Here is a 111,415-nt window from a genome sequence, read left to right on the forward strand (position 1 = left end):
TTGCAAACATTGAAATGATGTCCATTAATGATGAATTAAGCAGCCAAGAATTAAATGATTATATCAAACAGGTGTTGAATTATCAAAAAATGTTAAAGATAAAAGAAAAAGAACTTGAAGAAAGAGAAGCTGATCGAAATAAGGATTACAAGAAGGCAGCTGCAATTGCGATGGAAATTATTCAATTACGAAAATCACTTTAGTACTTATTATAGTGTCTTTGATTTCTGGAAGGAGGGGGACATATGGCTGAAAAATCTGCCCGTTCAAAAGAGGTTGAAAATGAATTAACCCTTGAACAAGTAAAAGACCAGATTACCGAGCTGGGAAAAAAAATTGGTGTCCTTGCCTACGATGATATTGCTGAAAAAATGGCTAATTTTGATCTAGAATCTGATCAAATGGATGAATTTTATGAATTCCTGGGTGATCAAGGAATAGAATTAGTCGGAGAAAGTGACGAGGAAGACCCAAATGCTAATCAATTAGCAAAAGAAGATGATGATGAATTTGATTTAAATGATCTTAGCGTGCCTCCTGGAGTTAAGATTAATGACCCTGTCCGTATGTACTTGAAGGAAATTGGCCGAGTTGATTTACTTTCAGCTGAAGAGGAAATTTCATTGGCAAACCGGATTGAACAAGGTGATGAAGAAGCGAAACGACGTCTTGCAGAAGCCAACCTGCGACTTGTTGTTAGTATTGCCAAACGTTATGTAGGCCGTGGAATGCTATTCCTTGATTTAATTCAAGAAGGAAATATGGGTCTTATTAAAGCGGTAGAAAAATTTGACTATCGCAAAGGCTTTAAGTTTAGTACGTATGCCACTTGGTGGATTCGGCAGGCTATTACACGCGCGATCGCAGACCAAGCACGTACAATCCGTATCCCGGTTCACATGGTTGAAACCATTAATAAACTAATTCGAGTCCAGCGACAATTACTACAGGATCTTGGCCGCGAACCAACTCCTGAAGAAATTGGTGAGGATATGGATTTAACTCCTGATAAGGTAAGAGAAATCCTTAAAATTGCGCAGGAACCCGTTTCCCTCGAAACCCCAATTGGTGAGGAAGACGATTCGCATCTTGGCGATTTTATCGAGGATCAGGATGCAACTTCGCCTTCTGAGCATGCAGCATATGAATTGCTTAAAGAGCAGCTAGAGGACGTTTTAGATACATTAACCGACCGCGAAGAAAATGTTCTTCGTTTGCGTTTCGGCTTAGATGATGGACGTACCCGTACTCTGGAAGAGGTAGGTAAGGTTTTCGGTGTAACTAGAGAACGAATCCGCCAAATTGAAGCAAAAGCATTGCGTAAATTGCGACATCCTAGCCGCAGTAAGCGTCTTAAAGACTTTTTAGAATAGAATCCCTCTAAATAGTTTACTTCTTTATTGAAGTAAACTATTTTTATTGACTTAAAAGACTTTTGTTTTTTATTTTACTGAATTGTCTTTCATTTTGCAAATAGACTCCAAAACCTTTTTCCCCTTAAATTAGTTAAATGTTTTTCCAAAAAAGGAATTTTTTGGTTTTTTTGAAAGAAGAGTAGGTTTACGCTTCTATTTCACGTATACCTAGATAATAATATTTGTATAAATTTTTTAATATTGAGAAAAAACCCTTTGCATAATAAAATTAGAAAGCGCCAACAAAAAATTACAAGAGGTGGATTAAAATTACCAGAAAAATTGGTTGTTAATAAGAAAATAGGGAAAAATAGAAAGAGGCTGAGTGGGGATAAAATTTCGGTCTCTTTTATCTTTTTTATAAAGAATATTGGACAAAGTAAGATTAGGACTTTTCCTTCTGTCGATTTTCAAGTAAAATAGTAGTTGTTTGTAAACGTTCTATTATTTAACAGCAGTACTTACATAAGGGAGGTTATAGTATGAAGCGAAATCCGGTTATTCCTTACATTTTGATCTTTGTTTTTGGAATCGGATTAACATTTTTATTATCCTTTAAAGGCCTCGGCGATATGAAAGAGGTTGCGAAGGATAAAAATGGAGGTAAAGGCGCCGAAAAGACAGAAACGGTCGCTTCTAAACCTGAAGACATTTATAAACAAACATGTATTGGCTGCCATGGTGATCAATACCAAGGTGTAGTAGGTCCTTCATTAAAAGGTATCGGCAGTAAGATATCTAAGGATGAGATTATTCACATCATCACAAAAGGTAAAGGCAACATGCCGCCAAACTTAGTTCCACAAGAGCAAGCCGAAGCAATGGCAGAGTGGGTATCCAAGATTAAATAAAAAATGTTTTAAAGAAAGTCCTTTGCATCTGTAAAGGACTTTTTTTATACTATAAAGATGGAATTCTAAAAGGTGTGGTGAAGATTTTTGAACACAGATAAATTATCGAACCGTTTGGCGACGGTTGCAAAATATGTTCCAAATGGAGCAAGACTTGCCGATATCGGCTCTGATCATGCCTATTTACCTTGCTTCCTTGCAAAAAACGAAGCAATTTTATTCGCTATAGCTGGTGAAGTGGTGGAGGGACCATTTAAATCCGCCGTTGGAAATGTACAATCAGAAGGTCTGTCGGATATTGTTTCGGTTCGTTTAGGTAATGGCTTAGAAGTCATCGAGGTTGGTGAAGTGGATTGCATAACCATTGCAGGAATGGGCGGAGCCCTGATTGCAAATATATTAGAAAATGGGATAGAGAAACTACAAACCGTTAGACGGTTAATCTTACAACCGAATTTAAGTGCTTCTTCGATACGAAAATGGCTTATCGAGCACCAATGGGAGCTAATTGCGGAAGAAATTCTAGAGGAAGACGGAAAAATATACGAGGTTTTGGTAGCTGAAAATGGCGACACGTTTAAACCATATAAAAATACTCAATTAGAACTTGGGCTTTTAGTCGGTCCCTTTTTATTACATAAAAAAGATGAAGCATTTAAAAAGAAATGGCTTATGGAAAAGGAAAACTGGAAAAGAATTTATTCCCAGCTTGAAGGGGCTGCAGCTACCGAAGAAACTGAGCAGAAAAAACAGGAACTTTTAGAGAAAATTAAAATGGTAGAGGAGGCGCTAGGGGATGAAGATAGCGAATGGACATGAAATTATACAATTATTTGAACGATTTTCTCCAAAAGGTTTAGCGATGGAGGGCGATAAAATTGGTCTACAGATTGGGAGGCTCAACAAAAAAATAGACCGAATTATGATTGCACTTGATGTTCTGGAAGAAGTCATTGACGAAGCAATTGAAAAAAATGTTCAGCTCATTATTGCTCATCATCCTCCTATTTTTCGGCCGCTAAAAAATCTGCTTACAGATACAACTCAAGGAAGAATGATTGAAAAACTGTTAAAACATGATATTGCTGTTTATGCAGCCCATACCAATCTTGATGTAGCTAAGGGTGGGGTTAATGATTTACTTGCAGCAGCACTTGGCTTGGAAAATTCAAAAGTCCTTGTCCCTACTTATGAAACCCCATTAAAGAAATTGGTTGTTTTTGTACCGAAAAGCCATGAGGAGCAAGTGAGAAAGGCACTTGGAAATGCAGGTGCAGGCTTTATCGGAAATTATAGCCATTGTTCCTTTTCAACAGATGGTACAGGAAGGTTTTTACCTGGAGAAGATACAAAACCATATTTGGGAGTACCTGGACAATTAGAAGAAGCAGTTGAGGTACGGATTGAAACCATAATTCCGGAGCCGTTGCTTAAAAAAGCTATTTCGGGAATGATTAAAGCCCATCCATATGAAGAGGTTGCCTATGATGTCTATCCAGTTGAAAATACTGGTGAAGTACTTGGATTGGGCAGAATTGGAACCATTCAAGAGATGTCATTAAAGGAATTTACCGAGAAAGTTAAAAACGCTCTTGAGGTAGATCAGGTAAGAGTGGTTGGTGATTTATCCGCTAAGATTAAAAAGGTTGCTGTGTTGGGTGGCGACGGGAATAAATATTTTACACAGGCAAAGTTTAGTGGAGCAGATGTCTATGTTACCGGGGATATTTATTATCACACTGCACATGATGCAATGATGTTGGGATTAAATATGATTGACCCAGGTCATAATGTTGAAAAGGTGATGAAAAAAGGAGTTACCGCCGTGCTTCAAAAAATGTGTGAAGAATCTGGCTACCAAGTAGAGATTTTTCCTTCTGAAATCAATACTGATCCATTTACTTTTGTTTAAGAGTGAGGTTTAAGGAAACCGATACTTTTTATAAAGAGAAAACCGGTCCATGACCGGTTTTTGTTAACTTTTTTTCACTTTAGGAAGAATCTTGTTCAATGGGACGTTTTTTCTTCGTTCCCATGTGGCTTCATTATTTGGGTCAAATTGTTCAAGAAAACTAATCACCTCTTTGGTGATTGGTGTTGGTGTGGAAGCACCGGCTGTTACGGCCACTGTTTTAGCGTCCTTAACCCATTCAATTTCCAACTCTTCGATATTCGCAATACGATATGCTTTTGTTCCGGCAATTTCCTCTGAAACCTGTGCAAGACGATTTGAATTATTACTTTTTGGATCGCCAACAACAATTGTCACGTCCGCTTCAGTTGCTTGACCAGCCACCGCCTCTTGACGGATTTGTGTAGCATGACAAATTTCATTATGGACCTCTACATGCGGAAACTTTTCCTGAACCTTCTTCATTGTATCTGCGACATCCCATTGGCTCATCGTAGTTTGATTTGTAACGATCAGTTTGTCACTATCGATGTTTAATGCTTCTACATCCTCAGGAGTTTGTACTAAGTGGACAAATCCCGGAGCAACGCCAACAGCACCTTCTGGTTCTGGATGTCCTTTTTTTCCAATATAAATTGTTTGGTAACCCTGACTAGCTTTTTCATGTATTAAATCATGGGTCCTTGTTACGTCCGGGCATGTAGCATCAATCGTAACAAGCCCTTTTTCTTTAGCTATTTGACGAACCTCTGGAGAAATACCGTGAGCTGTAAAAATTACGGTACCTGATTCCACTTTATCAAGGATGTCCCTGCGATTTTCTCCGTCAAGGGTAATAATCCCTTCCTCGGCAAAAGCATCGGTGACATGCTTATTATGAACGAGCATTCCGAGAATATAAATCGGACGTGGTAATGTTTTATCTAATGCGGCATTTCTAGCGATGACCATGGCATCGACAACACCATAACAATAACCGCGTGGTGATATTTTTATTATTTCCATATAAGTTAGTCCTCCCAAAAAAGAACATGAAATTCACAATCTATGTATTTATTATATAAAACTAATAGAAATAAAACAAAGATACATTTTTCCTTTATTTTTATTAACGCCAATAAAGACGTGGCTTCACTGTCCTTTTTCGACAATAAAAATAAAAAGAATGCTGTTCCCAGCATTCCTGGTTTAAATATAGAGTTTAGGAACTGAACTACCTTTCTGACGCATTGTTTTTTTATGGTCTGGACGTTTTCTTGATGTCTGATTTTGTTCAGATTTATGACTGCTGGATTGTTTCCTCGTTGTGTGCTGTTTTTTTTGCTGAGTCCGTTTTTTACCTCCTTTAGTAGTGTTAGAGGTAGTTTTTGAACTTGATTCATCCTTTAATGATTCGTTCTTGTCTTTACTTTCGTCAACTTTTGCTGATTCTTCCGTGTGGTCAGGTGCATTTTTTAAACCCCTGTATAATTTCCACATGGCCGGCAAATTTTTGACGAGCGGGCCATACTGCTGGATCATCGGGCCAATGGTTTGCGCCGTTTTTAACACTTGTTGTGTGTTATTTAATAAGCCGCTAATACCACCTGGATTACTTAAGGACTGCAGTAGACCTCCACCACCGGAAGCTGCTCTACCGGCGCCCTGAATAGCACCAAGTCCATTCATTCCGCCTGCTGGATTGCCTCTTCCTAAAATCTTTGATAGCAGTCCTCCGCCTCCGCCTCTTCCCATTTGTCCGGCCCCGCCCATCATAGGGTTTCCGCCGCCGAACATATTAGCGCCTGATCCAGCCATTGGATTTCTGCCGCCAAACATACTACCACCTGGTCCACCCATTGGGCTTCTGCCGGCAAACGGGTTCATCATTGGTCCGCCTCCGCCAAATGGACTTGATCCTGGTCCCATCATTCGGGGGCCCATTCCCCCTTGCATTCCGTTCATAGGTCCTGGTTGCATCTCTATACCTCCCCCCCAAAAACGTCTTCATGCTTTAAAATATGCTTATAACCAATTTTGGTTTAGGTCTAATGCACAGGACAACAGGAATTTTTCTGATTTAAAATGTGATTAAAGGTAAATGATGTAAATAGAAAAAAGATTACTGGAGTTTTGTATGATTTTTTACTATAATTGCATGATGGACGAAAAGCGGAAACTCTTGTAAAAGCAAGAAAACCATTCCTAAAACAGATTAATTTAATAAGGAGCAATTAAATGAAGGAAAATCAATTTGGTCGTTTTAAATTTCAACCTTTTATCATAGAAGCACTAAATCAACAAGGTTTTTATCAGCCAACTGAAATTCAAGAAAAGATGATTCCACTGGTTTTAAAATCAGAAAGCGCCATTGGGCAATCACAAACCGGAACAGGTAAAACACATGCTTTTGTTTTGCCTATTCTCGAAAAAATTAAACCGGAGGTTCAGCAGGTTCAAGCGGTCATTACCGCGCCAACAAGGGAACTAGCCTCGCAAATTTATCATCAAATTTTAAAAATGACAGAACATTGCAGCGCAGACCAATCGATCATGACTAGATGCTATATTGGTGGAACGGACAAGCAGCGAACAATTGATAAATTAAAGGTACAGCCTCATATTGTGGTAGGGACACCTGGTAGAATTAAGGATCTTATGACCGAGCAAGCTTTATTTGTGCATACTGCGGATACTCTCGTTGTCGATGAAGCAGATATGATGCTCGATATGGGATTTATTGAAGATTTGGATCAAGTTGCTGCGAAAATGCCGGAAAAATTACAAATGTTAGTTTTCTCTGCAACCATTCCCGAAAAGCTGAAACCGTTTCTTAAAAAATATATGGAAAACCCAAAAATTATCCAAATCGATTCAAAACAAAGGGCAGCAGTTAATTTAGAGCATATTCTTTTACCATCAAGACATCGAAATAAAAAACAATTGGTTCATGATACATTACTCGCTTACAACCCTTATTTGGCTATTGTTTTTACAAATACCAAAAAAATGGCTGAAGAAGTCGCTGGTTTTTTAATTGAAAAAGGGTTAAAGGTTGGCAGGGTCCATGGGGATTTAAATCCGCGTGAACGTAAGAAAATGATGAAGCAAATTCAAGACCTTGAATTCCAATATATTGTTGCCACCGATTTGGCTGCAAGAGGAATTGATATTGAAGGGGTCAGCCACGTCATTAACTATGAATTGCCGACGGATTTAGATTTTTATGTTCATCGGGTAGGGAGAACGGCAAGAGCCGGAAATTCAGGGATTGCTCTTACCATCTACGATCTTTCCGATGAAGATGCCCTTAACCGTTTAGAAAAAATGGGGATCCAATTTAAATATGTAGATCTTAAAAATGAAGAATTTGTTGAGATTGAGGACCGAAATAGACGTAAAACTAGGGTTAAACAAGAAGACGCCGCAGATAAAATGGCTAAGTCAATGATTAAAAAACCGCAAAAGGTTAAACCGGGCTATAAAAAGAAAATGCAATGGGAAATGGATAAAATTAAAAAACGACAACGAAAATTAAATCAGAGAAAAAAATAACGAGTGAATGGAGAGGGAAAAATGCTGAAAATTGGATCTCACGTTTCCATGAGCGGCAAGAATATGCTTCTGGCTGCAAGTGAAGAGGCTGTATCTTATGGTGCAAATACGTTCATGATTTATACCGGCGCTCCACAAAACACACGAAGAAAAAAGATTGAGGATTTGAACATCGAAGCAGGAAGAAGACATATGGAAGAGAACGGGATTTCTGAAATTGTTGTTCATGCCCCCTATATTATTAATATTGGGAATACAACAAATCCGGATACTTTTGAATTAGGTGTAAGATTCCTTCGGTCAGAAATTGAGCGGACAGAAGCACTCGGAGCAAAGCAAATTGTTCTCCATCCCGGTGCACATGTCGGTGAGGGAACAGAAGCAGGTATTAAAAAAATTATTGAAGGATTAAATGAAGTCTTAACTGGCAAAGAAAATTTGCAAATAGCATTGGAAACAATGGCGGGGAAAGGATCTGAATGCGGGAAAACCTTTGAGGAACTTGCGATGATAATGGATGGAGTTACCTATAGTGATAAGCTTTCGGTATGTTTTGATACTTGTCATACCCATGATGCCGGGTATAATATTGTCGAAGATTTTGATGGTGTATTAAATGAATTTGATAAAATAATTGGAATTGACCGCTTAAAGGTTCTCCATATTAATGATAGTAAAAACGCTGTCGGGATGAGAAAGGACCGTCATGAAAATATTGGATTTGGGCATATTGGTTTTACTGCCCTGAACTATATTATTCATCATCCGCAGCTTACAGATATTCCTAAAATTTTAGAAACTCCATTTGTCGGCGAGGATAAAAATAATAAAAAGGCTCCTTATAAATTTGAAATTGCTATGCTTCGTGAACAGAAGTTCAATGACAACCTTCTGGATGAAATCATGCAATCATAAGCAAAAAAGCTGTGCGGATTGCACAGCTTTTTTAAATTCTAATTAGCTTTTGTTAATTGCATAAAAAGTTTATTTACTTCACGTGCTGTTTCCGGTCCGGCAGCTTTGGCTATTTCTTTTACTAATGCAGCGCGTTCACGGTCATCAAAAATATTAATATTTTTTCCTCGTAAGTATTCAGCGATTTTTTTCGCTTGGGTTCGGTTTACCGAAATATTAAATTGCTTGGCATACTTTAATAATTCTTCGGCAGAAATGGTATTAATTTTATGATTAATGATGTTTTCAAATATCCTCACCGTCATCACTCCTCTGTGCTAATGTATGAAAAAGGAGGAAGAATGTGACTCATCTTAAAAGATTTTATGGGCTTATTTTGAATTACTTTACAACTGGGAAGACCTATTGTATACTACATGATGTTAAATCGGAATGATTCTTAAAATTAAAGGTGAGAGTTCAGCATATGCAATCAATTATTGAAATTAAGCATCTTTTTTATCGTTATGAAAAAGACATGGTCCTTGAGGACATTAACTTTTTAGTTCCAGACGGCTCTTTTTTAGCGATTGTCGGACCAAACGGTTCAGGAAAATCAACGCTATTAAAGCTAATTCTAGGTCTATTGAAACCGCAAAAAGGCAATATTTATTTATTCAACCAAGAGCTAAGTAAATTTAAAGATTGGCAAAAGATCGGTTATGTTTCCCAAAAGGCCAATTCTTTTAATACAGGATTCCCGGCAACCGTATTCGAAGTCGTCTCAAGCGGGCTAACTAAAAAAATTGGGATGTTCCGGTTCTTTAAGAAGGAACATTCACAAAGGGTAATGGAGGCGCTCGAGGCAGTCGGAATGGATAAATTCAGCAGGCGGAATATTGGTGAGCTTTCAGGTGGTCAACAGCAGAGGGTATTCATAGCTCGTGCACTTGTCAGTGAACCGAAGCTCTTAATCCTAGATGAACCGACGGTCGGAGTAGACGCACAAAATGTAAATTCGTTTTATCAAATGCTGGGAGATTTAAATCACAAGCGGGGTATTACCCTTTTACTGGTGACCCATGATATTGGAACGATATCAGAAAAGGTAACACAAGTCGCCTGCCTAAATAAACATATGCATTTTCACGGGAATACAGAGGAATTTGAGAGGTATAGAACAGAAGGTATCTCGGATTTCTATGGGCATGGTGTTCACATGCTATCCCATCAACATGATCACGGAGGCGAGTCAGATTGATTCAAGGAATTTTTCATTATGAATTTTTACAAAATGCCTTTTTAACCGGGATCATGATTGGCTTCCTCGCTCCTTTATTAGGTGTATTTATTGTTGTAAGAAGACTTTCCTTAATTGCAGATGCCTTAAGCCATGTTACACTGGCAGGAATTGCAGCAAGTCTTTTAATCGAAAAATACTTCACGGTGATGGCGGGGTTAAATCCACTTTATTTGGGGATGGCCTTTTCAGTGGGCGGCTCCTTATTTATTGAAAAACTAAGAGGAGTTTATAAACATTACCAAGAATTAGCGATTCCGATTATCCTTTCAAGCGGGATTGGACTTGGAGTTATCTTTATTTCCCTTGCCAATGGATTCAACACTGATTTATTTAGTTATTTGTTTGGCAGTGTATCGGCGGTTAGCCGTACTGATTTATGGGTTATTTTTATTATTTGTCTTTTAGTCGTTCTTGCAATTATTTTATTGTATAAAGAATTGTTTTTATTATCATTTGATGAAGAGCATGCCAAAGCATCTGGAATTGCAGCCAAAAGTATTCATTTTATTTTTATCGTAATGGTCGCGCTTGTCATAGCGGCTTCGATGCGGATTGTCGGGATTCTATTGGTTTCCTCGTTAATGACTTTACCTGTTGCTGCAAGTATCCGAATTGCCAAGGGGTTTAAACAGACGATTTTCTTTTCAGTTCTCTTTGGGGAAATCGCTGTAATGGGAGGACTCTTTACTGCTTATTATTTAGATTTGGCACCAGGTGGAACGATTGTCATGATTGCAGTTCTGATTTTAATTTTTTCCATTCTTTCTAAAAAAATGACCGTTCATAAACAGGTGCAATAGAGGTGAAACACGTGAACGTTAATGAGGCAATACAATATTTAAAAGAAAAAGGTTTTAAGCACACAGGGAAAAGGGAAGAAATGCTGCAACTATTTGCGGATAGTGATAAATATTTAACAGCTAAGGATGTGTTAGACCGATTAAAAGAAGGGTATCCTGGATTGAGTTTTGATACCATCTACCGCAATCTTTCTTTATTTGTAAAAATGGGAATCCTGGAAATGACGGAATTGTCGGGGGAAAAACATTTTCGTTTTACCTGCTCCCATCATAGCCACCACCATCATTTTATTTGCCTTGACTGCGGAAAGACAAAAGAGATTGAAACTTGTCCAATGAATGAGTTAAGTGAGGATTTAATCGGGTATGATATATCGGGCCATAAATTTGAAATTTACGGAAGATGCCCGGAATGTATTCAATAACTATAAAAAACAGCTTGTCGTCATAACAAGCTGTTTTTTTCGTACATTAAACGGTTGTAAGTATCGCTTTCTTTTCTTCATGATTTGTTTTTAACCAACGTTCAACCCATTTAAATGCTTCAATCCAATTGTTGACACGGACCACCCCAGATGGAATTGGATCTTGGTTATAGGGGGTATTAAATAAAATAACCGGGATTTGACATTCTTCATGAATCATTACAGCATTATCGTGCTTATCCTCAAAAAATATGTCAACCCGATGTTTTTTTACCGTTTCAACTTTATCATGTGATCCAATTAAATCAATGTTATGATAGGTTAACCCTTTTTTTCTGAACCAATTTTTTGTGTTTTCAAGTAAATGTGGTCCGCGGGCGCTGATGAAATATAGTTGATGTTGATCCTTCCACATATTTAGAATATCGTCTGCACCGTCTGCAAGCGGTGACTCCTCATAGATCTTTGGTTCGTTTTCACTAAACCATTTTGAAAATTCCTCTTCAGGAACATTTACAAAGGGAGTCAAATCGTATTGGTTTATATCGGAAAGGTGAAGATTTAACCCAAAGTCTTTATTTATAAAGGGTAAAAGCGCTGAAGGACTTGTTACCGTTCCATCAATGTCAATGCCAAATTTTTTTTTCATTGCCGTCACCTACATTGCTAATTAGTATCTTATTTTATTGTACCAAAGAGAGTTATTACACTAAAGCTAAATATTTTTGAAGTTTTTGAAGAAAAACCCTATTGCAGACAAACATTAACAAACTAAAAAAAAAAAAGAAAACAAATACTAATAAGGCTCCTATAACTGAAAGTGAGGGATCAAGATGGCAGACCAAGAGAGAGACACTGGGGTGCGTGAAAATACCGAAAGTGCATACATTGGACAAGACATCCCAAATAACCCTTCAGACTATAGAGAAGAAACAGCAGCAGAAATTGCTGCACCTATACCTGTTGCTAGGCGGCGGGAACATGATGATATTAGAGGCCGGGCAGAGGCTGGAACGGGTACTGGTTATGTTGCATTAGCACTATCGATTTTATCTCTGTTTGTATTGCCGATTCTTTTTGGTGCTGCAGGGATTGTGTTAGGATTCATTGCGAGAGGCAGAGGAGCAACTGGTCTCGGTGCATGGGCAATCGGGATTGGTGTCGTATCGATTATCATCGGTATTTTTATCCTCCCGTTCTTTTAACCAACAACCTGCAATAGGGGCAATTGATAAGAAAAAAACCCGGTAGTTAACTACCGGGGTTTTTTTCTTATTTCGTCACTTTTTCTTCTTCAGCCTTTTTCCTGAAATATTCTTCTGCGACTTGGTCTATTTCTTTTTTCAATTCTTCGACCATTTGGTCCTCTGGAACTTTACGGACGATTTCGCCTTTTCTAAATAACAGTCCTTCACCGCGCGCACCGGCAATCCCGATATCAGCTTCACGTGCCTCACCAGGACCATTGACAGCACATCCAAGCACAGAAACCTTGATAGGCGCCTTAATGTTCTGAATATATTCTTCCACTTCATTAGCAATACTAATTAAGTCGATTTCAATCCTTCCACATGTAGGACAAGAAATCAGTGTTGCGGCATTGGAGGAAAGTCCAAATACCTTTAAAAGTTCTCTTGCTACTTTGACCTCTTCAACAGGGTCCGCACTTAAAGATACTCGAAGGGTGTTTCCAATCCCTTTGTTGATGATTGCTCCTAATCCAGCTGCACTTTTCACTGTTCCGGAAAAGAGTGTCCCCGATTCTGTAATCCCTAAATGAAGTGGATAATCAAAAGCACGAGCCGCTTTTTCATATGCTTCAATTGCAAGATTGACATCAGATGCTTTCATGGAAACAATGATGTCGTGGAAATCGAGATCTTCAAGAATTTTGATATGATGGAGGGCGCTTTCGACCATTCCATCAGCAGTTGGATAGCCGTATTTTTCAATGATTCGCTTTTCAAGAGAACCAGCGTTCACACCGATCCGGATTGGAATCCCCCGTTCTTTTGCCGCTTTTACAACAGCTTCAACTTTTTCTCGCTTTCCAATATTACCTGGATTGATACGGATTTTATCTGCTCCGCCTTCAATCGCCTTTAATGCCAATTTATAATCAAAATGGATGTCAACTACAAGCGGAATATTAATTCTTTTTTTAATTTCAGATATAGCATTGGCAGCACGCTCATCCGGACAAGCTACCCTGACAATTTGACATCCGGCTTCCTCTAGTCGCTTGATTTCGGCTACAGTAGCCTCAACATCATGCGTTTTAGTGGTTGTCATACTTTGTATAATGATTTCATTGTTTCCGCCAATCGTTAAATTACCGACTTTAATTGGGCGGGTTTTCGTACGATGTATAATTTCACTCACGTGGAATTCGCTCCTTTAAATTGGAATTCGAATAATAAGTCAATTAATTTTATCAGTCTCCTACTAATTTTGACAAGATAAATGGTTTTATCCTGATTACTTAGATTAATCAGAACCTGATTAATTTGAGTAATCAGGAAATTGATAGGTAGCACCAACTTGAATTTTTTCAGGTGAAAATCCGGGATTGAGAAGCTTAAAATCTTTTACCAATTCGGTAATTGAAACGGGAAGAGGCTTCTGTAATTGATGTTCAACAATAGAAATGACGGTTTCACCCGGTTCAACACTTGCTTGAAAGGATGGGATATCTGATTTTGGTGAACTAGTTTCTGTTTTTGCCTCAACAGTTTGAATTGCTTCGCTAGGCAAGGTACCGACCGTTAAGTCAATGTATATAACATATATAATCAGCGCAGTAAGCACAAGACCTAATAACTTTTTCATTTGTACATGCCTCCAAAAAGGAAAGTTTGTACATCCTATGCTTGTCCACTTTTAATTAGACCAAAAAACACACCAAACATGGTGTGTTAATTGATTTTTTTCGGTTTTGGGGTTTCATTAATGGCTAAATATAACACAATGATGATGACAAACCAGTTAATTAAAAAGCTGTTTGGTACAGAGGTCTTTAATGTAGCCATAATGGTGAAGAATATGGTCGGTAATGTTTCACTATAAGCAGCCATTCTCCATAAATGCCGGTAATTTAATTTTCTCCCTAGAAGGTTTTTTAATGCTAATCCAATAAAGGCTAGAACGGAAACCTCAATAAAACTTGCCGCACTTGAAAATAAATAAATTAAAAGAGCAGCAATCGGAATAATAATCGTTTTCATATCGTCTAAAGCTTGAATGAAGTCCATTAAATCATTTTGAGTTACGTGTAATCCTTGAAGCATTGAATAAGGATAGGTTTGGACCTCTCCTCCGGAGGCTAATACAAACTCGTCCTTTAATAAGGCAAAGGCATTTTCTTCATCGGCAACATCCTTTTCAGAGACAGCTCCTGTCGGATCAAGCATGATGGAGAATTGATTTTTATTGATGGTAATGGGAACTTTCGTATCTGCATTAAGTTTGCCGTTCTTAATTTCAAATGAAGGAATTTCATCTTTAATAACAGTCCTTGCCGTGTCAATTCCGTTTGCAAGGGAAGTACTTAAATAATAGACAGACGGGAGAATAGAAATGAAAGTAAGGAAAAATACATATAAGATTGTTTTTCCAATACCCTGAAACCGAAATAGGGCTATATCCTTAGGGGAATATAAACTTTTATAAAATTGTTTAAAAATATTCATAATGACCACCTTTATATTGATTCACCATTCTATTGTAGCCGCTTAAAGCGTTATATACAAGAATGATCAAAGTTAACAAAGGTAAATTGAATATTCCCGCTTAATTAATTCCGCAAATTTCATGTTTACAATTCTGGCAGTCAACCTCTTGTTTCAGGTAACTTAATTTTTTGATAATGAATTTTTGCTGATCATAGGAAATGATTTCTTTTTCTCGCAAATCTTTTAATAGTCGTTGAATGACTTCCCGTGTTCCAAACGTTAAATTGGCGAGCTCCTGATGGGTTATGGGGATGTCGATGAGAATTCCATCAGGAGTTGCAACCCCGTAGGAATTGCAAAGACGAATTAAAATTGAATATAAACCGCCCCTTTTTCCATTCATAATTAAATCCATGCATTTTATTTGGGCCTTGATATAACTGATGCTCAACCAAGCGAGAAGAGCATTCATGGCATCTGGATCTAAGGAAACAAATTCTTCAAATTGCTCCTTTTTAATCATAATTAGTTCACAGTCTGTGAGTGTTTTTGCGTTAAATTGGTAATAGGGATTTTTAGAAAAAAGCTGATACTCAACCAGAATTTCATGATGACTTAAAATTTTTAGAGTAAAGTCCTTGCCGCTTTCATGAACTCTCCCAATAGCGATACTTCCGTTAGCTATTAAGTAAATATAGTTTACAAGCTCCTTTTCTTGAAATAGAACCGTGCCAGCTTTTACTTTTTGAATGGGCTCATTTATTGAAAAAAAATTATGTAATAACTGATAAATCATCCTATTTGATTTTTGCATATTCTCCACTCCTCAATTTGATTTAAATGCGGAAAGGGTCTACTGTCAATAAGTGGTTTTCCATTAACTGGAGGCAGGTTTTTCTCATTTAGCTCAAAAGGTTGATAGAACAACCTTTTGAAATCATGACAACTTTTTGAAAAATTCTAGGGATACCATTATGTTTTCTTATTTACCCTTTTGGTGAATAAAAACTGATATTCAGGGGATTGTATCTTTGTGGTATTAGCGCAGGCATTTCATTTGAAACCGGCTGATATATTTGGTAATCTTAAGGAGAAAAGCTTTAGAAATATTCTAACATCATTATGATTTTAGTTTACTAAGGCCCAAAATAAAAACGTATACATAGGAGGATGTACCATGGCATTCGAATTACCACAATTACCTTATGCAGAAAATGCACTTGAGCCACACATCGACAAAGAAACAATGAACATTCACCACACTAGACACCACAATACTTATGTAACAAATTTAAACAACGCTTTAGCAGGAAATGAAGAGTTATTATCTAAGTCTGTTGAAGAAGTAATCTCTAACTTAGATGCAGTTCCTGAAGCTGCACGTACTGCTGTACGCAACAACGGCGGCGGACATGCTAACCACTCTTTATTCTGGACAATCCTTTCTCCAAACGGCGGCGGTGCACCATCTGGTGAACTAGCTGATGCCATAAACAGTAAATTTGGCAGCCTTGAAGCTTTCAAAGAAGAGTTTGCAAAAGCAGCAACTACTCGTTTCGGTTCTGGCTGGGCTTGGTTGGCTGTAAATAACGGAGAATTAGAAGTTACTAGCACTCCAAACCAAGACTCTCCATTAATGGAAGGTAAAACTCCAATCCTTGGTCTTGATGTTTGGGAGCATGCTTACTACTTAAAATATCAAAACAAACGCCCTGACTACATCGGTGCATTCTGGAATGTAGTAAACTGGGATGAAGTAGCAAAGCGTTACAGCGCAGCGAAATAATTATGTATTGAAAAAAGACGGCTAACTTTTAGCTGTCTTTTTTTATGGAATTGTTTACAGAAAGGTGAATAAGAAAATCTTGCTTGTTAAAGACTACCCTTATGAAAAAGGGGAGTTTTTATGGCAAAAAAATTTAAGTTTTTGGGTGAAGTAGAACTAACAAAGGATCTCACATTATTGCTATTAATTGGTGGATTATATTCCCTAAGCGTTGCTCTTTCCAACACATTTGTGAACATTTACTTATGGAAGCAAACAGGACAATATTCTGACTTGGCATTGTACAACCTATCAATTGTTGTTCTTCAGCCATTGACCTTTATTTTAGCCGGAAAATGGGCGAAGAAAATTGACCGAGTCATTGTTCTTAGAATTGGTGTAATCTTTCTGACATTTTTTTACGTAACTGTATTAGTAGCCGGAAAACATGCATCAACCTATCTTCTTCTTTTAGGGAGCCTTTTGGGGATTGGCTACGGATTTTATTGGCTCGCATATAATGTTTTAACATTTGAAATAACAGAGCCGGAAACTCGAGATTTCTTTAACGGTTTTCTAGGGATTTTATCATCCGCCGGAGGAATGATTGGTCCTATAGCAGCAGGGATTATCATCACTCGATTTGAGAAATTTGCTGGTTATTCCATTGTCTTTGGCTTATCACTTAGTTTATTTGCTCTCGCTGTTTTCTTAAGCTTTTCTTTAAAACGCAGGCCTGCGCATGGAAAGTATTGTTTTACGAGAATTTTAGCGGAAAGAAAACAAAATGAAAATTGGCGTCTCGTAACGAATGCTCATTTTTTTCAGGGCTTAAGAGAGGGGACGTTTTTGTTTGTCATTTCTGTATTCGTGTACATTTCAACAGGCAGTGAAATGGCCTTAGGAACCTACGGCCTCCTAAATTCCGGTATTTCCTTTATTGCCTATTACTTTGCCTCAAGGTTAATTAAAAAAAGAGCCAGAAAAAAAGCGATTCTCATTGGCGGCATCCTTCTATATTTAGCGATCTTGTTAATTGTTTGGGATGTGAATTTCGTTAAACTGTTAATTTATGCAGCCACTATTGCGATTGCTTACCCACTTTTGCTGGTACCATACATTTCAACTACATATGATGTTATTGGTACAGGGTGGAAAGCAGCTGAAATGAGGATTGAATATATTGTTGTTCGGGAAATTTTCTTGAATGTTGGCAGGGTTGTTTCGATTTTGTTATTCTTAGCCGCCATTACTTGGTTTAATGAGGAAAACAGTATCCCAATCCTCTTATTAATATTAGGGGCGGGACATACATGTATTTATTGGTTTATCAAACGAGTTCAAATACCTACTGCTTAAAGCGATGAGAAGAAATTTACTCATCGCTTTTTCCATTTTTTATAAAGAACATGTGACTTTAGTCGATTGTTGTAAATTGGTAAGGGTTGATAATAGTAAAAAACAGCTTTTTCTTATAGAATAGAAAATGTTATGTTCAGTTAAAAGGAAGTGAGAATTAATTTTGAATCAAAAAAAGAAAAAAAAGAAAACGCATGTGCCCCTTCGTTTAAACATGCTCTTCTTTGTGGTTTTTCTACTTTTTTCTATATTAATTTTGCGTCTTGGGGTTGTTCAAATCGTCTATGGTGATGATTTTAAACGTGAAATCCAGCGTACCGAAGATATTACTGTAAATAACCCTGTTCCTCGGGGGAAAATGTTTGACAGAAATGGTAAAGTGATTGTCGATAATAAACCACTAAATGCGATCACCTATACGAAATATCAAAATACAACACAAGAAGAAATGTTGGAAACGGCTGGAAAGTTAGCGAAATTGATTCATATGGATATATCCAAACTTCGCGATCCTGATATAAAAGATTATTGGATATTAAAAAATCCTGAAAAAGCAAAAGAGAAAATAACTAAAAAAGAATGGGCATTATACAATCAAAAAAAATTAGATGATAAAGACATATACAAATTGGAGCTAAGTAGAGTAACAAAGAAAGAAATGGACAGCTTTTCAAAAACTGATCTTGAAACCTTGGCCATTTTTATTAAATTTAACAGCGGCTACGCTTTAACTCCGCAAATTGTTAAAAATAAAAATGTGACCCCTGAAGAATATGCCGTTGTAAGTGAAAATCTTGAGAATCTTCCAGGTGTAGATACTACAACAGATTGGGATCGAAAATACCCCTTTAATAACACATTAAAAACGGTACTCGGGAATGTAACTTCAACTGAAGAAGGAATACCAAAAGAACAGATTCAAGAATATCTTGCCCGGGACTATAGCCGAAACGACCGAATCGGTAAAAGTTATATTGAAGCTGAATATGAAGACGTACTTCACGGGCAAAAAGCAAAGGTGAAAAATCAAACAGATAAATCTGGGAATGTGTTATCGACTGAGGTTGTTTCGGAAGGAAAACGTGGTAAGGATCTTGTCTTAACAATTGACATGGACCTTCAGAAGAAAGTCGAAAAAATCATTGAAGATGAACTTTGGAAAGCAAAAGCTTATCCGAGAACCGGATTACTGGATCGTGCCTTTGTTGTTTTGATGGACCCGCATACTGGTGAGGTTTTAACCATGGCCGGTAAACAAATTGCCCATGATGAGAAAACCGGTAGATTGGTTATGAGGGATTTTGCTCTAGGAAATATAACAACATCCTATAACGTTGGTTCTGCTGTAAAGGGTGCAACGGTTTTAACAGGATACAAAACTGGTGCTATTCATCCAGGATCTATGCAATTGGATGAACCATTAAGAATTGCCAGCACGCCAATTAAAGCCTCATGGAAAACCTTTGGGTGGATTAATGATTTACAAGCACTACAAGTGTCTTCCAACGTCTATATGTGGAAAACGGTAATAGCTATGGCGGGGGGACATTATGCAGCTGGTCAGCCTCTAAATTTAGTTAATAAAGATAAAACGGTAAGTACCCTTCGACAGTCATTTAATCAGTTCGGCTTGGGAACTTTAACGGGAATTGATTTGCCAAATGAGAGTGCAGGGTTTAAGGGAATTGTAAGCCAGCCAGGTAATCTTCTTGATATGGGAATTGGTCAGTTTGATACGTATACCACTATGCAGCTTGCACAGTATATTTCTACTATTGCTAATGGAGGGTACCGCGTAGAGCCGCATCTTGTAAAGGAAATACGTGAACCAATTATGGAAAAAAATCAATTGGGGCCGATTGTTCAAGAAATTCAACCGAAGATATTAAATCGGATTGATGAAAAGGATTCTTGGATTAATCGTGTAAAAGAGGGATTTAGAATGGTCATGCAGACAACAGGAGGTACTGCCTATAGTTATTTTAAAGGCGCTGATTACAGTCCTGCAGGGAAAACTGGAACGGCTCAAGCGTTCTATGATGGACCTGACCGTAAGAAATTTGGAAAAATCCCTCCTGAGGTGATGAACTTAAGTCTGGTGAGTTTTGCTCCCTCTAATAACCCTGAGGTCGCTATGGCTGTATTAGTTCCATGGGTTTATCAAGGCAACAGCGGACCTAGTGTAAACAACTATATTGGCCGTCGCGTATTAGATGCTTATTTTGATTTAAAGAAAGAACGGGCTAAGAAAAGTCAAAAAGCTTTATCGGCTGATAAAAATAATGGTTAATAAACACCTTGTCTCATTTAATTTGAGGCAAGGTTTTTTGCTTTTTACATAAAAAATCGACATGGATTTACAAAAGGTTTACATTCCCTTAAAACACAGTTAACAGTCAGGTATTATCATGAAACATGTAAGCAAAACAAAAAACCACCAAATTTCTTAGGGGGAATTACAGAAAATGAAAAGCTTTAAAAAAATTAGTCTTGCAACAATTTTAGCAGCTTTAATGGTAGTAATGGCTGCCTGTGGAAGCACTACATCTAAGGAAACAAAAGAATCTGCAAAGAATGATCAGTCGAATACAAAAGAACTTTCTGGCTCATTAGTTATCTCCGGTTCAACTGCATTACAGCCATTAGCGTCAGCGGCGGCTGAAGAATTTATGAACAAAAACTCAAAAGTGAGCATCCAAGTAAACGGCGGTGGATCCGGTACTGGTCTATCACAAGTTGCTCAAGGTGCGGTTCAAATTGGTAACTCTGACCTTTTCGCTGAAGAAAAAGGTGTTGATGCAAGCCAGTTAGTTGACCATCAAGTTGCAGTAGTTGGTATTACTGCTGCAGTAAATCCTAAAGTTGGGATTAAAGATATTAAAAAAGCTGACCTTATCAAAGTATTCACTGGTAAAATTACGAACTGGAAAGAGCTTGGCGGAGCAGACCAAAAAATTACGCTTGTAAACCGTCCTGATTCTTCAGGTACCCGTGCAGTATTCAATAAATTAGCATTAGATGGAGCTACTCCTGCCGAAGGCGTTACAGAAGATGCATCAAATACAGTTAAAAAGATTATTAACGAAACTCCAGGTGCAATTGGATACCTTGCATTCTCATATTTAACTGACAACACAGTAACAGCTCTTTCAATCGATGGTGTAGAACCAACTACAGAAAATGTAACAACTGGTAAGTTCCCAGTTTGGGCTTATGAGCATGCTTATACAAAAGGTGAACCAAACGAAGTAGCAAAAGCATTCCTTGACTACATGATGAGCGATGAAGTTCAAACAAATATTGTAACCAAACAAGGCTATATTCCTGTAACATCAATGAAAGTAGAACGTGATGCAAAAGGAAATGTTACAAATAAGTAATCTAATCAATGTAAAAATGGGCACCCTGCAATAGGGTGCCCATTTTTCTGCTCTATTTTCTCTGAATTGCAAACTCTTATTAATGAACTTTACAAAAGCTTAATATTCATTTACGAATGATTTACATCAAATTCAAATTGGGTTAACACTTTACCGTTAATATGTAATATGTAAGGCAGACAAGTATTAAAAATCCTTAGGGGGAATGAATAAATGAAGAGCACGAAAAAATTTAGCCTTGTAACAATTTTAGCGGCTTTAATGGTAGTAATGGCTGCTTGTGGAGGCGGAACAAATAAAGATCAATCAAATCAAACTGCAAATAATTCCTCAAAAGAACTTTCCGGTTCTTTAGTAATTTCTGGCTCAACAGCATTACAGCCATTAGCATCTGCAGCGGCTGAGGAATTTATGAATAAAAATTCAAACGTAAGCATCCAAGTAAACGGCGGTGGATCTGGTACAGGTTTATCTCAAGTTGCACAAGGTGCGGTCCAAATTGGTAACTCTGACCTTTTTGCTGAAGAAAAAGGGATGGATGCAAGTAAATTAGTTGACCACAAAGTGGCCGTCGTAGGTATTACTGCAGCGGTTAACCCAAAAGTAGGTATCAAGGATATTAAAAAAGCTGATTTAATCAAAGTTTTCACTGGTAAAATCACTAACTGGAAAGAACTTGGCGGTGCAGACCAAAAAATTACGCTTGTAAATCGTCCGGATTCTTCAGGTACTCGTGCAGTATTCAATAAATTGGCTTTAGATGGGGCAACTCCTGCTGAAGGAATTACAGAAGATGCTTCAAATACAGTTAAAAAGATTATTAATGAAACTCCAGGCGCAATTGGATATCTTGCTTTCTCATATTTAACTGATGACACAGTAACAGCACTTTCAATCGATGGTGTAGCATCAACTACAGAAAATGTAACGACAGGTAAATTCCCAGTTTGGGCATATGAGCATGCCTATACAAAAGGTGAACCAACTGGAGCAGCAAAAGCATTCCTTGACTACATGATGAGCGATGAAGTTCAAACGAATATCGTATCTAAACAAGGCTACATTCCTGTTACACAAATGAAAGTAGAGCGCGATGCGAAAGGGAATGTTACGAATAAATAAATGAAATAAAAAATGAAAAGGGTGTGTCCTTGAAAAGTAAAACTTTTCGGGCACACCCTTTTGGTTTATATACCAAGTGCGAATGCTAATGTATAAAAATTAATCATCTTTACAAAAACTTAATATTACTTTACCTATCCTTTACATTGAATTCAAATTCGGTTAACACTTTGACGTTAATATGTAACATGTAAGGCGAAAAGATTTTGAATCAGGTGCTTATATCCTGTTATCACGTAAGATAGGGGTGTTTAACTTTTTTATGGAAAAAGTGATTCCAGCAAAAGATAGATTATTAAAATCACAAAAGAATTGGATGAACGGGGAAGTAAGAGGGAAAATCATAGTTTTTATATGTGCGATTATAATGATATCAGCAACGATTGCGATTACGATTTTTCTAGGGCAAAAAGGATTGCAGTCTTTTATCAAAGATGGTGTAAATCTATTTGAGTTCGTAACCGGTAAGATTTGGAATCCTACCGATCAAGCAAAGCCGCTATACGGGGCACTACCATTCATTTTGGGATCTTTCGCAGTAACGTTTCTCTCAGCAATTATTGCAGCACCATTAGGAATTGGTGGAGCCATTTTTATGACAGAAATTGCTCCTTCCTGGGGAAGAAAAATACTACAACCCGTAATAGAGCTTTTAGTAGGTATTCCATCAGTTGTTTATGGATTCATCGGTCTTACCGTATTGGTACCATTTATTAGAGGACATGTTGGAGGGCTTGGTTTTAGTTTATTGTCGGGAATGATTGTCCTATCGATTATGATCTTACCGACTGTGACAACAATTGCAACTGATGCCATGAGTTCACTTCCAAATAATCTTCGTGAAGGATCTTATGCATTAGGGGCAACCCGCTGGCAAACTATTAGAAAAGTGTTGATTCCTGCAGCATTACCAAATTTATTGACTGCCATTGTACTGGGTATGTCCCGGGCCTTTGGGGAGGCATTAGCTGTTCAAATGGTCATAGGAAATGTAAAATCAATGCCTCACAGTCTTTTGGATGCATCAGCCACACTAACAACGATTATTACTTTAAATATGGGCAACACGACGTTTGGAAGCCCTGAAAATAATGTCTTATGGTCTTTGGGATTAATATTATTAATTATGTCATTCGCTTTTATTCTTTTGATTCGCTACCTTTCATCTAGGAGGAAGATTTAATGAATTCGAGAGTAGCCGATCGGATCGCAACAAGTGTTTTTGTTCTTATTGCCGTAATTATCATTGCAGTTTTAGTGGGTTTATTTGGTTTTATTTTATTTCACGGTTTGCAGCATGTTTCATTCAAGTTTCTAACCACCCCATCAAGTAATATGATGGCTGGCGGAGGAATTCGCGATCAATTATTTAATTCATTTTATGTCCTGTTTATTACGATGTTAATTACTATTCCTCTAGGCGTTGGCGGCGGGATTTATATGGCTGAATACGCTAAACCGGGGAAAGTGACAAATTTTATTCGCTCTTGTATCGAGGTTTTGGCTTCCATGCCTTCGATTGTAATTGGGATGTTCGGTCTATTAATGTTTGTTACCTTAACAGGTTGGGGCTACACCATTTTAGGGGGAGCACTTGCACTTACTGTTTTTAACTTACCTGTAATGGTGAGGGTTAGTGAAGATGCGATTCGTACAGTTCCACGGGAGTTAAAGGAAGCGAGCCTTGCACTTGGGATCACTCATTGGCATACGATTAAGACGGTTTTATTGCCAAGTGCCTTTCCGGTTATTTTGACGGGTGCAATCCTTGCTTCAGGTCGTGTCTTTGGTGAGGCAGCAGCTTTATTGTTCACAGCTGGATTATCAACACCAAGATTAGATTATACGGATTGGAATCCTTTTTCTGATGTGTCACCACTGAATATCTTCCGTCCTGCTGAAACTTTGGCAGTTCATATTTGGTCGGTTAATACCCAAGGGTTAATTCCGGATGTTAAAGACGTTTCAAACGGTTCAGCAGCTGTTTTAGTACTTTCTGTTTTAATTTTCAACCTGCTTGCCAGATGGATTGGCAGTCTAATTCATAAAAAGATTACTGCTACTAAATAAAGAAAAAGGTGAGATTGGATGGTTATAGCTATGAAAGAAAGAGAAACAGTAGAAACTGCAGCAAACCTAGAAGATTATATTACTCCAATATTAAAAGAAAACATATTAAAGGTAGATAATCTTGAAATCTTTTACGGTGAAAAACGTGCAGTGAACGGTATTTCAATGGATATTGAAAAAAACTCGGTTACAGCACTTATAGGTCCTTCAGGGTGCGGAAAATCTACATTTTTACGCAGTATTAATAGAATGAATGACCTTATCCCAGGAGCGCGGGCAGAAGGGGAAATTAAGTATGAAGGTCTAAATATTTTATCGGATCAAATCAATGTAGTTGCATTAAGAAAAGAAATTGGAATGGTTTTTCAAAAGCCAAATCCATTTCCAAAATCAATCTACGAAAATATTACCCATGCATTAAAGTTTAGTGGAATCAGAAAGAAAAGTCAGCTTGATGGAATCGTAGAGGAGAGCCTACAAAAAGCAGCTCTATGGGATGAAGTGAAAGACAGACTTCACAAATCAGCTCTCTCTCTTTCAGGTGGACAGCAGCAGCGTCTTTGCATTGCACGGACGATTGCCATGAAACCAACGGTTATGCTTTTGGACGAACCTTCTTCTGCGCTTGACCCAATTTCGAATGCAAAGGTAGAGGACTTGATTGTTGAATTGAAAAAAGATTACTCCATAGTTATTGTCACCCATAATATGCAGCAGGCATCACGGATTTCCGATAAAACAGCCTTCTTTTTAAGTGGTGACTTAATCGAGTACGATGCAACAGAAAAGATTTTTACTAATCCTTCAGTACAAAAGACAGAGGAATATATTTCAGGTAGATTTGGCTAAGGAGGATATTATGACTTCAATAACAGTTCACAGACAAGCTTTTCAAATAAATGATTTAAACTTGTGGTACGGAGATCACCACGCACTCAAGAGTATAAACTTTCCAATTAATAAAAAAGAAGTAACGGCGATTATTGGTCCTTCAGGATGCGGGAAATCAACGTTTATTAAAACCTTAAACTTAATGATTAACTATGTACCAAATGTAAAAATGACTGGGGAAATTAATTATAATGACCAAAATATCTTAAATGAAAAAACGGACCTTGTAGACCTGAGAAAAAATGTTGGTATGGTTTTTCAAAAAGGTAATGTTTTTCCTCAATCGATTTTTGATAACGTAGCATATGGACCTAGAATCCATGGAGTTAAACGAAAAGTCCATTTAGAGGAAATTGTCACAAAGGCATTATTAGATGTAGCGTTATGGGATGAAGTAAAGGACCGTCTACATGCACCGGCACTTGGTCTTTCCGGTGGACAGCAGCAAAGATTGTGCATAGCAAGGGCACTGGCAACTAAACCGGATGTTCTACTTATGGATGAGCCTACTTCCGCTCTTGATCCAATTTCCACCTTGAAAATTGAGGAATTAATCCTAGAATTGAAAGAAAAATATACCATTGTTATTGTAACACACAATATGCAGCAGGCATCCAGAGTATCAGATAAGACTGCCTTCTTTTTAATGGGAGAGTTAATTGAGTTAGACGAGACAGCTAAAATATTCTCGCAGCCTTCAGACCAACGTACTGAGGATTATATTACAGGAAGATTCGGATGATAGAGGTGATAAAATGAGTACAAGATCGAATTTCGACAATCAATTAAACGAGTTAAAAAAATTAGTATTGGATATGGCAAAAAAGTCGGAAATTGCCATTAAGGATGCAATGGATGCCCTCATCCAACAAGATCTTGAAAAGGCTAAAGAGATTATAAATGCAGATAATATAATTGATGATTTAGAGCAAGACATTAATAATAAAGCAATCATTCTTATAGCGAAAGAATCACCAGTAGCAACAGACCTCAGAAGAATTATTGCCGCCTTAAAAATTTCTTCAGAGGTGGAGCGTATAGGTGATTTAGCCGTAAATATTGCAAAATCCTCGCTTCATATTGGGAAGGAAAAGCATATTAAAGAAATCATCGATATTCCGAACATGATGAATCGGGCACTAGAAATGTTGTCTGAATCCTTATCAGCCTTTTATACTGAAGATATAACACTTGCACAAAGCTGTGCAGAGAAAGATGATAAAGTAGATGAAATGTACGGAAGTTTGGTCCACGAATTAATGGGCTATATTCCCAAAAATCCGAATGCAACCAATCAGATTACTCAATTAGCATATGTCTGCCGCTACATTGAAAGAATTGCAGATCATTCCACTAATATTTCAGAAAATGTTATCTTTTTAGTAACAGGAAACCGTTATAATTTGAATGCTTAAAAATTAATGTTACATCCAAGGATGAGGCCATAAAACACCTCATCTTTTTTATTTTCACTTAAAAAAATGTCGAAACCATTCATTCGGATCTGAGGGAGGATGTCGATTCCTTGTTAATAGAAGGTGTATGTTTATAAAAATAAATTTTTTCCAAGTCTTAAATAACTATGTCATAAGGAATAGCAAGATACGACAAAATGCGTTTATTGTGCCTTTTACGTTCAAATGATACGATAAAATTATTAAAAATATGAATAATTTGGAATTTTAAGCATAAAATGATTGTTTACCGTTAGGAGGACATTATGATTGATGAAATAATAAAACTACGAGAGGAAGGATTATCGTTTAGAAAAATCGCCTCAGAACTAGACACAACGGTAGGAAGAGTCCAATATCGCTGGAATAAATGGATCAATAGTAATGAGAGAAATACGAACGATGAACCGGATATGCAAAAAAATAAGGAAAACCAATCCTCTGCAAGTGGGTCTCCTTCGGCCTTTGTTCCCATAAAGGGTGAGCTGACAGCAAGGCTTGTTACACCACAGAAAATGATCCTATTCTGGGAAGTTTCCGAATTACCTCGAAATGTTATTCAACTATTCTTTGATCAGCCATTTGACGATTGCGTATCCGTTGTTCGGATTTACGATGTAACTGACATGATCTTTAATGGCAGAAATGCTCATCATTTCTATGAGATAGCCGTACCGTACCAAAATGGCCATTGGTATATAAAGGGGTTACTTTCTAATCGTCATTATATTGCTGAACTTGGTGTCAAACTCGGAGCGGGCTTTTTTCCAATTATTCGATCCAATACCATTCAAACTCCATCAATGGAGACGGAAAGTGGATATCAAATAAGTGATAGTCTAAACCAGTTTCAAAGAATAGAGACACAAACTCCAAAATGGATTGATCATGTAAGCACCTATACTTATTATGAACAAACAGAAAACATGGAGGAGAACAATGGATAATACAAAATACTCGCTCACTGATATGGAGCGGATATCTCAGATTCATCGCCCATTAAACATTTTGATGTTAAGTTGGGAGTACCCTCCGCATGTAGTGGGGGGGCTTTCAAGGCATGTATATGGATTATCTGTTCATCTTGCTGAATTGGGTCATGAGGTTCATGTTGTTTCATTGCTAAGAAATGACTTGCCTTCTTATGAAAAAATAAATGATGTTCATGTACATCGTGTTAAGCCATTGAACGAACAGGATGAGGATTTTCTATCCTGGATCGGCGGACTTAACCTGGCGATGGCGTTTAAAGTGGCAAAATTGGCTAATGAAAACAGCTTCAGTATTATTCATGCTCATGATTGGCTTGTGGGTACCGCAGCCATTGCCTTAAAGGATTCGTTATCCATACCATTACTAGCTACCATTCATGCTACAGAATATGGAAGGAATAATGGGATTTATACTGAAATGCAGAAGTTTATTCATAGCAAAGAGCAGCAGCTTGTATCCGAGGCTGACCAAGTTATTGTGTGCAGCGAATATATGGTTGAGGAAGTGACCTCTATTTTTGATGCAGCTGCTGAAAAATTAGCCATTATTCCAAATGGGGTTGATATGTTAACCAAAAGCGAAGAATCTGTTGATTTTCCCCATAATCTCCAAGATAAAAAATATATCTTTTCAATGGGAAGAATGGTGAAGGAAAAAGGATTCGAAACGATAATTGAGGCGGCAGCCATTGCAAAGGAGCTAAAGCTTGAATATTCCTTTGTTATTGCCGGAAAAGGTCCGATGCTGGATACCTATCGTAAACTAATTCAAGAAAAACATTTGGAAGACAAGATCACGTTCATTGGCTTTGTATCTGAGCAGGAGCGGAATACTTTCATACAAAATTGTGAAATGGTTGTTGTTCCTAGCTTGTATGAACCTTTTGGAATTGTTGCACTTGAAGCAATGGCTCTTGGAAAGCCGACAATTGTTTCAAAAACAGGCGGATTAAAGGGGATTGTGAAGCATTTGCAAACGGGGATGTTAATGGCTCCTGGAGATGCCCAAAGCTTATTGGAACAAATTTTATTTATTTACAAAAATCCTAAAAAGGCAGCGGAGATGGCTAAAGAGGGTCAGCTAGTGATGAAAAGCTTGTATAGCTGGAAACGCGTTGCAATAGAGACTAGCAGATTAATCGAAGATCTATTATTAATCCAATTAGTGGATGCAACAGAATGCTAAGTAAATACCCTAATTAGGGCAAAAAGGTGGTGTTAATCCGATGAGTCTAATGGAGCCGATAAAGATTGTTCCAACCTCCCTTAATCATTTCGTTATTGAGCAGCTGCAGCTAATTCCGGGAATATGGGTAAATGGTAAAGTTTATTGGATGCAAAATTGTACAGAAAAAGTAATTTACGATGAAGAGTTGGTAATTAAGCTAAAAATTGAGCATATCCATTCAAAAATTTCCTTCGCAAAAATCTACATAAGTAATCACAGCATTGCAACAAAAGAAATCAAAGTTTTAGTTATGCATCATAATCCGAATTTAACGGGGGAAAATTTTACGTTTATCTCTCCGGTGGAGAATCGTATTTTTCATCTTACCAATGAAAAGCTAATCCTCGTAAATGGTAAATACAAAGGTTCTGACATGAAAGAATGTACTGTTCATCCGTCATGGAATATCTTTACTGATAAACTATGGAGTAATTTAAATAAGGGCAGCTTAGTGTACCAGCCTATGGCAAAGGGTCCGGCTGCAAGTGTCTTTACGATGAAAATGTCAATAGGGCCTCGTGAAACCAATAAAATCAGTACTTGGGCAATCAATGGAAGCAGTAAAAATGAGCTCCTAAACATGGAATGTGCACTTTTAAAAAACACACTAGCATTTCCTTTCGAAAAATGATATTATAGAAAAGTCGTATGAACGAACTAGCTTAATGGTTTGGAGGGAAATCAACATGCGTGTAAATATTACGCTAGCTTGCACTGAGTGTGGAGACCGTAACTATATTTCAACAAAAAATAAACGTAATAACCCAGATCGTCTTGAGCTTAAGAAATATTGCCCAAGAGAAAAACGTACAACCGCACACCGTGAAACAAAATAAGCAGTAGGAGCTTCCTGCTGCTTTTTTTTGTTGTCCAAAAATAAGGAGGAATCCGATAATGATTGATAAAAGATCCTTTCGAAAACAAATGATGGATAGATTATCACAAGTTTCGAGGCCTATTTATGAAGACCTCTCTTATAAAATTGCCAATCGGCTGTTTGATGAACAAGATTGGAAAAATGCACGCGTTATTGGAATTACCATTTCTAAAGTTCCTGAGGTAGATACATATCAAATTATCAGAAAAGCTTGGGAATTGGGAAAACAAGTGGTTGTCCCTAAGTGCCTGCCAAAAGAAAAATTGCTATCTTTCCGAATCTTGACTGAATTCTCTCAGCTTGAATCCGTATATTATGGTTTATTTGAACCAAAAGAGGAACTGACCAAAGAGGTTGAACCTAGCTTAATTGATTTATTAATTGTACCGGGTTTAGCTTATACAAAAGAAGGATATCGAATTGGTTTTGGTGGAGGGTATTATGATCGATTCTTATCAAGTTATAGCGGTAAGACAATATCGCTTGCTTTTGATATGCAAGTAGTTCCCGAGCTTAGCATTGAGGAACATGATTTACCAGTTTCAAAAATTATAACGAACCATGAGGTTATGATCATAAAATGATGGAAAAGTGGATTATTTTAGCTATCATAACCTTTGCCGGAATTCTCGCCTACCTAGTTAAAGCACTTACGAAATCGGGGGCTCTAGCAGCTATAATGGTAGGAGCTGCAGTCATGCTCGGTTTTGGTTTAAAGGGTCTTTTTCTCCTTGGGACTTTTTTTGTTTCTTCAAGTTTATGGTCTGAGTATAAAAGCTCTGTAAAGAAAACCATTGAAGAAAAATTAGCAAAAGGAGCAACAAGGGACTGGAGGCAGGTTGCTGCTAATGGTGGTGCTGCAGCTCTTTTCAGTCTAATTAACTTCCTTCACCCTAACGTCATTTGGCTGCTTGCTTTTGCTGTTTCACTTGCAAGTGCTAATTCGGATACATGGGCATCGGAAATCGGATCATTAAGTAAAAAAAATCCGCTTTTTATCCGAACATTCAAGCCAGTGGAAAGAGGGACCTCGGGTGCAATCAGTTTTTTGGGTACTAGTGCTGCATTGATAGGGGCGTTGTTAATTGCTCTTTTAACATTATGGCTATTTCATTTACATATTTTTCTTGCCTTCCTTGTTTTTCTATTCGGTTTTTTGGGTAATTTGATTGATACATTATTTGGCGCTTTTTATCAACAATTATACAAGTGCAGTCATTGCGGGATTGAGACGGAAAGACGAATTCATTGTCAAAATGAAACCTTACGGATAAAAGGTATTAACTATATTGATAATGACATGGTTAACTTTTTATCGGGTTTTATTGCTGCATTATTGGCATTGAGTATAGTGCTTTTAGTAGTATGAAAACTATTTTGAAAAGGTGGGTTTGAAATGGTTAATCGAGTGAATCGGGTTGCGCTTATTGGAACAGGTTTTGTTGGTTCAAGTTATGCTTTTGCTCTATTAAATCAAGGGATAACAGAAGAGCTTGTCCTGATTGATTTAAATAAGGAAAAAGCTGAGGGTGATGCTATGGATTTAAATCACGGTCTGCCTTTCGCCCCTTCCCATACAAAAATTTGGTATGGAAGCTATAAAGATTGTGGTCTGGCTGATCTTGTAGTCATTACCGCTGGGGCTAATCAAAAACCCGGTGAAACAAGACTGGATCTTGTTGATAAAAACACAAGGATTTTTAAAGGTATTGTCCAAGAGATTATGTCTAGCGGTTTTGATGGGATTATTCTTGTAGCAACAAATCCTGTAGATATCTTAACTTATGCAGTTTGGAAATTTTCCGGTCTCCCGAAGGAAAGGGTTATAGGTTCAGGTACAATTCTCGATACGGCTAGATTCCGGTATTTATTAGGCGATTATTTTTGTGTGGATGCCCGAAACGTACACGCTTATATCATTGGTGAACATGGTGATACGGAATTACCTGTCTGGAGTCATGCTGATATCGCGGGTATTTCCATTTCAGAATGGACAAAAAATAAAGAAGGCTACACAAAAGATGCCCTTAATCAAATCTTTTTAAATGTTCGGGATGCTGCCTACCAGATCATCGAACGAAAAGGAGCAACCTTTTACGGAATTGCTATGGGACTTGTAAGATTAACCAAAGCGATATTACAAGATGAAAATTCCGTCTTAACCGTTTCGGCGTATCTCGATGGGGAATATGGGCATAGAGATCTATATATCGGGGTTCCTGCAGTGGTTAACCGTAATGGAATTCGAGAAGTTGTAGAGTTGGATTTAAGTGAGGAAGAAGAAAATAAATTTGCGAATTCAGTAACTGTTTTAAAGAAAACAATGGGGCCGGTATTAAATATTTAACCCTATAAGATTGAGTTCCTCCATTGATTATGTCCCATTATTAGTGGTAACAATGGATAAAACTTATATCTATTACACAGAATAGATGTAGGAGGGATCTATTATGTCTCGTGTTATTACATCTATTTTTTTAATTGGTTCTATCGGGTATTTTGGATTTCGTTACCGATATCGGCTTATTAATTTGTTGCTGGCATCAGGCTGGCTACGCCGTCTTGCGGTAGGTTCCATTATGAGTTTCCCGGGAGTAAAAAATAAAATGCTGCAAACTGTTTTTGGAGGACCATCTGAAAGGTGAAAACCGCAGATGGTTTTTTATTTGTCCTGTAGAAACCATAATAAAATGCCGAAATTGAGGGTATTTAGTCATTGATTTAAATGGATTTCGGTTATAATGAAACCATCCAAATAATTATTCATTCTATATAGCTATTACTTAGATAGAAAGTGGGAGGAGTATTGAATAAAGAGGAATTCATCTTTTGGCGCTTAGCTCATTTCTTTATTACAGAACAAGGTTATCGCATTATTCAATTATTTGATAATCAAAAAGAGCTATGGCTCGAAAAATTAGAAAATAAGAACGCACCGATAGTACGGTTATTCAATCAAGACCTTAATTGGAGCAATTCGATGCAAAGGGATATCGAGTTTACCGCTGTGAATGGGGAGAATATTCGTAAACAGCTTCGTCGCGGTGATCTGAATATAGCGAACATTTATATCAGTTCCTATCCACCAGTAGATGAATATGAATACCGTCTGGAAAAGCCTTATTTTTATCCGGAGGGAAATAAAACCGCAATTGTCTCTATTTTATTTGCAAATGAGAATTATGAAACAGGCTTTCAAACTCTTTCTCATCTACTAGAGAAGCAAGTATACTTCGATATTAATGAATCGTATTCGGAAGAAACCGTCCAGGCTTTAAAAAAATCTACACTTGAGTCTGCTTTATATCAGGCAGAAGCGGAAAAAGCCGTATTTGAAAATGGCAGGCCCTTATTTACCTATTTATTCATGATTGTTCAAATCCTCGTCTTTTTTTGGCTGGAAATGCACGGAGGAAGTACTAACAATTCCACATTGATTAAATATGGTGCTAAATTTAATCCTCTTATCTATGAGGGGCAGTGGTGGCGTTTTATTACACCAATCTTCCTCCATATTGGTTTTTTACATTTAGCCATGAATACACTTGCATTATATTATTTAGGAGTTGCCGTTGAAAGATTATATGGGAACCTGCGATTCCTTTTTATTTACATGTTCGCCGGTATTGCTGGAGTTATTGCCAGTTTTATTTTTAGCTCAAATCTATCAGCAGGAGCCAGCGGCGCCATTTATGGATGTTTTGGGGCATTGCTTTATTTTGGAATGATACAGCCAAAGCTTTTTTTCAGAACAATAGGCCTCAATTTAATTGTCGTTCTGGGAATCAATCTTGTTTTTAGTTTTACAGCTTCGGGTATCGATAGTGCAGGTCACTTGGGCGGCTTAGCAGGAGGATTTCTTGCAGCCGGAGTGGTTTACCTTCCAAAGCAGAAAAAAATATTCCTCCAAGCAGTATTTTTCCTATTGGCTGCAGCTATTATTTGGGGGTCCTTATCTTATGGTTATAGTACCGGTGCTAGGACAAGAGATGAAAGCTCCAGTTTAGCCCTTGCCCAGGAATATATTAAGCAGGATAAATATGATCAGGCTTATCAGGTATTAAGGGAAACAGAAAAAAAATTAAAGAGTCCTTCGGCAAATGTTTATTTTCTTCTATCCTACACGGAAATTAAAAAGGGAATGCTTTCGGAGGCAAAAATTCATTTAGACAAAGCGACTCAATTGTACCCAGATTTTGAAGAAGCCTATTATAATCTTGCGCTGATTAATATCGAGGAAGGGGACTATAAGGAAGCGAAGGTAAATGCGGAAAAGGCTGTTAAGATAAATCCAGACCGCAAGGATTACTCGGATTTAGTTCGAAAAATTAACCAACATCTTCCATAATCTAGTGTCCGGAATGATTCAGATTTTACAGTTGCTGTTACAAAAATATTTCCTTGAGGCGGGAATTGGCATAAGGTATACTTTTTTTGTACGATTCATTGTATTTTCAATTTATAGAATTTTAAGGGGCAGGAAATGAAAACAGTTTACGAGATTCAGCAATTTTTAAAACAATTTGGAACGATTATTTATATTGGTGATCGAGTGGCCGATTTGGAACTGATGGAAACGGAATTAAAAGAACTTTATCAATCTCAATTAATTGAACCGAAAGAATACCAAACAGCATTATTGATCCTAAGACAAGAGATTCAATTTCAAAAAGAAAAAAGTCGAAGATAGGTGAATACATTGCATGATAAATGGATTGTAGGCGTGGACCTTGGCGGTACAACGACAAAATTAGCATTTTTGACTACTAGCGGAGAAATCCTGCAAAAGTGGGAAATACCAACTGATAATTCAGATGAAGGCCGAAATATTACCGGTAATATTGCAAAGGCGATTAATGAAAAATTGGCAAATCTCGGTGAAAATAAAAATAGATTAATCGGAATTGGGATGGGTGCTCCGGGTCCGGTTGACTATGAAAATGGAGTAATCTTGAATGTTGTCAATTTAGGATGGAAAGAGAACTATCCCCTTAAGAAACAACTGGAAGTAACGACCGCTCTTCCTGCTGCAATTGAAAATGATGCGAATTGTGCAGCGCTTGGTGAAATGTGGAAAGGTGCAGGAGGTGGAGCAAAAGATTTGGTTTGCGTCACGCTTGGTACTGGTGTTGGCGGTGGAGTCATTATCGGCGGAAAAATTGTCCAAGGTTCTAATGGTGCTGCTGGGGAAATCGGACATATTACGGCTGTTCCAAATGGCGGTGCACCTTGTAATTGCGGGAAAACCGGTTGTCTTGAAACGGTTGCTTCAGCAACGGGAATTGTCCGGTTAGCAACGAAAGAAATTTTAAAAAGCGATACAAAAGGTGAATTAGCTGAGAAACAGGCTGCAAACGGTAAAATAACGGCAAAAGATGTTTTTGACGCTGCAAGAAATGGAGACCAGTTGGCAGTAAAAGTCTTAGACGAGGTAACATTTCATTTAGGTCTGGTTTTAGCAAATATTGGAAATACTCTGAATCCGCAAAAAATAGTGATAGGCGGCGGTGTTTCAAAAGCTGGTGATATTCTATTAAACTCTGTGAAACAACAATTTAATCGATTTGCATTCTCTTCTGTAAAGGAATCAACAGAGCTCGCATTAGCAACATTAGGAAATGATGCAGGTGTCATTGGTGCAGCATGGTTGATTAAAAATAAATTAAATGTATAAATCATCGGAAACCTGCCATCGCAGGTTTTTTGTTTTATAAAATTCATCTTTTTATTTTCTTTTCATATGATTTTTATGATGGGAGGGGAAAAAATGGAAGTCCTGTTTCGATCTAAAGACTCCTTATGGTATTATAGTAAGCTATTTATGGTACCGTTAAATTTGATTGAAGACTCAAATCGATTTATAAATCCTAAGAATATCGAAACCTCAGAAAAAATAATCATTCCGGGTTATGAAGCAGTCCCATACAGAATTAAAAACGGGGACACGTTAGCCGGAATTGCTGCTTCAAAGAATTTTCCACCAGATGCCTTACTTTTACTTAATCAAACACAAAAACCTGACCACTTGCTCCCAAATGAAACCATCCTACTACCTGAAAGAGTCACAATGCCTTTTTTAACTACTACAAAGCCATGTTGTTCTGCAATCCTTTACGAAGCAATCTCTTCACTTGAAAGGGTTTACCCTTTTATCAACGTGTCTATTATAGGGAAAAGTGTCTTAGGAAACCCAATCCATGAAATTAGAATTGGGAAAGGAACAAAAAAAGTTCATATGAATGCATCCTTTCATGCAAATGAATGGATCACCACCTTGATTTTGATGGATTTGTTAAATCATTATTTACTCTCGATGACAAATGGAATGGCCTTTAGGGAAGTTTCTTCTTTGCAATTGTACCAAAGAGTAGAGCTTTCTATTGTACCCATGGTTAATCCGGATGGGGTTGACCTTGTTATAAATGGGCCACCTGAATCGGTTCGCAAGAAAGTGATGAAAATTAATAATGACAGCGATGATTTTGTCCACTGGAAAGCGAATATTCGCGGGGTGGATTTGAATAATCAATATCCGGCAAAATGGGAGATTGAAAAGGAGCGGAAACTGCCGAAGCTGCCGGCTTCAAGAGATTTTCCCGGGAATGCTCCGTTAACTGAACCTGAAGCGATTGCCATGGCTAAATTAGCGAAGAGCACTTCATTTGACTGTGTTGTCGCTTATCATACCCAGGGAGAAGAATTTTATTGGGGATATGAGGGTTTGGAACCACCTGAAGCTGCGAAGATTGCAAAAGAAATGGAACGATTAAGCGGGTATAAAGCCATTCAGTATGTTGACAGTCATGCAGGGTATAAGGATTGGTATATTCAAGAATTTAAACGCCCTGGCTTTACCATTGAGTTGGGAAGGGGGATAAATCCACTTCCTCTTTCAAAATATGAAGAAATTTACTCGCGGGCTGAGGCAATTTTTTTAGCTGCGCTGCTTCATTCATAAATAAAAAAACATGCCTTGTAATATTAAAAAATTCTCATTAAAATAATTGGTAATGGTTCTTTTATTTACTTTGGAAAGCCGTTAATAACGGCTTTTTCATTTTTCTTGGTACTGAAACATTCTGTTAATATGAACGTCTTAAATTATATATAGAATTTTTAAACGGAGGGGTTTAGATTGGTTCAATTTGGAATACAAAAAGCGGTCCGATATATTTTACCAATCATTTTGTTTCTTTCCCTCCTCCTTGGAGCTTGTAATCTTCAAACGCAAAAAAGATCTAATCAAACTTCCCCCAAAAAAAATGTAACTACTTTCTCCATAAAGGATTGGAAGCTCCCGTTTACTGTCTCGAAGGGTGAGTTTTTTAAGATCGCAGGCTGGATTTCCGAAAATCAAATCCTATACATTACGAATATAGGACAGTCCTCATATATTTATATTTATGATTTTTTAACGGGGAAAAGTAAGTTTGTTTTTAAAACAGATTCCCCAATTGTTAATGTTCAAATTAGTCCTTCTAAAAAATACTTCTTAGTGCAGTCTTCCCCTTCTACCTATGAAGGTTTGATTGAGATTATTAATCAAGAAGGGAAAGTATCTTGGAAACACCCCATGGCATCTTATGAATTAGAATTTGAATGGAATCCCTACGACGAATCAAAAATCCTTGTTTCAAACTTTAATGAAGACTGGACCTTTAAACTTTTCTTAATTGAAATGAATCATTTAAAAATGAAAGAGATTTCAGAGTCCCAGCCTTTTCTTCAATGGGTAAATCGAGACCAGATTGCCTTTTTAAAATGGGATGAAAAAAAATCAACACTATCTGCACCGCTAGTTTTTAAGGGCTTGGAGGGTGGAGAGGAAAGGCCAGTGTTTTCTGGTGTGTTTCATTTTACCGTGTTCCCTGATTTGCTTTTAACCATCGAAGCCAATAAGGTGGATAAAACAAACTCGACATATACATTTTTTGACAAAAAATTAAAGCATATTTTCTCATTTTCCATACCACAGCTAACTAACTATTCAGATTGGGTCGTGCCGAATTATGATTATATTGATAATAAAAAGGAATTTATTGCTTTTAGTCCATTAGAAAGTACCGAGGCTGACTCGTATACGGAGGGGTTTAATCTTGTTACCTATAATCTTAAGGAAGGAAATCAACAGTTAATCCTCTCTGGGTTGGACAATGCCCCGTTAAGTTGTTCACCATTGGGGAATGCCTGCTTATACGGGAACAGCTTTGAAAAGCTGATTGATTTAAAAACCAAAAAAATTGACGATTTACTGAAAGAATGACTGTAAAGAGCCATTCTTTTTTTCTTACTTTGCCAGGTATGATAAAATCACACTGTACAAAAAATTAATGGACCAAGCAGGTGATCAGGATGGCAATAGTTGATGTTACCGTCATTCCACTGGGGACGGAAACACCCAGTGTGAGTAAATATGTGGCTAGTGTACAAAAGGTATTAAAAAGATATGAGGCAGAGGGGAAAATTCATTACCAGTTGACCCCCATGAATACGATTATTGAAGGGGATTTGCCCGTTTTATTTGAAGTGATTCAGGCGATGCATGAAGCACCATTTGCAGAGGGGATTCAGCGGGTAGCAACAAATATCCGTGTGGATGACCGAAGAGATGTAAAAAGAAGCATGGAGTATAAGGTAGATAAAGTAAATAGCCTTTTGCAAGAATAATAAAAAAGACTGCCTAAAGGGCAGTCTTTTCTATATTGTCTTAGTGTGTTCCAGTCGGAATTCCGTGGTGAATGATGGTCATGACAACAAACCAGCCAAAGACCAAGAATGAAGCGACTCCCCAAAATGCAGCTAATAAATTTTTATTTTTTAGTGCACGAAGTCCAGCAAAGAAAGCAAGGATGGTTACTAAAGCAAAGATAATAACTAAACCCATGAACAAATCCCCCTTTATTGGTTATTTACCAGGCAGTATGCCCAACATTTTAAAATAGTTATGTAAGAATATTATATACATTCGTTTCCTATTTTATAGTTTTTTCATTCGTTTGTCGAGGGCAAAAAAGAGACAACTTTATGTTCGAGACTTTAAATTGCTTTTAAGAATATCGTTCCTTTCTTTATCTACAATTAAAGAATAGTGTAAAATGTTATTATTGCATTTATTAACTGGAGGTATACAAGATGAAGTGGTCGCAAATCCCCTTAGGGGTTCTGCAAACAAACTGTTACATAGTTGAAAATCCTGATCAAACATGTCTAATTTTTGACCCAGGTAGTGAAGGGAAAAAGTTGATTAATTGGTTGACCAAGCGTGAATTAAGGCCGGTGGCCATTTTCCTGACTCATGCTCATTTTGACCATATTGGGGCAGTGGATGAGGTAAGAGATTTTTTTAAGATTCCTGTTTATGTCCATGAGGAGGAAGAAGAGTGGCTAAGTGATCCAAAATTAAATGGTTCAAAATTTTTTATGATGAAGGAAAGCGTTAATGCCCGGCCAGCAGAGTTTGTTTTGAAAAAGGAAGAGGACATAAAAATAGCTGGTTTTGAATTTAAACTGTTTGAAACTCCGGGCCATTCACCGGGCAGTGTTTCTTATTATTTTGAACATGACGGATTTGTCGTTTCTGGAGATGCCTTATTTAAAGGAAGCATTGGCCGAACAGATCTACCAAAAGGAAATCAAGCACAGCTGTTAAAAAGTATTCACGATAAGTTGTTATTTTTGCCGGAGGAGACAGTGGTCTTACCGGGGCATGGTCCTGAAACCACTATTATCGAAGAGATGGATAGCAATCCTTTTTTAAATGGTTTTTGATTACTCAAATAGAAAAGCCCTTCTCACGAGGAGAAGGGCTTTTCGGGGGATGTTCTATTCATATAATGGGAGGGGATATAGTTAAGCTACTGATTTAACAATAATATATAGTAAACACTATGTCAATAGTGGAAAAACAAAAAGGAGCAAAAGATGATTACATATTTAAAAAAAATCATTTCGGAATCACCCAATCATTATATTTCGTATGCAGATTTCATCAGTGCAGCCCTTTATCATCCCGATTTTGGCTACTATATGAAAGAAAAAGTGAAAATCGGGCGCAATGGTGATTTTATCACAACCAGCAATATTTCAGATATTTATGGCCGGCTTTTTGCAAAATGGTTTTCAAAAATATATAAGCAATACAAATTACCAGTTGTATTTTGTGAAATTGGGGCAGGGAACGGCCGCTTTGCTAACGCTTTTTTAACGGAATGGTTTGAATCAGTTCAAGTTCCGATTGAATATATGATTGTCGAAAGCAGTCCTTATCATAGGAAATTACAAAAAGAGCTTCTCGGTTCTGCCTTCTCTGTTACACAGTTAGAAACGCTCGATGAAATCAGAGGCTTCAAAGGAATAATTTTTTCAAATGAGCTTTTCGATGCACTTCCTGTCCATGTAATAGAGAAGGAGAATGGCAGGATTTTCGAAGTGATGATTGGAATTGAAAATAATAAATTGTTTGAGAAAAGGGTTCCGTTATCGAATCAGGAAATTGTTCAATATTTATCAGAGAATAAATTGGAGTTACAGGAGAAACAACGGTTTGAAGTTCCTCTGGCTATGGAAAAAATGATTGGGGATATTTCGAAATTTATTACGGAGGGTCTTGTTGTTAGTGCTGACTATGGTTATACCAATCAGGAATGGATGCAGCCTGCGAGGTCGAGGGGGAGTTTACGGGGATACTATCAGCATCAAATGCTCGATAATATTTTACAGCATCCCGGGGAAATCGATATTACAACACATATTCAATTTGATCAGCTTATTCAACAGGGAGAAAATGCTGGCCTAAATTTTGTTACAATGCTTAGGCAGGATGAATTTTTACTAAAAGCAGGAATTCTTGAGGAATTACAAAGTCATTTTGATCCTAACCCGTTTTCTGAACAAAGCAAGCAGAACCGGGCAATACGAAGTTTAATTATGCCTTCGGGAATAAGCTCCTATTTCCATATCATTATTCAACAAAAAGGTTTGAACGTTGATTTTACGAACATATTTTAAAGTAGGCTTTGTTGAAAAACAATGTTGATTTATAAACAAAGTTGATTGGAGCGGAAGGTGCGAGACTCCTGCGGGAGCAGCGGGACAGGTGAGACCCCACAGGCGCTAAAGCGCGCCGAGGAGGCTCACCGCCCGCCCCGCGGAAAGCGAGCATCCTGGAGCGGAAATCAACATCCAAGTTTAACACAGCCTAAAGAAAAAAACACTGGAGGCATTTCCAGTGTTTTTATTTCTTATTCTGCTGCACCTAGAGGCATCATGAAAGTTGTCCAATAAGTGAAACCTGCAAAGAAAATGGTTAAATATGCTCCGAAAACGTACATGTACATACGTTCGGATAGTTTTAGATAGCTGAGCAGAACGAAGAATCCTGTTTGGGCTAAAAATAACATTGCCGTTTTATCCAAATCTCCTAGATAAAACATAACGGTAAAAATACCCGTCCAGAAACCCAATACTCTGAACATGCGATCCATATGTATCCCTCCTTTTACCCTACGAATACCATCATTACAATATTATAAGGTAAAAGTTAGGGTAATGTAAATAATGGTTTCGTATTAGTTTGTGACGAATGCTTGGTAGGAACATGTTTCACAGCCATTAAACATATTCTCTTTTTCAATCAACTCCACTGTAGAGAATAAGACCTCAAACATCCCCTTAAGAAATTCACGATGCATACTGCAAACGGTTTCGTGTTCCTCTGCCACTTCTTTAAATGGGCAATTATAAATCTGAAAATAGATTTTGGTTTGATCCCCGTTTACATCAAATTCCGGATAAAAGCCTGCAAGTGTTGATGCACTCTTTAATATATTTAGCTTTTCGTTAAAATCTAATTCATCACCGAATGATCTTTTTGCCATTTCTTGTTCTATAATTTCAGTTCCAAAACGTTTTCCTGTTATATATAATGCTTTTTTTCCTTCCTCACCAAGTGTTAGCATGGTCTGAATCGCCACTTTAGATAACAGCATATAATCGCGGAATGGAAAATGCAGTTGAATCACATCATCTGATAAGCGGTACAACCGGCTAGGACGGCCGCCCTTACCTGTTTTCTTTGTTTCAGAAATTAACATGTTTACATCTTCGAGCTTGGAGAGATGCAATCTTGCCACATTGGGATGGATATCAAAATTTTCAGCGACCTCTTGGACAGTTACCTCTTGGTGCCTTTTTGTAATGTATTGATAAATATAATAACGCGTTGGATCTGATAAAACATTTGTTATTTTTAACGTTTGTTCCATCTGGTTTCACCTCGAACCCCCATAATTTACACTCATTATAATACAGCGATATTAACATGGGAATGAGGTTAACATCATAAACACTATAAGTTTAGAAAATGTTCACAATTATCGTCAAAAATTTGTAATATTTAGCTCGAAATTCTTGTACCTGAATGGTGTCTATTGAGTTATTCTAATAATGGTTAACAAATTATAAATAAGGGGGAATCCTGCTGAAACATGTTGTATTCTGTCAGTAGTAATACCAAAAGGAGGTTATTCTCATTGTCAGCGCTATCGAAATTTTAGCCAATCGAATTATTAAAGATGCCACTCGAAACCAAGCAACTGATATTCATATCATTCCGAGAAAGAATGATACACTCGTTCAAATCCGCCTTACGAATAAACTTATTCCTCGGTTATCCCTTCCAAAAGAAGAATGCGACAAATTAATTTCACATTTTAAATTTACCGCAAACATGGATATTGGGGAAAGAAGACGCCCGCAAAGCGGTTCAATTTTTTGCGATGTCAACGGTCAATTGATGGGGCTCAGATTATCTACCCTGCCTTCAAACAATCGAGAAAGCCTTGTTATCCGGCTTTTACCTCAACAAGAACAGATTCCATTTCACCAGCTTTCCTTATTCCCTTCAATGACAAGAAAATTACTTGCTCTTCTTAAACACGCTCATGGCTTAATTATATTTACCGGGCCAACCGGCAGTGGGAAGACCACTACCTTATATTCACTCCTCAATGAAACTGCACACTTATTCCATCGGAACGTTATTACACTAGAAGATCCTATCGAAAAGAATTATGATTCCGTCCTGCAGGTCCAAGTAAATGAAAAAGCGGGGGTCACCTATGCCACCGGATTAAAAGCTATTTTGCGGCATGATCCGGATATCATTATGGTGGGGGAAATAAGGGATAGTGAAACCGCAAAAATTGCTGTTCGAGCTGCGCTTACTGGCCATCTTGTCCTTATAATAGGCGCATACAAAAAGAGGTTAGTTAAATCTAACCTCTTTTATTTCGACAGAGTCCGGTGTCTTATCCTTATTTATTTTGTCCACGGTTATAAAATCTAAAGCAATCAAAACAAATTGTTTCTTCTGTTCAATGGTCATGTACTGCCAATTCAATTTTAAATCCGTCCATATTTCCGATATATCGCTATCCTGCAAAGGTGCTTCTTTTGGAGTTAATCCTTCTAACTCTTTTCGAAGCATCTTTTCTTTTTCCTCTTCCTCTTTCATGCGCTTCTGAAAATCCCCATCGGTAATCATTTCATTCACCCAAGCATACTGCCATTTGGAGCGCCTTTTTTCAATTCCGTTTAATTCCTGCTCTATTTCCTTGATAGTTTCGGTGTGATCTTCAACAGCGGCAGTAGCTTCATTTTGCGCTAGTTCATCGGCTTCCTTGGTAAAATCCCACTTGCTTAACATTTGAATAAACTTTTGCTCGAATAAATTTTGACTGATATTCGGCAAATCGCAAAGTCCTCTCGGCTTATTCGGACAATAATAGTTATAGGAGTAATATACTTTTTCCCCCCTTTTCGTGTGAGAACTCTTACCGATAAGTCTCGAACCACAGCGGCCACACTTTAACACCTTGCTAAAAATATGTTTTGAGGTGGCCTGCCGTGGATGAATATCTTTTCTGGATTCAATTGTTTGTTGAACTAAATTGAATTCCTCTTCTGGAATGATGGCCGGGGCTACCCCTTCCACTTCAAAATATTGGTCCTTATTCACCCGGTAATTGTAGCGACTAGTACCCATATAAATAGGATTTTTCAAAATATATTGGATAGGATTCATCCCCCATGCTTTGCCACTTCTAGGGTGAATACCTCTTTCGTTAAGATTTTTAGCAATCTTCCACATACCCATTCCAGATAGATAAAGACGGTATATTTCTTTGACAATGGCAGCTTCCTGGTGGTTGATCATTAGGGTAGAGTCATTAGATTCATACCCTAATGGTGGCAGGCTGACGGTCCATTTGCCTTCTTTTGCTTTTTGCTGCATCCCCATTCTTACACGTTCTCCGAGGTTTTCCCTTTCCCATTGTGCTAAGGCGGCAACAAGGGTAATAAATAAACGCCCGATTGCGGTTGTTGTGTCGTATACTTCTGTAGCTGATTTAAACTTTACATCGTATTTATCAAACATATTCAGAAGCTTATATAAGTCCAATACAGACCGGGTAAGCCTATCCAATCGATAAACAAGAACGCAATTAAAAACACCTTGTTCAAGAGCCTTTAACATGCGCTTTAAATCCGTTCTATTTAAGTCCTTTGCGCTTTCTCCTTCGTCTACATACCACTGAACGATTTCCCACCCCTGAGAAAGCGCGTATGCCTCTAATCGGGCACGTTGAGCTGCAATGGAATAACCTTCTTCAGCTTGTTCCTCCGTTGATACCCTTATATAAATTGCGACTTTCATAATTGCACCTACTTTAAACTTAGTCACCATAATAGTAACAATTAGTTACAATTTTGTGAATGTAATATATTTCCTAAGAATAAATTTAAAAAACAACTACCACTTTATTGGATATATTGTATATAATTACAGTTGCGTTACAAATAGTTTACATTTTAGGAGAAATGCCATGCCGTATGCTAAATATTTTCACAAACGACTTGAATCGTTTTACTCTAAAGTCCTTCCCTTAATAGGAAAAAAGAAATTTGAACAACCCTGTTTATCGAATCAAGAAATGTTTATAAGGATGGAAGTTCTTAGACGGAATTTTACCAAAAGACAAATGAACATTATTTCTATGATCCTTTCCCTTTCTTTTTATATTGGTAAAGAAAAAGCCATCATTCCAAAAATGCGCGACTGGGAAATTGCAGGGATATCAAAAATCAAAGCCAGGAGCGAATTAACGCAATTGGTGGAACTTGGTGTGATTGAGTGGGATGAAGAGAAAAATATTTTTTCTTTAACAGATCCACGAGGATGGAAGGTAAAGTATCATTCGGGGTATAACGACGAACGAGCGTCGGAAATCTTCTTGCTTAACTTGAAAGATACAGGAATTTTAATTGTACCTGAGGAATAGTTTATTTTTTTAAATAGGGGTTCCAAAATGGTTAAGTCGAAAAGGTTATTTTTTTTGAGTGGAAGTTCGACAAGTGCGAACTATTCAGCAGACGCACCGCTTATTTGCGGCTTTTAGCGCCTCTGACCGATTTCCACTCGTATAAATCATCGATGCTGCAATTTAACGCGTATGCAATGGATTTAGCTGTTATTAATGACATAGTATGTTTATTGTTTACATATTCAGATATTGTAGATTTAGGTATCTTTGTCATTTCAGATAATTCAATTTGCGTTAAATCTGCTTTTTTTAATCGATCAGCAAGTAAACACTTGCCGATTTTAAACAACCAGCTTTCACCTCCATTGGTAAAAAAATACTATATGTAGGTAAAAAAATATTACTTTTGTTCTAAATTCAATTGTATTATAATAAAAAACAAGAACACACGTTCTCCACTATGGGGGTCATTTAATGAAAAAAACTGTCGATGTCGCGGAATTAATTGAAAAAATCAAACAATCTTTAAAAGATAAAGAAAATGAAATAGAGAAAGGCGCCTGATTAGGAGCCTTCCATTTGTTTCATAATACGATAAAGCTTAACGTGTTTAATCATTTCCTTTATCTCTTCATCTGTTGCGGGTTTTCCGTCTACTTCTAAGTTGTATTTGTCTTTTAATGATTCTAAGGATAAGTTTCTTTCGTATATTAGTTTATTTTCGTTTTCGTCAAAAAGGTCATCCTTTGAGAAGAAATACGAAACATCTATATCAAAACATTGTGCTATTTTCTCCAATAAATCCACAGAAGGTGCATTGATTCCTTTTTCCAGCTTGGAAATGTGGGCATGGGATACTCCGATCTTTTCCCCCAACTCTCTCATAGATAACTTTTTCTCTGTTCTTAACTTATTTATCTTTAGACCAATTTCTAATTGTAAATCATTTTGATCGGTCACTTTTTAACCCCCTTCCAAACCTTATTTTACATAAAACGTAACTATCAGTAAACATTTATAGAAAAATTAATGATTTTTTAACAAAAAGTTGTTGACCTGTAGTTACCTATGATGGTAACATAAGGTTACAGTAACGTTGAGTTACCAAACAAGGAGGTGTTTGGATGAAAAACCAATTAGCGAAAATAAGAAAAGAAGCTAAATTAACACAAGAAGAACTGGCTGCTGCGGTTGGCATCACAAGGAACTATGTTTCTAAGATTGAAAATGGTGGTGTATGTAGTTTAAAAGTATTATCTGCAATTGCAAAAAAATTAAATGTAAAGATCGATGATATTTTTTTAGCTTAAATGGTAACTTTAAGTTACATAGAGGGGGTGACAAAGTGAATCAACCATCAAAAGAAACGGCAAAACTTTTACTTCAGCTGATCCGGCCCACAACAGAGAAAATCATTCGGGAGCAATTAAACAATAAATGTAAAGGTGCCTAATTTTAACGTTGTGGGGAGAGGGGATTTTTAGAAAAACACTTCATACAAATTTTGGGAGGTGAAATAAATGAACGAGGTAAACCTTCAGGAGCTGGAAGAAAAGTATGGCGAGGAACTTGTTGAATTTTTATCCCAACGAATTGAGCAAGCAGAAAAAGATAATCACGGCACTTGGAAGATTAAAGTACTTAATGAATCAAAAGTTTTTCCTGTAATTGTGTTCTTAACTTCCAATTATACGTGGATATGCGAAATATATTTACCTAAGAAAAGAATTGAAAATAAATACATTTTATCTCTAAGCGATACTGAAGAATTAATTGTAGCAATGAATAGCTTGAAAAAAGCCTAACCAGGCTTCTCTTTTTACCATCGTTGCGCAAATTGACGATGAAAAAAAGTAATAAAAGATTAATAGATGAATAGGAGCTGAAGAAATGGAATTTTACAGAAAAGAAATTAAATTGGTTTTTGAACATATTGGATTTGAACTAGAAAGTGATCCTGATACCGGAATTGTGATTTTGCGGTTAAAAGAATTGTGTGTTGATGACGAACAATCTATACCTGAGATTTCTGTTTATAAAGAGAAAAACATTATTGAAGTGTATCCATTAGTTGATGAATTAAAAGAAATGATTAAAGCGATGCAGCAAATTCTCCCGGAGGGTGATGAAAATGAATGAGCTTCAAATATTCAAAAATGAATTGTTTGAAGTTGCTGTCAAATTAGATAATGGGGAATTTGTTTTCGATGTAGAACAGGTAGCTAAATGTTTGGGGATAACCGATACAAAAAATAACAAAGAGTACGTTAGATGGAATCGTGTAAACGAATACCTTCCGAAAAATTCGCCACTTGTGGCGAAAGGCGATTTCATTCCAGAACCACTTGTTTATAAGTTAGCTTTCAAAGCGAATAACGAAATTGCAGAAAAATTCCAAGATTGGTTAGCCATCGATGTTATTCCATCCATTCGAAAAAATGGCGGCTACATAGCAACCAATGAAGATGATACCGACGAGGATATTTTAGCAAGAGCCGTGTTAGTGGCCCAAAAATCCATAGAAAAGAAAAATCAAATCATCGCAGCACAGCAAAAACAACTTGAAGAGCAGCAACCATTGGTTTCATTCGCTAGGATCTGCATGCAATCCACTGAATCAATAAAAGTTGGGGAATTAGCAAAGATGATGGTTAGTCACGGGATTGAAACTGGTCAAAATAGATTATTCATCAAATTACGTGAATGGGGATTAGTTTTTAAATCTTCTACGGAACCAACCCAGAAAGCTGTTGAGAGTGGATATTTTGAAATCGCTCAAGGTGTTAAACAAAAACCGAATGGAGAAGCATTTACATGGCGCACTCCATATGTAACTCCGAAAGGTCAAATGTATATCGCAAACCGATTACAAAAGGAGGCAACAGCCTAATGCTAATTAATTTCCTAGTAGCGATTATCGTCGCTTTTGTCGCTGGAATGACTTTTCAAAGATTTCAATCTAAGGGATGTGAAGGGAATGAGTAAGGTTCTTTTAACTAACGAGCAGGCAACAGCATTAGAAAGCGCCATCAATTGCTCAAATGGCAATAAAGCAAGCATCATCGATTGGAAGGTTAGGGAACTATTTGGAGGTGATGAAGAAGCATTAAATAAAGTTGAATTGGACGATCTTATCCGGGCTCTTTATATCGGATACGAAGTTTATGAAATTCCTGAGAATTGCGGTATTGATGCAATGGGAGACGAGATTATTACGGGGGATACCATTTTAGAACACGATGGTGAAATTATTTTGGAAACAAATGCAATTGCATACCTAGTGGGATTTTTAGGAGCTGCAAGAAAAGTCGCGGGGGAATAAAAAGCCCGATGCTACCAACATCGGACCCTAAAGAAAAAACCTTATTTTTATTGTATCACGGACATGTCCAATTTATTACAAAAGAGGCGAAAATCCAATGGCAAAATATAGATTTGTCCACACAGAGTTTTGGCAGGACGCTAAGGTGCTCGAAGAAATGACACCCGAGGATAAATATTTTTATCTTTACCTTTTGACAAATCAGAATACAACTCAAATAGGAATATACCAAATTACGAAAAAGCAAATGGCTTTTGATTTAGGTTATTCAATCGAGTCCGTCAACAGCCTTTTAAAACGATTTATTAATGATCATAAAGTTATTAAATATAACGAGGATACTAAAGAAATAATCATTTTGAATTGGGCAAAGTACAACATTACTAAAAGTCCAAAAGTATTAAGTTGTATAAAAAAAGAATTATCGCAGGTGAAGAATCAAGAATTTGTTTCTTTGTTTTTAGAACAAGCAAATTATTTTGGATACCCTATCGATACCATATCCATAGACTATGGGGAAAAAGAAAAAGAAAAAGAAAAAGAAAAAGAAAAAGAAAAAGAAAAAGAAAAACAACAAAGTGTGTCGGCTGATGATTTTTATCAGCAAAATTTCGGAATATTAAATCCTTTCATTGCCGAGAGCATTGAACATTGGGTTAATGATCTGAGTGAAGAAATAGTAATTGAAGCTTTAAAACGAGCATTGTTCCAGCAAAAGAAATGGAGTTATGCAGAGGGTATATTACGGAATTGGGTTAATCAAAATGTTCGTAGTTTAGAAGATGTACAAGCCTTAGATAAAGAGTTTGAAAGAAGAGGAAATAAACCTAAGCAATCTTTATTTGAGCAAGGTGAAGCAAGTAAACAACGGCAGGCATCTATTAAGCCAATGACTAAGGAAGAGCAGGAAAAAATGAAACGGATGGAGGAGGAGCTACCATATTAAAAAGCATTCAAAGCTTATCAGATTTATTAGGTCCGGCACGATTGAAAAGTATGCTCTTTAATATCCGGCCTGACCTTAAAGGAAAAGTAGTAATGGATTCAATTACCCTAAAAAAATTTAAATGTTCTCAATGCCAGAAAGATACCATAGATGGCTGGGAATTTGAATTAGATGGGAAGGTTCAGGAAATTACGGCCGCACAAAAATGCAACGGCTGCGGCACGGAAGAATTAAGCAGGACTGCATCCAAAGAATTAATGCAAAAACGAGTAGATGCCCTTGTTTCTAATTGGTATTACATTTCCGAAAAGGACACGTCCGGATTTAAGAATTATCAACCAACTGATCATCAATGCACGCATGATGCAAAGCAGAAGGCAATGAACTATGTTGGTGCCTTTAGTCAAAATGAATTGATGGAGAAGAATTTATTGATTGCAGGCAGTACCGGCACAGGCAAAACTCATTTATCAAAGGCAATGGCCAGGACCCTAAAAGCCAGAGGGTTCAAAGTAGGTTTTATTTCATCAGTAGAGCTTTTTAATAAAATCAAAGCAACCTTTGATAGCGGATCAGCGGAACGAGTATTCGAGGAAATGAAGAAGCTGGATATCCTTGTCATTGATGATGTTGGAGTTGAAACAACAAAGCTAAACGATGTCAGTTGGACTGTGCGGACCTGGACTGAAATCATTGATGCGCGGTTAGGGATGGCAAATATTTGGACAACCAATTTGGATGATACCCATTTAGGAGAAGTGGTCGGACAGCGAGCTTTTTCACGAATGTATGAAGGTACAAGATTTATAGATTTATTCACCGATGATTATCGTAAAACGAAAACTGTAAGGTGAGGTGCTATATGTGCCAAATATGCAATGGGACCCACGTAATTCACGAGGTAAGCAACTATTCGATTCAGTTTAATTGCTGCCCCGAATGTGGTCCGGAATCGGATGAAGTGTGGTATGAACGGATAAATAAATTAAAATTTATGGTCGCGGAAATGAGAAAAGGGGAGGAAGTAAAAAATGGATGAATTAATGTTTAAAATCAGTCAGATTTTAGGCCGGAATATTCAATACGAAAACATGAAGAAATCTTTTGAGGATTTAGCTGCAGTAATTGAAAAGCAACAAAAAGAATTAACCGAAGCGCATAACCGGGAATTATCTTACAACGATGATATTGAACAAATGGATGTGATGGTCGATCTGCTTCAAAAAGAAGTAAACCAGTACAAACTTCAGGAAACACTTCTTCTCGAAAAAGTCAAAAAACAAATAGAAGATATCCGGCACCTTCGAGCAAAAACAACTTTTAAGGTATATGAAGAAAATCTTCTACTAGTACAAGAAATTGTCCGCTTGAAAGGAGAAGCGAACAATGTGCCAGCAATGCCCTCAATGTAACGGTAATGGTTATGTAGCTGATAAAAGAAAAAAACAAGTCAAAATGGAATGTTTGGAATGTCATCACCACTGGATTACAGAGTCCAAAATTTGCCCAAAGTGTGAAAGGCCTAACGGATATGCTGTTGATGGAATCTGTGCCCAGTGTTATTCAGAGCAGTTAAGCCGGAAGGGATAAAAATTGTGAGGTGAAGAAAATGGGTATTTTATATAGCTCAATGATTAAAGTGAAACTTCACCAAGATAAAATGCACAAATATTTTATTAAAAGATTGCAAGAATTAGGGGTTACTCATTCACAGCTAGGTCATCCGGTGGAAGAGTTAGATTACGATGAAGCTAAATACGAATATACATTGGCGGCATTCAGGGAAATTGATGCTGAACGAGATGCAAACAGGTGGTTTTAATGGGACAAGCAACAAAAAAAGAATTCTTTCAGCGAGAACCAAGACAAAACAGAATTATTGTGTGTGAGGATATGGACTTTGTGTGGGATAAACCAGAGCTGAAAGCTTTGAAAAAAATGTGGGAAAAGGAATTAAGCGTAAACTATATAGCTGATTATTTTGACCGAGATCCAGACGAAATTTTAGTGGCCTTAATCCATTTAGCCAGGAACGACAAGATTGCAAGACGGAAGGAGGGTTTGGTGTGATTGGTAAAAAGCATGAAGTCAGTCAAAAGTCACTTAAAACATTAGAAAAAGTCATGTTTTCTCAAGATGACTATGGATTTGAAAAATATAAAAAACCTTTATCGCATGAAATGAATTATGACTGGATGCAAATGTTTTTAGAAGAAATGGCTGATGGATTGAAATATATCCAAAATGAAATGGATCGGAAGGCAAAAGTTATTGAATTGCTTGAAAATGCGTTGAAATTGGAATCCATGATTTTAGTTGAATCAGCTCTTGGAATTTTGAAGATTGAAGGGACAGGAAAATAAGGAGGCCCGAACAATGGAAGTTAAATTAATCGCACATACTCCGAATGGGATGGAAGTGGCTTTAACCGCTATTCGAACCTGCTACAGCCATTTAAAACCTTCTGAAATCATTAAGGCCGAAGGAGAAAAGTATTTCGGTCGGATGGCAACGGACGGAAAAGAAGGAACGGAAGCGGACAGGTTAATCCGTCACATTATAAATAGTGGACATACATCAACAATGGAACACCTAAACTATACATTCGCAATTGAAGGGGTTTCCAGGTCATTATTAGCGCAATTAACACGTCATAGGCATTTCTCTTACAGCGTTCAATCTCAACGTTATGTGAAGATGGAAAGCGAATCTAAAAGCGGTGGATTTAATTACACTTTTCCTAAAACAATTATTGAAAATCAATTTGCCTATGATACCTACACGATTGTGATGGAAAACATTCAACATGCTTACAACGAATTAAGAGCATCAGGAATACCGGCAGAAGATGCCCGTTATATCCTTCCTAATGCTGCAACTTGCAATTTAGTTTTAACCGGTAATTTACGGAGCATTCTAGAATTTTACTCTAAGAGGAATCCTTCAACTCATGCCCAATGGGAGATTAAGGAACTGGCAGAAAAAATAAAAAATGAAGTAATTAATGTGGAACCATGGGTGAAATCATTTTTTGAGAGGTAGTAAAAATATGAGATTAGAAGAATTAATGACACAAGTAAACCTCGATGTGTTTTACGAAAGGTTAAGACAAAACGATCTCTGGGGCTTACAGCGGCATAATTGGGGCAAGTGGTTAGGAATATTGGGTGAGGAGTTCGGAGAAGTTTGCCAGGCAATAAATAAAATTCATTTCCCTAAAGATGCCAAACCTACGGACGCAAGCAATTTGTATGAAGAATTAATTCATGTGGCTGCTGTAGCATCTGCGATAGCTGAACATGTACTTGAGGAGAGGGAACGCGATGAAGAAGAGGCAGCGGCAAAAGATTGATAAAAAGCAAAAGCAAGCCTTTGCTTCAATTTTATACAAGCTCAAAGAGTTGATTAGGAGCAGAATGGATGAAAAATAAGTATGGAGCAAAAAAGGCTATTGTGGACGGAATAACCTTTGATTCGATAGCTGAAAGCAAATATTACGAACAACTTAAATGGCTAAAGCAAGCAAAGCAAATTAAAGATTTTGAGCTTCAACCCAAATTTACCTTACAGGAAGCTTTTAAAAAGAACGGGAAAACATTTCGCAAAATTGATTATAAAGCAGATTTCAAGATTTATAACTTAGATGGAACTATAGAGATTGTTGACATAAAAGGGAAGATAACCAAGGAGTTTGCCATCAAAAGGAAACTGTTTGAACGAAAATACTTAGATTCTCTTACTCTGTTGAAATATGACAAATACAAAGGATTTATTGAGGTGAATTAAGTCGAGAAAGGCTGTGAAGGAATCTGGAGACAAGAGTGATAATCGCAGACGACAGAGCAGCATGGGTAAAGGCAGAAGATAAACAAATGATTTGTTGGACAAGGTGTTCCCTTTATAAAAAGTGTTCCAGTCGTTTAGGTGCGGATTGTAAGCGTCTAGGCGGTTCAAAAATACCGAAAGTAGGTGGCGGGAATGACAAACAAAGAAAAGCAAAAAAGAAGGCTTAAAAAGGCAATTAAGCAGCGGGAAAAGGAAAACGAAAAGAAAGCTCTGGATTTGGCATGGCGTAATTACTGGGTGAAGGTCGGAATTTTGAATGAAAAGGTGAGTTTATGAAGGTAACAACAGCTTATGCACTAGCTTGGATATCTGTAGCAACCACTGTATCAATTGGAATTGTAGTTTCCAAAAGTTTAATTCCAATGTGGTTTTTATTAATACCGGCATGTATTTCAATAAGTAGCAGTAAAGGGTGAGGACATGAGTGGAGCATTACGACAACTTAAAAAGAAGGGGAAGGTTAAGCCTTCTCCTATAGATCCAGCATTAATGGCAGCTTGGCACAATGGATTTAATCAGGGTGTAAAACAACAACTTAAATCGGATATGAATACCCTGGCTAAATTGCTTGAAGGATTGGAAGAATGGCCGGGGATTGGCGAAAAGACAGCGGGTAAGATTCGGGAGCATTTCCTCAGCAAATTTGGGATGTAAGGTGGTGTCTTATGCCAAGGGGACGAAGAGCGACAAAGGAATATGCCGTTTATAAAGGCGATGAACTTCTAGTGATTGGAACTGCAAGAGAGTGTGCAGAAGCTTTAGGGGTACAGAGAGAAACCATTATTTATTATATGTCTGCTGCTTATCAAAGAAGGTTAAGCAAAAGGAAAGACACAAAGAACGCTTTAGTGACAGTGCCTTTGGATGATGAAGATGATGAATCTTAGATCTATAAAGCGACATAAGGAGGAGTTAATAATGTTTGAATTATCACTTATAAAAAAGAACTTGAAATACGGTGAGGAAATCGAAGGGAAAGAATACGCACATAAAGTACTTTCGTTAGAAGATGTTAAATGGTTAATTGAACAGGCTGAAAAGGTTGAGGAATTACAGAGTAGGATAGATAAGGTTTTAGAACAGTCTGGAGTTAATTGGATAAATAAAGTGTTAAAAGGTGTTGAGTGATAGTTCACACTACGAAGATTTGACGAAATAAAAAAGAAGGTGAACAACATGATCCTATTCACCTGTAAAGAATGTAACCAATCAAGATTTGAATTAGAGATTATCCCAAAATTGAAGTGTCCAGATTGCGGAAAGTACATGGAGGCTATTGAAGAAGAGGAGTGAAAACCATGATAAGCAAGGTAACAACCTGGCAAATGACCGAGGAAGAACGATTGGCATATATCGAAAAACATCCCATTAAACCAATAAAAAAACCAAAGGGCACAGGATTTAGCTTTGATTCACCGGATTATAAAATTTCAACCGAACAGAGACAAGAAAATGCAAGGAAAGCAAGGGCGGCAAAAGATTATAAATGGAGGAGTCAAAAAGCTGTGGAGAGTAGATGGAAGAGCGAATAAAAAAATGCCAGGATTTCTCCCGGCTAGGTAATGTCTCGACAATTCTATTTTACCACGGGAGGTATCTAGGTGAGCAAACAATTACAATTTATTCTTCCTAAGATTGACGAAAAGAAAACAAAAGAAGCAGTGGAGGCGGCATTAGAAAAATATCGTATGTATCTGCTATCTGTTACAGAAGAAAAGGTCCCGAAAATCACGGCATCATATTCGCTACAACCTCCTGCATTTACGAATGAATTTCACTCACCTGTAGAAAGTGCGGCTATTGATAAAGTGGATATGGAAAGGGAAAGAGAAAACTATATCGAATGGATCCGTAGGGCTGTAAACCGGCTTAATTTTAAAGAACGGGAATTAATCATAAAACGGTACCTGGAAGACGAGGAACTATTTGATTATGAGCTTTACAATGAAATGAGGATGTCAGAAAGAAAGTATTATAGATTAAAAGCAAGAGCATTTTATAAACTTGCCTTTGCTCTGAAAATAGAAGTCTATGAACAGGTTGTGATTAATCAATGAACTATGTACAGCCTATTCGGGACCTAGACAAAGTAAATGAAATGAAATCTTATCTGAAAAGCAAGAGCGAGAGGAATTATATCCTCTTCTTGCTTGGGATAAGCACGGGCTTAAGGATTTCGGATATTCTTCAGCTCAGGAAAGAAGATTTATTAAATACCCATGTCAACATAAAGGAAATGAAAACAAGGAAACAAAAGCGGATTCGTATTCCTCCTTATATTCGGAAAGAGCTCATTGAATATGCAAGGAGACTTAAGGACCGGGAATATGTTATTAAAAGCCGTCAAGGCGGCAATAGAGCCATTGACCGTTCTGTGGCTTACCGTATCCTTCGAGAAGCAGCAGAGCAGGTTAATTTGAGCGAAATTGGCACTCATACATTAAGAAAAACATTTGGGTACCATTTTTACCAGCAGACAAAGGACGTGGCCATGCTGCAGGAAATGTTTAATCATAGCTCACCTCAGATCACATTAAGGTATATCGGGATTAACCAAGATTCAATGGATAAGGCCATGCTTAAGTTTAAGATTTGATGAATAGGAGGGTGGCCGGTGAAAGAGTATGCGATATATAAAGGTGAGGACCTATTGTGTATCGGTGATGTTGTTGAATGTGCGGAAACGCTGGGAGTGAAGGTTAGTACCATCTACACCTATGCAGCTAAAGACAGAAGAAGAAGAGCTGAAAAAAGCAAGAATCCTGAACAATGGACATTAGCTTATGCTTTGAATAAAGAGGAATAGATAGAAAAGGTGACATATGAGGAGTGGAAAAAGTGAGTGAAGAAATGAAAGCTTTAAGGAAAGAAATAGTCCACAAAGTTTTGCTATTAACCGTAGAAATTGAGTACGCAGAAGGTCACGAAAAGGACTTATTACTTGCAAAGTACGAAGGATTTAAAGAAGCTTGGGAGTTAACAGGTGGAGATATTCCAGAAGAGGTTGCTTCGTAATGCGGAGAAGGAGTGAAAAGGTTTGAAAGAAAATCTTGAACAAAAAATAAAAGATAATCTCAAACGCAATCCTTTTTACAAAGAGTCCAATAAGGATTTGCTAAAGGTGAAAATAGATGGTCATTTAAAAAGTGAAACACCTTTTATCTCGATTAAAAATATTGCTATTGAAATTGATTAGTTCATCTTACGGAGATAAGGCAATTTAAGAGGCTAACAACCTCTTATTTTTTTAAAGATTTAAAATCTGCATCATAAAAAAACAAAGAGTGCAGTCAAAAATAAAAGTGAAACAAAAACAGTGATATCAAGGGATTTAGCAATTAGGTGAGTGCAACAGTCTATGTATTATATTGCAGTCATTAAAGAAAGTGAGGAATGGCAAGGGATGCAGGTCGAAGAGGCAAAGAAACAAATTAAAGAATTGAGGAATTATATCCAGCAGATCCAGAGCTACCAGCCAGAAACATTCGAGCAAGAAGCAAACTATTTATATGTGCAGCTGGAGAGCGTGAGCAAGGTGGCCGATGAATTGAATAAAAAAGGATACAAGGTTGGAGCCCGGAAAGTGATCAGCAAGGATGTTTCAGATATCATTCGTTCTAAGCCGGTAATCGATGAAATGCATCAACTGGCAAAGAAGTTTTTCAATGGGAATAAGAAGAGAGCAACCGGGCGCGGCTGGATATAAAAAGGAGTGAATGATTATGACTGGGAACGAACGGTTAGAGAAAATAAAAGAAGTCCACCTTGAACGGATAAAACAAAATGAATTATATACAGCAAGCTTTATACATGTTGATTGGCTAATTGAACAGGCTGAAAAGGTTGAACGGTATGAAGCAGTGTTAAAAAGAATTGTTAAACAAACTTCTTGTGATGATACTTGGGATTTTGCGAACAGAGTTTTAGAAGGTAAGCCAAATAATGATTTGTTCTACAGAATGAATATAGATTAAGTTGCAAACAAAAGTGGCAGAAAAGTGAAAGAAAAAGGGCAGGATTTAAGCAGAGTATTTTCTTTTAGACATGCTATATTAGTAATATGAAGTTTTATAGGTCACGGAAATGACCTAATTAAAATAGTCAACTTTTGTTCTAGGGAATAATTAGTTTCTTCAGGCTAAAAGGTTTGAGGCGGTAATCGTTTAGGGGTAGGCGATTATCGCCTTTTTCTATGTTCTTTGCAAAGTGAGTTAAACGGTTAGCTTAGTTTGGAATGAATATACGGCAAAGGGTGATGCGCTATGTCGGAGAAAAAGCTACAAAAGAAATCACCTAAGAATAAGCAGAAGAAGGAACAGCTATCACGTAAGGACATCGAGGAACTAATGGGGATTAACAAGCCAGTGTACACAAGACATAATGGAGCGATCCGAAGGAAATGACTGAGTACAAGACTTACGAACAGAAGAGAAAGTTTTATAAGTCAGCAGCATGGGAGCATCTAAGACAGCAAGCCTTAGAGCGTGACAACTGGGAGTGCCAGCAGTGCAAGCGTGAAGGAAGAGTACATGCAGACTCACGGAAGGTTGAAGGGCAACGTAAAAGCATAGAGCTAAACGTTCACCATAAGTATGAGATAGAGTTCTATCCTAAACTTGCTATGGTGTTGGACAATTTAGAATCTCTTTGTATAAATTGTCATAATAAAACCCATGGAAAAGGCTTCAAACCGAAAGAAAAAAAGTGGGACGATGAGAAATGGTAAATATTTTTTGAGATTTTTGTCGAAATACCCCCGGCCAAATTTTTTTGAAATTTTTTTCCGGCCCCGGGCCGGCGGGGGAGCTCGATTTCCCGGATTTTTCGTAAATATTTCACGTTAGGGGGTGGGTAAAGTGGCAGTTAAGATCACAGAATTACAAAAACAGCTCATGGATAGAATCGATATAACCGATTTGGTCCAGCTGGAAAAAGTAGAACGCTATATTGATTTGGTAAAGTCATTCCGAAAGGTTAATAAAATTATAGCCAAAGAGGGAGAATCCATTACAACTGAAAATGGGTTTCAAAAATTTACTAAAGCCCATCCTCTGATTGGTGAGAGAAATAAAATAAACGCTTCTTTATTGAGCATTGAGAAATCATTTGAATACGAAGGTGAAGAAAAGATTAAGCATAGCGCTAGTGACCTTATATGATTTCAAACAAGTATGTGGATGAGTATATCCACATTTATGAAACAGGAAAAATCATACTCAATAAAGAGCGAATTATGCTTATAGAATATCTTCAAAAGTATGTACTAATTCGGGATGATCTCTATTTTGATGAAAAGTTAATCGAGAATTTTATCAAGTTTGCTGAAAAGTGGTATTTTCCATTACAACCGTTTCAAAAATTTATAGCAGCATTTGTTTTTCTTTTTTATAAAGAAGACAAATCTGTTTTTTATGAACAGTTTTTGATCATGATGGCCCGGGGTGGTGGTAAGAATGGTTTTATATCTGCCTTGAGTCATTTTCTTATTAGTCCATTGCATGGTATTCCCAGGTACAACATATCTATTGTGGCCAATAGTGAATTGCAAGCAAAAACTTCATTCAAAGAAATTTATGACACAATTGAAGCTAATGAAGTTTTGGAAAACATGTTTTACCGGACAAAAGTTGAAATAACGAGCAATGATACGAAAAGCATGCTCCAATTCCACACTTCAAATGCCAGCACTAAGGATGGCTTGCGGGATGGGGCGGTTATTTACGATGAAATACATCAATACGAAAACTTTGATACTGTAAATGTATTCTCTAGCGGACTTGGTAAAGTTCCAAATGCTAGGGAATTTTTTATTGGTACAGATGGATTTGTTCGCGAGGGTTTCATTGATAAGACAAAAGAACGGGCAATGAACATTTTAGAAGGTAAGGACCTTGATGATCCATTATTCCCTTTTATTTGCCGGATAGATGATTCTAAAGAAGTGGACGATCCTGATGTATGGGAAAAAGCGAATCCAATGTTTAGTAAGCCTATGAGTAAGTATGCAAAAGGACTTTTTAAGAAGGTCCTTACTCAATTTAAGCAGCTGGTAAACAATCCTTCAAACCGTGAAGAATTTATGACCAAGAGAATGAACTTGCCAGAGGTTGATTTAAACAAAACTGTGGCGGCTTGGGAGGATATTTTAAGAACAGGTTTTGAAGAAGATGGAACGCTAAGGGAATTACCGGACTTAAAACATCGAGTTTGCGTTGGTGGATTGGACTTTGCGAGTATCAAAGACTTTGCGGCAGTAGGATTGCTATTTAAAGTCGGTGAAGAATACATTTGGAAATCTCATTCATTTGTTCGTAAGGGATTTTTAGACAAGGTGAAGTTAAAAGCCCCCATTAAAGACTGGGAGCGCCTAAAATTACTCACCATTGTAGATGAACCAGTAATTGATATTAAACATATTGTTGATTGGTTTGTTGAAATGCGGGAGATATACGGATTAACGAAAATTGTTGCCGATACATTCCGTTTAGATATTGTCAAAACAGCACTGGAAGCAGAAGGATTTGAATTAGTGTTTATTCGAAATCCAAGGGCCATTCATTCCTTGCTTGCTCCCCGGGTTGAGACGATGTTTGCAAAGCATAAGATTATTTTTGGTGATAATCCTTTAATGCGCTGGTACACGAACAATGTTTACGTTCACATTAAGAAGGACGGAAACAAGGAATATTTGAAAAAAGATGAATTTAGAAGAAAAACAGACGGTTTCCAGGCATTTATTCACGCTCTATTTGAAGCCGATAATGTTTTAGTCGATGAAATGGACTTTTTCTTAGATGACATTAATTTCTAGAAGAGGAGGTGAGAAAATATGGGGTTCCTGGACTATTTCAAAAGTAGAAACCAAGAATTAGAATTGTTATTTGACTTAGATATAATCGAGGACACATCAGAGAAAATTCAAATGAAAAAGCTAGCTATTCAAGTGTGTGTGGATATGATTGCACGGACTATTATTCAGTCTGAATTTCGTTTGAAAAATGGTAAAGATATCATCAGAGATGAAATTTATTACAGATTGAATGTCCGGCCAAATCAAAATATGTCAGCCTCAACATTTTGGCATACTGTCATTGATAAGCTCATTAAAGAAAATGAAGTATTGATTATTCAAGCAGACAATCAGGATCTATTGATTGCGGATTCTTTTTCGCGGATTGAATATGCAGTTTATGAGGACAGTTTTAAAGATGTAACGGTGAAAAATTATACTTTTAATCGTACTTATAAAACAAGCGATGTTATTTATCTGCAATACAATAACGAAAAATTAACAACATTGCTTAATGGCCTTTATGAAGATTATGGTGAGCTTTTCGGAAGGATTTTAAACTTCCAGAAACGCAAAAATCAGATACGCGGCATAGTTGACATTGATGCTATCTATGATAAAAGCGATAAGGGCCAAGAAAGAATACAAAACTATATAAATAAAATCTATAAAGCATTTAGCGAAAAAGATGTAGCCATTGTTCCACAGCAAAAAGGTTTTAAGTTGGAAGAAATGAAGCAAGCATCCACCCTTCAAAGTGTAGATGAAGTTAACAAGGTTACAGATGGTTTTTTATATCATGTTGCCAGGGCTGTAGGTATTCCGATTGCTTTAATAAAAGGTGATATCGTAGATACAGAAAAAGCTACACGAAATTATATGAATTTCTGCATTGATCCTATTTTAAAGAAAATTAAAGATGAGTTAACTGCCAAACTCATTGATAAAGCTGATTACTTGAAAGGCAAACGAATGGATATTAAACGAATTTCTTACAGTAATATCTTTGATGTTGCCACCTCTGTGGACAAGCTGAGAGCATCCGGAACTGTAACAGGCAATGAATTGCGTGAAGAATTAGGTTTAGAAAGGGCTGATGATCCATTGCTTGATAAATTCTTTATGACTAAGAACTATCAAGAGAGCTCTGATGCGCTCAAAGGAGGTGATAACTAGTGAAGCGATTTAAAAATGAACAGGCTAACAAAATGGCTGCAACTATTAAACATGAATTTAAAGCAGAAGCGAGTGGAAACACCACTGAAATCACTATTTACGGTGATATCGGGGAATCTTGGTGGGGTGAATCTATCTCAGCTAATGATATTAAAAATGCTTTAAAGGATGTAACCACTGACACAATCACTATTCGTTTGAATAGTCCTGGTGGTGATGCGTTTGATGGAATCGCGATTTATAACCAGCTTAAAAACCATAGCGCAAAAGTAATCGCTCATATTGATGGTTTGGCAGCGAGTGCAGCTTCTATTATTGCTATGGCTGCAGATGAAATCATTATGAATACAGGGTCAATGTTGATGATTCATGAAGCTTCTACCTTTACATGGGGAACTAAAGCTGATATCAAAAAGACATTGAATGCATTAGAGGGAATTGACGCATCTATTGCTGATATTTATATGACCCGTTTCAGCGGTGAACGAGATGAACTCAATACCTTAGTTGAGAATGAAACTTGGTTTACTGCAAGTGGAGCTGTTGAGGCTGGGTTAGCTGATACAGTTAACGATAATAAAACTGATGATAACATCGAAAATTTAAAGACAATGATTTTTAATCTCCAATCTGAAATCACGCAATTAAAAAATAAACAACCACAAGAGCCTGCTACTGATCCTGTTCAACCTAGACGGAATCTGAGTATGCTTTTTTTAAATTTATAAGGGGGTAGGAAAATGGGTATTAAATTTAACAATTTCGAAGAAAAGAAACTAGCTTTTGCGAAAGCCACACAAGAAGGGACAGCAGAAGAACAATCAGTTGCATTAAATAGCATGATTGAAGCACTTGCACAGGATGTACAAGCAGATATTTTCAATCAAGTGAATGAATCTATTATTGATCGTTCTATCATGCAATCACGCGGCTCTAATGTCCTTACTAGCGAGGAAATGAAATTCTTTAATGCTGTGGTTCAAGATGGTGGGTTTAAAGATACAGAAACACTTCCTAAAACCACTCAAGAACGTATTTTTGATGACCTAGTACAATCACATCCATTACTCCAACATATTGGCCTACAAAACTTAGGTGCCGTAACAGAATTTATCTACGGTGATCCAGAAGGCGCAGCAGTGTGGGGACCACTATTCGGAGATATCCAAGGACAGCTAAATGCTGCATTCCGTAAAGAAAATATCAGCCAGCTTAAATTGACTGCTTTTATTCCTCTTGCAAATGATATGCTTAAACTTGGACCAGTTTGGATTGAGCAATATGTTAGAACTATGATCTCCGAAGCAATGGCTGTTGGATTAGAGCGCGGCTTTGTTGCAGGTACAGGTAAAAATGAACCGATTGGTTTATTAAAGAATCCAGCTGGTTCTGTTACGGATGGTGTTTATCCAGATAAAACATCAGCAGGTACATTAACATTTGAACCTGGACGTACAACAATTAATGAATTAAAAGACGTTGTTAAATTGCTTGCTAAAAAATTGAATGCAGATGGTACCGATGCAGATAGACCTAAAACTATTGCTGGTAAAGTTGTAATGGTAACAAATCCATTCGATACTTTTGATATTCAAGCAAATTCTACCGTTCAAAATGCAGCAGGTATTTACGTAACTAGCTTGCCATTTAATCCAACTCCAAGCGAATCAGTATTTGTCCCACAAGGAAAGGTTCTTTTCTTTGTTAAAGGTGAATATATCGCAGCAATGGGTGGGACTGAGCCAATTAAGAAATTTGACCAGACTATGGCACTTGAAGATGCTACTCTTTATATCGCAAAACAATATGCAACAGGTAAGCCAAAGGATAAGTACGCATCACAAGTTTATACTTTGTCACTGAACATTCCTGGCGCATAATTTGGGGGTGATGTGATTGGAAATCACGCCACAAATCTTAGAAGAATTTAAAGAACGAATGCATATATCTCATTGGGGTGAGGACGACAATTTATCAAGATTGTTGTCCTTTTCTATTGTGGATTTACAGCAAAAATGCGGAGCATTCGACATTGATACAAATGAACAAGCTAAAGAGCTAGTATTTGAGCGAACACGCTATGCATACAATGACGCACTGGAATACTTTAACGATAATTTTCTAAGCCAAATTACAGCTTTAGGAATATTGCTAATGCCAGAGGATGATTCAGATGCAACCGTTTAAATATAAGCCACCAAGAGTGAATACCGGTCATTTACGAACGCCGATTACCTTTTACGAATATGCGCCTAATGATGGTCCGGAGCCAGGCGAAACACAAAAGCAAGTTTTATATAATGCTTGGGCCAAGGCGGATAATGTTTGGTTAAAGGATATAGAAATTGCTAAATCAAATGGCACGTTATCAGATGTCACCATTACGATTCGAGATCCACAAGCGGATTTTATTCCTACTAATAAACATTACCTTTCTATTGATGCTCCTGAGTTTAATGGGATGCAGTTCAATATCAAGCATGTTCAGCCCGACTTGCAAAACAAACAATTTATTACAATTGTGGCAGGTCTAAAAGAATGAGTGTGAATATTAGAGGTAATAATGCATTACTCGCTGAATTGGAAAGACGATTAGGTGCTATGGCAACTCAAAGAATAAGCGATAAAGCTTTAAAAAAAGGTGCCGAAGTATTTGTTGAAGAATTAAAACGTCAATTTGAATCATTTAAAAAGACAGGTGCCTCCATTGAAGAAATAACAATAAGTGAACCCACATGGAGTGGACGTACTCGAGTGGTAAAGGTGCATTGGCGCGGACCTAAAGACCGATATCGTATTATTCACCTGAACGAGTTTGGCACCGTACAAAACCCTAATCCACGCGGTAAAGGTGCAATAGCACGGGCTATGAAAAATTGTGAAGCAGCCTATCGCGCAGCAATTGCAAGGGCGATTAGAGGTGAGATTTAATGGATGTTTTAGGGATGATTTATAATGCTTTAATAGCAAATGAATACATTCTCTCCCAAGCCAAAGGAAGAATCAAATACTATGAGTATCCAGAATCTAAGGATGTTAAAAATCCATTTATCATTATTGATCCATTGGATGTTCCTTCACCAAAAGATTTCGCAGATAATACTTGGTTATCGAATGATTGTTTATTGCAAATTGATGTATGGACAAAAAATCGAACAACCACAAAAGAATTAGCTGAGAATGTTCAAAAGGTTATGTGGAATATTGGTTTCCGTCAAAATGGCGGCATTGAAGAATGGGATAAAGATACTGGTATTTTTCGAGATGCAAGACGTTATCGCGGTAAAATTTATCGTGATGATTTAGATATTTAAAGGAGTGATTTGAATGACAGTAGAAAAAAGCTATAAAGCAGCAACGGGTGTAGATGAATTTTATTATGCTCCATTAACATCGGATAATGAATCATCATTTACAGCTGGTACCATTTCACGAGTGCAATTTTTGCAAAGTATTGAAGTAGAAATTCCTCAGGAAGTAGTACGTGCGTATGGTGATAACAAAACTGCTGAAATTGCGGTTGCTGGTGGTAATACTACGGTTACAACTAGCTTTCACAAAGTCCCGGCTGAAGATAAAGCTGTATTGTTCGGCTTAGAAAAATCCACAGATGGAATTTATGGCGTTGGTTCTGAAGACAATCCACCTTATGTGGCTGTTGTGTTCAAAAAAACCTATGAAGATGGTTCTTCTGAATGGGTTGGACTTACTAAAGGAAAATTCATGCGCAGCAAGATTTCTGGTAAAACCAAAGAGGATAAAACGGAATTTGAAGCAGATGAAGTAACAGGTGAATTCATGGATCGTTATGTACCTGAATTTGATCAAGAAAAATCTGTTTTATTCGGTGTTGATGCAAAAGGAAGTACAGCCAGCCGTGATGCTTTATTCACAAAAGTTTTTGGACAAAGCTACCCAGTCGCAGTCTTAGGAGCTTAGTAAATGGGTAAACAAAAATATGAGGTTATTCATGATTTTAAGGATTTGCAAGATAAAAATAAGGTTTACCGTGTAGGAGATACATTCCCTAAACCAGCAAATAAAAAGGTTACAGAAGAACGTTTGGAGGAACTATCATCCACTTCTAACAAACTGGGAAAGCCAGTAATTAAAGAATTAGAGTAGGAGTAGGTATTTGCCTACTCTTTTTTATTTATAAAGGAGCGAACAATAAATGGCTAATTTAAAACGAAATATGATCGAACTTGTGAAAGAAGTTAAAGAAGGTGAAATTGTCACTAAAAAATATCTCACTCCTGTTTTTATCCCCTTTTCCGTTGTGTATGAAGCCATTGATATGACCGAACAAATTGATAAGAGCGATTCAAATAAAAATGCTTCATCAGAAAGAGAATTAATCGATAAACTCATGGATTTTGTGGCTAACAAGATCTATAAAGGTCAATTCACAAAAGAAGAACTATTCAACGGACTCCATGCACCTGATGCTATCCAAACCTTACAAGAACAAATCGTGTTTGTGGCCCAAGGAAAGCAAACTGATGAAACAAAAAAGTTTTTGGCGAAGAAGAGTTAACGGATGAGGACTTTTCCCCAGCCAAACAGAAAGAATACATGGATAAACTCATCCTTGACATGATGAAAGAAGGTAAGGACATAAACGAAATTTTGAATATGCCTTATCACTTTATGCTAGAAGTTTTAAATGAAAAAAATAAACCACGACAAGAAAGATCACTAATCGCTGCTTTCGGAGGTTAGGGATCTTATGTATTTTTGGTGAAAGGAGGTAAATATGGAGCGAATAGAAGGCTTATCCATTGATTTAGCTTTAGATACTACAAGGTTAAATCGTGGGCTAACAGGTCTGCGGGATAAATTAAGGTCATTAAATACTGAAATGGCAGCAAATCTAAGTGCTTTTGACCGTGGAGATCGTTCAATAGCAAGAAACGAAGCTCGTTTGAATAGTTTAAATCGCAAGCTGGAAGTCCAAAAGGAAATCACAAAAGCAGCCAGACAAGAATATGAAAAGATGGTCCAGCAACATGGCGAAGGTTCAAGGGAAGCTGATAGAGCAGCTTCGGCCTATAACCGGGAAGTGAGTAACCTAAACAATCTAAATCGCTCTATTAACAATGCTACACAAGAACTAACCAGAATGAGGGAAGCACAACGTGTTGCCGAAACAGGATGGGGTAGGTTAGGTGCCCGATTGACTAATTTATCAGGCAGATTAACAAGCCTTGGGCAAGGTATGCAAAATGTAGGTCGAAGCATGACGCAATCATTTGGGGTTGCAACTGCGGCAGTTGGTGGTGTTTTAGCGTTATCCACTAAAAAAGCAATGGATTTTGAAGCTCAAATGTCTTCTGTTAAATCAGTTATGGCACCTGATGAAGTTAAACAATTTGGTGGAGCACTTCAAGATTTAGCAGTTACAATGGGTGCTAAAACTAAATATTCAGCAACAGAAGCGGCCCAAGGGATTGAAGAGTTAATAAAGGCTGGGGTATCTGTTAAAGACATTATGAGTGGTGGTCTTGACGGAGCATTATCTTTGGCTACTGCTGGCGAATTAGAATTAGGGGATGCTGCTGAAATTGCTTCTACTGCCCTAAATGCGTTTAGAAAAGATGGTTTATCTGTTTCTAGGGCAGCCGATATCTTAGCTGGTGCTGCAAATGCATCTGCTACTGATGTGGGTGAATTAAAATTTGGCCTTTCAATGGTGTCTGCTGTAGCAAGTGGTGTAGGACTTACATTCGAAGACACCTCAACAGCATTGGCTGCATTCGCTCAGAATGGTTTAAAAGGCTCAGATGCTGGTACATCACTTAAAACTATGCTTTTAAACTTATCGCCACATACAAAGGCTGCACAAGATCAAATGGATTCATTAGGTTTAGCAACAAGTAATACCACAGCAGCCTACAATTGGTTAGCAGATCGAGGGATGAAGCCAGCTTCAAAATCATCAGATGATGTAATAAAATCTCTTGAAAAATTAGCGAAAATCCAAGCTGGATCAGGTGCTTCAGCTTCTAAAGTAGCTAAAGAATATGATAAGTTAGCGAAATTCTCAGGGTTTGCATCCAGTGCATTCTATGATGAAAACGGAAATTTGAAATCAATGTCTGATATAGCAGGAATTTTAAAAGATGCTTTAAAAGACTTAAATAGCGAGCAAAGACAACAAGCTTTACAAACAATGTTTGGTACAGATGCAATCCGGGCCGGAAACATCCTTTACAAAGAGGGTGCAGAAGGTATCAAAAATATGAACAAGGAAATGAACAAAGTAAAAGCGGCTGATGTTGCAAAAGAAAAATTAAACAACCTTAAAGGGGTAATCGAGCAATTACATGGTTCGGTAGAAACTGCACAGATTAGCATCGGTAATGCCTTAATCCCTGCCCTTCGCGGATTAACAAATATCTTACAAAAAGGAGTCGATTGGTTTAACAAATTATCTCCAAGCATGCAGAAAATGATAGCGATTGGCGGAGCGGTTACAGCTATATTCTTAGCTTTGGGAACTGGCTTAGGAATAATGTTAACCGTTATGGGTGGTGCCATTAGTGGAATGGGTGCTTTGGCCGGAGGATTAGGGAGACTTTTCCCGGCTATCGCAAGAGCCGGAGGATTACTAAATTGGATAAAATCAGGACTTATGGCTTTAACTGGGCCAGTGGGAATAGTAATTGGTGTAATTTCGCTATTAACAGTCGGTTTTGTCGCACTTTATAAAAATTCGGCAACCTTTAGGGCAGGAATTCAAAAACTTTTAAGTAATGTTAAACAGCTTGCCCAGGATGCTTTAAAAGCTTTACAACCAGCGATACAAACTGTTATTCAGTTTTTCAAAAGTCAATTAGCGGTTCTGAAACAATTTTGGCAGCAAAACGGAACTGTAATTGTTCAGGCCATAATGAATATCGGCAAGGTTATAGGAGCTGTTTTCAAAGGGATATTTGCTGTAATTAAATTTATAATGCCAGCCGTACTAATCGTTGTTAAAATGGTGTGGGATAACATCAAAGGCACAATAAGCGGTGCTATAAAAATCATTATGGGTGTCATTAAGATATTCGCTGGCCTGTTTACGGGCAACTTCGGGAAAATGTGGGAAGGTATTAAGCAATTATTTGTAGGTGCGATTCAATTCATTTGGAACTTTGTTCAATTGATGTTCTGGGGAAGAATGTTAAAAGGGATATTATCTCTAGGGAAACTACTTATTAACGGGTTCAAAGGTGCGTGGGGCGGTATTAAAAATGTATTCTCCACAGTGATTGAATGGATCGTTAATTTTGTTAAAAACCGTTTTAATACTGCGAGAAATTTAATTAACGGCACTATGACAGGTATTAAAAATATTATTCGTACAATCTGGAATGCAGTTGTAAACGTATTTTCTACTGTTTTAAAAACAATTTTAGACTTCGTGAGATTGCGATTTAATACATTAAGAAACAATATTTCTACTGTATTTAATGCAATTCGTGATTTAACAAAAACCATTTGGAACACAATTAAAGATTATATTTATAATCCAATTAAAAATGCTGTTACAAATGCAATTAGAGGATTTACAAACTTGAAATCTAAAATATCAGAGATTTTTGGGACGATTAAAACTAAAGTCGCTGGCTATGTCTCTGATATGATCGAAAATGTGAAAAGTATGCCTGGGAAAATGGCTGATGGAATCCAAAGAGCTGCCGGGAAAATTAAAAGTGCCATGACATCTGTAGGGAATTTTATGCTGTCTGGGATTGGTAACGGTGTAAATGGAGTCATTACCGGGATTAACTGGGTTTTAGATAAATTAGGAGTTAGTAAAAAGCTGAAAAAATGGGAAGTGCCACAATATGCCCAAGGCACAGATGGGCACCCAGGCGGATTGGCTGTTGTGGGTGATGGTAAGGGATCCAATTCAGGTCGAGAATTAATCCAAACACCTGACGGAAATAAATTCTTATCACCATCTTCGCCAACACTTATTAATTTACCTAAAGGTACTCAAGTTTTACCAGCAAGTCTAACTAAACAATTAATTCCACATTATGCGTGGGGCACTGATTTATGGAATGGCACAAAAAAATTCGCTGCTAATGCATGGAATAAAACAAAAGATATTGCCCTTGATGTGTGGGAATACGCTAGTGATCCTAAGAAGCTCTTAAACTTAGCTTTAGATAAACTAGGTATTTCTATTCCAAGTGCTACAGATGTTATTGGGGAAATCGCAAAAGGTGGATTTTCTAAAGTTAAGGATAGTGCATTTGGCTTTATCAAAAAACAACTAGATGAATTTGCTTCTAGTGTGCCAGATGCAGGATCAGGTGTGCAACGCTGGGCAGGAATAGCAACAAAGGCCTTAAAGATGACCAATCAATTTACTGCAGCAAATCTAAAAGCCTTGCTTTATCAAATGGATACTGAATCAAGCGGTAATCCCAAAGCAATCAACTTATGGGACAGCAACGCAAAACGCGGTACGCCATCAAAAGGTTTAATGCAAGTCATCGATCCAACTTTTAGGACTTATGCAATGCCTGGATTTAATAAAAATATTTGGGATCCAATGAGTAATATTTTAGCGTCTATCCGTTATGCAGTTTCCCGTTATGGTTCACTAGCAAAAGCGTATAGAGGTGTCGGTTATGCTTCAGGAGGGCTTATTAAAAATTCCGGGCTATACAACCTAGCTGAAGGTGGTTATCCTGAGTGGGTTATCCCTACTGATCCATCAAAGCGGACAGATGCTATGAAGCTATTAGCGTTAGCAGGAAAACAAATCAGTGGTAACAAACGACCAGGACAATTACCGAATGTCGGTAGTGATAATAACAACGCTTTGGAAAAACTACTTGATGCAACTTTAGAACAAACAAAAGTGTTATTGCAGTTATTACAATCCAATAAGAATCCTGTTGTTTTAAATGGTCGTATTCTTACTGAAGAAATTAGCAAATTGCAACAAACACAAACGAACAGAACTAACAGAATGGGAGGGATTACTACATGAGATCAATAACCTATAATGGTGTGAAGCTAACAGATTACTTTTTAATCGAAAAAGTCACCAGAAGCATTCTCCCTCCCAGAGAAATTTCTTTGTTGCAAGTGCCAGCAAGGCACGGAGCTTATTTTACAGGTGCCAGGTATGGGGCAAGAAAAATAGATGTTGAGTTGACTGTTATTGCCGATACACCAACACAGTATATGGAGACATTGCGATTTCTAGCGTTTTGTATGGACTTAGAGGAACCATCAGAATTAATTATTTCGGATGAATCTGATAAATTGTATTATGCGATTTTATCAGGTGATACAGACATGACAAACGACCTTCTTACTTTAGGTAAAGGTACACTTTCATTTTTGTGTCCTGATCCATTTGCATACAGCACAACAGAAAAAACCATTACACCAACAAAGGGTATGTTCCTTTTTCAAAACGAGGGAACAACAACAACCTTCCCGAAATTCAATGTGAATTTCCAAAATGAAGCTACCTTTGTTTCTTTTATCAGTCCGGACGGGGTTATTCTAATCGGGAATCCAAATGAACCTGATCAAATTGTTTTGCCGAAAACAGAATATAAACTGAACGATAACATGCAAAGTACATCAGGGTGGGTGAACGCTGGAAGTGTTTTAGACAGTGGAAGATTGAATGATGGTTCGATCATCGTCAAAGATGGGGATGGCATTGCAGCATCGAACTATGGAACAGGAACAGCTGGATCTAAAATATGGCATGGCCCTGCAGTCAGAAAAGATTTGTCAGAACTAGTTAAAGACTTTACTGTTAAAGTTCGGATGGATTTTTCCTCGCAGGATGGTACATCAAAACTCGATGGTGATCAAAAAGGACGTTTAGAAATTTACCTTTTTAACCAAAGCGGTGGGAAGATTGGTAAATTAGTTATGCGTGATTCATATAAAAACTATGAGTTTAATATCCCAGAAATTTATATTCAGAATACGACTTTCTTAGAAAAAGAACCATCTGCACCAGAAGGTAAAAAGGTAAAGCAAAAGCTTTATAAAACCTATACGGTACAAAAAGGGGATATCCCTATTTCTATTGTTCCTTCATTAGTTACGTGGATAGCGATTGCAAAAAAACATCATATGACTGCAGAGGAACTAGCTACTCTTAATAAAAAGAGGGTAACAGATAAATTAAAGGTTGGGCAAAAATTACAGGTTTACGATAAAACCGTTACAAAGACTGTCTACCCAGAACACGTTGGGGATTATAACGATTTTTACGGTGAATTTACTCTTTCGAGGGTAGGAACTAAATGGTATGCGGAAGTTTCTAGAATGCAGGGAGGCGGCAGCAATCCACAAAAGAAAACAAAGACTATCAAAAATACTTTTTATGATGTGGAAGGGCAGTTCACAACAGCTAGTTTATCCTATATCGTTATTCATTTTGCACAGTGGGAAAACGAACCTGTGGTCCAGAAAATGCGTGTAACCGATGTAAAAATATTAAAGCATAATATAGATACAATCATTGATGTTCCTGCTTTATTCCAAGCAGGGGATGAGCTTGAAGTTGATTTGTCTGATAGCAGTGTTCATTTAAATGGGGATCCATTTATGCAAGATGTGGACGTTGCTTCAACATTCTTCCCGATTTATGAAGGTGAGACACAAGTAAAAGTAAATTCGGATGATTCTGCTGCAACCTTTAGTGCTACCTTCACTGAAAGGTACTTATAGGGGTGAAATTATGATCTTTTACCTTGACAGACATGAGAGAACACAAGCGATTTTCACGAACAATGGCAGCCCAGATTCATGTCCTTACTATGATGATCTTTTAAAAGAGGATCTTGACACTGGTACATCATCTTATGAATTTAAAATACCATCCAACCACCCTTATTCAAATAAAATTGAAGAGGGTGGTTTTATTGTCCGAAAAGATTTAGATGGAAAACTAGTCATGTTTACGGTTATGGAAATCGAAGAAACCCATTCGGATACGAGTGATAAATATATTTACGCTGAAAACGCTGGATTAGAGTTGCTGAATGATATTGTGCGTCCTATTACCCACATGTCAAAGAATGCAAAACAAATCCTTGATATTGTCCTACAGGATACCAGGTGGCAACGCGGTGATGTTGATTACTTCGGAGTGGATAACTTTTATTTCGAAGAGTATCAAACTGTTTTAGCAGAGTTGCAATATATTGCAGATAAATTTAACGGTGAACTGAATTTCCGGGTGAAAATGAAAAATGGTGAAGTTGTGGCCCGGTATGTAGATTTAGTTACTCAACGGGGAACAGATACCAAAAAGCGGTTTACTTATACAAAAGATATCTCATCCATTCGAAGGAAAATAGATATGACCAATGTGGCAACTGCTCTTATCGGAGTAGGTAAGGCTGATAGCAGTGGGAATTATACAACGTTTAAAGACGTTGGTTATTACATTTCACAAGGAAAACCATATTCAAAGCCATTAAATCAGGATTGGGTAGGGGATCCAGATGCTTTGCAACGTTACGGAATCAAAGGTAAGCACTTATTCGGGGTGTATCAATATGAAACCACTAATAAAGAAGACTTATTAAAGTTAACTTGGAAAGAGCTGCAAAAGCGGAAAAATCCTGCAATCACCTATGAATTAGATGTAGCTTTATTGGAACGATTAGCAAACCTTGCTCATGAAGCTGTACGGCTCGGAGATACGGTTTATGTTATTGACGAAACCTTTTCCCCTTCCCTTTATTTGCAAGCCCGTGTACGGCAGTTGGAAACGTGTTTCAGTGATCCATCAAAGGATAAATGTACCCTGGGTAATTTTAAAAAAGCTAAAAGCAATATCACTAAAGACATGCGAACTTTACAATCAAAACTTTTGAAAAAAGAAGCTACCTGGGATGATATTGGAGAAAAGATATTCAAGGGGCCAGCTGCGCCAACACTCATTAAATTTACTTGGGCAGATGATGATTTGAATAAAACATGGGAAAGTGAGGTGTAAAAAATGTCTGATACAACTACACCCAAAAAAGGATTTTATCAATGGGCGCCAACAGATGAAAAACTTTCTACTTTTCAAGGAATTAATGATGCTTTAGAAAAATTGGATGATGCCGTTTTGACATCCAGCAACGGACAGATTAATAACTCTAAGCAGTCTAATATTTCGGCATATCGCAGCTCTACTTTATCTTTAACATCTGGAGTAGATACTAAACTTTCATCATTTCAAACAACTTACCGAGATATACAATCAGAGTTAACAGATTCTGCTGGTGAAATTGTATTTAAAGAGTCTGGATTATACCTTTTTACAGGAAATATAGTTCTTGCTGGTGCTTATAGTGGAAATAGTTATTTTAAACTTTATCGTAACGGCAGCTATTGGATGACTTTAGGCGGCGGAAATGCACAACAAATTGTGTATGTTTCAAAACTTGTACAATATACTGCTGGTGATAAAATAACTTTTTATGCTGTACAAAACAGCGGTTCTATAGGAACGCTAAACACTGCTTCAATCGAAATAATCAAATTGTTCTAGGAGTGTTATGAATGAAACAATCTATTTTAAAACGTTATCCTGAGCTAACTGAAGAAGATGTGATTTTGCGCGATGACGGGCAAGGTATTTATTTAGATATTTGGAAAAGTGATAAACCGAAACCAACTATGGATCAGGTAAAGCTGTGGGCGGCAGAGGATGAGCAACTACCAAAACCAAAAACGGAATTGGAGTTGATGCAACAAGCACTTGATGAATTGATTCTCGGAGGAAGTGGATTATGATGGCGGCATACATGGGACAAAGAATCATTGATGGTTTTTATGAATACGATTATGTAATTTCAAAGCGTTCAGACCTAAAAGCAGGGATCGACGCTTATTTAATTTTTCAAGGCAGAGAGGATTTAATAACGGGGTGATTACATGCCTACCTGGGAAAATGAGCTTTTTATAAACGCGTTATGGTTGGATACATCAAATCGGAATTTAAATGTGTTAAAAAAGTTTGATCCTATAACTAATACATGGATTCCAACTACAGCAACAACAGCGGAAGAAATCGGCACCTATTCATCTGAAACGATTGAGAATAAGTTTGCGGCTTTGCAACTATCAGGTCCTACTTCCGCTAGGCCGGCCGGGGCAAGAATGCCTACAACTTATTTTGATACTGATTTAGGCAAACCCATTTGGCTCTTATCAGAGAGTCCGCAAACATGGGTAGATTCCACAGGAGCCATTGTTTAGGCTCTTTTTTATTTTTAGGAAAGATGGGTGATAAATGTGGTAAAGCAATATAACATACTGCTGGATACAAAAGAAACCGTTAAAAATCCATCATTTAACGTTAACACCAATGATTTAAAATCATTGCAGCTAAACATTTTAATCAACCAGGATAATGGACCACTTGATTTAACTGGTGCCACTGTTCGGTTAGCAGTTATTAAACCCGACAAGAAAACAGTTTTGCAAGATTGTACGATTGTTGATCCATTAGCCGGAAGTGTTCAGATTATTTTAGATACTCAAGCCTATGCAATCGCTGGTATTTATCAAGCTGAAGTAATGGTTTTCTATGGAACAGATACCGTTGCTGTCACTTGCCAGTTTAGTTATAAAGCCAATAAAGGTATTTTAGATGATAAAACGGTTGAAAGCACAAATGAATTTCAATCCTTAGTAAAAGCCATCTCGGATGCGGAGAGTATTAAAACAGATGCTAAAACAAGTGCGGATGCAGCGGCTGCTTCTGCTCAATCTGCGCAACAAAATGCCCAAGAAACGATTGCAGCTAGGACGAATGCAAGCGGCACAACCTACACAAATTTGAAGGCTAGGCTCGACAACACTGATTCGTCTTTGGCCGAAAAAGCGAAGAAAAAGAAAACTGACCCTTGGGTAGATGTAGTATCAGATTACGGTGCAGACCCGTCGGGTACGATTGATACTACAGCCCTAATTCAAAACGCTTTAAACAGTGGGGTTAGTAAAGTTCATATACCTGACGGTACATTTCTAATTAACGCAGTAACGGACAGCAACGATAATCCTAGTTCTGGTGGACTCTCTATTCCAAGTAATACCACTCTTGTTTTATCTCCGAAAACCATTTTAAAAGTCATAACTAATGGTTCGGGTAGGTATGCAGTCATTCGAGTAGCTGATGCCGAAAATGTAAAAATTATTGGAGGACAAATACTTGGCGATCGTTCAACACACACAGGTACAACTGGTAGTTGGGGTTATGGAATAATTATTAATGGTTCAAAAAACGTAACTATTGAAGATACCATTATTAAAGATTGTTGGGGAGATGGGATTTTTATTAACGGTGGTGTTATTGATAAAACAATTCCATGCGAAAACATAAAAATAAAAAAAGTAATTAGTGATAATAACCGAAGACAAGGAATGAGCGTTCAATTTTGTGACGGTCTTTTTCTCGAATCTTCCTCATTCATCAATACTAATGGAGCTTCACCTCAATCTGGTATAGATTTAGAACCAATTGTTACTACTTCTCTTAAAAATGTTGTTATTAATAGTTGTAAATTTCTCAATAACACTGGCGATGGTATCCAAGTAAATCCCGGAGTGACTAAATTAGCTATAAAAAGCAGTGTTTTCAAGGGTAATGATAGAGGGATTTCGTTGTATCAAATGTCTGAAGCTAATGTAATTAGTAATTTGGTGCAAGAAAATAGATCTATTGGGATTAACGTACAAACTTCAAGTGCTATAAATGTAAGTAACAATATTTGTGTAAGTAATGGAACGCATGGGATAGCACTATCCACTCAAGCAACAAAAAATACCATTACTAATAACTTATGTAAAGCAAACACTTCAAACGGAATTATTGCATCAGCTTCAAATGAAAACAATATTGTAGGAAACACATGTATAGACAATATTGCTCAAGGAATCTATAACTACTCTTCAGCAAAAAACAACGTTGTTGGGAATCAAACAAATAATAATTCTATAGGTATTCAATCATCGAGTTCAAATAATACACAAATAGCTAATAATTATTGTATTAAAAATAAAAATGAAGGTATTAAAATTACGGGTTGCAATAATGAAAATTTGCTGAATAATTCATGCGCAGAAAACAGTCAAGCGAATAGTATTTCATACGATAATATTCTGATCTATACAACTAACTATAGTAATATTCAATCTAACTTTTGTCGCCAAGGGTCGCAAACAAATAAGCCAAGACATGGGATATATATTCAGGATGCTGGAAGTAGTAATAATACACTGTTTAATAATGATTGTTATACAGGAGGAGCTACGAATGGTGTAAGAAATCTTGGAATGAGCACTATCTTAGGTGTTGGAAATAGAAATAATGATGGTACATTTAGTACAACGCCAAATTAATAATTGCACAATATAAAAATCTCTATATTATTTTAATGAATTAAATTAAAATGTTATAGAGGTGGTAATTGTGTTAAATAAAGTAAAAACAAAATTGAAGAGGGTTTTACGAGGAGAATTTTCCACAGAAGAATTAATCAGTTTGGGACTTAAGGTTGGAAAGAATTTCAGCAGACAAGAGGAAGTGAAAATTGATCCTTCTCATTGTGAACTTATAAGCATAGGAGATAATGTAATACTTGCTCCTAGAGTCCATATCCTTGCACATGATGCTAGTACAAAACCTTTTTTAGAAAGCACAAAAGTTGGTAGGGTGACTATAGGAAATAACGTCTTTATAGGTGCTGGTAGTATCATTTTACCGAATGTTAAAATCGGCAACAATGTTGTAGTAGGTGCTGGAAGTGTTGTAACTAGGGATGTCGAGGATAACAGTGTTGTATCGGGTAATCCTGCTAAGTTTATTAAACATACTAGCGAGTTTATAGAAAAAAACAAACAACTGATGGAAACATCGGCTGTTTTTGGAGCTAAGTATAAAGCAGACACTCCTTCTATCGCTCAAAGAAAGAAGGATATGATCGATGCAACAAAAGATAGGATTGCATTCTCAAGTTCAAAATAGAGTTTAACGTCTCACTTGGAAAATAAGATGCAGCAGTGAAAAGTAAGAATTAAGTAAGAAATAAGTAAGAAAAAAGAGCATCCGGATCACTCCGATTGCTCTTTTTTTAATCCTAATTGAACTAATTCACGGATAGCTTCATTTCTGTTTTTGAGCTTTTTATCGTGCCAAAACTTTTCAATTTCTTCTACAAGTTCATTTGGAAAAGTTACAAGAATTTGGGCGTTTTTGGTTTTATCTACTGCCATAAAAATCACATCTCCTTTTATAAGTAGTATAGGTTATATAACTTATATTTGACAATAAGAATATTCGTTTGTATCATAGTTATATAAGTTATATAACTATGAAGGAGATGAAGGTAATGACTAACGATGTAAGTCGTTTGATGATGGATTTAAATGTTGTCGTAAGTACCCTTTGCCCTGATGTTGATATGAATGTTCTACCGGTTAGATTAGAAGAAGTACTATGCAACTACAATATCCAAAGAAAATCTGATTTGGATTTAGAGAAGGACATTCCAGAAAAGATTGAATTGTATTTAGCCTCAAAAAGTTTAGAGGGGTTAAGTAACAGAACTATAAATGGTTACAAAAGTGAGCTGAATTTATTTAGCCGTTTTTGCCAAAAAGCCACTTCACTGGTAACAACCAATGATATTCGAGCTTACTTATCATCCAACAAGAAGGCTAATATGAATACAATCGGTACAAAGCTATCTGTCCTAAAAAGCTTTTTTGGCTGGCTGGTTAAAGAAGAAGTAATCTTACGGGATCCTACCGGCAAGGTTAAATTACCGAAAAAACCAAAACGATTGCCAAAAGGATTATCCATTGAGGAGTTGGAAACAGTCCGTGAAGCGTGCACTACATTGCGGCAGAGGGCCCTGATTGAAGTGATGTACACTACTGGCTGCCGATTATCCGAGATTGCAAATATGGATATTGACGATATCGACCAACAAACCATGAGTCTTAGGGTCATAGGGAAAGGGAACAAGGAACGTATTGTTTATATCTCAATTAAAGCTCAAATTCACCTAAAAAAATATCTTAAATCCAGAGACGATGATTGCGAAGCTTTATTTGTAACTGAAAGAAAACCGAACCATCGAATGGGTAATCGCTCCATTCAAAGAGAGATTGATAAAATTGAACAAGCGGCAAAAATTAAGACCAAATTAACTCCTCACGTTATGAGACATACATTTGCTACGTTATCGATGGACGCGGGCATCGAATTAACAGACTTGCAGCATCTTATGGGGCATAGCGATCCAGGAACAACTTTGATATACGGATCGGTTTCTGAAGAAAGAAAACAACAAGCATTTAAAAAATATCACGTTATGTAGAGTCCCTCTAGGGCTCTTTTTATTTTGCCTATTTAGGAGGTAGACGATGAATTGGGAAGCATTTTATAAAACTGGAATTACTGTAATCGGAACGTTTGTAGGCTGGCTATACGGGGGGTGGAGTCCATTGCTACAGGTATTAACTGCTTTTATTATCTTTGATTATGCGAGTGGTCTCCTTGCCTCTGGTGTGGAAGGTAAATTAAGCAGCAAGGTTGGATTTAAAGGAATTGCGAAAAAACTCATGATCTTTTGCATGGTTGCAGTTGGGCACCTTGTCGATAAAGCTATTGGCCAGGGGCATTTAATTGGTGACTCAATTATCTTTTTCTATCTTGGGAATGAGCTTCTCTCCATCATTGAAAATGCAGGAAGAACCGGATTACCGGTACCTGATCAGATTAAAAATGCGATTGATATTTTAAAGGGAAAAGGAGTCGATAAACAATGAGTTTATTTAAAATCACTTTATCACCAGGACACGGATTACACACACCAGGTAAACGTACTCCCGATGGAATGCACGAATGGGAATTTAACGCTGCAGTTGTAACGAAAATGATTGATTTGTTTTCCCACTATAAAGATGTAGCAGTAAAACGACTTGATGATCCAACAGGTAAAAATGATATCCCCTTAGAGACAAGAGCAAAGGCATCTAACAACTGGAATGCTGATTATCATTTAGATGTTCATGCAAACGCAGCTGGGGATACATGGAGCGATGCACACGGAATCGAAACCTTCTCTTTTGGATTATCAGGAAAGTCATTTGAAATTGCAAAAGTGCTACAGAAAGCATTGGTTAATGGCACTGGTTTAGCTGATCGAGGTGTAAAAAATGGCGATTGGCTTTATATGGTTCGCACTACAAAGGCACCGGCCAACCTTGTTGAATGCGGTTTTATGAGCAACAAAAATGAGGCTGCTTTGCTAAAATCGGATGCATACCGAGAAAAGATTGCCAATACTTTGGTTAATGCGATTGCTGGATATTTTAAACTTGAAAAAGTTAAAGAAGATCCTAAGCCAGCTGCAAAACCAAAAACTGACGCTGGAATCCATAAGGTTCAAGTTGGTGCATTCTCTGATCCCAAAAATGCTGAGAAACTAGCAGAAGAACTGAAGAAAAAAGGGTATAAGTCTTTTATTGTTAAGGAATAATAATTTTACCCTTTTAGTACTTCTATAAAAAAAGCCCTTCTCAATCATCGAGAGGGGCTTCATCTAATTTTTTAACCAAATCCGTTATATCTTCTCCGTTTACCTTTACCTTCACCAATTCTTCATAAAAGGGCATCTCCCTTTTAATTTGCTTTAGCCATTCAAAAGCCACTTCTTCGGGTTTTCTTCTCCTTAATGGGAACTCGCCACGTTGCATGACTCTGCTGTCAACAGCAATGTATTGGATCTCGATTAATACAATCATCCTAAACTTCCTTACAGTGATTATTTATTTAACTCATTAGATAAAGCTGGATGCATCCAAAACTGATCTGCAATGGTTTTATAGTTGTTATAATAAAAGTTTTCCCATTCAATCTTTTTAAATGTTTCCTTGGTTAAAGAAATCTTAATAACATTTTCATCTTTTGATTTACCGTAAGCATCCGTCATAGGGTATTGCCAAAATATAGTGACTTCCTCAACTTCATTGTTTTTAAATATGGATTGAAAAACTTTATTACTATCCATCAACATTCCCTTAATCGTTAACTTAGCTGTTAAGTTTTCATCACCAGCAAGCGTTATTAATACAATCTTATCCCCTTGCTTTTCTGTCCCCATATGATCGTTGGCTTCCAATTTTGCGATTCGCTTTGTTTTGTTGTTAGTTTTTGAACCTAATTTTTTATTGATATCCTGTTTAATCTTTTCCTGTAGAGATAATTTTTTTTGTGGCTCTTCTTTAACTACAGGAACAGCAGCAGTGTCATTTTTTATTTGCTTCGATTCTTCCTTCATTGGTTGGGAAACTTCTTTGTTGTTACCTCCATTGAAAAGATTCCCTATGAAAGCAATAATTAATAAATATCCAATAATTGCGGTAACCATTTTCCATTTTTTCTTGGAGCGAAATCCTAATATCTTGTTGAACCATTTTCTTTTTAAGATAGTGACGGAAACATTATTTTCTTTTAATTTTTTCGTCAAATCTCCTGAGGCATCAACTTTTAAAGTAAACCCAGTATTGAATTTATAGAGAGTCGCTAAAGCGAATTTATCGACCTCAGCCGATTCAAAGTCGCTCCATGTAAAGGAATGCCTTAATTCTACCTTATCTAATACTTCTTCGTGATTGACTACTTTTTTATTAGCAAAATAAATTTCGAACCCTAGTTCAGTAATCATCATGTACATAGATTCTTTATTTACCGTAACTCCATACACCTTTTTTTCATTAAAATGGTGCGAGAGTAGTGTGAGGATCCCAGCCCGTTTGATTTTCTTTTCTTCTTTCTTTTTCTCTGTCATTTTTCTTCCCCCTCTTTTCTTACTAATTCATCAAGCAAAATCCCAAAAATATTTGCTAATTGGGCAGCGCGTTCAAGATCGGGTTGAGTAATATTTCTAACCCAGTTGGAAAATGTTTGTGGAGATACCCCACATTGTTTTGCTAACGCCTTATGTTTCATCCCCTTTAAATCTGCCCAATATGCTATTTTGTTTTCAAACATATGTATTCACCTTCTCTTAAATACCAATTCGACCCAATAAGACAAACTCCTGTTAAAAATTTTTAGATCAAAAAATAAAAAATATTTGATGGACAAGATATTTTTTTGATCACTTGCCCATAGGCTATTAACACGAAAGCTACACAGTACCCACCTAGTTACTACTTAGTATCTACACAGTAGAAACCATATCTCTAACACAGTAACTACCATGTATATTAACCACGGTTGTACAAGAAGAAATCCAATATCAACACAAAAAACAAAATTTGTTAAAGAACGGAGTGATGAGCGAAGCGAAGAAAGAAGTGAGGCAGCGGCCGGCGGAGATTATTCAGATAATTAAACAATTCGGTTTTTAAGAATTTTCAAAGGAGGCTATCAATATGGAAAACTGGCAATCTCTTATTTTGTTACTGGAAAAGCACAATTCCTATCCTGATTTTATTGCAGAATGCGTCTATGCCTATATTGTGAATTACAGTTTTGAAAAACCCGAAGATAAAGCTTTTGCAGATGAGCTAGTTGAATTTATTAAGGAGGTTAATTGATGCCTAATTTTGATTGGGAATATTGCGCTGAATGTGGATGCCAAAAGCCATTGGAGGAATCTAATTATAAGTTGTGTCCTGATTGTCGGGAGGATTTAGATTGTGAACAGGACTGGTTCAGATAAGAAAAGGGGGATAAAAATGGGATTGTTAGATTTGATTGTATATCGTTGTAATGCTTGCGGAGATTTCTTCCCTAAAAGCGTACTGGTTACATTGAGCGGTTATGAAAAATCAGGAACATATTGCACATGTTGTGTTCAAGAAATTATAGAAGATGAAGGAGAGGAATAAAAATGTTATTTGGTCCAGGAATGTTATTAGCAGCTGGCGCGACTATCGGGGTGGCCTTAATTGATAAAGTGTGTGAGGAATTAGGAATCCATTGGTTAGGAGCGGCTATAAAGATGATTTTGCCTATCGTGGGGTTTGGTCTAGCAATCTATTTCTTGGAATTTAATCCTTTATTGAGGTGGTTAAAATGAATAATTTTGCTGAGTTTCTTTTTAAACGTATTGAAGCAAAACTGGATAATATTCGAGAAACAGAGGAATTCGAAATAGTTAATTCCATTTGTGATGATCTAGATCAATATGTTGTAGCTTTAAAAAATCTTTTTAAAGAGGGGGAACAAAATGAACTTCATTCAGAATTTAAAAGCCCGCTATAAATTAACCAAAGCATTTAGAACAGCAGCCATTTATAAAACCATCGGTAGCGGTGATAATCAGAAAAAAATCTTCCCTAAGATCCACAACATTCCCAACTCAAAATATGACTACTATACATTTACCCTTCCTAATGGCATCGACCCCAAATTACTAAGAAAGAATTTCTATGTGTTCCAGCAAATATTTGGTGAAGGAGTTTACCTGGAAGGAGCTATTAAAAGATTTACTTTAACGGTTAGAAAAAGCAAGAAGATTGATGAAGTTGATTATGATTATCCAAAATTACTTGAAATAATTAAAAAAGAAGAAATTCTAATGCCCATAGTGTGTGGTGGGAATGAATTAGGTGAGCTGAAAATATACGATGCAACGAACAGTCCTAACCTCTTAATATATGGGGAACCTGGTAGCGGAAAAAGTTCCATCCTGCATGTTATCCTATCTACGCTTATTCAATATTATACTCCTGATCAGATACAGATTTACCTGGCTGATTTTAAAATGAGCGAACTAAACCTTTATGAAGGAGTTGAGCACATAAAGAGTATTAGTTATTTAACAAAAGACTTTGGTCCAGCCCTTAAACATTTAAAGAAGGAGTTAACGATTCGCGGCCAGTTATTAAAAGAGCATAAAGTTAGACATATAAATAAGCTCCCAGAGGATAAGAAACCACCTTATATCGTTCTTTGTGTGGATGAGTTTGTAATGATTAGGGATGAAGATATAATGGCTGATTTACTTCAAATTTCCAGCCTTGGAAGGGCATACGGTATTTATTTAATCCTATCTATGCAGAGGCCCAGTCATAAAATACTTTCCACAGATGTTAGAGGATTACTTTCAGTCAGAATGGGATTTAGGACAGTCGATAAGCGGAACGCCTTAATTGGAGAAACCCCGGGAAGTGAAACGATAAGCAAAGATGTTCCCGGGACATTTTTATTAAATCTGGATGAACTAACCGAATTGAGAGCTCCTTTTTTAAACGAGGATAAAACAGAAAAAATCCTGAGCAAGTTTAAAAATAAAGATTGGCTAAATCACAATTATAAAAAGGCGGTTTCTCCAGGTAAGGAAGAACTTCCAAAGGAACAAACAGAATTAACTGAAAAGGACGTGTTTGCCGATGTCATTGACAAACCGTGACAAAGCAATCATTAAGGATTTGAATAAATTCCGGGTGATGGATCGTGATTCAATAGCAGAATTGCATTTTTCTAATCTAAAGAAGCCGTGGAAGGCTGCTAATAATGTGCTATTACGGTTACAGCGGGAAGGGAAAATTCAAGTTTCTAAAGCATTTGCACCATACGTATATTTTGGTCAAGATGTTGAAATAAAAAAGAACTCACAAAAGATAGGACATTTCCTCGGCATATTAAATGTTTATAAAGAATTAAAGCAGCTGGGCACCCTAGAAACCTTCCTAGTAGAACCTAAATATGGGAAGAAGGGGGAATGTGCGGAGCCGGATATATTTTGCGAGTATAGGCGTACTAAATTCTTTGTGGAAGTACAAAGGACAGTATATAGTGAAAAACTCATGAATGAAAAATTAGATAGGTATGTGGATTTATACAACTCCGGACACACGGGGGCACCCTTTCCACATGTTCTGATTCTGAGTGATCAGCGTTATGCCATTGATGGGGATTATCCTTTTAAAGTATTCCAGGCAGAAAGTTTTACTCAATTTGTAGGTAGCCTGAAGATACGTGAAGATACAGTAAAGGTTGAAAAAGGTGAAGGGATTAAAATTAAGATTGGTTAAATTTAATTATGCGCCTATTATACATACTAGGCATCTAGTACTTACAACAAGCCAAAAAAAAAAGACGAAAGGAAAAGCTAACCGCCTCCATGAAGACAGAGTCAAGTGGCTGAAACTAAAGCAAACGCTCAACGCCGATAAAACACAAAGCAAGCAAAAAAAAACCTGTCCACTGTGCAAGGACCACGGACCCCCAATTCAATATTAAAACCGCACATAGAAAAGAGAGAGCGCGATCCAACAAAGATCAGGCAGGAAGAGACAATCAGCCAAAAGCGCTGCAAAGCAGCAAAACATTGAACCACGCCACAAGAAGACCAATCAAAAAATCAACAACGGAAATCAACTCAGTCACACAAAAAAACCACAATATGAACCGCCGGTATACAATTACGAAAAATCCCAAATCGACGACAAAGAAACAAGCAACCCGATCAAAAACAACAGCAGAAGCATCAGCGAGCGCAAATCCAACGGCCGACGCGCTAAAATCCAACTCCCTTAACATTTCAACAAACCGAAACGAGAAGAAACATAAACGCATAATCGGCAAAAAAAAAAGTCCACCCGGCCAAGACGGACAAGAAGAGCTAGAGGAGCAAAAAAATTTAGCCCCCCTTGTCGAGTGAGAACAACAACACAGAAATCTCGAACAACAACGGCCACACGGGAACACCATGCCAAAAATAAAGGATAAGGAGGCCCACAAGCGATGAAAACCGCTTCAGGATCCAATGCTTCGTAGAACCAAAACCAATTCCTCGTCTGGAATGATGGAAAAGACAACCCCGCCAACGTCAAAAAATCGGTCCAAATCAACCCGACAAGAAGAGAAACTAGTAACCAAAGAAATAGAAGCTTTCAAAAAATATTGGACAAAAATCATACCCCAGACATTGACAATTCCAGGACGAACACCAATGTAGTAAAGATTTGTAGCAAGAAAAAACACAACCATTCCACAAAGATAAAAACGAGATAGTCCCCCGACAACAGCAACGGCCCGCAGATTGATAATTACCCAAGAGTCATCAAATCAACACACCAATGGACGCACACGGACAATCCAAGTCCCTGAAGCCGCACTGCGCTGCAAAAACAACCACACACAACCGCCGAACAGCCACCTTGCCAAGGGGACTAAAGAAAAAACAAGAACAAGAAAAAAACGCCAGACTACGGTAGCCGCATCGTATACTTCTGAAAAAGAATTAAACATGACAGCGAAGCAAGCAAAAACAAACAGAAACTTAGAAAAAGAAAAGAAAGACCGGAGAAGCCAATCCAAAAAAAAAACAAAAAAAAAAATAAAAAAAACCTGTAAAAGAACCCAGAACATGCGATATAAATCCATTCGATTTAAGGCCGTGGCGATGTATCCAGCAACTACATAACACAGAACCAATCCAAACCACGGAAAAAAAAACTAGACCTCGAAAAAAACACGGAAAAAGGCAAAAAAACAAAAGGCTTCAACACGAACCGAAATGAAGACCCTTATATAAATTACGACTGTAATAATAACAACCACAATAAACAAAATCACAAAAAAAAAAACAAATAGCAACAAAAAAGGGAATCAAACATATGTCAAAAGAATAAAAGCAAAAAACAACGACCACGAAATGGAAAAGAAAAAAAAGAATAAAAGTGGCGAGAAAAAAAGTGCACATGATAAGAGAAAAGACAAGCCAAAGGCCAAACATGATCAAAAAACAAAGGAAGAAATACAAGCTAAAGGAAAACCCGTAACAGGAAAAAAGAAATCTGAACAAAAAAGCATAAACAAGCAAGAAATCTAAACAAAGAAGGAAGGGCTCACACGAAATTTTAAAAAAAAACAAAGAAAAATGACTTCTATGAAAAGCCACAAGCCAATCGAAAGGAAGAAAAAAAAAGCAATCACCACAAAAAAGCACAACTAGGAAACGCCAAACAAAACAAAAATCAAAACCAACAGCAAATCAACGCAACCGGTGCAAAAAACGAAGATAAAGAGGAAAGAAAAGAAAAAAATGATCTCCCAAACAGAGCCAAGAGAAAGGAAGCAAAAAAAACACACGGAGAACAACGAACAACGACCGTAGAAAATCGACTTCCGCAACATGAAAAAAAAAGGAAATTCAATTCGACCACAAGAATAACGAAGGATAAAAAATAGCGGGTCAAAAATGGGAAAGGAAAAAAAAGGATTTATGTCAAGGAAAAATACAACAAGCGCGAAACATGAACCAGAAGCACCACTAACGGCCGGCTTTAAGAGCCGCCGACCGATTACCACAAGTATAAATCATCGAAACAGCAAATCAAAAAAAATCCAAAGCAAAAAAATGGCAAGAAAGACAGAATATCAGGAACGCGAACATAAAAACATAGAGGAGAAATAAGAAACCAAGTAATCTAAGATAAAGCAAGGAACAGAAAACAAAATCAGCTGAAAAGACAAGCAAGTAAACACAGCAAAAGAGGAAACAACAAACGTTCACCAAAACGCCTAAAAAAACAAAACAGAAAGGTAAAAAAAGAAAAAATGAAAAAGAAATTAAATTGAATGAAAATAAAAAACAACAACACACATTCTCCACCATGGGCGTCATCAAAGCAAAAAAAATGCAAATCGCGCGAAATAAAAAAAAAAAACAAAACAAACACCAAAAAATAAAGAAAAAGAAATAGAGAAAGCAACCAAAGAAGGAACCCCCAACTTGCATCAAAATACAAGAAAGCTCAACAAGACTAATCATAACCAAGAACGCCGAATCCGTTCAAGATGAAACGTACACCACTAACCTCCAAAGAACGGTGAATAATACTAAAAATAAAATCCTGTCACAAAATAGATCAGAGGCAGTTTCGGCAAAAAGAAAAAACGCTGAAAAGAAAAACGAAAAAGACACATCAAAAAAACAAGATACAATCGCCAACAAATCCACAAAAAATGCAAAGACAACTCCATCAAAAAAAGAAAGGCAGGCATGACATACCCCCATACATTCCCCCAACTCCCTCATAGATAACTGTTTCTATCCACACAACTTAAACAGCTGTAAACCAAAAGCAAAGTGGAAAACAAAACCACCAGCCACTTACAAAAACACTACCAAACCCTAAGCTACATAAAAAAGAACGAAAACAAAACATCCACAAAAAAAACAATGAAAGCAAAACAAAAAGTTAAGGACATAAACGGAACGATGAAGGAAAAAGAAGAGGACACTAAAGGTAAGGTACAAAACAAGAAGGTCACACGACGAAAAACCAAGGAAAGAAAAGAAGAAAAAAAGCGAAATTAACACAAGAAAAAAAAGAGGATGAGCAAGGCAACACAAAGAACAACGTGAAAAAGATCGAAAAAAGTGGTAAAACCAGGACAAAAGTATAATCAACAATAAAAAAAAAAGTAAAGATAAAAACAAATGATAATGTAAAAGATAAAACGCAAACAATAAGAAAAAAAGAGGACCAGACAAAGGAAAAAAAAAAGAAAAACAAAACACAAAACAAGCAAGCCAAAGCATCCGGCCCACAACAGAGAAAAGCAATCCGGACCAATAAAACAAAAAATGAAAAGAAAACAAAAAGAAAAAGGGAAAGAAGAAGAGATCTGCAGAAAAACACTTCAAAAAAACCTTGGCAGGCAAAAAAAACAAACCACCGAAAACGAAAGAAACAGGAAGAAAAGGATCACAAGGAACCTGCAGAACTTTTATCCCAACGAAATAACCAACAAGAAAAACATAACAACCCCAATAAAAAGAGTAAAAAACCTAACGAACCAAAACCCATCCCTGAAAGGCTGCCCCTAACCACCAATGATAAGCACAAACAAGAAAAATACTTACATAAGAAAAAAATCGAAAAAAAACACATTTTAGCTCAAAGAAAGAAGAAAAAATAAAGGAGAAAAACGAAAAGCTGGAAAAAAGCCTAACCAGCCATAACCGCTCACCAAAATCGCCCAAAATGACAACAAAAAAAAGCAACAAAACAATAAAAGAAAAAAAAGAGCTGAAGAAATCAAACTGGAAAGAAAAGAAAACAAACAGACAAAGCAAAAGAAAGAACGGGAACTAGAAAGTAAGCAAAATACCAGAATCATAAAGCCGAAGATAAAAGAAAAGTGTGTTGATGAAAAAAAATATATAACGCAAACTACGGGATACAAAAAAAAAAACATCACCGAAGACAAGACAAGAGGCCAGCAATTAAAAGAAAAGAAAAAAAAGATGCAGCAAATTCGCAAGGACGCCGATGAAAACAAAAGAACGCCAAAAAAACAAAAAAGAAATCAATGAAGTAGCAAGCAAAATAGATAATGGAGAAGTTAAATACCAAGGAGAACAGGCAACAAAATCACAGGCGATAACCGAAAAAAAAAATAACAAAAAGTAAGGAAGATCCAACCGCGGAAACGAAAACCCCCCCAAAAATGCCCCACGCGAACCCAAACACCAATGAAAGCCAGAACAACTTGATCATAAGTTACCCTTCAAAACAAAAAACCAAAAAGAAGAAAAATAAAAAGACCGCGAAACCACCAAAATCAAGCCATCCAAAAAAAAAAACAACGGCGACAAAGAAACCAACAAAGAAAACAACGACGACGAAAAGAAAGCAAAAAACATGTTAGTCGACCAAAAATCCAAAGAAAAAAAAAAAAAAAACAACACAGCACACCAAAAACAAACGGAAAAGCAGCAAAAATCGCTGTCAAACGCTAAGAGCAGCACACAATAAACCAAAACAAAAAAAATGAGGAAAGAAGCAAAGATGAAGCCCAGCCACACCAGCGAAACTGGCAAAAAAAAATTAAACATCAAATTAAAAGAATGCACACAACCAGTCAAATCTACCACGGAAAAAACCCACAAAGAACGGGACAGAAGAAATTCCAAAATCGCTCAAAGACCAAAACAAAAACAAAAGGGAGAACCAATAACATGGAAAAATAAAGACGTAACCACGAAACGTCAAAAGTAAATCGAAAACCGATTAAAAAAGGAAGCAACACCCGAAGGCCAAAAAATTTCCAAGCAAAGAATAAAGTCGCTCTTCAAACGCGAAAGACGGATCAAACATTTCAAGCAAAAGGATGTGAAGGGAATAAAAAACGGCCTCGCAACTAACGAACACGCAACAGCATAAGAAAACCACAGAAAACGCACAAATCGCAACAAAACAACCATCACCGATTAAAACGTTAAGGAACTAATAGAAAGCCATGAAGAAACATGAAAAAAAAATGAAAAGGACGACAACATCCCGGCTCGTCAAATCAAACACGAAGTCAACGAAACGACTAAGAATCACGACATTAATGAAAAGGGACACGAAATGATCACGAGCAATAAAAGAACAAAACACCAGGGTAAAATTATCGTAAAAACAAATGCAACTGCACAAATACCCCGATTTTAAAAAGCAGAAAAAAAAGAAGAGGGCGAAAAAAAAGCCCGAAACCACCAACACCGGAAACAAAAAAAAAAACCTCATTTTTAAAGTATCAACAAAATCACAAATTTACGACAAAAGAGGCGAAAACCCAAGGGCAAAATAGAGAATAATAAACACAGAGTTTTGACAGGACACAAAAGCGCGAGAAGAAATGACACCCGAGGAAAAAAAGGAGGATACCAACACATCAAAAAATCACAATACAAAACAAATACGAAGAGAAAAAACTACAAAAAAAAAAATGCCGTTTAATTCAAGTGACCAAAGCGAAACCAGCAAAACACGAACAAAAAGAAATACTAATGATAACAAACCGAGAAAAAAGAACGAGGATAAAAAAAAAACAACCACGATGAATTGACCAAACCAAAACACAACGAAAAGAACAAAAGTACCAAGCAGGATAAAAAAAAAATGATCACAGGTGAAGAACCAAGAAGGAAGGGCAGTGAAGTGAGAAAAAGCAAAGGATGCCGGAAAACCCACAAATACCAGAACAACAAAATATGGGGAAAAAGAAAAAGAAAAAGAAAAAAAAAAACAATTTCCCCATGGACCATCATGTTCAATCCTATGTAAAAAGTCATCTTGCCAAGAGGAATCGAATTCTATGTGAACAGACATGTTTTTCAGCTCCTTTTCTAACAATAACCTATTGCTCAAAATATCATTTTAGGGTAGGATGTTAGTAGCTTAGAAAGTTTTAAATTTTTGTAATATAGTAAATGATTTTGAAGATGTATTTATTTTAGTATTACCCATATGGAAAATATTATAAATGCGGATGATAACAAGGGGAGAGACTACTCGTGTAGCGCCGAAGGAGCAAACAGAAATGTGAATCTCTCAGGCAAAAGAACTCTTGTTTGACGCAGCTCTGGAGAGTGCTTCAGTTAAAAAGAAGCCACCAAAGGGGAAAGCCATTAATGGTAAACTTTCAGGTGCAAGGACAGAGACCTTCTTTTATTAAAAAGGGGGGACTCTGTCTTTTTTTCTGGGGAAAAATAGCTTAGAAAAAATGTAAAACTTATTCGAGAGATATGAGGTCTCTTATGGATAGGTTTCTCCACGCACCATCTTGTTATTTTTCTAATAAAATTTTCTGAAAAAGGGGAATTCAATTTGGCTGATTTAAAACGCACTCCATTATTTGAAACCTACAAGCAATACGGGGGTAAGACAATCGATTTTGGCGGCTGGGAACTTCCTGTACAATTTTCAAGCATTAAGGAAGAGCATGAAGCCGTTCGTACAAAAGCAGGTTTATTCGATGTATCTCATATGGGGGAAGTTGAGGTTAAAGGACCTGACAGCTTATCCTATTTGCAAAAAATGATGACGAATGATGTTTCTAAACTGAAGGATGGCGGCGCTCAGTACACAGCGATGTGCTACGAAAACGGCGGTACAGTGGATGATTTGCTTGTTTATAAAATGGAAGACAATCATTATCTACTCGTAGTAAATGCCTCCAATATTGAAAAAGATTATAAGTGGCTCGAAGACCATCTTGAGGGTGATGTGACCCTTAAAAACTTGTCTGAACAAACAGCTCAATTGGCCATTCAGGGACCACTTGCTGAAAAGGTACTTCAGAGGTTGGTTAATGAATCCGACCTAAGTCAAATTGGCTTTTTCAAATTTCAGCAGGAAGTAAAAATCGATGACAAAACGGCCCTTGTTTCTAGAACTGGTTACACTGGGGAAGATGGGTTCGAAATTTATTGTCAGTCAGAAGATGCGGTTGACCTTTGGAATACTATTTTGGAGGCAGGTAAGGCAGAAGGAATTCTTCCTTGTGGATTGGGTGCACGTGATACGTTACGCTTTGAGTCCGTTTTACCGCTTTACGGTCAAGAACTTTCTCCTGAAATCTCACCACTCGAAGCAGGAATTGGTTTCGCTGTTAAGTTAAATAAGGAAGCAGATTTTATTGGTAAAGAAGCATTAAAAGAACAAAAAGAAAAGGGTCTTCCTAGAAAAACGGTTGGGATTGAAATGATTGACCGTGGTATTCCACGCCATGGGTATTCCGTTTATAAAGGGGAAGAGCTCATCGGTGAGGTAACTACAGGTACGCAGTCCCCAACATTAAAGAAAAATATCGGGCTTGCACTAATTCCAACTCAATATGCCGAATTAGATGGTGAAGTTGAGGTTGAAATTCGCGGAAAACGTTTAAAAGCAAAAGTAATTCCAACACCTTTTTATAAAAAAGAAAAGAAATAACGGAAGGGAGTTAGGTTTATGAAACATCGCTATTTACCTATGACTGAAGAAGATAAGAGAGTAATGCTTGAAACCATTGGCGTTTCCTCCGTTGATGAACTTTTTAGCGATATCCCGGAGCAAGTACGTTTTAAAGGTGAATACAACATTAAAGCAGCTAAATCAGAGCCTGCTTTAATGAAAGAACTATTTAAGATGGCGGATCGTAATGCAGACTTGAAAAGAAATGCTTCCTTCTTAGGAGCAGGCGTTTATGACCATTATATGCCTGTTATTGTCGACCATGTTATCTCACGTTCAGAATTTTATACAGCCTATACACCGTATCAGCCGGAAATTTCTCAAGGGGAGCTTCAAGCGATTTTTGAATTCCAAACAATGATTTGCGAATTAACGGGAATGGACGTTGCCAACTCTTCGATGTATGATGGCGGAACGGCATTAGCTGAAGCAGCAATGCTTAGTGCCGGTCATACAAAGCGGAAAGTAATTTTAGTTTCAAATGCGGTTCATCCTGAATATCGTGAAGTTCTTAAAACCTATGCAAAGGGTCAGAACTTGTCTGTTGTAGAAATACCGGTAATTGACGGACTAACAGATTTAAATGAATTAAAAGGCTTAGTAAATGCCGATGTTGCAGCGGTTATTGTTCAATATCCAAACTTTTTTGGCAGAATTGAGCCATTAAAAGAACTAGAAGAAATCATTCACGCCAATAAATCAATGTTTGTTGTATCAAGCAATCCACTATCTCTTGGAGTATTAACACCTCCAGGCAAATTTGGTGCTGATATAGTCATTGGGGATGCACAGCCTTTTGGTATTCCATCCGCATTTGGCGGTCCGCACTGTGGATACTTTGCTGTTACTGAAAAACTAATGAGAAAAGTTCCAGGTCGCCTTGTCGGACAGACAACAGATGACGAAGGACGCCGTGGTTTTGTTTTAACCCTGCAGGCACGCGAACAACATATTCGCCGTGAAAAAGCGACTTCAAATATTTGTTCTAACCAAGCATTAAACGCACTTGCAGCTTCTGTTGCCATGACTGCACTTGGCAAAAAAGGTGTTCGTGAAATGGCAGCAAATAATATGCAAAAGACTCAATATGCGAAAAATGCCTTTAAAGCGGCAGGCTTTGAAATTGTCAATGATGGTTTTTCATTTAATGAATTTGTAGTTAAATTGAATCACCCGGTAAAAGAAATAAATAAACAGCTTTTACAAAAAGGAATCATCGGCGGTTATGATTTAGGTCGTGATTATTCAGAACTTACCAATCATATGCTGATTGCTGTGACTGAACAAAGAACGAAGGAAGAAATCGATACTCTTGTAAAAGAATTGGGGGATTTGCATGCATAATCAAGATCAGGCGCTCATTTTTGAACTTAGTAGACCTGACCGAGTCGGATACAGCCTCCCAGAGATGGATGTTCCGGAATTAGAATTAAATGACCTTCTTCCAGAAGGATATTTACGCGCAGATGAGCCTGAGCTTCCTGAAGTTTCTGAGCTTGATATCATGCGTCATTATACAGCACTTTCAAAACGAAACCATGGCCTTGATTCAGGATTTTATCCATTAGGCTCATGTACGATGAAATATAATCCAAAAATTAATGAAAATGTTGCCCGCTATAACGGGTTTGCTCATATTCATCCCCTTCAGGATGAAGACTCTGTACAGGGTGCATTGGAGTTAATGTACGACCTTCAGGAGCATTTAATCGAAATTACAGGGATGGATGAAGTAACCCTGCAATCGGCTGCAGGTGCCCACGGGGAATGGACCGGGTTAATGTTAATCCGTGCTTTCCACGAGGCTAATGGTGATTTCAACCGGACAAAGGTTATTGTTCCGGATTCAGCCCATGGTACAAATCCTGCGTCTGCAACAATTGCTGGCTTTGAAACCGTAACAGTTAAGTCTAATGAAAACGGTCTTGTTGACCTTGAGGATTTAAGAAGAGTGGTTGGCGAAGATACAGCAGCGTTAATGTTGACGAACCCAAATACCCTTGGACTTTTCGAAGAAAATATTGTAGAACTAGCTGAAATTGTTCATGATGCAGGCGGAAAGCTTTATTATGACGGAGCAAACCTTAACGCAGTTCTTTCAAAAGCAAGACCGGGGGACATGGGATTTGACGTTGTTCACTTAAATCTTCATAAAACGTTTACTGGTCCACATGGCGGCGGCGGTCCTGGTTCAGGTCCTGTCGGTGTAAAAGCTGACTTAATTCCATTCTTGCCAAAGCCAGTTGTCGCAAAACGCGGGGAAGATTATGTGCTTGATTATGATCGTCCACTCTCAATTGGGCGCGTGAAGCCATTCTACGGAAACTTTGGTATTAATGTCCGTGCTTACACATATATCCGTTCAATGGGTCCTGACGGCTTAAAAGCTGTTACTGAAAATGCGGTTCTAAATGCGAACTATATGATGAGAAGACTTGCAGATCATTATGAGCTTCCATTTGATAAGCATTGTAAGCATGAATTTGTATTAAGCGGTAGACGCCAGAAAAAATTGGGTGTCCGTACATTAGATGTTGCAAAACGTCTGCTTGATTTTGGATATCATCCACCAACCATTTACTTCCCATTAATTGTAGAAGAATGCTTGATGATCGAGCCGACTGAAACCGAAGCAAAAGAAACCCTAGACGCTTTCTGTGATGTGATGATTCAAATTGCCAAGGAAGCAGAGGAAAATCCTGAAATCGTTCAGGAGGCGCCACATACGACTATCGTTGGACGTATGGACGAAACAAAAGCAGCACGTAAACCTGTGTTAAGATATAAAAAGAATTAATTGATCATTGGAGGGCGGATTTCATAAAAGGAATCCACCTTCTTCTTTTTAATGTAAAAAAATAAGACCTCTATTTATATAAGAGGCCTTTAGGCTAATATCTTTTTTATTTTGCTTTTACCTTGCCAGTCCATTTTTTAAAACCGCCTTGAAGCTGGGTAAGGTCTTTGTATCCTTTACGATATAAAAACTGTGCTGCCCGGCCGCTGCGCATTCCGCTTTGGCAATATAGGTAGACAGGCATATCGGAGCGGATTTCTTTCATTCGCATTCTAATTTGTGACATTGGAATATTTCGAGCTCCTAAGATATGTCCGGCATCAAATTCATTTGGTTCGCGCACATCGATTAACTGCGCTTTGCGATAGCCTCCACGAAATTCTTCTTCAGAAACGGTTTTGACAATCTTCTTCTGATAGAAGTAAGTGAATATAGCGTAGATTGCAACCGCGACGATAATGATTAATAGACTAATAATTGAATTCAATTGAAATGCTCCTTTCAAGCTTGCTGCACTAATTTTTATTATATAAGTCAACCTCTACTACAGTAAAGATACATTAGTAAAAATCTTTTTTTTGCCCGCAAAAATTATTATAGCAGAAATATTTCATTTTGAATTCATATCAGATTTTGGTAGACTAAGAATCGCCAAAGTAAATTATTATTCATAAAAATGAGGTCTTGAAAATGGAAAAAGAAGTATGGCGTTTTATTGATTCGGGAAATGGCTCCCCATCATTTAATATGGCTCTTGATGAGGCCTTACTTGACTGGCACAGTGAAGGGAAGATTCCTCCTGTGATTCGATTTTATGGCTGGAATCCGGCAACACTTTCCGTTGGTTACTTTCAAAAGGTAGAAAAAGAAATTGATATGGAGGCAGTAAAAAAACATCAATTGGGTTTTGTCAGAAGACCTACTGGCGGACGCGGTGTTCTTCATGAACATGAACTTACATATAGTGTTATAGTTTCTGAAGACCATCCTGAAATGCCTCAATCTGTAACAGAGGCTTACCGGGTCATCTCTGAGGGGATATTGAAGGGATTTCATCATTTAGGTTTAGAAGCCTATTTTGCCGTACCAAAGACAGCGGAGGAACGGGAAGCATTGAAAAATCCACGCTCTGCAGTTTGTTTCGATGCCCCTAGCTGGTATGAACTTGTTGTTGAAGGGCGAAAGGTAGCAGGGAGTGCTCAAACCAGACAAAAGGGCGTTATTTTACAGCATGGTTCGATTTTATTGGATTTAGAGGAAGATAAGTTATTTAGCTTATTTAAATATCCAAGTGAAAGAGTAAAGGAACGGATGCAAAAAGCATTCAAGAATAAAGCAGTTGCCATCAATAATATAAGCAAGCGAAGAATTTCGCTGGAGGAAGCAAAAGAGGCATTTTATAAAGGCTTTGCAGAAGGACTCAATATTGATCTTGAGCCCTATCAATTAACTGAAGAAGAGCTTGAATACGTTCAGAAAATAGCAAAAGAGCGTTATGAAAGTGATGAATGGAATTTTAAAAGGTAACCGATTAAAAGGCGGCGCGATGTCGCTTTTTCTTTTTTTGAAAAAAATTGGAGAAATAATTTATGGGCAAACTGCGAAATTTGTTAAAATTACTCGTTTTACCTCGAAAACCAAACGAAAACTTTAATTTGCTCTAAAATCTAGTTTTTTTTAAGTTTGACAAAATAAATATTTTTTGCGTCATTTACAATATGTAGTAGTGTCGAAATTATTGCGAACACTATATGTTGATTTTTTGTGTGTCGATATGGTACCTTAATTGTATTAAACCAACTAGGTCTAGCATGAAACTACTAGAACTAGCACAATAGATTGATTTTATTATTTGAAGGAGTTGTTCTCATGTCGGTTGTGTTTAGACAAAAAATGAATATTGATTTCGAGAGGTTGAATGAGGAGATCCACTTATTTCCCCAGGTACACCCAGTTACCCCTGATATGAAAATAACTCACAAGGGTGTTTCACGCTTGGTCATGCTGGACCGTTACACCTTTAAAGACACTGAAAAAATTACCCTCAAAAATGGTGACTTTGTCGTTCTTACAATCAAAGAGGATCCAAAATTCCCAGCACGTGGTTTAGGATACATCACGGATATAGACTGGGAGAATAAAAAGGCTAAAGTTTTAGTGGAAGAGGAATTCAGAGGAGTTTTAGATGACCCGGAAGAGGCGAGCACAGGGATTATTTCTCGCTCACTTGATGTAATTGAGAAACCCTTAGAAATTTTTTATGAGCAAATTGCGAAACGTAATGCCACAGGACTTGCATCCGTTGAAATAACAGAGGAAAAGCGGAGAGAGTGGTTTGAAAGGTTTTATAATGAGCTCGTAAATATGAATTTTATTCCTGCGGGGCGTGTTCTTTACGGTGCAGGAGCGAATACGGATGTAACGTTTTTTAACTGTTACGTGATGCCTTTTGTAGCTGATTCACGTGAAGGGATTTCGGATCACCGAAAGCAGGTAATGGAAATCATGAGCCGCGGCGGCGGTGTCGGAACGAATGGTTCAACTCTTAGACCGCGTAATACCTTGGCAAGAGGCGTAAACGGTAAATCATCAGGATCTGTATCTTGGTTGGATGATATTGCGAAATTAACGCATCTGGTGGAACAAGGTGGCTCGCGCAGGGGCGCGCAGATGATCATGCTGGCTGACTGGCATCCAGACATTATTGAATTCATTATTTCAAAAATGCAAAATCCAAGAATTCTACGATTCTTAATTGAAAATACAAATGATGAAACAATCAAAAAGCATGCGAAAGATAAGTTGAAGTTTATGCCATTAACACTTCAAGAAACTGCTATGTACCAAGGAATTGTAAATTATAAAAACATCCCTGGAATGGGTGGATTTAGTGAAGGAATTATCGCTGATGCGGAAGAAAAGTTAGAAGTCGGTGGGACTTTTGCAGTCCATAATTCAGAATTCTTAACAGGTGCAAATATTTCTGTTTGTTTAACAAAAGAATTTATGGAAGCAGTTGAAAATGATAGTGATTATGAACTGCGATTCCCATATGTTGAGCACTATGATGAAGAAGAAATGAAGGTTTACAACGAAGAATGGCACAAAGTTGGAGACGTTCGTGAGTGGGAAAAACTTGGTTATAAAATACGGACCTACAAAAAGATTAAAGCCAAGGAACTTTGGAACTTAATCAACATCTGCGCAACCTATTCAGCAGAGCCAGGAATTTTCTTTATTGACAATGCCAACGATATGACAAATGCAAAAGCATATGGTCAGAAAGTTGTAGCAACTAACCCATGTGGAGAACAACCATTGGCACCGTTTTCCGTATGTAACCTTGCTGCTGTGAATCTTGCAGAAATGGCTAATAAGGAAACAAAAACTGTTGATTTTGAAAAACTTAAGAAAACAGTTTCTGTCGGAGTAAGGATGCAAGACAATGTAATTAACGCTACTCCTTACTTCTTAGAAGAAAACAAAAAGCAAGCACTTGGAGAACGCCGTGTTGGATTAGGTGTAATGGGCTTGCACGATTTACTCATTTATTGTGAAACCGAGTATGGCTCCGAAAAAGGAAACCAGCTTGTAGATGAAGTTTTTGAAACGATTGCAACAACAGCATATAGAACATCGGTGGAACTGGCGAAAGAAAAGGGAAGTTTCCCATTCTTAACAGGTGAAGCACCTGAAGCAACCAATCGATTAAGACAGGCATTTATCGAGACAGGGTTCATGAAGAAAATGCCAGAAGATATCCGCCAGTCTATTTTAGAAAACGGAATTAGAAATTCACATTTACTAACTGTTGCTCCAACGGGATCCACAGGTACCATGGTTGGCGTATCTACAGGATTAGAACCTTACTTCTCGTTCTCTTACTTCAGAAGTGGACGCCTTGGTAAATTTATTGAAGTAAATGCAGATATCGTTCAAGAATATCTAGAACAGAATCCAGAAGCAGACAAGGAAAATCTTCCAAATTGGTTCGTAACAGCAATGGAACTAGCACCAGAAGCACATGCAGATGTTCAATGTGTCATCCAACGCTGGATTGATAGCTCAATCAGTAAAACAGTCAACGCGCCTAAAGGCTATAGTGTTGAACAGGTAGAAAAGGTTTATGAGCGTCTATACCGTGGTGGTGCCAAGGGTGGTACCGTCTACGTCGATGGTTCACGTGATTCTCAAGTGCTAACCCTTAAAGCCGAAGAAAACACAGAAGAACAACTATCAATGTTTGAAGATAAGCCAAAGCAGCATGTTGTCCTCGTTGATACCATCACTGACCTTCGTTCAACGGATGTAACAATTGGATCTGAAGTAGGCAACACTTGCCCAGTTTGCCGCAAAGGAAAAGTAAAAGAAATTGGTGGCTGTAACACCTGTACAAACTGCGGTGCACAATTGAAATGTGGTTTATAAAATTTTACAAAGAGGTTGTCTCAAATAAGAGGCAGCCTTTTTCTGTTTTTCGAGTCGAAAAAACGAATTAACTTTATAAAAAAATGACAAAACCTCCTATATTTATAACAAACTAGACATCTTTCTTTGTAAGAAAAGTCGAAAATTGTAATATAACTGTAATCTACCTGTGATGTAAACGTTATCTTTATTTTATATAGTAAAAGTAACAAAACACCTCACAGGGGGATCAAACAAGATGTTGAAAAAACTTATCGCAGTTCTCGTCTTTGCAATTACAATAAGTTCATTGTTTACACCTATGGGGGATAAAGCAGAAGCGGCATACTATCATAAGAAAGCTATTTCAGTAGCGAAGGCAAATATCGGTGTTCCATATAGATGGGGTGGTATGAGCTCTAGAGGTTTTGATTGCTCAGGACTTGTAAGTTACTCTTATCGTAAAGCTGGAAAGAACTTACCACATTCAGCAGCGCAAATGTTTTACACTAAAGGAAAACGAGTTAAATCATCTTTAAGAGTCGGAGATTTAATGTTTTTTGGTCCAAATAAAGCAAGCCGTCCAACTCATGTTGCCATCTACATTGGCAACGGAAAAATGATTCAGTCCGTCACATCAAATGGTGTTTCCATTACCTATACAACCAATAGCTACTGGAAGCCAAGATTTATTGGGGCTAAACGTATATAAAATAAAAAGAAACATCGGGGACGCCCCGATGTTTCTTTTTATTTAGCGGCTATTTCATTTCACGACTATCTCCACACAAATTTTCTCCCTGTCCTCCGTACTATTTTTTTAACATCGCGCTTAAAGATGTAACAGTGAGTATATCAACTTTGGGAGTGGCTGCCATGAAAATAGACGGCGTTTTTTCTGGAGGGGGTATTAAAGGGTTTGCATTAATTGGTGCATGTCAGGAAATTGAAAATCAAGGATTCCAATTTGAAAGGCTAGCCGGAACGAGTGCGGGTTCAATAGTGGCGGCATTACTTGCTGCAGGATACTCAAGTAAGGAAATTTATCAACTGCTTGAAGAACTAGATATTACCACAATGCTTGATCCAAGAAAGACATTCATACCATTTTCCTTTGCGAAATGGCTGCTAGTCTATTTCAAACTTGGACTATATAAAGGAAATGCATTTGAAAAATGGATGACAGAAAAATTAGCGGCAAAAGGAATAAGGACATTCTCAGATCTTCCTCCACAAAAACTTAGAGTCGTTGCCTCCGATCTTTCAAATGGCCGGTTAATTGTCCTGCCAGATGACTTGGAGAAATACGGTATCACATCAGGTTCCTTTTCTATTGCTAAAGCAATTAGAATGAGCTGCAGCATTCCCTACTTTTTTGAACCGGTAAAAATGCGTTCCATTGAGGGTATAGACGTCATTGTAGATGGCGGAGTCCTAAGTAACTTTCCAATGTGGCTGTTTGATACAGATGACGGTAAGATTAGGAGGCCAGTAATCGGAATCAAACTAAGCACAAGCGAATATGAACACCAAAAACATAAAATCCAAAATGGTATCCAGCTATTTGGCGCATTATTTGAAACAATGAAGGATGCCCATGATGCCCGGTATATATCCAAAAAGCATGCAAAGAATATTATTTTTATCCCAGCGGAGGGTGTAAACTTAATTGAATTTGGCTTGACTGATGAAAAAAAGCAAAAAATAGTTGAGATCGGGAGAGCACATGCAGAAAGGTTTTTAAAAGCATGGGCATATTAGGCAAAAAAAAAGAGCGTTAAAGTGACGCTCGATTTTTCTTTTTGCCTTTTTTTCCGTCAATTACGGTTAAGTGAGCAGGAGATTTCTTTTTGATTCGATTGCTTTTCTTTAAAGATGAGAGGGTCCCAAGTGAAGAACTCTTAATTCCCGAGTCCTTCCCTTTATGCTGCAAGCGTTTTTTTGACTTTTTCGCTGCCTTAAGAAATGCCCGCTGCTCTTTTTTCTGAGGGCTCAAATTTGAAAACCTTCGAACAAGGAAAAAGATAACGAGACCAACCAATGCAATGACAAGTATATTCTGAAGAAAAGCAGAAGGATTATTAGTAAATGTTGCAAAAATCCCCAATAAAGCAAGAAGTATTAGCCCGCCAACAATGATAACGGGTGTCCGATTTTTCAAGAAAGCCACCTCCCTATGAGCATCTTAAGCATTTTTTTTATCTTTTAAACACGGAAAAGGCAAAGATTAGACAATTTCCTCTATCTCTACATGCTTCTCTGTTGCCTCTTCCATTTTTAAGAGTTCCTTAAAGGACAAAATCGCCACTTCCACCTGGTCATTATCTGGTTCTTTTGTTGTTAACAATTGAAGCCATAAACCAGGGAGACCTAAATACTTTAATACAGGAATATCTCGAAGCTTATTGGTAAGCTGTAAGACTTCAAACGCAATTCCAAGTACAACTGGAATTAATGCCAGCCGGTCAACAATACGTAACCATAAAGGCGAAGTTGGGACAAGCATATAAACAAATACCCCAACAATAACCGTAAACAAGATAAAACTGCTGCCACATCGGTAATGAAGCCGGGAATGTGCTTGCACATTTTCCACCGTTAGTTCCGCTCCGGATTCGAAGGTATTGATTACTTTATGCTCAGCACCATGATATTGAAACACCCTTTTAATCAAAGGTGTAAGAGAAACAAAATAAATATAGCAAAGTAATAAGATTAGCTTAAAAAAGCCTTCAACAAGCACCTGTGCAAAATCGGATGGAAAAATGGTTCTGGTTAATTCGGCAAGGAAGACAGGGATTAACGTAAAAGCAAATTTCCCAAATAAAAAGGAAATAACACCAATTACAGCGACCCCCAGGTACATACTAAGCTTCGAACCTTCTTTTTCTTTTATTGTATGATCATCTTTTGGGTCCACATCAAATCTTTCGGTTGAAAAATTTAAATGTTTGGAACCATTTGCACTAGCTTCAATAATGGCAATGATCCCACGGAGAAATGGAATCTTTTTCAGGTTTGCCAATTGAGGGTTTACCTTCCGAGGTAAACGGAAATATTCAACAGAATGATCCTTTCTGCGAATGGCGGTAACATAATGATGCTTTCCGCCGAACATAACGCCTTCGACAACCGCCTGGCCGCCGTAAACTGGTTTTTGAGTTTTAGACATGTACATTACACCAACCTTAACAAAGTTGCACATTAGCAGAAAGTAAATCTGTATGTACTTAAATTTATTCTACTAGAAAAAAGAAAAAACCTCTATGAATGTAATAATTTTTCCATTTAAATTAAAAAAATTTTTATATGCAAGGGAATGAAATCCGAAGGACATAATAAAGAGCAAGAACATTATGGAAGCATACTCAAAAAAACTCAGTATATCCATTGGATAAAAAGATAAAAGGAGGTCTATTCCATGGAAAACGATCATAAAGAAAAAACGTATCCAAAACCAATGTCCTTCCCAATGATGGTTTTTTGGACAGGGCTAATTGGGGGACTTTTTTGGAGTACAATCGGCTGGTTAGCTTACTATTTTAGTTTTACGGAGATTCGCCCAAATATCCTTTTGGAGCCATGGGCCCTTGGCAGCTGGAAATACGGTTGGATTGGAACGGTAATCTCCATACTATTACTTGGATTCATTTCTGTTGTGGCTGCATTTATTTATTATGCTGCATTAAGAAAGTTTACCGGCTTTTGGGTTGGACTTGGTTACGGGGTTGTTTTATTTTTATTGGTATTCTTTGTACTAAATCCGCTCTTTCCGAGTATGGATCCTATTGTTGACTTAAAGAGAGATACTTTGATTTCTTCAGTTTGTTTATATATTGTATATGGAATTTTCATAGGATATTCGATTAATTATGAGTACCAAAATACCGTAATGAAGCAAAAAGAGACAGCCAGTTAATCATCATGATTAGGCGTATTTGATCTATTATGATAAAATAATTTTGTTGTGCAGTCCAAGTACATAGTTCTAAAACTGCCTTTTAAAAGGAGAGTAGAAACCCATGGTGAAATTAGAGAAATTAAGAGAAAGTTTTGCGGCAAATGGGATTGAGGGAATACTGATTACAAGCCCATATAACCGCCGATATGTTTCAAACTTTACCGGAACAGCAGGAGTCGTTTTGATTAGTTCTGAAAAGGCATTATTTATAACAGATTTCCGCTATATGGAGCAGGCCTCAAAGCAATGTGAAGGATTTGAAATTATTAAATTTTCAACTACGATTCCAGAAGAAGTGGCGAAACAGGCCAAACAGCTTGGAATCAACAAGCTTGGTTTTGAAGCGGACTATTTAACTTTTTCTGAATTTAAATCATATGAGAAAGAAATTGAAGGGGAGCTGCTGCCGGTTTCAGGAGTAATTGAAAAATTACGCTTGATTAAGACGGATGCAGAGATTAAGATATTAAAGGAAGCAGCAGATATTGCTGATGCTGCGTTTAAACATATTTTAGATTTTATTCGCCCCGGGAAGACTGAGCTTGAGGTAGCGAATGAATTAGAGTTCTTTATGAGAAGGGCCGGAGCAACATCTTCTTCATTTGATACAATTGTCGCTTCAGGGAAACGCTCCGCACTTCCACATGGTGTAGCAAGTGATAAAGTAATTGAAACTGGGGATTTTGTTACCCTTGATTATGGTGCATATTATAAAGGTTATGTATCCGATATCACAAGAACAGTTGCAGTGGGACAGCCGGATGAAAAGCTTAGGAATATTTATGAGATTGTTCTGGATGCACAGCTAAAAGGGATGGAAGGCATTAAACCTGGGATGACAGGTAAAGAAGCCGATGCATTAACAAGAGACTACATAACTGAAAAGGGATTCGGTGAATATTTTGGACATTCAACCGGCCATGGAATTGGTCTTGAAGTTCATGAAGGTCCTGCTCTTTCATTTCGTTCTGACCTTGTTTTAGAACCAGGAATGGTGGTTACATGTGAGCCAGGAATCTATATTCCAGGGCATGGCGGCGTCCGAATCGAAGATGACACATTGGTCACGAAGACTGGTAATGAAGCTCTGACTCACTCAACAAAAGATCTAATTATTTTGTAATGTATATAGGAGGATTTATTGCATGATTTCTGTTAACGATTTTAAAACAGGCTTAACGATTGAAGTGGATGGCGGTATTTGGCGCGTCATTGACTTCCAACACGTAAAACCAGGTAAGGGTGCAGCTTTTGTTCGCTCCAAGCTGCGTAATCTTCGTAACGGAGCCATCCAGGAAAAAACGTTCCGTGCCGGTGAAAAAGTTGAAAAGGCCCAAATTGATAACCGCAAAATGCAGTACCTTTATGCAAGCGGAGATCAACATATATTTATGGATATGGAATCGTACGAGCAAGTTGAGCTTCCGGCAACTAGCATTGAGTATGAATTAAAGTTTTTGAAAGAAAATATGGAAGTTCACATTATGATGTTTAATTATGAAACCCTCGGGGTGGAATTGCCAAACACAGTTGAACTTGAAGTGACTGATACAGAGCCTGGAATTAAGGGTGATACTGCTTCGGGCGGTACAAAACCAGCAACACTTGAAACTGGTTTAATTGTTCAAGTCCCATTCTTTATAAACCAAGGTGACAAGCTAATCATCAATACTACAGAAGCATCATATGTATCAAGAGCATAATTTATTTTTAAAAGCCTTAGAGCGGTTCAGCCGTTCTAGGGCTTTTTTTCTTTTCCTTCGAAAAGGCCGATATTTGAAAAGTTTGTGAAATATAAAGGGATAAGTTTTGAACAATTTATTAAACTCATTCTTTATCACTAGTGTGTACATGGCTTGAAGAATAAAATGGAGTTGGATAACGAGGAGCATTTTAGTGTGTTAATTTACCTTTTTAGATTAGGGGGAGTCAAATGGATAAAATCAGAATTCTTATAGCAGATGATTATCATTTGTTTATCCGCGGCATGGAAAGTATTCTTTCTGAAGATTCATCTCTTCAAATCGTCGGGAAAGCATACAACGGCAAACAAGCCTATGAAATGGCTGTAGAACGAAAACCCGACGTGATTTTGTTAGATATGAATATGCCTGTTATGAATGGTCTTCAAGCCTTAAAAATGATTGTAGGGGAATTGAAGGATATAAAAGTTTTAATGTTGACACTGAATGATCAGGAAGAATTATTAGTCGAAGCACTAAAATCAGGTGCTAAGGGATATTTATTAAAGGATTTACTTCCTAATGAATTGCTGACATTTGTACATATGGTGTATAGAGGAGAAAACATTATTACGGGACAAATGGCCGGGAAAATCATAGAAAACAGCTCAATGCAGGCAATAAATAGACGAAATCAAGTAGAATTGATTTTTACTAAAAAGGATGTTTTGACTAGACGAGAGAAGGAAATTTTGGTCCATGTGATGAAAGGCCAGACCAATCGTGAAATTGCTCTGGCATTACTTATTTCAGAAAATACCGTAAAAAATCATTTGCGAAATATTATGGAAAAGCTTCACATGAATAATCGTGTCCAAGCAGCGGCCTATGCATTCCAGGAAGGCTGGCTGCAAAAAGGGTCATGACCAGCTGGACAAAATCACTACCAAAACGGTTAAAACCATAAAACTTCACTAAATAGTAAGAATTAAGGACCGTTTGCAAAAAATGTTTTGCTAAAATGAACATGAAATTAGGATTAGGAAGGAGGGAATTGGAAATGAAGCGAATTGGCTCATTATTTTTGATGGGTATAATAATTGCATTTATTGCTGCCGGATGCAGTTCGAATCAAGCGAACACAAAATTTGATAAAAAAAATGCTCCTTTACCGGATTACGTTCTAAACTCAACCACAAAAATAAAAGAAACCTATGTAATGGCCTCGAACTATCCAAAGGTATTGGCACAGGTTCCGTGTTTTTGCGGCTGTGGTACGGATGGGCATGATAGTAATTTAAGTTGTTATATTGATAAATTCGATTCAAATATGAAAGTAGAACAATGGGATTCGATGAGTATATCGTGAGACATTTGTATCAATATCGCCCGGGAGGCGGTACAAATGCATCTGGATGGTAAAAATCCAAAGGAAATTTATCGATTAATTAATGAAAAATATAAAGAATATGGGGATCCAACACCAACACCTGAACCAAAGTAGGGATAGCCTTTGAAGAAATTATTCGTTGGAGTTTTTGCTTTGATTTTAATTGCCGCTGCTTTCCTTGGGAAGGGATTTATTCCCGTTCAGAATGACTCTAAAGCGATTGCAACAGGTAAAAAAATTTATCGTCAGCATTGTCTTGCCTGTCACGGACAAACTGGTAATGGTGAAGGCACAAAGGTCGGGACAGCCCTTAATAATCAGCAATTCTTAAGTACGGTGACAAATCGTGATCTATATGAGTATGTGAAATCTGGCAGGAATGGTACAGATATGCATGCTTACGGAACAATTTTGTCCGAAAAAGATATAAACCAACTCGTTACCTTTATCCGAAGTTGGCAAACCGACAGAATTAAATTTGTTGCGCCAAAAACGATCTCTGGAAATATCGAGAGGGGAGAGAAACAATATAATCTGTATTGTCTAAATTGTCATGGAGAGGCAGGCGCGGGAAAATTAAATATGGGGACAGCTCTTTCAAATCCACAATATTTAAAATTCACTTCCAATAAGCAAATTTGGATTAGTACGGCTTATGGCCGTGAAGGCACCCGTATGGGTCCATCCTTAAAAGGGCTAGACGGGGTACGGCAATTAAAAAAGGAGGATATTACCGATATTGTTTCCTATATTCGGTCATTAGAAAAGAAAAAGTAGAAACCTGAATCAACTGGATTCAGGTTTTTTACTTTTCCATTTCATTATATGTGAAAATTTTGTGTTGTTTTTTTGTCAAAAACAGGGCGATTTTCCTCCTTTAACAAAATGTTCAAGAGTGAATCAACCAACGGCATCTATTACGGATTATATTTATTCCGAAGAGGGCTATGGTGGAAAATAGTACTTTCTGGTGATGAGTTTTCCAATTAAGGGGGATCTAAATGCTAAAAAAGAAATGGTTTGTCCTATTCATTCTTGCCTCATTTTTATCCAGCTTTTGTTTACAAAAAGCAAGTGCAGAAATGGAATTTAAGGAAGAAAAATTTCCGTTTAAAGAAATGCAAATTCAGGTAATGCCGGAGTTTGATTACCCGGAGGATTGGCCAAAAGACACTCCATCCTTACTAGTAGGTCAATACGGAACGATTACTAATAAAAGCGGACAAGATTTTAACGGTAAAGTTGAAATTTCTGTTCCTGCAAAGGAAAAAAACTTTCAGGCCTATTTAGTAGCAGAATTTCCTGAAGTAAATAAGCCAGAGGTTCAGCGGCCATATGATGTTGATCAAGAAAAAGGCATCGTTACCTGGAAACCGAAAAATCCAATTAAAAATAACCAAACCTATCGATTTGTCATCGAATATTACACAAATTCAATAAAAGTTGCGGATAAAAAAAGTTTTACATACGAATTAAAAAATAATGCAGAAATTAAGCAGCTTGACGTAATTTTTTATGCACCAATGAAAGCAAAAGAAATTCAAATGAATCCTAAACCAGAAAATACTGAAAAAAGTGAGTATGGAGAAGATCTTTTCTATTACCAATACAAAAACGTTAAATCTGGAGATTCAATGAAATATTCGTTCTCTTATAAGAAATCTGGATCTGAATCAACAATGGCTGCCATTAATAAACAGCAAGCTCCTAAAGATGAAAACCATAAAGGGGTTAGCAGTGGTACTTCAACCGATCAAGTGCTCAATAACAGTACAAGCACTAAGAGTACAAACCCAAAACCGATTATCGGGGTTGGTGGTGCTTCTATAATCGGATTAGCCATTATCATTGCAGGTGCTCTTGTATATATGGGAATCAAAGGTAGACCACATAAAGAAACAAAGGGTGCCTTGAAAAATCAACCGCAACAACCAAAACAAACTCTAAAAAAAGAAAATAAGTCTTTAAACGATGAGCAAAAAAAGGAACTTCGAAAAAAACTGTTAACAGGAAAAATTGATCAAGAAACATACGACGAACAAATGAAAAAATTAATTTGATGGGGTGATGGGAATGAAGAAAAACACACTCGTATTACTTGGAGGCTTTGTAATTGCTGGGGCGATTATTTTTCTCTTAATGGCCGCAACGCCGGGGTCAAGCGGGATTGAATTAACGATGAAACAATTACTTGCAACACAGGACCAACATAAAGATGATTTTGTCACCGTCGAAGGCTTATTACAGGAAAAAACCATTCAATGGAATCCTGACAAAATTGAATTGAAGTTTGATTTAAAGGATAACGAAGGTAATACGCTTCATGTCATCCATAACGGACCAAAACCGGATAATTTCTCTCAAGGAGTCATTGTCATTCTCCAAGGGTCACCGACAACAAAGGAACGTTTTAAAGCTGAATCGGTAAAAACGCGATGCCCTTCAAAATATGAGGGAAAAGATATGAAAAACTATGATCCTAAAAAACACGCAAAAATGTTAAACAAGCCACCAAAAGAAAACTAAGAGAGAAACATAAGAAGGTGACAAAATGTATTTATTCGCGAATGCAACAATTTATATTGGATTAGCACTTGCCATATACGCTCTTCTCATTATGACACTAGGAATTAGTACAAAGAATCAGCGGTTTATCAATAGTGGTAAGGGTGCAATGGTTGCCCTATTTACATGCGCAGCGTTTGCCATGATTTCATTGCTGTATCTATTAGCAACCTCTCAATTTCAATATGAATATGTAACAGACTATACAAGCAGTGAGCTTCCGATTATTTATAAACTCACGGCTTTATGGGCAGGAAATTCCGGTTCCCTGCTATTATGGACTTTTTTCTTAACATTGTATTCAATCATGATTGTTTTTTCTAAAAAGATGAAAAGGAACCCAATGGTTCCATATATTTCTGCCATTCTATTAGCCAATGCGGTTTTCTTCTTTTTCATACTTGGCTTTGTAGCAAAACCGTTCGCCATACTGACAGAAATACCTGCAGAAGGTAAGGGTCTAAATCCGATGCTTCAAAATCCAGGTATGATTATTCATCCTGTGACCCTTTACCTGGGCTATGTTGGATTAGCTGTTCCCTTTGCATTTGCTATGGCTGCGTTAATCCTGAAAAATGTCGATGATTTTTGGATTAAAATGACAAGACGGTGGACGATTATTGCTTGGTTGTTTTTAAGCTTAGGCAATATCTTTGGGGGGCAATGGGCGTATGTTGAACTAGGCTGGGGCGGATACTGGGCATGGGATCCGGTAGAGAACGCTTCGTTTATGCCGTGGTTAACGGCTACTGCTTTTTTACACTCTGTTATGATTCAAGAGCGAAAAAATATGTTAAAGGTTTGGAATATCAGTTTAATTATTGTTTCCTATGCATTGACACTATTCGGAACATTCTTGGTCCGAAGTGGAGTTCTTACTTCTGTCCATGCTTTTGCAAACTCAAATCTCGGATTATACTTCCTAATCTTTATGGGGGTAGCCGTCATTGGGGCATTATATGTGCTGATGAGCCGCTATAACCTTCTTAAAAGAAGTGCAGGAGAATTTACATCCTTTGTTTCAAAAGAAAGCAGTTTCTTAGTTAACAATCTATTATTAGTTGGAGCAGCTTTCGCCGTGTTCTGGGGAACCATCTTTCCGCTTGTTTCAGAGGCTGTTCGTGGTACGAAGGTAACGGTTGGGCTTCCTTTCTTTAATAAAGTAGAAGCTCCAATTCTTTTATCGATGATGTTTGTGATGGCTGTTTGTCCTATGCTTGCCTGGCAACGTTCCACTGTGAAAAATTTAAAGAAAAACTTTGTAATTCCTGCAATCCTTGCAGTCGCTGGTATGGTGTTAATGATTGTGCTCGGTATCCAGAAAGCATGGGCGGTTATCGGCTATGGAGTTATTATTCTATTATTTATTACCCATTATTTAGAGTTTTATCGAGGCGTAAAGGCAAGGAGAAAAATGACGAAGGAAAGTCCATTTGTTGCACTTTACCGTTTAATGATTAAAAATCGCCGCCGCTATGGAGGTTATCTTGTCCACCTTGGGATTGCTTTTATCACAATGGGGATTATTGGTTCACAAAACTATGATTTGCAGACGATGAAAACCGTTCCTTTAGGCGGCTCTATTGACATTAAAGATTATCGTATCAATTATGAACGGCTAGATCAGAAAAAAGAAGGAATTAATGATATTGTTTACGCAGATGTTACTGTCTTTAAGGATGGGAAAAAGCTTGGCTCCTTTGAACCACAAAAGGTCTTTTACGGTAACTGGGAAGAACCTTCTTCTGAGGTAGCAATTATTTCTTCTTTAAAAGAAGACTTATATATTGTCCTAAGTGCCTGGGAAGATGATGGCAAGGCCACATTTGTCGTTAAAGTAAATCCAATGATGGATTGGTTATGGATTGGGTCTTTCATGATTGTGATCGGGGCATTGTTTGCTGTATGGAATGGCAAGTATCAAACTATTACTCCGAGATATACAGGAGTAAAGAAAGAGGTGGCTTAGTATGAAATACAAATATTCTATTGGGCTTATCCTCATTGCTTTTATCTTTCAAGCATCCTTCTTTCGTGTAGATGCCAGAACCATTGATTATAAATCAGCTGAATTTAAAGCGGTAGCTTCACAATTTTCCTGCACATGCGGCTGTGGACAGGATCATTTTGAGTGCGATCCCAATACATGCAGTCTCACGAAAGAGTTTAAGAAGGATCTAGTTGGCATGATGAATAAGGGTTGGGACAAGGATAAAATCCGCGATTATTACGTCAATATCTACGGTGAAGAAATTTTAACTGCTCCCGAAAAAAGCGGTTTTAGCTTGACTGCCTGGATTCTTCCTTTTGTCGTGTTAGGACTTGCTGCCGCTTCATTATTTTTCGTCATTAGAAAATGGGTGAGGAAAAAGGAAGGGGATGAACCTGTCCTTGAGGCTGAAACAAATAAGGATGAAGTTGAAGGAGAAATCCTTTCCTCCATAATTGATGAGGAACGTAAAAAGTATCTCTAGGATGTGAACAAAATGCACGATATCTCAATCATATCAATCATTTTTACCGTTG

142 protein-coding genes, 2 pseudogenes and 1 riboswitch (2 of these 145 only partly in view) are annotated in these 111,415 nt (G+C 37.3%); of the genes and pseudogenes, 122 read left to right on the top strand and 22 right to left on the bottom strand.

What is annotated here, in order from left to right; all coding sequences use genetic code 11:
* The 5 genes from dnaG to M028_RS0102020 form a co-directional block, all read left to right on the top strand.
* Positions 1 to 203: the end of a DNA primase gene (gene dnaG / locus M028_RS0101995; protein ID WP_026572423.1), read on the top strand. The gene continues 1,606 nt to the left of window position 1, outside the view; 203 of the gene's 1,809 nt are visible here — the last part of the coding sequence; its start codon lies off the left edge, out of view; the stop codon is at positions 201 to 203.
* A 42-nt stretch (positions 204 to 245) separates the two neighbouring features.
* Positions 246 to 1,373, top strand: a complete 1,128-nt coding sequence (gene rpoD, locus M028_RS0102000) for an RNA polymerase sigma factor RpoD (protein WP_026572424.1) — start codon at positions 246 to 248, stop codon at positions 1,371 to 1,373.
* A gap of 524 nt (positions 1,374 to 1,897) precedes the next feature.
* A complete protein-coding gene (gene cccA / locus M028_RS0102010; RefSeq protein WP_026572426.1) occupies positions 1,898 to 2,266 on the top strand; it encodes a cytochrome c550 in 369 nt (122 codons plus the stop codon).
* An 87-nt stretch (positions 2,267 to 2,353) separates the two neighbouring features.
* Positions 2,354 to 3,085, top strand: coding sequence for a tRNA (adenine(22)-N(1))-methyltransferase (locus M028_RS0102015; protein WP_026572427.1), 732 nt, complete (start codon positions 2,354 to 2,356; stop codon positions 3,083 to 3,085).
* The gene (locus M028_RS0102020) at positions 3,063 to 4,178 is read left to right on the top strand and encodes a Nif3-like dinuclear metal center hexameric protein (RefSeq protein WP_026572428.1); all 1,116 of its coding nucleotides are present in this window, start codon (positions 3,063 to 3,065) and stop codon (positions 4,176 to 4,178) included. The genes M028_RS0102015 and M028_RS0102020 overlap by 23 nt, the downstream gene beginning before the upstream one ends.
* A gap of 63 nt (positions 4,179 to 4,241) precedes the next feature.
* Here M028_RS0102020 and M028_RS0102025 read toward each other — a convergent pair whose 3' ends face one another.
* Entirely contained in the window at positions 4,242 to 5,183 is a 942-nt protein-coding gene (locus M028_RS0102025; protein ID WP_026572429.1) for a 4-hydroxy-3-methylbut-2-enyl diphosphate reductase, read from the bottom strand.
* A gap of 183 nt (positions 5,184 to 5,366) precedes the next feature.
* Entirely contained in the window at positions 5,367 to 6,137 is a 771-nt protein-coding gene (gene vrrA, locus M028_RS0102030) for a VrrA/YqfQ family protein (RefSeq protein ID WP_051590887.1), read from the bottom strand.
* A gap of 258 nt (positions 6,138 to 6,395) precedes the next feature.
* Here vrrA and M028_RS0102035 point away from each other — a divergent pair, with 258 nt between their 5' ends.
* Positions 6,396 to 7,712, top strand: a complete 1,317-nt coding sequence (locus M028_RS0102035) for a DEAD/DEAH box helicase (RefSeq protein WP_026572431.1) — start codon at positions 6,396 to 6,398, stop codon at positions 7,710 to 7,712.
* Between the two features lie 21 nt (positions 7,713 to 7,733).
* Positions 7,734 to 8,627 (top strand): deoxyribonuclease IV, encoded by an 894-nt coding sequence (locus tag M028_RS0102040; protein WP_026572432.1) that lies wholly within the window; start codon positions 7,734 to 7,736, stop codon positions 8,625 to 8,627.
* A 38-nt stretch (positions 8,628 to 8,665) separates the two neighbouring features.
* On the opposite strand, the gene M028_RS0102045 is transcribed toward M028_RS0102040, so the two are convergent.
* The gene (locus M028_RS0102045) at positions 8,666 to 8,926 is read right to left on the bottom strand and encodes a DUF2624 domain-containing protein (protein WP_026572433.1); all 261 of its coding nucleotides are present in this window, start codon (positions 8,924 to 8,926) and stop codon (positions 8,666 to 8,668) included.
* A gap of 167 nt (positions 8,927 to 9,093) precedes the next feature.
* Between M028_RS0102045 and M028_RS0102050 the strand changes: the two genes are divergently transcribed.
* The 3 genes from M028_RS0102050 to M028_RS0102060 are packed head-to-tail and all read left to right on the top strand — an operon-like array spanning position 9,094 to position 11,134.
* A complete protein-coding gene (locus tag M028_RS0102050) occupies positions 9,094 to 9,867 on the top strand; it encodes a metal ABC transporter ATP-binding protein (RefSeq protein ID WP_026572434.1) in 774 nt (257 codons plus the stop codon).
* On the top strand, positions 9,864 to 10,709 hold the full coding sequence (locus tag M028_RS0102055; RefSeq protein ID WP_026572435.1) for a metal ABC transporter permease: 846 nt from the start codon (positions 9,864 to 9,866) through the stop codon (positions 10,707 to 10,709). Before M028_RS0102050 ends, M028_RS0102055 begins: the two co-directional genes overlap by 4 nt.
* 11 nt (positions 10,710 to 10,720) lie before the next feature.
* On the top strand, positions 10,721 to 11,134 hold the full coding sequence (locus tag M028_RS0102060) for a Fur family transcriptional regulator (RefSeq protein ID WP_026572436.1): 414 nt from the start codon (positions 10,721 to 10,723) through the stop codon (positions 11,132 to 11,134).
* Positions 11,135 to 11,180: 46 nt separating this feature from the next.
* Here the strand turns inward: M028_RS0102060 and M028_RS0102065 are convergent, their stop codons facing one another.
* Positions 11,181 to 11,783, bottom strand: coding sequence for a nucleotidase (locus M028_RS0102065; RefSeq protein WP_026572437.1), 603 nt, complete (start codon positions 11,781 to 11,783; stop codon positions 11,181 to 11,183).
* A 184-nt stretch (positions 11,784 to 11,967) separates the two neighbouring features.
* Here M028_RS0102065 and M028_RS0102070 point away from each other — a divergent pair, with 184 nt between their 5' ends.
* On the top strand, positions 11,968 to 12,339 hold the full coding sequence (locus tag M028_RS0102070) for a hypothetical protein (RefSeq protein ID WP_051590888.1): 372 nt from the start codon (positions 11,968 to 11,970) through the stop codon (positions 12,337 to 12,339).
* Between the two features lie 67 nt (positions 12,340 to 12,406).
* Here the strand turns inward: M028_RS0102070 and ispG are convergent, their stop codons facing one another.
* From ispG to M028_RS0102090, 4 genes are all read right to left on the bottom strand, one after another.
* The gene (gene ispG / locus M028_RS0102075) at positions 12,407 to 13,507 is read right to left on the bottom strand and encodes a flavodoxin-dependent (E)-4-hydroxy-3-methylbut-2-enyl-diphosphate synthase (protein ID WP_197031364.1); all 1,101 of its coding nucleotides are present in this window, start codon (positions 13,505 to 13,507) and stop codon (positions 12,407 to 12,409) included.
* A gap of 129 nt (positions 13,508 to 13,636) precedes the next feature.
* Positions 13,637 to 13,963, bottom strand: coding sequence for a hypothetical protein (locus tag M028_RS0102080; protein WP_026572440.1), 327 nt, complete (start codon positions 13,961 to 13,963; stop codon positions 13,637 to 13,639).
* A gap of 86 nt (positions 13,964 to 14,049) precedes the next feature.
* Positions 14,050 to 14,823 carry a DUF1189 domain-containing protein gene (locus tag M028_RS0102085; protein WP_026572441.1) on the bottom strand — a complete coding sequence of 258 codons (774 nt, stop codon included), beginning with the start codon at positions 14,821 to 14,823 and terminating at the stop codon, positions 14,050 to 14,052.
* A 100-nt stretch (positions 14,824 to 14,923) separates the two neighbouring features.
* Entirely contained in the window at positions 14,924 to 15,619 is a 696-nt protein-coding gene (locus M028_RS0102090; protein WP_026572442.1) for a Crp/Fnr family transcriptional regulator, read from the bottom strand.
* Between the two features lie 363 nt (positions 15,620 to 15,982).
* Between M028_RS0102090 and M028_RS0102095 the strand changes: the two genes are divergently transcribed.
* The 24 genes from M028_RS0102095 (at position 15,983) to M028_RS0102210 (ending at position 38,610) form a co-directional block, all read left to right on the top strand.
* On the top strand, positions 15,983 to 16,591 hold the full coding sequence (locus M028_RS0102095) for a superoxide dismutase (RefSeq protein WP_026572443.1): 609 nt from the start codon (positions 15,983 to 15,985) through the stop codon (positions 16,589 to 16,591).
* A gap of 120 nt (positions 16,592 to 16,711) precedes the next feature.
* Complete coding sequence (locus M028_RS0102100; protein ID WP_026572444.1) at positions 16,712 to 17,929, top strand: MFS transporter; 1,218 nt, start codon at positions 16,712 to 16,714, stop codon at positions 17,927 to 17,929.
* A 214-nt stretch (positions 17,930 to 18,143) separates the two neighbouring features.
* Positions 18,144 to 20,219 carry a peptidoglycan D,D-transpeptidase FtsI family protein gene (locus M028_RS29230; protein WP_051590902.1) on the top strand — a complete coding sequence of 692 codons (2,076 nt, stop codon included), beginning with the start codon at positions 18,144 to 18,146 and terminating at the stop codon, positions 20,217 to 20,219.
* A gap of 175 nt (positions 20,220 to 20,394) precedes the next feature.
* Positions 20,395 to 21,309 carry a phosphate ABC transporter substrate-binding protein gene (locus tag M028_RS0102110; RefSeq protein ID WP_026572445.1) on the top strand — a complete coding sequence of 305 codons (915 nt, stop codon included), beginning with the start codon at positions 20,395 to 20,397 and terminating at the stop codon, positions 21,307 to 21,309.
* 213 nt (positions 21,310 to 21,522) lie between these two features.
* Positions 21,523 to 22,431, top strand: a complete 909-nt coding sequence (locus M028_RS0102115) for a phosphate ABC transporter substrate-binding protein (RefSeq protein WP_026572446.1) — start codon at positions 21,523 to 21,525, stop codon at positions 22,429 to 22,431.
* Positions 22,432 to 22,693: 262 nt separating this feature from the next.
* The gene (gene pstC / locus M028_RS0102120; RefSeq protein ID WP_026572447.1) at positions 22,694 to 23,614 is read left to right on the top strand and encodes a phosphate ABC transporter permease subunit PstC; all 921 of its coding nucleotides are present in this window, start codon (positions 22,694 to 22,696) and stop codon (positions 23,612 to 23,614) included.
* Positions 23,614 to 24,501 (top strand): phosphate ABC transporter permease PstA, encoded by an 888-nt coding sequence (gene pstA / locus M028_RS0102125; protein WP_026572448.1) that lies wholly within the window; start codon positions 23,614 to 23,616, stop codon positions 24,499 to 24,501. Before pstC ends, pstA begins: the two co-directional genes overlap by 1 nt.
* A gap of 30 nt (positions 24,502 to 24,531) precedes the next feature.
* Entirely contained in the window at positions 24,532 to 25,350 is an 819-nt protein-coding gene (pstB, locus tag M028_RS0102130) for a phosphate ABC transporter ATP-binding protein PstB (RefSeq protein WP_442852768.1), read from the top strand.
* A gap of 10 nt (positions 25,351 to 25,360) precedes the next feature.
* Positions 25,361 to 26,134, top strand: a complete 774-nt coding sequence (pstB, locus tag M028_RS0102135; protein ID WP_026572450.1) for a phosphate ABC transporter ATP-binding protein PstB — start codon at positions 25,361 to 25,363, stop codon at positions 26,132 to 26,134.
* A gap of 13 nt (positions 26,135 to 26,147) precedes the next feature.
* Entirely contained in the window at positions 26,148 to 26,807 is a 660-nt protein-coding gene (gene phoU / locus M028_RS0102140) for a phosphate signaling complex protein PhoU (protein ID WP_026572451.1), read from the top strand.
* Between the two features lie 305 nt (positions 26,808 to 27,112).
* Positions 27,113 to 27,793 carry a DUF4912 domain-containing protein gene (locus M028_RS0102145; protein WP_026572452.1) on the top strand — a complete coding sequence of 227 codons (681 nt, stop codon included), beginning with the start codon at positions 27,113 to 27,115 and terminating at the stop codon, positions 27,791 to 27,793.
* Complete coding sequence (locus M028_RS0102150; protein WP_051590889.1) at positions 27,786 to 29,024, top strand: glycosyltransferase family 4 protein; 1,239 nt, start codon at positions 27,786 to 27,788, stop codon at positions 29,022 to 29,024. Before M028_RS0102145 ends, M028_RS0102150 begins: the two co-directional genes overlap by 8 nt.
* Positions 29,025 to 29,064: 40 nt before the next feature.
* Positions 29,065 to 29,697 carry a hypothetical protein gene (locus M028_RS29235; protein ID WP_051590890.1) on the top strand — a complete coding sequence of 211 codons (633 nt, stop codon included), beginning with the start codon at positions 29,065 to 29,067 and terminating at the stop codon, positions 29,695 to 29,697.
* A gap of 55 nt (positions 29,698 to 29,752) precedes the next feature.
* Positions 29,753 to 29,902, top strand: coding sequence for a 50S ribosomal protein L33 (gene rpmG, locus M028_RS0102160; RefSeq protein WP_015594975.1), 150 nt, complete (start codon positions 29,753 to 29,755; stop codon positions 29,900 to 29,902).
* Between the two features lie 58 nt (positions 29,903 to 29,960).
* On the top strand, positions 29,961 to 30,527 hold the full coding sequence (locus M028_RS0102165; RefSeq protein WP_197031357.1) for a 5-formyltetrahydrofolate cyclo-ligase: 567 nt from the start codon (positions 29,961 to 29,963) through the stop codon (positions 30,525 to 30,527).
* Positions 30,524 to 31,312 carry a DUF92 domain-containing protein gene (locus tag M028_RS0102170; protein ID WP_026572455.1) on the top strand — a complete coding sequence of 263 codons (789 nt, stop codon included), beginning with the start codon at positions 30,524 to 30,526 and terminating at the stop codon, positions 31,310 to 31,312. Before M028_RS0102165 ends, M028_RS0102170 begins: the two co-directional genes overlap by 4 nt.
* Before the next feature lie 27 nt (positions 31,313 to 31,339).
* Complete coding sequence (locus tag M028_RS0102175) at positions 31,340 to 32,290, top strand: L-lactate dehydrogenase (protein ID WP_026572456.1); 951 nt, start codon at positions 31,340 to 31,342, stop codon at positions 32,288 to 32,290.
* A gap of 103 nt (positions 32,291 to 32,393) precedes the next feature.
* Positions 32,394 to 32,588 carry a hypothetical protein gene (locus M028_RS0102180; protein ID WP_026572457.1) on the top strand — a complete coding sequence of 65 codons (195 nt, stop codon included), beginning with the start codon at positions 32,394 to 32,396 and terminating at the stop codon, positions 32,586 to 32,588.
* A 161-nt stretch (positions 32,589 to 32,749) separates the two neighbouring features.
* Positions 32,750 to 34,291 carry a rhomboid family protein gene (locus M028_RS0102185; protein WP_035423597.1) on the top strand — a complete coding sequence of 514 codons (1,542 nt, stop codon included), beginning with the start codon at positions 32,750 to 32,752 and terminating at the stop codon, positions 34,289 to 34,291.
* A 135-nt stretch (positions 34,292 to 34,426) separates the two neighbouring features.
* Entirely contained in the window at positions 34,427 to 34,633 is a 207-nt protein-coding gene (locus tag M028_RS0102190) for a YqgQ family protein (protein WP_026572459.1), read from the top strand.
* Positions 34,634 to 34,642: 9 nt separating this feature from the next.
* Entirely contained in the window at positions 34,643 to 35,617 is a 975-nt protein-coding gene (locus M028_RS0102195) for an ROK family glucokinase (RefSeq protein ID WP_026572460.1), read from the top strand.
* A gap of 93 nt (positions 35,618 to 35,710) precedes the next feature.
* Positions 35,711 to 36,901, top strand: coding sequence for a M14 family metallopeptidase (locus M028_RS0102200; protein ID WP_026572461.1), 1,191 nt, complete (start codon positions 35,711 to 35,713; stop codon positions 36,899 to 36,901).
* A 177-nt stretch (positions 36,902 to 37,078) separates the two neighbouring features.
* The gene (locus tag M028_RS0102205; RefSeq protein ID WP_026572462.1) at positions 37,079 to 38,206 is read left to right on the top strand and encodes a hypothetical protein; all 1,128 of its coding nucleotides are present in this window, start codon (positions 37,079 to 37,081) and stop codon (positions 38,204 to 38,206) included.
* Positions 38,207 to 38,295: 89 nt separating this feature from the next.
* Positions 38,296 to 38,610, top strand: a complete 315-nt coding sequence (locus tag M028_RS0102210) for an MTH1187 family thiamine-binding protein (RefSeq protein ID WP_026572463.1) — start codon at positions 38,296 to 38,298, stop codon at positions 38,608 to 38,610.
* Between the two features lie 40 nt (positions 38,611 to 38,650).
* Here M028_RS0102210 and M028_RS31815 read toward each other — a convergent pair whose 3' ends face one another.
* Positions 38,651 to 38,827 (bottom strand): DUF2759 domain-containing protein, encoded by a 177-nt coding sequence (locus M028_RS31815; RefSeq protein ID WP_026572464.1) that lies wholly within the window; start codon positions 38,825 to 38,827, stop codon positions 38,651 to 38,653.
* Positions 38,828 to 39,075: 248 nt separating this feature from the next.
* On the opposite strand from M028_RS31815, the gene M028_RS0102220 reads away from it, so the two are divergent.
* Positions 39,076 to 39,711, top strand: a complete 636-nt coding sequence (locus tag M028_RS0102220; RefSeq protein WP_026572465.1) for an MBL fold metallo-hydrolase — start codon at positions 39,076 to 39,078, stop codon at positions 39,709 to 39,711.
* A 153-nt stretch (positions 39,712 to 39,864) separates the two neighbouring features.
* A complete protein-coding gene (locus M028_RS0102225) occupies positions 39,865 to 40,950 on the top strand; it encodes a class I SAM-dependent methyltransferase (protein WP_026572466.1) in 1,086 nt (361 codons plus the stop codon).
* A gap of 233 nt (positions 40,951 to 41,183) precedes the next feature.
* On the opposite strand, the gene M028_RS0102230 is transcribed toward M028_RS0102225, so the two are convergent.
* The gene (locus tag M028_RS0102230; RefSeq protein ID WP_026572467.1) at positions 41,184 to 41,426 is read right to left on the bottom strand and encodes a DUF2626 domain-containing protein; all 243 of its coding nucleotides are present in this window, start codon (positions 41,424 to 41,426) and stop codon (positions 41,184 to 41,186) included.
* Between the two features lie 84 nt (positions 41,427 to 41,510).
* Complete coding sequence (locus tag M028_RS0102235; RefSeq protein ID WP_026572468.1) at positions 41,511 to 42,206, bottom strand: helix-turn-helix transcriptional regulator; 696 nt, start codon at positions 42,204 to 42,206, stop codon at positions 41,511 to 41,513.
* 260 nt (positions 42,207 to 42,466) lie between these two features.
* Here M028_RS0102235 and comGA point away from each other — a divergent pair.
* A pseudogene (comGA, locus tag M028_RS31825) lies at positions 42,467 to 43,183 on the top strand (competence type IV pilus ATPase ComGA); the annotation flags it as partial.
* Between the two features lie 24 nt (positions 43,184 to 43,207).
* Here the strand turns inward: comGA and M028_RS0102245 are convergent.
* Entirely contained in the window at positions 43,208 to 44,659 is a 1,452-nt protein-coding gene (locus M028_RS0102245; RefSeq protein ID WP_026572469.1) for a recombinase family protein, read from the bottom strand.
* Positions 44,660 to 44,828: 169 nt separating this feature from the next.
* On the opposite strand from M028_RS0102245, the gene M028_RS31375 reads away from it, so the two are divergent.
* Positions 44,829 to 45,284 carry a replication protein gene (locus tag M028_RS31375; protein ID WP_026572470.1) on the top strand — a complete coding sequence of 152 codons (456 nt, stop codon included), beginning with the start codon at positions 44,829 to 44,831 and terminating at the stop codon, positions 45,282 to 45,284.
* A 100-nt stretch (positions 45,285 to 45,384) separates the two neighbouring features.
* On the opposite strand, the gene M028_RS0102255 is transcribed toward M028_RS31375, so the two are convergent.
* Both M028_RS0102255 and M028_RS31830 read right to left on the bottom strand, forming a co-directional pair.
* The gene (locus M028_RS0102255) at positions 45,385 to 45,615 is read right to left on the bottom strand and encodes a helix-turn-helix transcriptional regulator (protein WP_026572471.1); all 231 of its coding nucleotides are present in this window, start codon (positions 45,613 to 45,615) and stop codon (positions 45,385 to 45,387) included.
* A gap of 215 nt (positions 45,616 to 45,830) precedes the next feature.
* The gene (locus tag M028_RS31830) at positions 45,831 to 46,226 is read right to left on the bottom strand and encodes a helix-turn-helix domain-containing protein (protein WP_026572472.1); all 396 of its coding nucleotides are present in this window, start codon (positions 46,224 to 46,226) and stop codon (positions 45,831 to 45,833) included.
* A 164-nt stretch (positions 46,227 to 46,390) separates the two neighbouring features.
* Between M028_RS31830 and M028_RS0102270 the strand changes: the two genes are divergently transcribed.
* From M028_RS0102270 to M028_RS33810, 50 genes and pseudogenes are all read left to right on the top strand, one after another.
* Entirely contained in the window at positions 46,391 to 46,576 is a 186-nt protein-coding gene (locus M028_RS0102270) for a helix-turn-helix transcriptional regulator (RefSeq protein ID WP_026572473.1), read from the top strand.
* A 210-nt stretch (positions 46,577 to 46,786) separates the two neighbouring features.
* Positions 46,787 to 47,071 carry a hypothetical protein gene (locus M028_RS0102280; protein WP_026572474.1) on the top strand — a complete coding sequence of 95 codons (285 nt, stop codon included), beginning with the start codon at positions 46,787 to 46,789 and terminating at the stop codon, positions 47,069 to 47,071.
* 85 nt (positions 47,072 to 47,156) lie between these two features.
* The gene (locus tag M028_RS0102285) at positions 47,157 to 47,405 is read left to right on the top strand and encodes a hypothetical protein (RefSeq protein ID WP_026572475.1); all 249 of its coding nucleotides are present in this window, start codon (positions 47,157 to 47,159) and stop codon (positions 47,403 to 47,405) included.
* Positions 47,398 to 48,156 (top strand): phage antirepressor KilAC domain-containing protein, encoded by a 759-nt coding sequence (locus M028_RS0102290; protein ID WP_026572476.1) that lies wholly within the window; start codon positions 47,398 to 47,400, stop codon positions 48,154 to 48,156. The genes M028_RS0102285 and M028_RS0102290 overlap by 8 nt, the downstream gene beginning before the upstream one ends.
* An 87-nt stretch (positions 48,157 to 48,243) precedes the next feature.
* Positions 48,244 to 48,588: a YqaI family protein gene (locus M028_RS32520; RefSeq protein WP_035423602.1), complete on the top strand. Its 345-nt coding sequence runs from the start codon at positions 48,244 to 48,246 to the stop codon at positions 48,586 to 48,588.
* A 97-nt stretch (positions 48,589 to 48,685) separates the two neighbouring features.
* Entirely contained in the window at positions 48,686 to 49,534 is an 849-nt protein-coding gene (locus M028_RS29255) for a DnaD domain-containing protein (RefSeq protein ID WP_035423604.1), read from the top strand.
* A gap of 92 nt (positions 49,535 to 49,626) precedes the next feature.
* Complete coding sequence (locus M028_RS0102310) at positions 49,627 to 50,388, top strand: ATP-binding protein (RefSeq protein ID WP_026572478.1); 762 nt, start codon at positions 49,627 to 49,629, stop codon at positions 50,386 to 50,388.
* Between the two features lie 177 nt (positions 50,389 to 50,565).
* Positions 50,566 to 50,946 carry a hypothetical protein gene (locus M028_RS0102320; RefSeq protein WP_026572479.1) on the top strand — a complete coding sequence of 127 codons (381 nt, stop codon included), beginning with the start codon at positions 50,566 to 50,568 and terminating at the stop codon, positions 50,944 to 50,946.
* A gap of 197 nt (positions 50,947 to 51,143) precedes the next feature.
* A complete protein-coding gene (locus tag M028_RS0102325) occupies positions 51,144 to 51,356 on the top strand; it encodes a hypothetical protein (protein ID WP_026572480.1) in 213 nt (70 codons plus the stop codon).
* Positions 51,356 to 51,604 carry a hypothetical protein gene (locus M028_RS0102330; RefSeq protein WP_026572481.1) on the top strand — a complete coding sequence of 83 codons (249 nt, stop codon included), beginning with the start codon at positions 51,356 to 51,358 and terminating at the stop codon, positions 51,602 to 51,604. The genes M028_RS0102325 and M028_RS0102330 overlap by 1 nt, the downstream gene beginning before the upstream one ends.
* Positions 51,601 to 51,897: a hypothetical protein gene (locus M028_RS0102335; RefSeq protein WP_026572482.1), complete on the top strand. Its 297-nt coding sequence runs from the start codon at positions 51,601 to 51,603 to the stop codon at positions 51,895 to 51,897. Before M028_RS0102330 ends, M028_RS0102335 begins: the two co-directional genes overlap by 4 nt.
* A gap of 13 nt (positions 51,898 to 51,910) precedes the next feature.
* A complete protein-coding gene (gene thyX, locus M028_RS29260) occupies positions 51,911 to 52,576 on the top strand; it encodes an FAD-dependent thymidylate synthase (protein WP_051590891.1) in 666 nt (221 codons plus the stop codon).
* 7 nt (positions 52,577 to 52,583) lie between these two features.
* A complete protein-coding gene (locus M028_RS29265; RefSeq protein ID WP_051590892.1) occupies positions 52,584 to 52,886 on the top strand; it encodes a MazG-like family protein in 303 nt (100 codons plus the stop codon).
* 68 nt (positions 52,887 to 52,954) lie between these two features.
* Positions 52,955 to 53,402 (top strand): annotated as a pseudogene (locus M028_RS29270) (DUF1064 domain-containing protein).
* A gap of 110 nt (positions 53,403 to 53,512) precedes the next feature.
* Positions 53,513 to 53,656, top strand: coding sequence for a DUF3983 domain-containing protein (locus M028_RS32525; RefSeq protein WP_155925399.1), 144 nt, complete (start codon positions 53,513 to 53,515; stop codon positions 53,654 to 53,656).
* A 144-nt stretch (positions 53,657 to 53,800) separates the two neighbouring features.
* The gene (locus tag M028_RS0102375) at positions 53,801 to 54,034 is read left to right on the top strand and encodes a helix-hairpin-helix domain-containing protein (RefSeq protein ID WP_026572483.1); all 234 of its coding nucleotides are present in this window, start codon (positions 53,801 to 53,803) and stop codon (positions 54,032 to 54,034) included.
* 11 nt (positions 54,035 to 54,045) lie between these two features.
* On the top strand, positions 54,046 to 54,267 hold the full coding sequence (locus M028_RS0102380) for a hypothetical protein (protein WP_026572484.1): 222 nt from the start codon (positions 54,046 to 54,048) through the stop codon (positions 54,265 to 54,267).
* Positions 54,268 to 54,298: 31 nt separating this feature from the next.
* On the top strand, positions 54,299 to 54,508 hold the full coding sequence (locus tag M028_RS0102385) for a hypothetical protein (RefSeq protein ID WP_026572485.1): 210 nt from the start codon (positions 54,299 to 54,301) through the stop codon (positions 54,506 to 54,508).
* A gap of 170 nt (positions 54,509 to 54,678) precedes the next feature.
* Positions 54,679 to 54,912, top strand: a complete 234-nt coding sequence (locus tag M028_RS29280) for a hypothetical protein (RefSeq protein WP_035423608.1) — start codon at positions 54,679 to 54,681, stop codon at positions 54,910 to 54,912.
* 69 nt (positions 54,913 to 54,981) lie between these two features.
* Positions 54,982 to 55,437, top strand: a complete 456-nt coding sequence (locus M028_RS0102400; RefSeq protein WP_026572486.1) for an ArpU family phage packaging/lysis transcriptional regulator — start codon at positions 54,982 to 54,984, stop codon at positions 55,435 to 55,437.
* Positions 55,434 to 55,976 (top strand): site-specific integrase, encoded by a 543-nt coding sequence (locus M028_RS0102405; protein ID WP_026572487.1) that lies wholly within the window; start codon positions 55,434 to 55,436, stop codon positions 55,974 to 55,976. Before M028_RS0102400 ends, M028_RS0102405 begins: the two co-directional genes overlap by 4 nt.
* 18 nt (positions 55,977 to 55,994) lie before the next feature.
* The gene (locus tag M028_RS29285) at positions 55,995 to 56,186 is read left to right on the top strand and encodes a hypothetical protein (protein ID WP_035423609.1); all 192 of its coding nucleotides are present in this window, start codon (positions 55,995 to 55,997) and stop codon (positions 56,184 to 56,186) included.
* 32 nt (positions 56,187 to 56,218) lie between these two features.
* Entirely contained in the window at positions 56,219 to 56,395 is a 177-nt protein-coding gene (locus tag M028_RS32530) for a hypothetical protein (RefSeq protein WP_155925401.1), read from the top strand.
* Between the two features lie 22 nt (positions 56,396 to 56,417).
* Positions 56,418 to 56,576, top strand: coding sequence for a hypothetical protein (locus M028_RS32535; RefSeq protein ID WP_155925403.1), 159 nt, complete (start codon positions 56,418 to 56,420; stop codon positions 56,574 to 56,576).
* Positions 56,577 to 56,726: 150 nt separating this feature from the next.
* The gene (locus tag M028_RS0102425) at positions 56,727 to 57,086 is read left to right on the top strand and encodes a hypothetical protein (RefSeq protein ID WP_231510752.1); all 360 of its coding nucleotides are present in this window, start codon (positions 56,727 to 56,729) and stop codon (positions 57,084 to 57,086) included.
* Positions 57,087 to 57,102: 16 nt separating this feature from the next.
* Positions 57,103 to 57,354 carry a hypothetical protein gene (locus M028_RS0102430; protein ID WP_026572489.1) on the top strand — a complete coding sequence of 84 codons (252 nt, stop codon included), beginning with the start codon at positions 57,103 to 57,105 and terminating at the stop codon, positions 57,352 to 57,354.
* Positions 57,355 to 57,642: 288 nt separating this feature from the next.
* Positions 57,643 to 57,783, top strand: a complete 141-nt coding sequence (locus tag M028_RS33250; RefSeq protein WP_197031358.1) for a hypothetical protein — start codon at positions 57,643 to 57,645, stop codon at positions 57,781 to 57,783.
* Positions 57,780 to 58,106 (top strand): HNH endonuclease, encoded by a 327-nt coding sequence (locus M028_RS0102440; protein WP_026572490.1) that lies wholly within the window; start codon positions 57,780 to 57,782, stop codon positions 58,104 to 58,106. The genes M028_RS33250 and M028_RS0102440 overlap by 4 nt, the downstream gene beginning before the upstream one ends.
* Before the next feature lie 130 nt (positions 58,107 to 58,236).
* Positions 58,237 to 58,539: a P27 family phage terminase small subunit gene (locus tag M028_RS0102445; RefSeq protein WP_026572491.1), complete on the top strand. Its 303-nt coding sequence runs from the start codon at positions 58,237 to 58,239 to the stop codon at positions 58,537 to 58,539.
* Entirely contained in the window at positions 58,536 to 60,191 is a 1,656-nt protein-coding gene (locus M028_RS0102450) for a terminase TerL endonuclease subunit (protein WP_026572492.1), read from the top strand. Before M028_RS0102445 ends, M028_RS0102450 begins: the two co-directional genes overlap by 4 nt.
* 18 nt (positions 60,192 to 60,209) lie before the next feature.
* Positions 60,210 to 61,346 (top strand): phage portal protein, encoded by a 1,137-nt coding sequence (locus M028_RS0102455; protein ID WP_026572493.1) that lies wholly within the window; start codon positions 60,210 to 60,212, stop codon positions 61,344 to 61,346.
* A complete protein-coding gene (locus M028_RS0102460) occupies positions 61,346 to 62,074 on the top strand; it encodes a head maturation protease, ClpP-related (protein WP_026572494.1) in 729 nt (242 codons plus the stop codon). The genes M028_RS0102455 and M028_RS0102460 overlap by 1 nt, the downstream gene beginning before the upstream one ends.
* Positions 62,075 to 62,086: 12 nt before the next feature.
* Entirely contained in the window at positions 62,087 to 63,226 is a 1,140-nt protein-coding gene (locus M028_RS0102465; RefSeq protein ID WP_026572495.1) for a phage major capsid protein, read from the top strand.
* 16 nt (positions 63,227 to 63,242) lie between these two features.
* A complete protein-coding gene (locus M028_RS0102470) occupies positions 63,243 to 63,533 on the top strand; it encodes a hypothetical protein (RefSeq protein WP_026572496.1) in 291 nt (96 codons plus the stop codon).
* Positions 63,520 to 63,888: a phage head completion protein gene (locus M028_RS0102475; RefSeq protein ID WP_035423610.1), complete on the top strand. Its 369-nt coding sequence runs from the start codon at positions 63,520 to 63,522 to the stop codon at positions 63,886 to 63,888. The genes M028_RS0102470 and M028_RS0102475 overlap by 14 nt, the downstream gene beginning before the upstream one ends.
* Positions 63,885 to 64,277: a hypothetical protein gene (locus M028_RS0102480; protein ID WP_026572498.1), complete on the top strand. Its 393-nt coding sequence runs from the start codon at positions 63,885 to 63,887 to the stop codon at positions 64,275 to 64,277. The genes M028_RS0102475 and M028_RS0102480 overlap by 4 nt, the downstream gene beginning before the upstream one ends.
* Positions 64,277 to 64,660 (top strand): hypothetical protein, encoded by a 384-nt coding sequence (locus M028_RS0102485; protein ID WP_026572499.1) that lies wholly within the window; start codon positions 64,277 to 64,279, stop codon positions 64,658 to 64,660. Before M028_RS0102480 ends, M028_RS0102485 begins: the two co-directional genes overlap by 1 nt.
* A 13-nt stretch (positions 64,661 to 64,673) precedes the next feature.
* Entirely contained in the window at positions 64,674 to 65,285 is a 612-nt protein-coding gene (locus M028_RS0102490) for a major tail protein (RefSeq protein WP_026572500.1), read from the top strand.
* A 3-nt stretch (positions 65,286 to 65,288) separates the two neighbouring features.
* A complete protein-coding gene (locus M028_RS0102495; RefSeq protein WP_026572501.1) occupies positions 65,289 to 65,471 on the top strand; it encodes a hypothetical protein in 183 nt (60 codons plus the stop codon).
* Positions 65,472 to 65,520: 49 nt separating this feature from the next.
* Positions 65,521 to 65,883, top strand: a complete 363-nt coding sequence (gpG, locus tag M028_RS0102500) for a phage tail assembly chaperone G (RefSeq protein ID WP_026572502.1) — start codon at positions 65,521 to 65,523, stop codon at positions 65,881 to 65,883.
* A gap of 62 nt (positions 65,884 to 65,945) precedes the next feature.
* Positions 65,946 to 66,068, top strand: a complete 123-nt coding sequence (gene gpGT / locus M028_RS34015; RefSeq protein ID WP_442852769.1) for a phage tail assembly chaperone GT — start codon at positions 65,946 to 65,948, stop codon at positions 66,066 to 66,068.
* 34 nt (positions 66,069 to 66,102) lie between these two features.
* Complete coding sequence (locus M028_RS31390; RefSeq protein WP_051590895.1) at positions 66,103 to 70,341, top strand: phage tail tape measure protein; 4,239 nt, start codon at positions 66,103 to 66,105, stop codon at positions 70,339 to 70,341.
* Positions 70,338 to 72,053: a distal tail protein Dit gene (locus tag M028_RS0102515; RefSeq protein ID WP_026572504.1), complete on the top strand. Its 1,716-nt coding sequence runs from the start codon at positions 70,338 to 70,340 to the stop codon at positions 72,051 to 72,053. Before M028_RS31390 ends, M028_RS0102515 begins: the two co-directional genes overlap by 4 nt.
* Positions 72,054 to 72,063: 10 nt before the next feature.
* Positions 72,064 to 73,329 carry a phage tail protein gene (locus M028_RS0102520; RefSeq protein ID WP_026572505.1) on the top strand — a complete coding sequence of 422 codons (1,266 nt, stop codon included), beginning with the start codon at positions 72,064 to 72,066 and terminating at the stop codon, positions 73,327 to 73,329.
* Positions 73,330 to 73,332: 3 nt separating this feature from the next.
* Positions 73,333 to 73,872 (top strand): hypothetical protein, encoded by a 540-nt coding sequence (locus tag M028_RS0102525; protein WP_026572506.1) that lies wholly within the window; start codon positions 73,333 to 73,335, stop codon positions 73,870 to 73,872.
* A gap of 11 nt (positions 73,873 to 73,883) precedes the next feature.
* Entirely contained in the window at positions 73,884 to 74,117 is a 234-nt protein-coding gene (locus M028_RS0102530) for an XkdW family protein (RefSeq protein ID WP_026572507.1), read from the top strand.
* Positions 74,114 to 74,254 (top strand): hypothetical protein, encoded by a 141-nt coding sequence (locus tag M028_RS33255; RefSeq protein ID WP_197031368.1) that lies wholly within the window; start codon positions 74,114 to 74,116, stop codon positions 74,252 to 74,254. The genes M028_RS0102530 and M028_RS33255 overlap by 4 nt, the downstream gene beginning before the upstream one ends.
* Before the next feature lie 4 nt (positions 74,255 to 74,258).
* Positions 74,259 to 74,582: a hypothetical protein gene (locus M028_RS29295; protein WP_035423612.1), complete on the top strand. Its 324-nt coding sequence runs from the start codon at positions 74,259 to 74,261 to the stop codon at positions 74,580 to 74,582.
* A 36-nt stretch (positions 74,583 to 74,618) separates the two neighbouring features.
* A complete protein-coding gene (locus M028_RS31395; RefSeq protein WP_197031359.1) occupies positions 74,619 to 76,727 on the top strand; it encodes a right-handed parallel beta-helix repeat-containing protein in 2,109 nt (702 codons plus the stop codon).
* Between the two features lie 70 nt (positions 76,728 to 76,797).
* Complete coding sequence (locus M028_RS33810) at positions 76,798 to 77,352, top strand: acyltransferase (protein ID WP_026572508.1); 555 nt, start codon at positions 76,798 to 76,800, stop codon at positions 77,350 to 77,352.
* An 86-nt stretch (positions 77,353 to 77,438) separates the two neighbouring features.
* Here the strand turns inward: M028_RS33810 and M028_RS33260 are convergent, their stop codons facing one another.
* A complete protein-coding gene (locus M028_RS33260; protein ID WP_197031360.1) occupies positions 77,439 to 77,600 on the bottom strand; it encodes a CopG family ribbon-helix-helix protein in 162 nt (53 codons plus the stop codon).
* Positions 77,601 to 77,716: 116 nt separating this feature from the next.
* Here M028_RS33260 and xerA point away from each other — a divergent pair, with 116 nt between their 5' ends.
* Genes xerA through M028_RS0102570 form a run of 3 tightly spaced genes read left to right on the top strand, consistent with a single transcriptional unit; the run spans position 77,717 to position 79,873 of the window.
* Positions 77,717 to 78,709, top strand: coding sequence for a site-specific tyrosine recombinase/integron integrase (gene xerA, locus M028_RS0102560; protein WP_231510753.1), 993 nt, complete (start codon positions 77,717 to 77,719; stop codon positions 78,707 to 78,709).
* A gap of 46 nt (positions 78,710 to 78,755) precedes the next feature.
* Entirely contained in the window at positions 78,756 to 79,160 is a 405-nt protein-coding gene (locus tag M028_RS0102565) for a phage holin family protein (protein ID WP_026572510.1), read from the top strand.
* Complete coding sequence (locus M028_RS0102570) at positions 79,157 to 79,873, top strand: N-acetylmuramoyl-L-alanine amidase (RefSeq protein WP_026572511.1); 717 nt, start codon at positions 79,157 to 79,159, stop codon at positions 79,871 to 79,873. Before M028_RS0102565 ends, M028_RS0102570 begins: the two co-directional genes overlap by 4 nt.
* A gap of 40 nt (positions 79,874 to 79,913) precedes the next feature.
* On the opposite strand, the gene M028_RS0102575 is transcribed toward M028_RS0102570, so the two are convergent.
* The 3 genes from M028_RS0102575 to M028_RS0102585 are packed head-to-tail and all read right to left on the bottom strand — an operon-like array spanning position 79,914 to position 81,387.
* The gene (locus M028_RS0102575; RefSeq protein ID WP_026572512.1) at positions 79,914 to 80,138 is read right to left on the bottom strand and encodes a hypothetical protein; all 225 of its coding nucleotides are present in this window, start codon (positions 80,136 to 80,138) and stop codon (positions 79,914 to 79,916) included.
* A gap of 20 nt (positions 80,139 to 80,158) precedes the next feature.
* Positions 80,159 to 81,184, bottom strand: a complete 1,026-nt coding sequence (locus M028_RS0102580) for a hypothetical protein (protein WP_026572513.1) — start codon at positions 81,182 to 81,184, stop codon at positions 80,159 to 80,161.
* Positions 81,181 to 81,387: a helix-turn-helix domain-containing protein gene (locus tag M028_RS0102585; RefSeq protein ID WP_026572514.1), complete on the bottom strand. Its 207-nt coding sequence runs from the start codon at positions 81,385 to 81,387 to the stop codon at positions 81,181 to 81,183. Before M028_RS0102585 ends, M028_RS0102580 begins: the two co-directional genes overlap by 4 nt.
* 386 nt (positions 81,388 to 81,773) lie before the next feature.
* Between M028_RS0102585 and M028_RS32545 the strand changes: the two genes are divergently transcribed.
* The 6 genes from M028_RS32545 (at position 81,774) to M028_RS29305 (ending at position 84,383) form a co-directional block, all read left to right on the top strand.
* Positions 81,774 to 81,938, top strand: a complete 165-nt coding sequence (locus M028_RS32545; RefSeq protein ID WP_155925407.1) for a hypothetical protein — start codon at positions 81,774 to 81,776, stop codon at positions 81,936 to 81,938.
* 141 nt (positions 81,939 to 82,079) lie between these two features.
* Positions 82,080 to 82,232, top strand: coding sequence for a hypothetical protein (locus M028_RS32550; RefSeq protein ID WP_197031361.1), 153 nt, complete (start codon positions 82,080 to 82,082; stop codon positions 82,230 to 82,232).
* Between the two features lie 2 nt (positions 82,233 to 82,234).
* Entirely contained in the window at positions 82,235 to 82,423 is a 189-nt protein-coding gene (locus M028_RS0102605; RefSeq protein ID WP_026572515.1) for a hypothetical protein, read from the top strand.
* Complete coding sequence (locus tag M028_RS0102610) at positions 82,420 to 82,608, top strand: hypothetical protein (RefSeq protein ID WP_026572516.1); 189 nt, start codon at positions 82,420 to 82,422, stop codon at positions 82,606 to 82,608. Before M028_RS0102605 ends, M028_RS0102610 begins: the two co-directional genes overlap by 4 nt.
* Positions 82,574 to 83,758, top strand: a complete 1,185-nt coding sequence (locus tag M028_RS0102615) for an FtsK/SpoIIIE domain-containing protein (RefSeq protein ID WP_026572517.1) — start codon at positions 82,574 to 82,576, stop codon at positions 83,756 to 83,758. Before M028_RS0102610 ends, M028_RS0102615 begins: the two co-directional genes overlap by 35 nt.
* Before the next feature lie 37 nt (positions 83,759 to 83,795).
* Complete coding sequence (locus tag M028_RS29305) at positions 83,796 to 84,383, top strand: hypothetical protein (RefSeq protein ID WP_231510754.1); 588 nt, start codon at positions 83,796 to 83,798, stop codon at positions 84,381 to 84,383.
* A gap of 265 nt (positions 84,384 to 84,648) precedes the next feature.
* On the opposite strand, the gene M028_RS32555 is transcribed toward M028_RS29305, so the two are convergent.
* Positions 84,649 to 84,936, bottom strand: coding sequence for a hypothetical protein (locus M028_RS32555; RefSeq protein WP_155925411.1), 288 nt, complete (start codon positions 84,934 to 84,936; stop codon positions 84,649 to 84,651).
* A gap of 457 nt (positions 84,937 to 85,393) precedes the next feature.
* Between M028_RS32555 and M028_RS0102640 the strand changes: the two genes are divergently transcribed.
* The 9 genes from M028_RS0102640 (at position 85,394) to gcvPB (ending at position 94,884) form a co-directional block, all read left to right on the top strand.
* On the top strand, positions 85,394 to 85,777 hold the full coding sequence (locus tag M028_RS0102640; protein WP_026572521.1) for a hypothetical protein: 384 nt from the start codon (positions 85,394 to 85,396) through the stop codon (positions 85,775 to 85,777).
* Positions 85,778 to 86,008: 231 nt separating this feature from the next.
* Positions 86,009 to 86,185, top strand: a complete 177-nt coding sequence (locus M028_RS32560) for a hypothetical protein (RefSeq protein ID WP_155925413.1) — start codon at positions 86,009 to 86,011, stop codon at positions 86,183 to 86,185.
* 369 nt (positions 86,186 to 86,554) lie between these two features.
* Entirely contained in the window at positions 86,555 to 86,770 is a 216-nt protein-coding gene (locus tag M028_RS0102650) for a hypothetical protein (protein ID WP_026572522.1), read from the top strand.
* A 415-nt stretch (positions 86,771 to 87,185) separates the two neighbouring features.
* The gene (locus M028_RS32565) at positions 87,186 to 87,362 is read left to right on the top strand and encodes a hypothetical protein (RefSeq protein WP_155925415.1); all 177 of its coding nucleotides are present in this window, start codon (positions 87,186 to 87,188) and stop codon (positions 87,360 to 87,362) included.
* Positions 87,363 to 87,946: 584 nt separating this feature from the next.
* The gene (locus M028_RS0102670; RefSeq protein ID WP_026572525.1) at positions 87,947 to 88,189 is read left to right on the top strand and encodes a hypothetical protein; all 243 of its coding nucleotides are present in this window, start codon (positions 87,947 to 87,949) and stop codon (positions 88,187 to 88,189) included.
* 445 nt (positions 88,190 to 88,634) lie between these two features.
* Complete coding sequence (locus M028_RS32575; RefSeq protein ID WP_155925419.1) at positions 88,635 to 88,775, top strand: hypothetical protein; 141 nt, start codon at positions 88,635 to 88,637, stop codon at positions 88,773 to 88,775.
* A gap of 1,846 nt (positions 88,776 to 90,621) precedes the next feature.
* A riboswitch (glycine riboswitch) is annotated at positions 90,622 to 90,709 on the top strand.
* A 250-nt stretch (positions 90,710 to 90,959) separates the two neighbouring features.
* On the top strand, positions 90,960 to 92,066 hold the full coding sequence (gene gcvT, locus M028_RS0102710; RefSeq protein WP_026572529.1) for a glycine cleavage system aminomethyltransferase GcvT: 1,107 nt from the start codon (positions 90,960 to 90,962) through the stop codon (positions 92,064 to 92,066).
* A gap of 18 nt (positions 92,067 to 92,084) precedes the next feature.
* Entirely contained in the window at positions 92,085 to 93,431 is a 1,347-nt protein-coding gene (gene gcvPA / locus M028_RS0102715) for an aminomethyl-transferring glycine dehydrogenase subunit GcvPA (RefSeq protein ID WP_026572530.1), read from the top strand.
* Entirely contained in the window at positions 93,424 to 94,884 is a 1,461-nt protein-coding gene (gene gcvPB, locus M028_RS0102720) for an aminomethyl-transferring glycine dehydrogenase subunit GcvPB (protein WP_026572531.1), read from the top strand. The genes gcvPA and gcvPB overlap by 8 nt, the downstream gene beginning before the upstream one ends.
* Before the next feature lie 106 nt (positions 94,885 to 94,990).
* Here gcvPB and M028_RS0102725 read toward each other — a convergent pair whose 3' ends face one another.
* Positions 94,991 to 95,362 carry a rhodanese-like domain-containing protein gene (locus M028_RS0102725; RefSeq protein WP_026572532.1) on the bottom strand — a complete coding sequence of 124 codons (372 nt, stop codon included), beginning with the start codon at positions 95,360 to 95,362 and terminating at the stop codon, positions 94,991 to 94,993.
* Positions 95,363 to 95,574: 212 nt separating this feature from the next.
* Between M028_RS0102725 and M028_RS0102730 the strand changes: the two genes are divergently transcribed.
* The 4 genes from M028_RS0102730 (at position 95,575) to M028_RS0102750 (ending at position 101,052) form a co-directional block, all read left to right on the top strand.
* The gene (locus tag M028_RS0102730; protein WP_026572533.1) at positions 95,575 to 96,411 is read left to right on the top strand and encodes a lipoate--protein ligase family protein; all 837 of its coding nucleotides are present in this window, start codon (positions 95,575 to 95,577) and stop codon (positions 96,409 to 96,411) included.
* Between the two features lie 342 nt (positions 96,412 to 96,753).
* On the top strand, positions 96,754 to 99,312 hold the full coding sequence (locus M028_RS0102740; protein WP_026572534.1) for a vitamin B12-dependent ribonucleotide reductase: 2,559 nt from the start codon (positions 96,754 to 96,756) through the stop codon (positions 99,310 to 99,312).
* Between the two features lie 238 nt (positions 99,313 to 99,550).
* A complete protein-coding gene (locus M028_RS0102745; protein ID WP_035423615.1) occupies positions 99,551 to 100,003 on the top strand; it encodes a C40 family peptidase in 453 nt (150 codons plus the stop codon).
* A gap of 164 nt (positions 100,004 to 100,167) precedes the next feature.
* Positions 100,168 to 101,052 carry a patatin-like phospholipase family protein gene (locus M028_RS0102750; RefSeq protein WP_026572536.1) on the top strand — a complete coding sequence of 295 codons (885 nt, stop codon included), beginning with the start codon at positions 100,168 to 100,170 and terminating at the stop codon, positions 101,050 to 101,052.
* A gap of 16 nt (positions 101,053 to 101,068) precedes the next feature.
* Here M028_RS0102750 and M028_RS0102755 read toward each other — a convergent pair whose 3' ends face one another.
* A complete protein-coding gene (locus tag M028_RS0102755) occupies positions 101,069 to 101,461 on the bottom strand; it encodes an SA1362 family protein (protein WP_331280299.1) in 393 nt (130 codons plus the stop codon).
* Positions 101,462 to 101,518: 57 nt separating this feature from the next.
* Positions 101,519 to 102,463 carry a DUF1385 domain-containing protein gene (locus M028_RS0102760; protein ID WP_026572538.1) on the bottom strand — a complete coding sequence of 315 codons (945 nt, stop codon included), beginning with the start codon at positions 102,461 to 102,463 and terminating at the stop codon, positions 101,519 to 101,521.
* Positions 102,464 to 102,712: 249 nt separating this feature from the next.
* On the opposite strand from M028_RS0102760, the gene M028_RS0102765 reads away from it, so the two are divergent.
* The 11 genes from M028_RS0102765 to M028_RS0102820 form a co-directional block, all read left to right on the top strand.
* Positions 102,713 to 103,210, top strand: a complete 498-nt coding sequence (locus tag M028_RS0102765) for a YqhR family membrane protein (RefSeq protein ID WP_026572539.1) — start codon at positions 102,713 to 102,715, stop codon at positions 103,208 to 103,210.
* Between the two features lie 103 nt (positions 103,211 to 103,313).
* Positions 103,314 to 104,375, top strand: a complete 1,062-nt coding sequence (locus M028_RS0102770; protein ID WP_026572540.1) for a M24 family metallopeptidase — start codon at positions 103,314 to 103,316, stop codon at positions 104,373 to 104,375.
* Positions 104,376 to 104,397: 22 nt separating this feature from the next.
* Positions 104,398 to 104,955, top strand: coding sequence for an elongation factor P (efp, locus tag M028_RS0102775; protein WP_026572541.1), 558 nt, complete (start codon positions 104,398 to 104,400; stop codon positions 104,953 to 104,955).
* 230 nt (positions 104,956 to 105,185) lie between these two features.
* Positions 105,186 to 105,860, top strand: a complete 675-nt coding sequence (locus M028_RS0102780) for a response regulator (RefSeq protein WP_026572542.1) — start codon at positions 105,186 to 105,188, stop codon at positions 105,858 to 105,860.
* 134 nt (positions 105,861 to 105,994) lie between these two features.
* Complete coding sequence (locus tag M028_RS33525) at positions 105,995 to 106,438, top strand: PCYCGC motif-containing (lipo)protein (RefSeq protein WP_442852766.1); 444 nt, start codon at positions 105,995 to 105,997, stop codon at positions 106,436 to 106,438.
* Between the two features lie 9 nt (positions 106,439 to 106,447).
* Complete coding sequence (locus M028_RS0102795) at positions 106,448 to 107,101, top strand: c-type cytochrome (protein WP_026572543.1); 654 nt, start codon at positions 106,448 to 106,450, stop codon at positions 107,099 to 107,101.
* A 224-nt stretch (positions 107,102 to 107,325) separates the two neighbouring features.
* The gene (locus M028_RS0102800) at positions 107,326 to 108,384 is read left to right on the top strand and encodes a hypothetical protein (RefSeq protein ID WP_026572544.1); all 1,059 of its coding nucleotides are present in this window, start codon (positions 107,326 to 107,328) and stop codon (positions 108,382 to 108,384) included.
* A 13-nt stretch (positions 108,385 to 108,397) separates the two neighbouring features.
* Entirely contained in the window at positions 108,398 to 108,850 is a 453-nt protein-coding gene (locus M028_RS0102805) for a cytochrome c maturation protein CcmE (protein ID WP_051590897.1), read from the top strand.
* Between the two features lie 25 nt (positions 108,851 to 108,875).
* Positions 108,876 to 110,858, top strand: a complete 1,983-nt coding sequence (locus M028_RS0102810) for a heme lyase CcmF/NrfE family subunit (RefSeq protein ID WP_026572546.1) — start codon at positions 108,876 to 108,878, stop codon at positions 110,856 to 110,858.
* 1 nt (position 110,859) lies between these two features.
* A complete protein-coding gene (locus tag M028_RS0102815; RefSeq protein ID WP_026572547.1) occupies positions 110,860 to 111,363 on the top strand; it encodes a cytochrome c-type biogenesis protein in 504 nt (167 codons plus the stop codon).
* Positions 111,364 to 111,375: 12 nt separating this feature from the next.
* Positions 111,376 to 111,415 carry the 5' portion of a hypothetical protein gene (locus M028_RS0102820; RefSeq protein WP_026572548.1) on the top strand. 332 nt of this gene lie beyond the right edge of the window, so the window shows 40 of its 372 coding nt (coding positions 1–40); the start codon lies at positions 111,376 to 111,378; its stop codon lies beyond the right edge, outside the window.

The sequence above is a fragment of the Bacillus sp. UNC438CL73TsuS30 genome, assembly GCF_000482325.1.
In the GTDB taxonomy this organism is placed as follows: domain Bacteria; phylum Bacillota; class Bacilli; order Bacillales; family Cytobacillaceae; genus Neobacillus.

What these genes read in the sequence shown, in the direction of transcription:
- M028_RS0102225 (WP_026572466.1), top strand. Translation starts at nt 39,865, where the DNA reads ATGATTACATATTTAAAAAAAATCATTTCGGAATCACCCAATCATTAT.
- efp (WP_026572541.1), top strand. Translation starts at nt 104,398, where the DNA reads ATGATTTCTGTTAACGATTTTAAAACAGGCTTAACGATTGAAGTGGAT.
- M028_RS29295 (WP_035423612.1), top strand. Translation starts at nt 74,259, where the DNA reads ATGCCTACCTGGGAAAATGAGCTTTTTATAAACGCGTTATGGTTGGAT.
- rpmG (WP_015594975.1), top strand. Translation starts at nt 29,753, where the DNA reads ATGCGTGTAAATATTACGCTAGCTTGCACTGAGTGTGGAGACCGTAAC.
- M028_RS0102615 (WP_026572517.1), top strand. Translation starts at nt 82,574, where the DNA reads ATGAACTTCATTCAGAATTTAAAAGCCCGCTATAAATTAACCAAAGCA.
- M028_RS0102495 (WP_026572501.1), top strand. Translation starts at nt 65,289, where the DNA reads ATGGGTAAACAAAAATATGAGGTTATTCATGATTTTAAGGATTTGCAA.
- M028_RS31390 (WP_051590895.1), top strand. Translation starts at nt 66,103, where the DNA reads ATGGAGCGAATAGAAGGCTTATCCATTGATTTAGCTTTAGATACTACA.
- M028_RS32545 (WP_155925407.1), top strand. Translation starts at nt 81,774, where the DNA reads ATGGAAAACTGGCAATCTCTTATTTTGTTACTGGAAAAGCACAATTCC.
- xerA (WP_231510753.1), top strand. Translation starts at nt 77,717, where the DNA reads ATGACTAACGATGTAAGTCGTTTGATGATGGATTTAAATGTTGTCGTA.
- cccA (WP_026572426.1), top strand. Translation starts at nt 1,898, where the DNA reads ATGAAGCGAAATCCGGTTATTCCTTACATTTTGATCTTTGTTTTTGGA.
- M028_RS0102525 (WP_026572506.1), top strand. Translation starts at nt 73,333, where the DNA reads ATGTCTGATACAACTACACCCAAAAAAGGATTTTATCAATGGGCGCCA.
- M028_RS0102180 (WP_026572457.1), top strand. Translation starts at nt 32,394, where the DNA reads ATGTCTCGTGTTATTACATCTATTTTTTTAATTGGTTCTATCGGGTAT.
- M028_RS0102650 (WP_026572522.1), top strand. Translation starts at nt 86,555, where the DNA reads ATGGGAAAGGAAAAAAAAGGATTTATGTCAAGGAAAAATACAACAAGC.
- M028_RS31815 (WP_026572464.1), bottom strand. Translation starts at nt 38,827, where the DNA reads ATGGGTTTAGTTATTATCTTTGCTTTAGTAACCATCCTTGCTTTCTTT.
- M028_RS0102530 (WP_026572507.1), top strand. Translation starts at nt 73,884, where the DNA reads ATGAAACAATCTATTTTAAAACGTTATCCTGAGCTAACTGAAGAAGAT.
- pstB (WP_442852768.1), top strand. Translation starts at nt 24,532, where the DNA reads ATGAAAGAAAGAGAAACAGTAGAAACTGCAGCAAACCTAGAAGATTAT.
- M028_RS29280 (WP_035423608.1), top strand. Translation starts at nt 54,679, where the DNA reads ATGATAAGCAAGGTAACAACCTGGCAAATGACCGAGGAAGAACGATTG.
- M028_RS0102465 (WP_026572495.1), top strand. Translation starts at nt 62,087, where the DNA reads ATGGGTATTAAATTTAACAATTTCGAAGAAAAGAAACTAGCTTTTGCG.
- M028_RS0102805 (WP_051590897.1), top strand. Translation starts at nt 108,398, where the DNA reads ATGAAGAAAAACACACTCGTATTACTTGGAGGCTTTGTAATTGCTGGG.
- rpoD (WP_026572424.1), top strand. Translation starts at nt 246, where the DNA reads ATGGCTGAAAAATCTGCCCGTTCAAAAGAGGTTGAAAATGAATTAACC.
- gpGT (WP_442852769.1), top strand. Translation starts at nt 65,946, where the DNA reads ATGAAAGAAGGTAAGGACATAAACGAAATTTTGAATATGCCTTATCAC.
- M028_RS0102450 (WP_026572492.1), top strand. Translation starts at nt 58,536, where the DNA reads ATGATTTCAAACAAGTATGTGGATGAGTATATCCACATTTATGAAACA.
- M028_RS0102325 (WP_026572480.1), top strand. Translation starts at nt 51,144, where the DNA reads ATGGGTATTTTATATAGCTCAATGATTAAAGTGAAACTTCACCAAGAT.
- M028_RS0102175 (WP_026572456.1), top strand. Translation starts at nt 31,340, where the DNA reads ATGGTTAATCGAGTGAATCGGGTTGCGCTTATTGGAACAGGTTTTGTT.
- M028_RS32575 (WP_155925419.1), top strand. Translation starts at nt 88,635, where the DNA reads ATGAAAACAAAAGAACGCCAAAAAAACAAAAAAGAAATCAATGAAGTA.
- M028_RS0102405 (WP_026572487.1), top strand. Translation starts at nt 55,434, where the DNA reads ATGAACTATGTACAGCCTATTCGGGACCTAGACAAAGTAAATGAAATG.
- M028_RS0102520 (WP_026572505.1), top strand. Translation starts at nt 72,064, where the DNA reads ATGATCTTTTACCTTGACAGACATGAGAGAACACAAGCGATTTTCACG.
- M028_RS0102760 (WP_026572538.1), bottom strand. Translation starts at nt 102,463, where the DNA reads ATGTCTAAAACTCAAAAACCAGTTTACGGCGGCCAGGCGGTTGTCGAA.
- M028_RS0102150 (WP_051590889.1), top strand. Translation starts at nt 27,786, where the DNA reads ATGGATAATACAAAATACTCGCTCACTGATATGGAGCGGATATCTCAG.
- M028_RS0102375 (WP_026572483.1), top strand. Translation starts at nt 53,801, where the DNA reads ATGAGTGGAGCATTACGACAACTTAAAAAGAAGGGGAAGGTTAAGCCT.
- M028_RS29305 (WP_231510754.1), top strand. Translation starts at nt 83,796, where the DNA reads ATGGATCGTGATTCAATAGCAGAATTGCATTTTTCTAATCTAAAGAAG.
- M028_RS29230 (WP_051590902.1), top strand. Translation starts at nt 18,144, where the DNA reads ATGCTCTTCTTTGTGGTTTTTCTACTTTTTTCTATATTAATTTTGCGT.
- M028_RS0102490 (WP_026572500.1), top strand. Translation starts at nt 64,674, where the DNA reads ATGACAGTAGAAAAAAGCTATAAAGCAGCAACGGGTGTAGATGAATTT.
- M028_RS0102575 (WP_026572512.1), bottom strand. Translation starts at nt 80,138, where the DNA reads ATGATTGTATTAATCGAGATCCAATACATTGCTGTTGACAGCAGAGTC.
- M028_RS0102480 (WP_026572498.1), top strand. Translation starts at nt 63,885, where the DNA reads ATGAGTGTGAATATTAGAGGTAATAATGCATTACTCGCTGAATTGGAA.
- M028_RS0102750 (WP_026572536.1), top strand. Translation starts at nt 100,168, where the DNA reads ATGAAAATAGACGGCGTTTTTTCTGGAGGGGGTATTAAAGGGTTTGCA.
- M028_RS0102610 (WP_026572516.1), top strand. Translation starts at nt 82,420, where the DNA reads ATGAATAATTTTGCTGAGTTTCTTTTTAAACGTATTGAAGCAAAACTG.
- M028_RS0102565 (WP_026572510.1), top strand. Translation starts at nt 78,756, where the DNA reads ATGAATTGGGAAGCATTTTATAAAACTGGAATTACTGTAATCGGAACG.
- M028_RS0102235 (WP_026572468.1), bottom strand. Translation starts at nt 42,206, where the DNA reads ATGGAACAAACGTTAAAAATAACAAATGTTTTATCAGATCCAACGCGT.
- M028_RS31375 (WP_026572470.1), top strand. Translation starts at nt 44,829, where the DNA reads ATGCCGTATGCTAAATATTTTCACAAACGACTTGAATCGTTTTACTCT.
- M028_RS33250 (WP_197031358.1), top strand. Translation starts at nt 57,643, where the DNA reads ATGTCGGAGAAAAAGCTACAAAAGAAATCACCTAAGAATAAGCAGAAG.
- M028_RS0102285 (WP_026572475.1), top strand. Translation starts at nt 47,157, where the DNA reads ATGGAATTTTACAGAAAAGAAATTAAATTGGTTTTTGAACATATTGGA.
- M028_RS0102100 (WP_026572444.1), top strand. Translation starts at nt 16,712, where the DNA reads ATGGCAAAAAAATTTAAGTTTTTGGGTGAAGTAGAACTAACAAAGGAT.
- M028_RS0102770 (WP_026572540.1), top strand. Translation starts at nt 103,314, where the DNA reads ATGGTGAAATTAGAGAAATTAAGAGAAAGTTTTGCGGCAAATGGGATT.
- M028_RS33255 (WP_197031368.1), top strand. Translation starts at nt 74,114, where the DNA reads ATGATGGCGGCATACATGGGACAAAGAATCATTGATGGTTTTTATGAA.
- M028_RS0102200 (WP_026572461.1), top strand. Translation starts at nt 35,711, where the DNA reads ATGGAAGTCCTGTTTCGATCTAAAGACTCCTTATGGTATTATAGTAAG.
- M028_RS0102745 (WP_035423615.1), top strand. Translation starts at nt 99,551, where the DNA reads ATGTTGAAAAAACTTATCGCAGTTCTCGTCTTTGCAATTACAATAAGT.
- M028_RS0102080 (WP_026572440.1), bottom strand. Translation starts at nt 13,963, where the DNA reads ATGAAAAAGTTATTAGGTCTTGTGCTTACTGCGCTGATTATATATGTT.
- M028_RS33260 (WP_197031360.1), bottom strand. Translation starts at nt 77,600, where the DNA reads ATGGCAGTAGATAAAACCAAAAACGCCCAAATTCTTGTAACTTTTCCA.
- gcvPB (WP_026572531.1), top strand. Translation starts at nt 93,424, where the DNA reads ATGCATAATCAAGATCAGGCGCTCATTTTTGAACTTAGTAGACCTGAC.
- M028_RS0102440 (WP_026572490.1), top strand. Translation starts at nt 57,780, where the DNA reads ATGACTGAGTACAAGACTTACGAACAGAAGAGAAAGTTTTATAAGTCA.
- pstB (WP_026572450.1), top strand. Translation starts at nt 25,361, where the DNA reads ATGACTTCAATAACAGTTCACAGACAAGCTTTTCAAATAAATGATTTA.
- M028_RS0102040 (WP_026572432.1), top strand. Translation starts at nt 7,734, where the DNA reads ATGCTGAAAATTGGATCTCACGTTTCCATGAGCGGCAAGAATATGCTT.
- M028_RS0102220 (WP_026572465.1), top strand. Translation starts at nt 39,076, where the DNA reads ATGAAGTGGTCGCAAATCCCCTTAGGGGTTCTGCAAACAAACTGTTAC.
- M028_RS0102170 (WP_026572455.1), top strand. Translation starts at nt 30,524, where the DNA reads ATGATGGAAAAGTGGATTATTTTAGCTATCATAACCTTTGCCGGAATT.
- M028_RS0102090 (WP_026572442.1), bottom strand. Translation starts at nt 15,619, where the DNA reads ATGCAAAAATCAAATAGGATGATTTATCAGTTATTACATAATTTTTTT.
- vrrA (WP_051590887.1), bottom strand. Translation starts at nt 6,137, where the DNA reads ATGCAACCAGGACCTATGAACGGAATGCAAGGGGGAATGGGCCCCCGA.
- pstA (WP_026572448.1), top strand. Translation starts at nt 23,614, where the DNA reads ATGAATTCGAGAGTAGCCGATCGGATCGCAACAAGTGTTTTTGTTCTT.
- M028_RS0102585 (WP_026572514.1), bottom strand. Translation starts at nt 81,387, where the DNA reads ATGTTTGAAAACAAAATAGCATATTGGGCAGATTTAAAGGGGATGAAA.
- M028_RS0102730 (WP_026572533.1), top strand. Translation starts at nt 95,575, where the DNA reads ATGGAAAAAGAAGTATGGCGTTTTATTGATTCGGGAAATGGCTCCCCA.
- M028_RS0102050 (WP_026572434.1), top strand. Translation starts at nt 9,094, where the DNA reads ATGCAATCAATTATTGAAATTAAGCATCTTTTTTATCGTTATGAAAAA.
- M028_RS0102810 (WP_026572546.1), top strand. Translation starts at nt 108,876, where the DNA reads ATGTATTTATTCGCGAATGCAACAATTTATATTGGATTAGCACTTGCC.
- M028_RS0102330 (WP_026572481.1), top strand. Translation starts at nt 51,356, where the DNA reads ATGGGACAAGCAACAAAAAAAGAATTCTTTCAGCGAGAACCAAGACAA.
- M028_RS0102035 (WP_026572431.1), top strand. Translation starts at nt 6,396, where the DNA reads ATGAAGGAAAATCAATTTGGTCGTTTTAAATTTCAACCTTTTATCATA.
- thyX (WP_051590891.1), top strand. Translation starts at nt 51,911, where the DNA reads ATGGAAGTTAAATTAATCGCACATACTCCGAATGGGATGGAAGTGGCT.
- M028_RS0102310 (WP_026572478.1), top strand. Translation starts at nt 49,627, where the DNA reads ATGGATTCAATTACCCTAAAAAAATTTAAATGTTCTCAATGCCAGAAA.
- M028_RS0102190 (WP_026572459.1), top strand. Translation starts at nt 34,427, where the DNA reads ATGAAAACAGTTTACGAGATTCAGCAATTTTTAAAACAATTTGGAACG.
- M028_RS0102095 (WP_026572443.1), top strand. Translation starts at nt 15,983, where the DNA reads ATGGCATTCGAATTACCACAATTACCTTATGCAGAAAATGCACTTGAG.
- M028_RS0102570 (WP_026572511.1), top strand. Translation starts at nt 79,157, where the DNA reads ATGAGTTTATTTAAAATCACTTTATCACCAGGACACGGATTACACACA.
- M028_RS0102580 (WP_026572513.1), bottom strand. Translation starts at nt 81,184, where the DNA reads ATGACAGAGAAAAAGAAAGAAGAAAAGAAAATCAAACGGGCTGGGATC.
- M028_RS0102110 (WP_026572445.1), top strand. Translation starts at nt 20,395, where the DNA reads ATGAAAAGCTTTAAAAAAATTAGTCTTGCAACAATTTTAGCAGCTTTA.
- M028_RS0102385 (WP_026572485.1), top strand. Translation starts at nt 54,299, where the DNA reads ATGTTTGAATTATCACTTATAAAAAAGAACTTGAAATACGGTGAGGAA.
- M028_RS0102115 (WP_026572446.1), top strand. Translation starts at nt 21,523, where the DNA reads ATGAAGAGCACGAAAAAATTTAGCCTTGTAACAATTTTAGCGGCTTTA.
- M028_RS29255 (WP_035423604.1), top strand. Translation starts at nt 48,686, where the DNA reads ATGGCAAAATATAGATTTGTCCACACAGAGTTTTGGCAGGACGCTAAG.
- M028_RS0102780 (WP_026572542.1), top strand. Translation starts at nt 105,186, where the DNA reads ATGGATAAAATCAGAATTCTTATAGCAGATGATTATCATTTGTTTATC.
- M028_RS0102455 (WP_026572493.1), top strand. Translation starts at nt 60,210, where the DNA reads ATGGGGTTCCTGGACTATTTCAAAAGTAGAAACCAAGAATTAGAATTG.
- M028_RS29235 (WP_051590890.1), top strand. Translation starts at nt 29,065, where the DNA reads ATGAGTCTAATGGAGCCGATAAAGATTGTTCCAACCTCCCTTAATCAT.
- M028_RS0102740 (WP_026572534.1), top strand. Translation starts at nt 96,754, where the DNA reads ATGTCGGTTGTGTTTAGACAAAAAATGAATATTGATTTCGAGAGGTTG.
- M028_RS0102085 (WP_026572441.1), bottom strand. Translation starts at nt 14,823, where the DNA reads ATGAATATTTTTAAACAATTTTATAAAAGTTTATATTCCCCTAAGGAT.
- M028_RS0102380 (WP_026572484.1), top strand. Translation starts at nt 54,046, where the DNA reads ATGCCAAGGGGACGAAGAGCGACAAAGGAATATGCCGTTTATAAAGGC.
- M028_RS32525 (WP_155925399.1), top strand. Translation starts at nt 53,513, where the DNA reads ATGACAAACAAAGAAAAGCAAAAAAGAAGGCTTAAAAAGGCAATTAAG.
- M028_RS0102815 (WP_026572547.1), top strand. Translation starts at nt 110,860, where the DNA reads ATGAAATACAAATATTCTATTGGGCTTATCCTCATTGCTTTTATCTTT.
- M028_RS0102020 (WP_026572428.1), top strand. Translation starts at nt 3,063, where the DNA reads ATGAAGATAGCGAATGGACATGAAATTATACAATTATTTGAACGATTT.
- M028_RS0102430 (WP_026572489.1), top strand. Translation starts at nt 57,103, where the DNA reads ATGACTGGGAACGAACGGTTAGAGAAAATAAAAGAAGTCCACCTTGAA.
- M028_RS32550 (WP_197031361.1), top strand. Translation starts at nt 82,080, where the DNA reads ATGGGATTGTTAGATTTGATTGTATATCGTTGTAATGCTTGCGGAGAT.
- M028_RS0102515 (WP_026572504.1), top strand. Translation starts at nt 70,338, where the DNA reads ATGAGATCAATAACCTATAATGGTGTGAAGCTAACAGATTACTTTTTA.
- M028_RS0102070 (WP_051590888.1), top strand. Translation starts at nt 11,968, where the DNA reads ATGGCAGACCAAGAGAGAGACACTGGGGTGCGTGAAAATACCGAAAGT.
- M028_RS32560 (WP_155925413.1), top strand. Translation starts at nt 86,009, where the DNA reads ATGGAAAAGAAAAAAAAGAATAAAAGTGGCGAGAAAAAAAGTGCACAT.
- M028_RS0102290 (WP_026572476.1), top strand. Translation starts at nt 47,398, where the DNA reads ATGAATGAGCTTCAAATATTCAAAAATGAATTGTTTGAAGTTGCTGTC.
- M028_RS0102605 (WP_026572515.1), top strand. Translation starts at nt 82,235, where the DNA reads ATGTTATTTGGTCCAGGAATGTTATTAGCAGCTGGCGCGACTATCGGG.
- M028_RS0102270 (WP_026572473.1), top strand. Translation starts at nt 46,391, where the DNA reads ATGAAAAACCAATTAGCGAAAATAAGAAAAGAAGCTAAATTAACACAA.
- pstC (WP_026572447.1), top strand. Translation starts at nt 22,694, where the DNA reads ATGGAAAAAGTGATTCCAGCAAAAGATAGATTATTAAAATCACAAAAG.
- M028_RS0102165 (WP_197031357.1), top strand. Translation starts at nt 29,961, where the DNA reads ATGATTGATAAAAGATCCTTTCGAAAACAAATGATGGATAGATTATCA.
- gcvPA (WP_026572530.1), top strand. Translation starts at nt 92,085, where the DNA reads ATGAAACATCGCTATTTACCTATGACTGAAGAAGATAAGAGAGTAATG.
- M028_RS0102485 (WP_026572499.1), top strand. Translation starts at nt 64,277, where the DNA reads ATGGATGTTTTAGGGATGATTTATAATGCTTTAATAGCAAATGAATAC.
- M028_RS0102800 (WP_026572544.1), top strand. Translation starts at nt 107,326, where the DNA reads ATGCTAAAAAAGAAATGGTTTGTCCTATTCATTCTTGCCTCATTTTTA.
- M028_RS0102210 (WP_026572463.1), top strand. Translation starts at nt 38,296, where the DNA reads ATGGCAATAGTTGATGTTACCGTCATTCCACTGGGGACGGAAACACCC.
- M028_RS0102245 (WP_026572469.1), bottom strand. Translation starts at nt 44,659, where the DNA reads ATGAAAGTCGCAATTTATATAAGGGTATCAACGGAGGAACAAGCTGAA.
- M028_RS0102320 (WP_026572479.1), top strand. Translation starts at nt 50,566, where the DNA reads ATGGATGAATTAATGTTTAAAATCAGTCAGATTTTAGGCCGGAATATT.
- M028_RS0102145 (WP_026572452.1), top strand. Translation starts at nt 27,113, where the DNA reads ATGATTGATGAAATAATAAAACTACGAGAGGAAGGATTATCGTTTAGA.
- M028_RS0102065 (WP_026572437.1), bottom strand. Translation starts at nt 11,783, where the DNA reads ATGAAAAAAAAATTTGGCATTGACATTGATGGAACGGTAACAAGTCCT.
- M028_RS0102670 (WP_026572525.1), top strand. Translation starts at nt 87,947, where the DNA reads ATGAAAAGAAAACAAAAAGAAAAAGGGAAAGAAGAAGAGATCTGCAGA.
- M028_RS0102280 (WP_026572474.1), top strand. Translation starts at nt 46,787, where the DNA reads ATGAACGAGGTAAACCTTCAGGAGCTGGAAGAAAAGTATGGCGAGGAA.
- M028_RS0102765 (WP_026572539.1), top strand. Translation starts at nt 102,713, where the DNA reads ATGGAAAACGATCATAAAGAAAAAACGTATCCAAAACCAATGTCCTTC.
- M028_RS32520 (WP_035423602.1), top strand. Translation starts at nt 48,244, where the DNA reads ATGAGTAAGGTTCTTTTAACTAACGAGCAGGCAACAGCATTAGAAAGC.
- gpG (WP_026572502.1), top strand. Translation starts at nt 65,521, where the DNA reads ATGGCTAATTTAAAACGAAATATGATCGAACTTGTGAAAGAAGTTAAA.
- phoU (WP_026572451.1), top strand. Translation starts at nt 26,148, where the DNA reads ATGAGTACAAGATCGAATTTCGACAATCAATTAAACGAGTTAAAAAAA.
- M028_RS0102475 (WP_035423610.1), top strand. Translation starts at nt 63,520, where the DNA reads ATGCAACCGTTTAAATATAAGCCACCAAGAGTGAATACCGGTCATTTA.
- M028_RS0102025 (WP_026572429.1), bottom strand. Translation starts at nt 5,183, where the DNA reads ATGGAAATAATAAAAATATCACCACGCGGTTATTGTTATGGTGTTGTC.
- M028_RS29265 (WP_051590892.1), top strand. Translation starts at nt 52,584, where the DNA reads ATGAGATTAGAAGAATTAATGACACAAGTAAACCTCGATGTGTTTTAC.
- M028_RS0102230 (WP_026572467.1), bottom strand. Translation starts at nt 41,426, where the DNA reads ATGGATCGCATGTTCAGAGTATTGGGTTTCTGGACGGGTATTTTTACC.